This is a genomic window from Paenibacillus motobuensis (assembly GCF_039521865.1).
Taxonomy (GTDB): Bacteria; Bacillota; Bacilli; order Paenibacillales; family Paenibacillaceae; genus Fontibacillus; species Fontibacillus motobuensis.
The window spans coordinates 136043-251385 of sequence record NZ_BAAACX010000009.1 but is presented as its reverse complement, the minus strand read 5'-3'; the positions used below and the strand labels follow the sequence as shown (position 1 = coordinate 251385).

General features: G+C 43.1%; 105 protein-coding genes and 6 pseudogenes (1 of these 111 cut by a window edge). 88 read left to right on the top strand and 23 right to left on the bottom strand.

Going from position 1 to position 115343, the window contains the following annotated elements; genetic code table 11:
• The 7 genes from ABD014_RS11840 to ABD014_RS11810 all read left to right on the top strand — a co-directional run.
• On the top strand, positions 1-524 hold the 3' portion of the coding sequence (locus tag ABD014_RS11840; RefSeq protein WP_343861204.1) for a tetratricopeptide repeat protein. The gene continues 2110 nt to the left of window position 1, outside the view; only the last 524 of its 2634 coding nucleotides appear in the window; the start codon falls outside the window, past its left edge; it ends in the stop codon at positions 522-524.
• Positions 517-1173, top strand: a complete 657-nt coding sequence (locus ABD014_RS11835; RefSeq protein WP_343861202.1) for a DUF1266 domain-containing protein — start codon at positions 517-519, stop codon at positions 1171-1173. The genes ABD014_RS11840 and ABD014_RS11835 overlap by 8 nt, the downstream gene beginning before the upstream one ends.
• 234 nt (positions 1174-1407) lie before the next feature.
• Positions 1408-2961, top strand: a complete 1554-nt coding sequence (locus tag ABD014_RS11830) for a carbohydrate-binding protein (protein WP_343861200.1) — start codon at positions 1408-1410, stop codon at positions 2959-2961.
• Positions 2962-3257: 296 nt separating this feature from the next.
• Entirely contained in the window at positions 3258-3764 is a 507-nt protein-coding gene (locus ABD014_RS11825; RefSeq protein ID WP_343861198.1) for a putative periplasmic lipoprotein, read from the top strand.
• A 119-nt stretch (positions 3765-3883) separates the two neighbouring features.
• Positions 3884-4429, top strand: a complete 546-nt coding sequence (locus ABD014_RS11820) for a sigma-70 family RNA polymerase sigma factor (protein WP_343861196.1) — start codon at positions 3884-3886, stop codon at positions 4427-4429.
• On the top strand, positions 4422-5387 hold the full coding sequence (locus ABD014_RS11815) for a DUF4367 domain-containing protein (protein ID WP_343861194.1): 966 nt from the start codon (positions 4422-4424) through the stop codon (positions 5385-5387). The genes ABD014_RS11820 and ABD014_RS11815 overlap by 8 nt, the downstream gene beginning before the upstream one ends.
• A 47-nt stretch (positions 5388-5434) precedes the next feature.
• The gene (locus tag ABD014_RS11810) at positions 5435-5992 is read left to right on the top strand and encodes a DUF1697 domain-containing protein (protein ID WP_343861192.1); all 558 of its coding nucleotides are present in this window, start codon (positions 5435-5437) and stop codon (positions 5990-5992) included.
• A gap of 140 nt (positions 5993-6132) precedes the next feature.
• Here the strand turns inward: ABD014_RS11810 and ABD014_RS11805 are convergent, their stop codons facing one another.
• The 5 genes from ABD014_RS11805 to ABD014_RS11785 form a co-directional block, all read right to left on the bottom strand.
• Complete coding sequence (locus ABD014_RS11805) at positions 6133-7092, bottom strand: ABC transporter ATP-binding protein (protein WP_343861190.1); 960 nt, start codon at positions 7090-7092, stop codon at positions 6133-6135.
• The gene (locus tag ABD014_RS11800; protein ID WP_343861188.1) at positions 7089-8081 is read right to left on the bottom strand and encodes an ABC transporter ATP-binding protein; all 993 of its coding nucleotides are present in this window, start codon (positions 8079-8081) and stop codon (positions 7089-7091) included. Before ABD014_RS11800 ends, ABD014_RS11805 begins: the two co-directional genes overlap by 4 nt.
• A 19-nt stretch (positions 8082-8100) precedes the next feature.
• A complete protein-coding gene (locus tag ABD014_RS11795) occupies positions 8101-9048 on the bottom strand; it encodes an ABC transporter permease (protein WP_343861186.1) in 948 nt (315 codons plus the stop codon).
• Positions 9045-9983: an ABC transporter permease gene (locus ABD014_RS11790; protein ID WP_343861184.1), complete on the bottom strand. Its 939-nt coding sequence runs from the start codon at positions 9981-9983 to the stop codon at positions 9045-9047. Before ABD014_RS11790 ends, ABD014_RS11795 begins: the two co-directional genes overlap by 4 nt.
• A 109-nt stretch (positions 9984-10092) precedes the next feature.
• Positions 10093-11793: a peptide ABC transporter substrate-binding protein gene (locus tag ABD014_RS11785; protein ID WP_343861182.1), complete on the bottom strand. Its 1701-nt coding sequence runs from the start codon at positions 11791-11793 to the stop codon at positions 10093-10095.
• A gap of 351 nt (positions 11794-12144) precedes the next feature.
• On the opposite strand from ABD014_RS11785, the gene ABD014_RS11780 reads away from it, so the two are divergent.
• From ABD014_RS11780 to ABD014_RS11730, 11 genes are all read left to right on the top strand, one after another.
• Positions 12145-12537: a YmaF family protein gene (locus ABD014_RS11780; protein ID WP_343861180.1), complete on the top strand. Its 393-nt coding sequence runs from the start codon at positions 12145-12147 to the stop codon at positions 12535-12537.
• A 395-nt stretch (positions 12538-12932) separates the two neighbouring features.
• Positions 12933-13991: a Cfr family 23S rRNA (adenine(2503)-C(8))-methyltransferase gene (locus ABD014_RS11775; protein WP_343861178.1), complete on the top strand. Its 1059-nt coding sequence runs from the start codon at positions 12933-12935 to the stop codon at positions 13989-13991.
• A gap of 163 nt (positions 13992-14154) precedes the next feature.
• Positions 14155-15633: an Lsa family ABC-F type ribosomal protection protein gene (locus ABD014_RS11770; protein WP_343861176.1), complete on the top strand. Its 1479-nt coding sequence runs from the start codon at positions 14155-14157 to the stop codon at positions 15631-15633.
• Between the two features lie 442 nt (positions 15634-16075).
• The gene (locus ABD014_RS11765) at positions 16076-16510 is read left to right on the top strand and encodes a MarR family winged helix-turn-helix transcriptional regulator (RefSeq protein ID WP_343861174.1); all 435 of its coding nucleotides are present in this window, start codon (positions 16076-16078) and stop codon (positions 16508-16510) included.
• Positions 16511-16555: 45 nt separating this feature from the next.
• Positions 16556-17182 (top strand): nitroreductase family protein, encoded by a 627-nt coding sequence (locus ABD014_RS11760; protein WP_343861172.1) that lies wholly within the window; start codon positions 16556-16558, stop codon positions 17180-17182.
• Positions 17183-17985: 803 nt separating this feature from the next.
• Positions 17986-18744 (top strand): YheC/YheD family protein, encoded by a 759-nt coding sequence (locus ABD014_RS11755; RefSeq protein WP_343861170.1) that lies wholly within the window; start codon positions 17986-17988, stop codon positions 18742-18744.
• Between the two features lie 166 nt (positions 18745-18910).
• Positions 18911-19240, top strand: coding sequence for a PadR family transcriptional regulator (locus ABD014_RS11750; protein ID WP_343861168.1), 330 nt, complete (start codon positions 18911-18913; stop codon positions 19238-19240).
• A 14-nt stretch (positions 19241-19254) separates the two neighbouring features.
• Positions 19255-20124 (top strand): pentapeptide repeat-containing protein, encoded by an 870-nt coding sequence (locus ABD014_RS11745; protein WP_343861166.1) that lies wholly within the window; start codon positions 19255-19257, stop codon positions 20122-20124.
• A gap of 12 nt (positions 20125-20136) precedes the next feature.
• Positions 20137-20898 (top strand): ABC transporter ATP-binding protein, encoded by a 762-nt coding sequence (locus ABD014_RS11740; protein WP_343861164.1) that lies wholly within the window; start codon positions 20137-20139, stop codon positions 20896-20898.
• Positions 20899-21666 carry an ABC transporter permease gene (locus ABD014_RS11735; RefSeq protein WP_343861162.1) on the top strand — a complete coding sequence of 256 codons (768 nt, stop codon included), beginning with the start codon at positions 20899-20901 and terminating at the stop codon, positions 21664-21666. It begins immediately after the preceding gene.
• 222 nt (positions 21667-21888) lie between these two features.
• A complete protein-coding gene (locus ABD014_RS11730) occupies positions 21889-23103 on the top strand; it encodes a GDSL-type esterase/lipase family protein (RefSeq protein WP_343861160.1) in 1215 nt (404 codons plus the stop codon).
• Positions 23104-23109: 6 nt separating this feature from the next.
• Here ABD014_RS11730 and ABD014_RS11725 read toward each other — a convergent pair whose 3' ends face one another.
• The gene (locus ABD014_RS11725) at positions 23110-23643 is read right to left on the bottom strand and encodes a CueP family metal-binding protein (RefSeq protein WP_343861158.1); all 534 of its coding nucleotides are present in this window, start codon (positions 23641-23643) and stop codon (positions 23110-23112) included.
• Between the two features lie 219 nt (positions 23644-23862).
• On the opposite strand from ABD014_RS11725, the gene ABD014_RS11720 reads away from it, so the two are divergent.
• Positions 23863-24828 (top strand): arsenic resistance protein, encoded by a 966-nt coding sequence (locus ABD014_RS11720; RefSeq protein ID WP_343861156.1) that lies wholly within the window; start codon positions 23863-23865, stop codon positions 24826-24828.
• 278 nt (positions 24829-25106) lie between these two features.
• On the opposite strand, the gene ABD014_RS11715 is transcribed toward ABD014_RS11720, so the two are convergent.
• Together ABD014_RS11715 and ABD014_RS11710 are read right to left on the bottom strand one after the other, a co-directional pair.
• Positions 25107-26267: an epoxide hydrolase family protein gene (locus ABD014_RS11715; RefSeq protein WP_343861154.1), complete on the bottom strand. Its 1161-nt coding sequence runs from the start codon at positions 26265-26267 to the stop codon at positions 25107-25109.
• Positions 26268-26498: 231 nt separating this feature from the next.
• The gene (locus tag ABD014_RS11710; protein WP_343861152.1) at positions 26499-27311 is read right to left on the bottom strand and encodes a class I SAM-dependent methyltransferase; all 813 of its coding nucleotides are present in this window, start codon (positions 27309-27311) and stop codon (positions 26499-26501) included.
• 268 nt (positions 27312-27579) lie between these two features.
• On the opposite strand from ABD014_RS11710, the gene ABD014_RS11705 reads away from it, so the two are divergent.
• From ABD014_RS11705 to ABD014_RS11695, 3 genes are all read left to right on the top strand, one after another.
• On the top strand, positions 27580-28965 hold the full coding sequence (locus tag ABD014_RS11705; RefSeq protein ID WP_343861150.1) for a DUF4832 domain-containing protein: 1386 nt from the start codon (positions 27580-27582) through the stop codon (positions 28963-28965).
• Between the two features lie 84 nt (positions 28966-29049).
• On the top strand, positions 29050-29358 hold the full coding sequence (locus tag ABD014_RS11700) for a hypothetical protein (protein ID WP_343861148.1): 309 nt from the start codon (positions 29050-29052) through the stop codon (positions 29356-29358).
• Between the two features lie 255 nt (positions 29359-29613).
• Positions 29614-30954 (top strand): erythromycin esterase family protein, encoded by a 1341-nt coding sequence (locus ABD014_RS11695; RefSeq protein ID WP_343861146.1) that lies wholly within the window; start codon positions 29614-29616, stop codon positions 30952-30954.
• A 121-nt stretch (positions 30955-31075) separates the two neighbouring features.
• On the opposite strand, the gene ABD014_RS11690 is transcribed toward ABD014_RS11695, so the two are convergent.
• The 3 genes from ABD014_RS11690 to ABD014_RS24870 form a co-directional block, all read right to left on the bottom strand.
• Positions 31076-31831 (bottom strand): CPBP family intramembrane glutamic endopeptidase, encoded by a 756-nt coding sequence (locus ABD014_RS11690; RefSeq protein ID WP_343861144.1) that lies wholly within the window; start codon positions 31829-31831, stop codon positions 31076-31078.
• A 13-nt stretch (positions 31832-31844) separates the two neighbouring features.
• Positions 31845-32504: a TetR/AcrR family transcriptional regulator gene (locus ABD014_RS11685; RefSeq protein WP_343861142.1), complete on the bottom strand. Its 660-nt coding sequence runs from the start codon at positions 32502-32504 to the stop codon at positions 31845-31847.
• 330 nt (positions 32505-32834) lie between these two features.
• Positions 32835-32936, bottom strand: coding sequence for a CysS/YqeB C-terminal domain-containing protein (locus ABD014_RS24870; protein ID WP_425542087.1), 102 nt, complete (start codon positions 32934-32936; stop codon positions 32835-32837).
• A 367-nt stretch (positions 32937-33303) separates the two neighbouring features.
• Between ABD014_RS24870 and ABD014_RS11680 the strand changes: the two genes are divergently transcribed.
• From ABD014_RS11680 to ABD014_RS11655, 6 genes are all read left to right on the top strand, one after another.
• Positions 33304-33999, top strand: a complete 696-nt coding sequence (locus ABD014_RS11680; RefSeq protein WP_343861140.1) for a response regulator transcription factor — start codon at positions 33304-33306, stop codon at positions 33997-33999.
• 3 nt (positions 34000-34002) lie between these two features.
• Positions 34003-35247 (top strand): HAMP domain-containing sensor histidine kinase, encoded by a 1245-nt coding sequence (locus tag ABD014_RS11675; protein ID WP_343861138.1) that lies wholly within the window; start codon positions 34003-34005, stop codon positions 35245-35247.
• Positions 35248-35351: 104 nt separating this feature from the next.
• Positions 35352-36038 (top strand): ABC transporter ATP-binding protein, encoded by a 687-nt coding sequence (locus ABD014_RS11670; RefSeq protein WP_343861135.1) that lies wholly within the window; start codon positions 35352-35354, stop codon positions 36036-36038.
• Complete coding sequence (locus ABD014_RS11665) at positions 36035-38689, top strand: ABC transporter permease (protein WP_343861133.1); 2655 nt, start codon at positions 36035-36037, stop codon at positions 38687-38689. Before ABD014_RS11670 ends, ABD014_RS11665 begins: the two co-directional genes overlap by 4 nt.
• A gap of 130 nt (positions 38690-38819) precedes the next feature.
• Positions 38820-41414: a phosphoenolpyruvate synthase gene (ppsA, locus tag ABD014_RS11660; protein WP_343861131.1), complete on the top strand. Its 2595-nt coding sequence runs from the start codon at positions 38820-38822 to the stop codon at positions 41412-41414.
• Between the two features lie 198 nt (positions 41415-41612).
• Positions 41613-42368 carry a P-loop NTPase family protein gene (locus ABD014_RS11655; RefSeq protein ID WP_343861129.1) on the top strand — a complete coding sequence of 252 codons (756 nt, stop codon included), beginning with the start codon at positions 41613-41615 and terminating at the stop codon, positions 42366-42368.
• 129 nt (positions 42369-42497) lie between these two features.
• On the opposite strand, the gene ABD014_RS11650 is transcribed toward ABD014_RS11655, so the two are convergent.
• A complete protein-coding gene (locus ABD014_RS11650; protein ID WP_343861127.1) occupies positions 42498-43094 on the bottom strand; it encodes a hypothetical protein in 597 nt (198 codons plus the stop codon).
• A 549-nt stretch (positions 43095-43643) separates the two neighbouring features.
• On the opposite strand from ABD014_RS11650, the gene ABD014_RS11640 reads away from it, so the two are divergent.
• Together ABD014_RS11640 and ABD014_RS11635 are read left to right on the top strand one after the other, a co-directional pair.
• On the top strand, positions 43644-44360 hold the full coding sequence (locus tag ABD014_RS11640) for an ABC transporter permease (protein WP_343861125.1): 717 nt from the start codon (positions 43644-43646) through the stop codon (positions 44358-44360).
• Positions 44361-44425: 65 nt separating this feature from the next.
• Positions 44426-46753 carry a preprotein translocase subunit SecA gene (locus ABD014_RS11635; RefSeq protein ID WP_343861123.1) on the top strand — a complete coding sequence of 776 codons (2328 nt, stop codon included), beginning with the start codon at positions 44426-44428 and terminating at the stop codon, positions 46751-46753.
• Positions 46754-47018: 265 nt separating this feature from the next.
• On the opposite strand, the pseudogene ABD014_RS24865 reads toward ABD014_RS11635, so the two are convergent.
• From ABD014_RS24865 to ABD014_RS11620, 3 genes and pseudogenes are all read right to left on the bottom strand, one after another.
• Positions 47019-47498 (bottom strand): annotated as a pseudogene (locus ABD014_RS24865) (DMT family transporter); the annotation flags it as partial.
• A gap of 39 nt (positions 47499-47537) precedes the next feature.
• Positions 47538-48569: a nitroreductase family protein gene (locus tag ABD014_RS11625; protein WP_343861119.1), complete on the bottom strand. Its 1032-nt coding sequence runs from the start codon at positions 48567-48569 to the stop codon at positions 47538-47540.
• 57 nt (positions 48570-48626) lie between these two features.
• On the bottom strand, positions 48627-49109 hold the full coding sequence (locus tag ABD014_RS11620; protein ID WP_343861117.1) for a MarR family transcriptional regulator: 483 nt from the start codon (positions 49107-49109) through the stop codon (positions 48627-48629).
• A 287-nt stretch (positions 49110-49396) separates the two neighbouring features.
• Here ABD014_RS11620 and sufC point away from each other — a divergent pair, with 287 nt between their 5' ends.
• From sufC to ABD014_RS11600, 4 genes are all read left to right on the top strand, one after another.
• Positions 49397-50224, top strand: a complete 828-nt coding sequence (sufC, locus tag ABD014_RS11615; RefSeq protein WP_343861115.1) for a Fe-S cluster assembly ATPase SufC — start codon at positions 49397-49399, stop codon at positions 50222-50224.
• Between the two features lie 16 nt (positions 50225-50240).
• Positions 50241-51557 (top strand): Fe-S cluster assembly protein SufD, encoded by a 1317-nt coding sequence (gene sufD, locus ABD014_RS11610; protein ID WP_343861113.1) that lies wholly within the window; start codon positions 50241-50243, stop codon positions 51555-51557.
• Between the two features lie 15 nt (positions 51558-51572).
• On the top strand, positions 51573-52970 hold the full coding sequence (gene sufB / locus ABD014_RS11605) for a Fe-S cluster assembly protein SufB (protein ID WP_343861111.1): 1398 nt from the start codon (positions 51573-51575) through the stop codon (positions 52968-52970).
• A 125-nt stretch (positions 52971-53095) separates the two neighbouring features.
• Positions 53096-54583 (top strand): MDR family MFS transporter, encoded by a 1488-nt coding sequence (locus ABD014_RS11600; protein WP_343861109.1) that lies wholly within the window; start codon positions 53096-53098, stop codon positions 54581-54583.
• 281 nt (positions 54584-54864) lie between these two features.
• Here the strand turns inward: ABD014_RS11600 and ABD014_RS11595 are convergent, their stop codons facing one another.
• Positions 54865-55620, bottom strand: coding sequence for a YheC/YheD family protein (locus ABD014_RS11595; protein WP_343861108.1), 756 nt, complete (start codon positions 55618-55620; stop codon positions 54865-54867).
• 671 nt (positions 55621-56291) lie between these two features.
• Here ABD014_RS11595 and ABD014_RS11590 point away from each other — a divergent pair.
• From ABD014_RS11590 to ABD014_RS11565, 6 genes are all read left to right on the top strand, one after another.
• Entirely contained in the window at positions 56292-57494 is a 1203-nt protein-coding gene (locus ABD014_RS11590) for a bis-aminopropyl spermidine synthase family protein (RefSeq protein WP_343861107.1), read from the top strand.
• The gene (locus tag ABD014_RS11585; RefSeq protein ID WP_343861105.1) at positions 57475-57948 is read left to right on the top strand and encodes a GNAT family N-acetyltransferase; all 474 of its coding nucleotides are present in this window, start codon (positions 57475-57477) and stop codon (positions 57946-57948) included. The genes ABD014_RS11590 and ABD014_RS11585 overlap by 20 nt, the downstream gene beginning before the upstream one ends.
• Positions 57941-58444: an HAD-IIIC family phosphatase gene (locus tag ABD014_RS11580; protein ID WP_343861104.1), complete on the top strand. Its 504-nt coding sequence runs from the start codon at positions 57941-57943 to the stop codon at positions 58442-58444. The genes ABD014_RS11585 and ABD014_RS11580 overlap by 8 nt, the downstream gene beginning before the upstream one ends.
• Positions 58393-58797, top strand: a complete 405-nt coding sequence (locus tag ABD014_RS11575) for a hypothetical protein (RefSeq protein WP_343862142.1) — start codon at positions 58393-58395, stop codon at positions 58795-58797. Before ABD014_RS11580 ends, ABD014_RS11575 begins: the two co-directional genes overlap by 52 nt.
• Positions 58798-59052 (top strand): acyl carrier protein, encoded by a 255-nt coding sequence (locus ABD014_RS11570; RefSeq protein WP_343861103.1) that lies wholly within the window; start codon positions 58798-58800, stop codon positions 59050-59052.
• Positions 59053-59286: 234 nt separating this feature from the next.
• A complete protein-coding gene (locus tag ABD014_RS11565; RefSeq protein WP_251410470.1) occupies positions 59287-59661 on the top strand; it encodes a hypothetical protein in 375 nt (124 codons plus the stop codon).
• 109 nt (positions 59662-59770) lie between these two features.
• On the opposite strand, the gene ABD014_RS11560 is transcribed toward ABD014_RS11565, so the two are convergent.
• On the bottom strand, positions 59771-60049 hold the full coding sequence (locus ABD014_RS11560) for a hypothetical protein (protein ID WP_343861099.1): 279 nt from the start codon (positions 60047-60049) through the stop codon (positions 59771-59773).
• A 332-nt stretch (positions 60050-60381) separates the two neighbouring features.
• Here ABD014_RS11560 and ABD014_RS11555 point away from each other — a divergent pair, with 332 nt between their 5' ends.
• A complete protein-coding gene (locus ABD014_RS11555; protein WP_343862082.1) occupies positions 60382-61008 on the top strand; it encodes a L,D-transpeptidase family protein in 627 nt (208 codons plus the stop codon).
• Positions 61009-61260: 252 nt separating this feature from the next.
• Complete coding sequence (locus ABD014_RS11550) at positions 61261-62739, top strand: alpha/beta hydrolase (protein ID WP_343861097.1); 1479 nt, start codon at positions 61261-61263, stop codon at positions 62737-62739.
• On the opposite strand, the gene ABD014_RS11545 is transcribed toward ABD014_RS11550, so the two are convergent.
• Complete coding sequence (locus ABD014_RS11545) at positions 62721-63695, bottom strand: MerR family transcriptional regulator (RefSeq protein WP_343861095.1); 975 nt, start codon at positions 63693-63695, stop codon at positions 62721-62723. The genes ABD014_RS11550 and ABD014_RS11545 overlap by 19 nt on opposite strands.
• 182 nt (positions 63696-63877) lie before the next feature.
• On the opposite strand from ABD014_RS11545, the gene ABD014_RS11540 reads away from it, so the two are divergent.
• From ABD014_RS11540 to ABD014_RS11530, 3 genes and pseudogenes are all read left to right on the top strand, one after another.
• Positions 63878-64741: an AraC family transcriptional regulator gene (locus tag ABD014_RS11540; RefSeq protein ID WP_343861093.1), complete on the top strand. Its 864-nt coding sequence runs from the start codon at positions 63878-63880 to the stop codon at positions 64739-64741.
• A gap of 2 nt (positions 64742-64743) precedes the next feature.
• On the top strand, positions 64744-65292 hold the full coding sequence (locus ABD014_RS11535; protein ID WP_343861090.1) for a GyrI-like domain-containing protein: 549 nt from the start codon (positions 64744-64746) through the stop codon (positions 65290-65292).
• 167 nt (positions 65293-65459) lie between these two features.
• Positions 65460-65624: pseudogene (locus tag ABD014_RS11530) on the top strand (CatA-like O-acetyltransferase); the annotation flags it as partial.
• A gap of 7 nt (positions 65625-65631) precedes the next feature.
• On the opposite strand, the gene ABD014_RS11525 reads toward ABD014_RS11530, so the two are convergent.
• Positions 65632-66291 (bottom strand): FMN-dependent NADH-azoreductase, encoded by a 660-nt coding sequence (locus ABD014_RS11525; RefSeq protein ID WP_343861088.1) that lies wholly within the window; start codon positions 66289-66291, stop codon positions 65632-65634.
• A 208-nt stretch (positions 66292-66499) separates the two neighbouring features.
• On the opposite strand from ABD014_RS11525, the gene ABD014_RS11520 reads away from it, so the two are divergent.
• The 9 genes and pseudogenes from ABD014_RS11520 (at position 66500) to ABD014_RS11480 (ending at position 74206) form a co-directional block, all read left to right on the top strand.
• Positions 66500-67009, top strand: a complete 510-nt coding sequence (locus ABD014_RS11520) for an Rrf2 family transcriptional regulator (RefSeq protein ID WP_343861086.1) — start codon at positions 66500-66502, stop codon at positions 67007-67009.
• Between the two features lie 298 nt (positions 67010-67307).
• Positions 67308-67415, top strand: a pseudogene (locus ABD014_RS11515) (aminoglycoside nucleotidyltransferase ANT(9)); the annotation flags it as partial.
• A gap of 492 nt (positions 67416-67907) precedes the next feature.
• Positions 67908-69353 (top strand): MFS transporter, encoded by a 1446-nt coding sequence (locus tag ABD014_RS11510; protein WP_343861084.1) that lies wholly within the window; start codon positions 67908-67910, stop codon positions 69351-69353.
• 253 nt (positions 69354-69606) lie between these two features.
• Positions 69607-69888, top strand: a complete 282-nt coding sequence (locus tag ABD014_RS11505; RefSeq protein WP_343862080.1) for a metal-sensitive transcriptional regulator — start codon at positions 69607-69609, stop codon at positions 69886-69888.
• 206 nt (positions 69889-70094) lie between these two features.
• Positions 70095-72536, top strand: a complete 2442-nt coding sequence (locus ABD014_RS11500) for a heavy metal translocating P-type ATPase (RefSeq protein ID WP_343861083.1) — start codon at positions 70095-70097, stop codon at positions 72534-72536.
• Between the two features lie 45 nt (positions 72537-72581).
• The gene (locus tag ABD014_RS11495; RefSeq protein WP_343861082.1) at positions 72582-72785 is read left to right on the top strand and encodes a cation transporter; all 204 of its coding nucleotides are present in this window, start codon (positions 72582-72584) and stop codon (positions 72783-72785) included.
• A 17-nt stretch (positions 72786-72802) separates the two neighbouring features.
• Positions 72803-73045 carry a glutaredoxin family protein gene (locus ABD014_RS11490; protein ID WP_343861081.1) on the top strand — a complete coding sequence of 81 codons (243 nt, stop codon included), beginning with the start codon at positions 72803-72805 and terminating at the stop codon, positions 73043-73045.
• A 179-nt stretch (positions 73046-73224) separates the two neighbouring features.
• Entirely contained in the window at positions 73225-73425 is a 201-nt protein-coding gene (locus tag ABD014_RS11485; protein ID WP_343861079.1) for a copper ion binding protein, read from the top strand.
• A gap of 157 nt (positions 73426-73582) precedes the next feature.
• A complete protein-coding gene (locus ABD014_RS11480) occupies positions 73583-74206 on the top strand; it encodes a nitrite reductase (protein ID WP_343861077.1) in 624 nt (207 codons plus the stop codon).
• Between the two features lie 137 nt (positions 74207-74343).
• Here the strand turns inward: ABD014_RS11480 and ABD014_RS24915 are convergent.
• Positions 74344-74433: pseudogene (locus ABD014_RS24915) on the bottom strand (ABC transporter ATP-binding protein); the annotation flags it as partial.
• A 103-nt stretch (positions 74434-74536) separates the two neighbouring features.
• Between ABD014_RS24915 and ABD014_RS11475 the strand changes: the two are divergent.
• From ABD014_RS11475 to ABD014_RS11430, 11 genes and pseudogenes are all read left to right on the top strand, one after another.
• The gene (locus ABD014_RS11475; protein WP_343861075.1) at positions 74537-75211 is read left to right on the top strand and encodes a response regulator transcription factor; all 675 of its coding nucleotides are present in this window, start codon (positions 74537-74539) and stop codon (positions 75209-75211) included.
• Positions 75208-76275 (top strand): HAMP domain-containing sensor histidine kinase, encoded by a 1068-nt coding sequence (locus ABD014_RS11470; RefSeq protein ID WP_343861073.1) that lies wholly within the window; start codon positions 75208-75210, stop codon positions 76273-76275. Before ABD014_RS11475 ends, ABD014_RS11470 begins: the two co-directional genes overlap by 4 nt.
• Before the next feature lie 66 nt (positions 76276-76341).
• Entirely contained in the window at positions 76342-76797 is a 456-nt protein-coding gene (locus tag ABD014_RS11465) for a MarR family winged helix-turn-helix transcriptional regulator (protein WP_343861072.1), read from the top strand.
• A 90-nt stretch (positions 76798-76887) separates the two neighbouring features.
• Entirely contained in the window at positions 76888-78648 is a 1761-nt protein-coding gene (locus ABD014_RS11460) for an ABC transporter ATP-binding protein (RefSeq protein WP_343861070.1), read from the top strand.
• Positions 78645-80504, top strand: a complete 1860-nt coding sequence (locus ABD014_RS11455; RefSeq protein ID WP_343861068.1) for an ABC transporter ATP-binding protein — start codon at positions 78645-78647, stop codon at positions 80502-80504. Before ABD014_RS11460 ends, ABD014_RS11455 begins: the two co-directional genes overlap by 4 nt.
• Positions 80505-80754: 250 nt before the next feature.
• A pseudogene (locus tag ABD014_RS11450) lies at positions 80755-80981 on the top strand (response regulator); the annotation flags it as partial.
• A gap of 532 nt (positions 80982-81513) precedes the next feature.
• Positions 81514-81759: a cysteine hydrolase family protein gene (locus tag ABD014_RS24860; RefSeq protein WP_379340461.1), complete on the top strand. Its 246-nt coding sequence runs from the start codon at positions 81514-81516 to the stop codon at positions 81757-81759.
• Positions 81760-81981: 222 nt separating this feature from the next.
• Positions 81982-82209, top strand: a pseudogene (locus ABD014_RS11445) (putative iron-sulfur cluster-binding metallochaperone); the annotation flags it as partial.
• 197 nt (positions 82210-82406) lie between these two features.
• The gene (locus ABD014_RS11440) at positions 82407-83033 is read left to right on the top strand and encodes an undecaprenyl-diphosphatase (RefSeq protein WP_343861066.1); all 627 of its coding nucleotides are present in this window, start codon (positions 82407-82409) and stop codon (positions 83031-83033) included.
• Positions 83034-83121: 88 nt separating this feature from the next.
• A complete protein-coding gene (locus ABD014_RS11435) occupies positions 83122-83232 on the top strand; it encodes a YjcZ family sporulation protein (protein WP_343861064.1) in 111 nt (36 codons plus the stop codon).
• 1039 nt (positions 83233-84271) lie between these two features.
• Positions 84272-85618, top strand: coding sequence for a lytic polysaccharide monooxygenase (locus tag ABD014_RS11430; RefSeq protein WP_379340574.1), 1347 nt, complete (start codon positions 84272-84274; stop codon positions 85616-85618).
• A gap of 933 nt (positions 85619-86551) precedes the next feature.
• Here ABD014_RS11430 and nagA read toward each other — a convergent pair.
• Both nagA and ABD014_RS11420 read right to left on the bottom strand, forming a co-directional pair.
• Entirely contained in the window at positions 86552-87697 is a 1146-nt protein-coding gene (gene nagA, locus ABD014_RS11425; protein ID WP_343862078.1) for an N-acetylglucosamine-6-phosphate deacetylase, read from the bottom strand.
• Between the two features lie 2 nt (positions 87698-87699).
• Positions 87700-88482 (bottom strand): DeoR/GlpR family DNA-binding transcription regulator, encoded by a 783-nt coding sequence (locus ABD014_RS11420; RefSeq protein WP_343861060.1) that lies wholly within the window; start codon positions 88480-88482, stop codon positions 87700-87702.
• A 211-nt stretch (positions 88483-88693) separates the two neighbouring features.
• On the opposite strand from ABD014_RS11420, the gene ABD014_RS11415 reads away from it, so the two are divergent.
• The 14 genes from ABD014_RS11415 to ABD014_RS11350 all read left to right on the top strand — a co-directional run bounded on the left by ABD014_RS11415 (position 88694) and on the right by ABD014_RS11350 (position 105231).
• Positions 88694-89779, top strand: coding sequence for a GNAT family N-acetyltransferase (locus tag ABD014_RS11415; protein WP_343861057.1), 1086 nt, complete (start codon positions 88694-88696; stop codon positions 89777-89779).
• Positions 89780-90004: 225 nt separating this feature from the next.
• Positions 90005-90661: a Type 1 glutamine amidotransferase-like domain-containing protein gene (locus tag ABD014_RS11410; protein ID WP_343861055.1), complete on the top strand. Its 657-nt coding sequence runs from the start codon at positions 90005-90007 to the stop codon at positions 90659-90661.
• Positions 90662-90768: 107 nt separating this feature from the next.
• Positions 90769-91350 (top strand): hypothetical protein, encoded by a 582-nt coding sequence (locus ABD014_RS11405; RefSeq protein ID WP_343861053.1) that lies wholly within the window; start codon positions 90769-90771, stop codon positions 91348-91350.
• A 401-nt stretch (positions 91351-91751) separates the two neighbouring features.
• Positions 91752-92429: a response regulator transcription factor gene (locus ABD014_RS11400; protein ID WP_343861051.1), complete on the top strand. Its 678-nt coding sequence runs from the start codon at positions 91752-91754 to the stop codon at positions 92427-92429.
• A 69-nt stretch (positions 92430-92498) separates the two neighbouring features.
• Positions 92499-94244 (top strand): DUF885 domain-containing protein, encoded by a 1746-nt coding sequence (locus ABD014_RS11395; RefSeq protein ID WP_343861049.1) that lies wholly within the window; start codon positions 92499-92501, stop codon positions 94242-94244.
• A gap of 19 nt (positions 94245-94263) precedes the next feature.
• Positions 94264-95535 (top strand): sensor histidine kinase, encoded by a 1272-nt coding sequence (locus tag ABD014_RS11390; RefSeq protein ID WP_343861047.1) that lies wholly within the window; start codon positions 94264-94266, stop codon positions 95533-95535.
• Between the two features lie 786 nt (positions 95536-96321).
• Positions 96322-97200: an EamA family transporter RarD gene (rarD, locus tag ABD014_RS11385; RefSeq protein ID WP_343861045.1), complete on the top strand. Its 879-nt coding sequence runs from the start codon at positions 96322-96324 to the stop codon at positions 97198-97200.
• 474 nt (positions 97201-97674) lie between these two features.
• The gene (locus ABD014_RS11380) at positions 97675-98361 is read left to right on the top strand and encodes a response regulator transcription factor (RefSeq protein ID WP_343861043.1); all 687 of its coding nucleotides are present in this window, start codon (positions 97675-97677) and stop codon (positions 98359-98361) included.
• Positions 98362-98366: 5 nt separating this feature from the next.
• Entirely contained in the window at positions 98367-99803 is a 1437-nt protein-coding gene (locus tag ABD014_RS11375) for a sensor histidine kinase (RefSeq protein ID WP_343861041.1), read from the top strand.
• On the top strand, positions 99800-100588 hold the full coding sequence (locus ABD014_RS11370) for a hypothetical protein (protein WP_343861039.1): 789 nt from the start codon (positions 99800-99802) through the stop codon (positions 100586-100588). The genes ABD014_RS11375 and ABD014_RS11370 overlap by 4 nt, the downstream gene beginning before the upstream one ends.
• Positions 100589-100842: 254 nt before the next feature.
• Positions 100843-101709, top strand: coding sequence for a carbohydrate ABC transporter permease (locus tag ABD014_RS11365; RefSeq protein WP_343861037.1), 867 nt, complete (start codon positions 100843-100845; stop codon positions 101707-101709).
• Positions 101710-101770: 61 nt separating this feature from the next.
• The gene (locus ABD014_RS11360; RefSeq protein ID WP_343862076.1) at positions 101771-102604 is read left to right on the top strand and encodes a carbohydrate ABC transporter permease; all 834 of its coding nucleotides are present in this window, start codon (positions 101771-101773) and stop codon (positions 102602-102604) included.
• 91 nt (positions 102605-102695) lie between these two features.
• Positions 102696-103856: an efflux RND transporter periplasmic adaptor subunit gene (locus ABD014_RS11355; protein ID WP_343861035.1), complete on the top strand. Its 1161-nt coding sequence runs from the start codon at positions 102696-102698 to the stop codon at positions 103854-103856.
• A 40-nt stretch (positions 103857-103896) separates the two neighbouring features.
• Entirely contained in the window at positions 103897-105231 is a 1335-nt protein-coding gene (locus tag ABD014_RS11350) for an ABC transporter substrate-binding protein (RefSeq protein ID WP_343861033.1), read from the top strand.
• Positions 105232-106404: 1173 nt separating this feature from the next.
• Here ABD014_RS11350 and ABD014_RS11345 read toward each other — a convergent pair.
• Complete coding sequence (locus ABD014_RS11345; protein ID WP_343861031.1) at positions 106405-107160, bottom strand: SDR family NAD(P)-dependent oxidoreductase; 756 nt, start codon at positions 107158-107160, stop codon at positions 106405-106407.
• 174 nt (positions 107161-107334) lie between these two features.
• On the opposite strand from ABD014_RS11345, the gene ABD014_RS11340 reads away from it, so the two are divergent.
• The 9 genes from ABD014_RS11340 to ABD014_RS11300 all read left to right on the top strand — a co-directional run bounded on the left by ABD014_RS11340 (position 107335) and on the right by ABD014_RS11300 (position 115327).
• Complete coding sequence (locus ABD014_RS11340; protein ID WP_343861029.1) at positions 107335-107775, top strand: MerR family transcriptional regulator; 441 nt, start codon at positions 107335-107337, stop codon at positions 107773-107775.
• Between the two features lie 351 nt (positions 107776-108126).
• Positions 108127-108693 carry an NAD(P)H-dependent oxidoreductase gene (locus ABD014_RS11335; protein WP_343861027.1) on the top strand — a complete coding sequence of 189 codons (567 nt, stop codon included), beginning with the start codon at positions 108127-108129 and terminating at the stop codon, positions 108691-108693.
• Between the two features lie 696 nt (positions 108694-109389).
• On the top strand, positions 109390-110268 hold the full coding sequence (locus ABD014_RS11330) for a PhzF family phenazine biosynthesis protein (protein ID WP_343861025.1): 879 nt from the start codon (positions 109390-109392) through the stop codon (positions 110266-110268).
• A gap of 196 nt (positions 110269-110464) precedes the next feature.
• Positions 110465-111142, top strand: a complete 678-nt coding sequence (locus ABD014_RS11325) for a response regulator transcription factor (RefSeq protein ID WP_343861023.1) — start codon at positions 110465-110467, stop codon at positions 111140-111142.
• The gene (locus tag ABD014_RS11320) at positions 111139-112161 is read left to right on the top strand and encodes a sensor histidine kinase (protein ID WP_343861021.1); all 1023 of its coding nucleotides are present in this window, start codon (positions 111139-111141) and stop codon (positions 112159-112161) included. The genes ABD014_RS11325 and ABD014_RS11320 overlap by 4 nt, the downstream gene beginning before the upstream one ends.
• 92 nt (positions 112162-112253) lie before the next feature.
• Positions 112254-112967, top strand: a complete 714-nt coding sequence (locus tag ABD014_RS11315) for an ABC transporter ATP-binding protein (protein ID WP_343861019.1) — start codon at positions 112254-112256, stop codon at positions 112965-112967.
• Positions 112964-113713 carry an ABC transporter permease gene (locus ABD014_RS11310; RefSeq protein WP_343861017.1) on the top strand — a complete coding sequence of 250 codons (750 nt, stop codon included), beginning with the start codon at positions 112964-112966 and terminating at the stop codon, positions 113711-113713. Before ABD014_RS11315 ends, ABD014_RS11310 begins: the two co-directional genes overlap by 4 nt.
• Positions 113710-114468: an ABC transporter permease gene (locus tag ABD014_RS11305; RefSeq protein ID WP_343861015.1), complete on the top strand. Its 759-nt coding sequence runs from the start codon at positions 113710-113712 to the stop codon at positions 114466-114468. The genes ABD014_RS11310 and ABD014_RS11305 overlap by 4 nt, the downstream gene beginning before the upstream one ends.
• Positions 114469-114844: 376 nt before the next feature.
• The gene (locus ABD014_RS11300) at positions 114845-115327 is read left to right on the top strand and encodes a DUF2975 domain-containing protein (protein ID WP_343861013.1); all 483 of its coding nucleotides are present in this window, start codon (positions 114845-114847) and stop codon (positions 115325-115327) included.
• The last annotated feature ends 16 nt before the right edge of the window (positions 115328-115343 follow it).

Genomic DNA, 115343 nt, shown 5'->3' with positions numbered 1-115343 from the left:
AATGGGCTTTGTTACAGCTCGTAAGAGTATTCGTGGAATTACAGAATTGGAACAATATTGATGCCTCTCTACTAAGGATGATTGATACCTCAGTAGAGAAGTATCTCAATCATATCTCTGAGAATAACCGAAATCCATATATCTGGTTCTATTGCGGTATTCTCATGTATTACACCAATATGTATGAAAAAGCAAAAATTTACTTTCAGGCCGCCTACAACTCGGGGCTGCGTAGAGATACGAGCAGTTATTATAGTCTTGTTCTCTATGGGCTTGGCGATCATGAGACTGGATTGGAAGTAGCGCGAGGCGCTGTAGAGGCACATCCCAACCATCCGGATTATGTAAGAAGGCTTAAGTATATGGAGGAGCATTATAGCAAACGAGGCAAACTCTTAAATAGACTGGGCATGAATCCTTATAGTTATTTAAAAGAGTCGACTATGCAATTTGATTTTCCTGATGTTCTTGATGATGAAGCACTACGTATTGAATTTCCGGGGGAAGTGATCGTAAATGAATAACTTGCTTAGCCCGAGTCAACTCTGGGCGCTGGCTGCAGGCGATATATTGCTGCATGCGAACGGTTTTACGTATGCCAATGAATACGCTCCTGATGAAGGAAGCTGCAGTATCGACGATCTTAAGGATGTGATCTTACGTGAATGGTGGAGTATCGTAGATGAAGAGAGTGCTTATCGTATCCTGAATTGGCTAACTGAAGAAGGACACCGTATAGATTTTAACCAACTCCGGGGAATTCTTCGTGTCATGACCACGAAGCAGCAGGACCTGTACATCTCATCATTGGAGGATGAATATAAGGCGATAAATGCCCGGATCGTGCAAAGATATGACAAGCTGCTCCCTGAATCCGGTATCCTCGCCTGGGATCTGGGGCGAGCTGCCACAATATGTTACTTTTGTGCAGAAGTCGGATATATACCTCGAGAATACGCCTGGTCCTATCTATTGAACAACGCGAATCAGATCCAGCAGTCTTATAGAAGTTGGACAGAATATGGACTCGCTTATATCATCGGCCGACAATTTTGGCAGAAAGAACTGGATGATTCCAGCACTTCAATACATCTTGAATTGATTCAAAGACAGTTGACCGATACGAATTGTCCATGGAGCTTCTTGCCTTGGAATACGAAACTGAAAAATTGAAGCATGTACAGCCACTTTCCTACGGGAGGGTGGCTTTTCTAAATTCAAGGCATTAGACAATTTTATCCCTATGAACTATATATTTTCCCCTTATACCTTGAAAGCCCCTTCATATTTATGAATGGGTGAGGTTTCGGTTTCCTGTTCTGGAGAGGGGGGATGCGATCAACCTTCAGTTAGGCTGTAACCGCTGTCAGCGATCAAATGGTATGAAAATAAGGAGGAAGATCCCAAGTGAACATCCATCGTTTTTTAACCCGTCAAATCTCGATTGGTGCCTTGATTATTGCGTTGATAGTTACACTGTTTCAACTCGGTCCTGTCGGTGTACCCAAAGCCCAAGCGGCCGTAAGCAGTAAGACGATCGTTGGCTACTGGCATAATTTTGATAACGGCTCAGGATTTATTAAGCTGCGTGATGTATCAACGAAGTTCGATGTCATTAACGTCTCGTTCGCAGAGCCTGTATCCGGTGCAACGAACGGGACGATCGGCTTCACACCTTATAATTACACGGATGCGGATTTTAAAGCGGATGTCGCTTATTTGCAGAGTCTAGGAAAGAAAGTCATCATCTCGATTGGCGGCGCTAACGGCCAGGTTCAACTGAGTACAACAAGCGCCCGCGACAACTTTGTTAACTCGGTTACCGACATCATTGAGAAGTATGGATTCGATGGTCTGGACGTTGATTTTGAAGGGCATTCTCTTTATTTGAATTCCGGGGATAACGACTTCAGAAATCCGACGACTCCAGTCATAGTAAATCTGATCTGGGCGCTCCGGACGATTAATAATCACTTTGGAACAGATCATTTCTACTTAACGATGGCGCCTGAGACCTTCTTCGTTCAGCTTGGATATACCTTCTATGGAGGAAGCTGCATAAGCTGTGACAACCGAGCTGGTGCCTATCTGCCTGTCATCGAAGCAACGAGGGATATACTGGATTGGCTGCAGGTACAAAATTATAACTCAGGGCCGATCACCGGATTGGATAATCAGTATCACAATATGGGCAGTGCGGATTTCCATGTAGCTATGGTTGATATGCTGCTCGCTGGCTTCCCAATCGCGGGCAATTCCAATCAATTCTTCACGGGTCTGCGACCGGATCAGGTGCTGCTGGCCTTGCCGGCGAATGCCAATGCCGGAGGTGGCTTCACCTCAACTGCAGAGGTTCAGAAAGCGCTTGATGCCATAATCAAAGGAATACAGCTTCCTAGTTACCAGATGCGAAGCAGTACTAACGGATTCCAGAACTTCCGTGGCTTGATGACCTGGTCGATTAACTGGGATAAATACAATAACTTCGAATTCTCCAACAGTCATCGCGCATACCTCGATGCATTAAGTCCTTCCGTGCCGGATAATCAGCCTCCAACGGCTCCTACGAATCTCATCGTAACTGGAAAATCAGCGACGAGTGTCTCCTTAAGCTGGACAGCGTCAACGGATAATGTCGGGGTTATCGGTTATACCGTGACCTACGGAACGAACGTTATCCAAGTAAGCGGAACAACTGCTACTATCGCTAATTTGCTCCCCAATACAAGCTACCAATTCACAGTGACAGCTAAGGATGCAGCGGGAAATGTCTCGCCGGGCATATCCGTCAGCGCGACGACGGATGCGCAGGGGAGTTCCAACGCATGGGCGCCCAATGTCAGTTATAAAGTGAATGATGAGGTTACCTATGGCGGGAAAACCTATGTTTGCCGTCAGCCACATACCTCGCTCCTCGGCTGGGAGCCGCCTAATGTACCAGCACTATGGAGTCTGAAATAATCGGTTATGAAATAAAAGAAAACTTATACCTTCATAAAAACAACTTGACATTGGAGTTTACTCCAATGTTATTTTTTATTCATGGAAAAACATTACTCTTTACAAGAAGTTTCGCGGATGCTTGGATTCCGAAGGATACGAGATCGTAATCTATGTGGTATTGATTATACTAGGCATAACAATGAGTAGAAAAAAGTTCTCTTAATTTTTTGATGAAGAGGTAGATTTACTGAACCATTTCTATACTTCGGACCAATATAGATTATCATGGCTAGAAGTTAGAAAGGGGTTCTAAAGTGAAAAAACTCATTTTTATCTTTTCTATTTTAATGTTTCTCGTCTCCTGCAGCAGTAAGGGATCACCGCTTGACTTTATGGAAAGCGTCCAAAGCACGAACCTAAGTGCAGAGACAGGAGGGCTAGAGGTTCTGAACGCTTCGGAGCAAGAGGTTATAGCACAGAGAGGAGAGCCGTTGGACAGAGGAGAAATTCAGGCGAAGAGCGATCAGAAGAGCAGAGAAGTCGTATTGGAATATGACAATTACCAGTATATTTTATCAGAGGGCCGTGTGGTGTCCTATTCTTTAAAGCCAGGCCAAGCGACAGCTAAACAATTGCAGATAGGGGATGATGAGGCACGTATTGCTGAACTGTATGGAGAAAATTATTATACACGGAAGCAGGATAAACTGAGTATTAAGGGGTATCTAGATAAGGAGAATAAGAGAGTCATTGAATTCATCGTAGATCAGAATAAGGTGGCTATGGTAGTCGTATCGGAACTATCATGGTTCAATAAATGAGGGTAATTATAGGTTTATTAATACCATAAGGTGCTTTATAACTAATGGTTCATATACCGCGACCAAGTTGGGAGGTGGACGGGGTAAGAGACGATGAATTGCATCCGTGGCTTAGGCTGATGGAACAAGGCAGTACGGCAGCCTTTCATGAGATTTATAGTCGGATTAATGATCATATTTATCGGACGGTATATTTTTTGAGCCCAAATAAGGGAGAGGTCGAGGACATTGTGAGCGAAGTGTACATAGCACTTTTTCAAGCGCTTCCGTCATATGATTTCAACAAACCTTTTCGTACCTGGTTAAACGGCATTATTGTACGGCAAACGAGTAATTGGAAAAGAAAGTTATGGAGAAAAGTGAGATTGAACGCCATAACTCAGCTAATGCCCCCACTTCAATCGCCTAAGCAGCCAGAGGAGCAAGTATTTGAAACAGAAAGCCAATACGAAATGCTCGCTCATCTGGACAGGTTACCATTGAAGCTTAGACAAGTCATTGTATTGAGATATTATCAAGATTGTTCCTATGAAGAGATAGCGGCCAGCTTGAACATTCCCGTAGGAACAGCGAAATCTCGCCATCATCTAGCTATCAAGCGTTTACGCGAATTCATTGATACTGATACCTTTCACGCTGACAGGGAGGCATCCGTCCGTGTTTAATATCAATCAATTAACCAAACAGCTCAAAGCGAGAGCTGGTGAAATACAGCCGCCCTCTGGACATGAGATGAGCATTAGGGATCTGTATGAGGCTGATCAGAAGCGCAGGAGACGTTCCACGCATTTGAAGCCGGTTCTGCTTAAGGTTGTCCTGGGACTTGCACTATTTGTTGTCATTGCTGGATTTAACAGATACATATGGTTTCAAATCAGTGATCATCGAATGAGCTTGCAGTATGTCCAAATGAATACCCGTATGGATGACGAAGAATTGTCTTCAAAAATTCATCGTGATCTTAAGGAAGTTGAAGCGGAGTTGGAGGTTGGGGAGTCAGCCATTGTATATTTGCCTGAATTAGCCAAGCTATACACTATGGATAAGAAGCAGGCACTCGTCGTTGTAACCAATCCTTTTATTATCACTGATTTTTCAAAGTGGGAGACGATCCTTGCCCGGAACACGGCCAAGTACAAACTCCCGCCTGCAAGAAGTACTGGGCTGTATTTCGTCGGAGGGAAGGAGGAATCGCCCTTCGGAGGTTTCATCCCTTTGGAGTGGAGAAAATTGCTTCCGGAACTGGAGAAGGAATCTGAGAAGATGAACGGAAAGGCGGTTTGGCGAAAGCAAGTCGATAAGCCAGCGAATCAACCGCGCATATTTACAACGATCTATCATAATGAACGGGAGGATCAAGTTTACGTCAGCATGCAGTTCATTGACCAGAAGACGGACTTTAAAATTGCTACAAGTAATTTAGAGAATGAAGAGATAAATATCGATGGGGTAAAAGCACATTACTTTAATACTCAGCCATTCTTTTTCAGCGATTCCAACAGGGTTCAGGAGATTCAATGGTTAGAAACATTTGAGGACTATACCCTTCTGTATAGCATCGGAAGTATATCTCCGACCCTTACTAAGGAAGAGCTACTTCGTATTGCGCATCAGCTGAAGTAAGTATTATTGGGATGAGGTTGCATATTTAGAAGCAGAGGGATGATTGAATGGCAATTAATGTTGCGTTCTTAAGAGGTATCAACGTTGGTGGACACAATAAAATCAAGATGGCTGAATTAAAAAGTATGTTTCAATCAATGGGATTCGAGCGAGTACAAACCTACATCCAAAGCGGTAATGTGCTGTTTGAATCGGCGGATGATGCAGATTCACTGCGCATACGAATAGAACATGAAATTGAGAAGGTTTTTACTATCACGGTCACTGTCATGATAAGAACATCCGTAGAGCTGGCACAAATTATTGAAAACTGCCCATTCTCGGAGGAAGTGCTAAAAGAGGCACAAGCATCAAAAGAGGTGGAGACTTTTTACGTCTCAATGCTGCTCGAATCACCTACACAAGAAAGAATCGAACAACTTGAAGCATATGCCTCTGAAATCGATGAATATCATGTTCAAGGACGGGAAGTTTATCTCTTGCTCAGTGAAGGGGTGCGTAATTCTAAGCTAGCGAATAAGTTGAATAAGTTGGATGTACCTTCTACGGTACGTAATTGGAAAACCATTAACAAACTCCATGGTCTAGTAAAATCTATGGAATAGTATAAGGCGCATTGCTTTCGCAACAGTATATAAATTATGAAATGACCCCCTGATGTCAAGCTTTTCAAGACTGACATCAGGGGGTTTTCTATATCTTCAATTATTCCCCTGCTATCTGCGACGGCTTGGATCGATCCGGCTCAGACCAGATGGCAAGCGACATGATGTCCTGTCTTCGCTTCGTGGAATTCAGGCTTGCGCTCAGCACAGACCGAAGTCGCGTATGGACATCGTGTCCGGAAGGAACAGCCGCTCGGCGGATTCAGCGGACTGGGAAGCTCGCCGCTCAGTACAATCCTTTCCTTGTCTGCCTCGATGTCCGGATCGGGGACGGGAATAGCGGACATAAGAGCACGCGTATATGGGTGAAGCGGCTCCGCGTACAGCGTTCCGCTGTCGGCCAGCTCAACGATCTGACCTAAATACATGACAGCAACCCGATCGCTGATATGCTTGACCATGGACAGATCATGCGCAATGAATACGTATGTCAGTCCGAGACGCTTCTGCAGATCTTTCAGTAGATTGACGACCTGTGCCTGTATCGATACGTCAAGCGCCGAGATGGGTTCGTCGCAAATGATGAACTTCGGATCAACTGCCAGCGCACGGGCGATTCCGATGCGTTGGCGCTGGCCGCCCGAAAACTCATGCGGATAGCGGGTAGAATGCTCTGGGTTAAGCCCGACCAGATAAAGCAACTCCTCGACCCGCTTCCTGCGCGCCAAACGGTTATCGGCGAGACGGTGTATGTCCAATGCTTCCCCAATAATGTCCATAATGGTCATCCGAGGATTCAACGAAGCATACGGATCTTGGAAGATCATCTGCATCTCGCGACGGAAAGCCTTAAGCTGCCCCGGCTTGAGCCGATAAATATTCGTTCCTCCGTACCAGGCTTCCCCTCCAGTCGGCTCGTACAAGCGAAGAATCGTTCGTCCTGCCGTCGATTTGCCGCATCCCGATTCGCCTACCATCCCGAGCGTCTCACCTCTGTCGACGCTGAAGCTAATGTTATTGACGGCCTTCAGCGTCTGGCCCCGTCCAAGGTAAAAATGTTTGCTCAACTGGTTAATCTGGAGCAATGGCTCTGTGCTCATCTGGTCACCTCCTGTGCCAGCGGATGCTGCAGCCAGCAGCTCGCGCTGTGGGTTTCACTGATGGTGGTCGATTCAGGTTGCCGCTGTTGGCAGATGTGCATAGCAAAGCTGCACCGGGCCCAGAACGGGCAGCCTTCCGGTGGCTTGGCCAGATCTGGGGGTGTACCGTAAATCGGCACGAGCGGCTCATCCTTGCTCTGATCGATCCGCGGCAGAGAACGCAGCAGGCCTTGGGTATATGGATGCTGCGGCTGCTTGAGTATTTCACGCTTTGTGCCGGTTTCGACGATTTGACCCGCATACATGACGATGACGCGATCACACAAATCCGCCACAATGCCAAGATCATGCGTAATCAAAATGATCGATGTCCCAAATTCGCTCTGCAGAGATTTTAGCACACGCAGAATCTGGGCCTGGATTGTCACATCGAGCGCCGTCGTCGGCTCGTCCGCGATGAGCAGCGCCGGGCGGCAGGCCAAGGCAATGGCGATCATGACCCGCTGCCTCATGCCGCCCGAGAACTCATGCGGGTATTGCGAGAACCGCGATGCCGGATGGGGGATGCCGACCATCCCAAGCATCTCTATTGCCCGGCGCTTCGCTTCCTGTGCTGTCATGTTCTGATGTTTGGTCAGCACCTCGGTAATCTGGCGTCCGACCGTCATCGTCGGGTTCAGCGATGTCATCGGATCCTGAAAGACCATCCCGATATCCTTGCCTCGGATAGACTGCATTTCCCGCTCCTTCAAACGCAGCAGATCTTTTCCCTGAAACCGGATTGTTCCTTGATGGATATGGGCGGGAGGATGCGGCAGAAGACGCATGATTGCCTGGGCAGTAACGCTCTTGCCGCAGCCGGATTCGCCGACTATAGCGACGGCTTCGCCTGGCTGAACATGGAATCTGATGCCGCGCACGGCTTGCACCTCGCCGCCGCGGACATGGAAGGATACCTGGAGATCTTGGACTTCTAGCAATTTTTGCATGGGCGAACCCTCCTTGTCCTTATTTTTTCATCTTCGGATCGAGTGCATCACGCAGCCCGTCCCCGAACAGATTGAAGCACAGCATCAACAAGCTTATAAACAGCGCAGGGAAGGCAAGACGCCATGGATAAATGATCATGGTTTTAAGCGCGTCGTTAATCATCGTCCCCCATGATGCGGCCGGCGATTGAACACCTAGCCCAAGGAAGCTAAGCACCGCTTCGCTGAAGATGGCTACCGGCACCGCCAAAGTTAAGGTAACGATAATCGGACCCATTGCGTTCGGTAGGAGATGTCGAAATAGAATGCGTAAGTGAGGCGAACCCAGGGAACGGGAGGCGAGGGCATATTCCTGATTTTTGAGCTGCATCATCTGTCCACGCACGATCCAGGACATATTGATCCAGCCGGTCACACATAGAGCCAAAATTATCGTGCCCAGGCTTGGTTCGAAGACGACGACAAGGAGAATTGCCACCAGAAGATCCGGAATAGAATAAATGATCTCAGAGATTTTGTTCATCACCTCGTCGAGACGTCCGCCGATATAACCCATGATCCCGCCGTAGATAACGCCGATGACAAGGTTGATGGCAGCGGCGGAGAAGCCGACGATAAGAGAAATGCGGGCGCCCATCCACGTACGAGCGAACATGTCGCGGCCGAGATCGTCCGTACCGAACCAATGCTCGGCGGAAGGAGGCAGGTTCGTCATCTCCAGATTATTGGAATAGAAGTCATAAGACGTCAGCATGGGGCCGATTATTGCCATGACGATAATGAGCAGCAAGAAGACAAGGGCTGTCATGGCAACTCGGTTGCTGCGCAGACGCAGCCAGGTGTCGCGCCATGTAGATACGCCTTCCTGTTCGATCGCTTCCGCCGCATGTTCGCTAACATCTGCCTTTCGGAAATCTTCCGGGGCCAGTGCACGCCTGTCGGCAGGGGAGGAATGGAACATTGTCATGCGGTCTTCTCCTTTCTCGAAACGAGCGTGATGCGGGGATCAATGAGTCCGTATGCGATGTCGGTGATGAAGCGGGCACACATTAGAATAAGCCCATAAAATAGGGTAATGCCCATAATCAGCGAATAGTCTCGGTTGCTGATGCTTATGACGTATATTTTTCCGAGCCCCCCGATTCCAAAAATTTGCTCGATGATGAAGGAGCCTGTCACGACGTTGGCCGTGAGCGGACCTAGATAGGTGACAACGGGCAGAATGCCGTTGCGAAGTACATGGCGGCGTATGATGGCACCGCGGGACAAGCCTTTGGCCTTGGCGGTCTTAATATAATCGGCCGTTAGCACTTCCAGCATATTCGAACGTGTCAGGCGTGCGATAAAGGCGATCGGCAGGGCAGAGAGCGCAAGGGTTGGCATAATGTAATCAAGCGGACCGCTTAGGCCGACGACATGCAACCATCTCAGCTTTACGCCGAAAATATACTGGAAGAAGGAGGCGAGTACAAAGCTGGGAACCGATACGCCTAAAACGGCAATGACCATTGAGATGGAGTCGAGCAGCTTGCGATGCCGCAGCGCCGCAATCATGCCCAGGCTGACCCCGATAATGACGGAGGCGATAATTGAGACAATACCGAGCTTCAAGGAGAAGGGGAAGGCATCGCGAATCGTTTGGCCGACTTCACGGTCCTGCATTTTCATCGAAATGCCCAGATCGCCTTTGGCCAGATTGCCCAGGTATACGAAATATTGCTCATGCAGCGGTTTATCCAGTCCGTATTGGGCCATCAGACGGGCACGAATTTCCGGTGGAACTGCTTTTTCAGACATGAATGGATCTCCGGGAATAGCTTTCATGAGCAGAAAAGTGATGGAAGCCAGCACCCACAGCGACAGGATGAGATAGAACAACTTGGTCAGGGTGTATCGAATCATGGATGCATCCTCCTTTCTGATCTAATTATTACTGCAGTGGATATGAAGAATCGGGACGCACCGGCAATGTGGCCAAGTGCATCCCGGTTAACAGCTTAGGGGAACGCCGTTATTCGAAGTAACCCCGGTTGTAGATGATGTTTCCTTGGTAGTCGATATACACGCCTTTGAGATTCGGTTTCTTTAACGCAACGTTCGTGTAGTAGTACAGCGGAAGAATGGCCTGATCTTGCTCGATCAATATTTTCTCCGCTTGTGCCATCAATTCCATCCGCTGCTTGTTATCTTGCGATTGCTTCGCTTCATTAACGAGCTTGTCGTATTCCGGATTGCTGTAGCCGATATCATTGTTGCCGCTTCCGGTCATGTAAAGATCGAGGAAGGACATCGGGTCGTTGTAATCGGTTTGCCATCCGGCCCGGGACATTTGATAGTTGAGCGCGGTGCGGTTCTTCAGGAAGACGCCAAATTCCTGATTCTCAATTTTTACTTTGATACCGAGATTCTTGCTCCACATGTCGACGATGGCCTCGGCCACCTTCTTATGGCTTTCATCGGTATTGTAGATAAGCGTAAATTCTGGCATGGCGGACACTCCTGCCTCGCTGAGCCCCTTTTGCAGCAGTGCCTTTGCTTCCTCTACATTTTCCTTGAAATAATCGTCCTTGTGCTCGGAGCGGAATTCGCCATTTTCACCCGCGATTCCCGGGGCAACAATGCCAAATGCGGGCAGTTGTCCGCCAAGAGTCACCTTGTCGACGATCAACTGGCGATCGATGACCATCGCTAGCGCTTTGCGGATGTTGACGTTATCAAATGGCTTCTGTTTATTGTTGAACAAATAGTAGTAGGTGGAGGCGATGCCCTTAATATCCAGTTCGTCCGGCTTCGTCTGCTTCATGATCGGAATCTGCTCGTTTGGAATGCGTCCGGTCGGCATGCCGGCAAAATCGAGCTGGTCGGTCTCGTACATGTTCAATTCCGAGCCGGCATCGTCTACCATAGTCATCTGTACTTTGGTAAATTTGATTTCGTCTTTAGCGTAGTAATTCTCGTTCTTAACCATCTCAAGAGAGCTTTGCTGCTTCCATTCGCTCATTTTAAACGGTCCGTTCGATATGATGGTGCTTGCGTCGGATGCCCACTTTGGATTGTCTTTTATAGAGGAATGTACTGGGAAATAGGTCGAGAATGAAAGAAGGCCTAAAAAATACGGAGTGGAGTGCTCTAACTCGACCTCAAGCGTATTGGCATCGACGGCCTTGACTGAGACCGAATTCGGGTCGGTGTTTTTTCCGGTGTTATACGCTTCCGCGCCTTTGATATAGTACATCTGATAGGCGTATGGTGGGACTGGCTCAGTCTTCGGATCGAGCACCCGCTTCCAAGCGAACTCGAAGTCAGCTGCAGTCACGGGATCTCCGTTCGACCATTTTGCGTCCTTTCGCAGATGGAAGGTGTACTTGAGTCCATCCGGAGAGATATCCCATTTCTCTGCAGTGCCTGGAATGGCTTTACCGTTCTCATCGCTTCGCGCCAGCCCTTCGTACAGTCCGGTGAGCACGGCGAACCCCACGTTGTCTTGCGCTACACCGGGATCGAGTGTTGGCGGATTCGAATGCAGATTGAAGCGGAAGACCTGCTCCTGCGGTACTTCGGTTTTGCCCCCGGGATCAGCGGGTTTTACATTGTTTGCCTTCGGAGGCGCGGAAGAGTTGGTTTCTTTACCGCTGTTTCCACAAGCGCTCATAACAGCGCTTATAGCCATTATGATAAGCAAGGCAAGTATGGCATTACGTTTTTTTCGCATAGCGTACCCCTCTCTTGATATATAGTGATTTGCTTATTTTATAAACATGCTAACTCGTCTTCATTTATTCTCAATTACTCTAAATTTTCAATAAAAAAATAGGTTCTGCGCCACGGAGGCAGCCGCACGCATTTACCACATGCTCTTGCTCTTCATTCCATGGGCGTGCGGTTACCGCGTACATCGTTATCCCCTCTGAATAGACAGTGAAAAAACAAGTAGACTAAATTGTTTTGGAAGCTGGTCTGGTTATAGATGGTGAAGTTGCAAATATGGCGAGATCATAGGCATACTGGAACAGGCCATTACCATATATTCTATAACAAACCATGGTTTGGAGGATGATATCGTATGGAAGTGCCAATAACAGGTTTTATGATACATTCGGAAGGCTCTAATCCCGAACATGATCATAGTTTGTATATTACAAGTTGGGATGGAAGGCCGGTCCAAATGCACGTTCACCCCTTCTCAGGAAAGACTTCTTTTGATGTAGGACATTATCATCATTATGCGGGAAGAACAGAACCTGCACTAAGCGGTGTTCAACATGTTCATAACTATTATGTGGAGACCTCGTTTGATGAACATCATGCGCATTTGATTAAAGGAACTACAGGTCCAGCGGTTCCTTTACCAAACGGAGGGCACTACCATTACTTTGAAGGTTTCACAACAGTAAATGGAAGTATTCCGCACTCACATAAATATGGCGGTAAGACCGGGGATGAAATAGGATATTGAATTCTTAATAATAGCTTTACATATATTCGCTTTTATGCTAGATTACTCAATAATAAATTTGACAAAAGGAGGTGCGAGCAATGTTAACTGTTTTTAGACTTCTGTATGGTAAAGATGCAAAAATTGGTAATGTATTCGCCGACAAAGGGAGTAGTCTGTCCTTTTCTAAGCTATACAACCATACAAAAACAGTTATCGGCGCTTTACCTCTATGGCAAATAAATTATAAAGCAATGACTTAGAGTTCTTGTTTATTTGTCCATATTTTTCATTTAAAGCTTAAGCACCGATAATCGTATCTGTGCTTTTTTTGTGTTTATTTGTAACCAAGGGATAGGCAACTCCTTTCTATATACTCCTAAAAACTAGAGAGTCTTATGGAAGGATGAGGACAAATGCAATTAAATCAAAGTCAAAGTAATAAATATAGAAGAATTAAAGAATTTTTAAAGGAACAACATTATCCTAATTTTAGAATGAAACAAATATTGAATGCCATTTTTAAGGAAAGAATCGATAAATTCAACGAAATTAGTGTACTCCCGAAATCGTTAAGAGAGCATTTAGTTAAAGAATTTGGAGAGTCTATTTTAGATATTGCTCCTTTAAAGGAACAACATTCTGAGCAAGTGACTAAAGTCCTATTTGAAATTCCAGGAAATGAAAAAATAGAAACGGTAAATATGAAGTATAAAGCTGGATGGGAATCATTTTGTATATCTTCTCAGTGCGGATGTAATTTTGGGTGTAAATTTTGTGCAACAGGTGACATTGGCTTAAAAAGAAATTTGACTTCAGATGAAATAACCGACCAGATCCTCCATTTTTATTTACAAGGCCATTCCATTGATAGTATTTCATTTATGGGGATGGGGGAAGCGTTAGCCAATGTTCAAGTTTTTGATGCCTTAGATGTACTTACTGATCCTACGCTGTTTGCTTTAAGCCAACGTAGGTTATCTATTTCAACTATTGGTATTATTCCAAGTATTAAAAAAATGACGCTGAATTATCCGCAAGTCAATTTGACGTTTTCGTTGCATTCTCCTTTTAATGAACAACGAAGTAAGTTAATGCCGATTAATGATAGGTATCCATTATTAGATGTATTGGACACATTAGATGAGCATATACGAATAACATCAAGAAAGGTATATATTGCCTATATTATGTTGCCTGGTGTAAATGATTCGATCGACCATGCTGAAGAAGTTGTAAGACTATTAAAAGGTCGATATAAAGAGGGACGCTTATATCATGTGAATTTAATCAGATATAACCCAACCGTCAGTTCTCCTTTAAGGTTCGGTGAAGTAGATGAAGGTCATGTTGCTAACTTTTACAAAAAATTAAAATCATCAGGTATTAATGTGACCATTAGAAGTCAATTTGGAATCGATATAGATGCTGCCTGTGGTCAATTGTATGGAAATTATCAAAAGAGCAACAATTAGCAATTTGGGGGGATTTTTTTATTCTCTCATAGAAAGATTGATATTTATTTTTTATCTGTAAAATAAAGGGGAGAAAGAAATGAGTAACTCAGATACTATCGTTACACATGTAATGCTCCGTATAAGTCGCTAATATCTATAAAACTTATACGGAGGAATTAACATGTCAATGATACAAGTGCAAGACTTAACTTTTTCATATCCAAGCAGTTTTGACAATATTTTTGAAGGCGTAAACTTTCAGATCGATACAGATTGGAAACTTGGATTTATCGGTAGAAATGGAAGAGGTAAAACAACATTCTTTAATCTGTTATTAGGGAATTATGAGTATAGTGGGAAAATCACGTCTTCGGTAGAATTTAATTATTTCCCTTATCCAGTTTCTGATAAGAATAAGTATACCTATGAAATTCTTGAAGAAATTTGCCCCCAAGCAGAAGATTGGGAATTTCTTCGTGAAATATCCTATCTAGATGTTGATGCCGAGGTCATGTACCGGCCATTTATAACATTATCAAATGGAGAACAAACCAAGGTATTGCTTGCCGCATTATTCTTGAATGAAGGCCAATTCCTATTAATCGATGAACCAACCAATCATTTAGACACGGATGCACGTAAGATCGTCTCCAATTATTTAAAGAAGAAAAAAGGGTTTATTTTAATTTCACACGACAGAATCTTTTTAGATGGATGCGTTGACCATATCCTCTCGATTAATAGAGCGAATATTGAAGTTCAAAGTGGTAACTATTCTTCATGGAAGTTAAATTTTGATAGACAGCAGGAACATGAAGAGGCAACCAATGAGCGTCTACAAAAAGACATCGGGAGATTAAAAGACTCCTCAAAGCGTTCAGCAGGTTGGTCTCATCAAGTGGAAGCTTCAAAAAATGGTACAACGAATTCGGGTTCTAAGTTGGACAAGGGGTTTGTAGGTCATAAAGCGGCAAAGATGATGAAGAGAGCAAAGAACATTGAATCAAGACAACAAAAAGCTATTGTGGAAAAATCAAAACTGCTCAAAAATGTCGAAAAAACCGAATTATTAAAATTAGAACCCTTGGAATTTCAGTCAAAAGAATTGATTGTTTTGTCTGATGTGTCTGTTATGTACGATGACCAAATCGTGAATCAGCCAATTAGCTTTAAGGTTAAACCAGGTGACCGAATTGTACTTGATGGAAAGAACGGAAGCGGAAAAAGTAGTATCCTGAAGCTAATCTTAGGAGATCCGATACAACATACTGGTTCAATAAATTTAGGTTCTGGACTTAAAATTTCCTATGTTCAGCAGGATACTTCTCATTTGAAGGGACTATTATCGGACTTCATTGCAGAACATGAGATTCATGAATCATTATTTAAATCTATCTTACGCAAAATGGATTTTGACCGAATTCAATTCGAGAAAGATATATCTCATTATTCTGGTGGACAAAAGAAAAAGCTGCTTATAGCCAAAAGTTTATGTGAAAAGGCTCATTTATATATTTGGGATGAACCGTTAAATTTTATTGATATTTATTCGCGCATGCAGATTGAGGAGCTTATTCAAACATTTAACCCAACCATGGTTTTTGTAGAGCATGATCAGGCATTCCAACAAACAGTTGCAACAAGAAGGATATCAATGTAGTTGGATGTAAAGATATCCCTCACATTTCTTCTCCTGATTCACAACAAAAATATGCAGATTTTGTCGACTAGGTGTTTATCTAACATTATCGACTTCAGCCCATATGCAACGTTGATTTGCTTCATAAGTTATATAGAAACTGCCTAATTATTGCCTTAGCTCGGAACACGAGGAAGAAGCTGCAGCCATATATTGTTGGCTCCTATATTAATGTTCCGGACCAAGGCATTAAGAATTCAGGGCCGGTCTATTATGGAAGTAATTATTCCACCGGCTTAATAGGATGGTAAGTAAACAGCTCCTGTAAATCAACAGGAGCTGTTTTTGTTGTTTATATGGGTGTTTTTTTATATAGTTTAAGCTAATTCTTGATAAATAGATTTCCTTGCATTATAATTGACGAGTCAACGATTGATTTGTCATATGTGGAGGTGATAAAGGCATGCAGATGTCTCTGCAGGAAATGAAACAAATTTTCCTCATGATCAAAAATATTGATAGACATGTAACTCAGTATTTTGAAAAGCGAACAGGCATTAGCTTAACCCGATATGAAATACTGTACAAATTATTAGAAAAAGGCCAGCTTTCTCAAATGAAGTTACGACATGAGTTGAAGATAGACCAAGCTGCTGTCACGAGACATTTAAAAATACTTGAAGAAGAAACCTATGTCATTCGTCATCGAAATGAGCAAAACAATCGAGAAGTGATTGTGCAAATTACAGAGGCAGGAAAGGATATTTTAGACAACTGCGATTTAGATAAGAACCGTTTTATGGATGAAATGTTTGGTAGCTTTACAGAGCAAGAGTTGAAGCAGCTGCAAATCTTAGTCAAGAAGTTTGAAAGCGAAGCAGAAAAACTAAAAAGTTAAGAGGAAATTATCCATCTTGAATTCAACTAGAAAGGGGTATCTTTGATGCCAACAACACAAACAACAATTGAACAACTAATGCATGAACGTAAATCAGTTCGTAAATATAAAGAAGAAGTTGTCATTCCAGAAGAAAAGATACAATACCTACTTCAACAAGCGATTACTGCACCCTCATCAAGTAATATGCAACCCTGGCGCTTTCTTGTGATTAAGGATCAACAAGTTAAAAAGGAATTACGTGCGATAGCCAATGATCAGGAGCAAGTGGAGACTTCATCAGCCATTATTGCTGTACTTGGTGATCTTAGCATGTATGAAAATGCAGAACAAATATATGATGCCAATTATGAACATGGTTATATGACTCGAGAAGTAGCTGATTTAATGATTAAAAATTCTCGTGCTTTATACAGCAATTTACCAGAAGCGGTTTTAAAAAATATCGCATACTTCGATGCAGGGCTAGTATCAATGCAAATTATGCTGTTAGCTAAAGATATGGGGTATGACACGGTACCAATGGGTGGTTTTGATAAAGTTAAGTTTGCGGAAAAATTCAACCTTCCTCAGAATGAAATACCTATTTTGCTAATTGCAATTGGTGAAGCCTCTGCTCCTGCATATGGGTCATCACGTCTGCCAATAACTCAAATCGCACGTTTTATTTAATATAAAATAAGTCGTGAATAAAAGAGTGCCATTTAATCAGGTAGCAGGCAGGAGTTGAATACAAAAGCGGCAAACTAGATTTCGATTCATGTCTTAGTTAGCCGCTTTTGTTAACATCCCAAATATTATCAATAAATGGCTTCTAGTCTGGATGATGTTTGGCGCCATGTAAAGCGGCTAAGTACGTTGGTTCGTGCATTATTGCCCAATGTACGAACAAGCTCTTTATTCTTTCCTAATCGAACTATATATTCTGCAAAACAATCAGCTACCTGAAAAACTCTATGGATTTCCGAATGTTTCTTTTTCCCGATCCAGGACACAGAAATACCAAGCTTTGATGCTTGCCCTCGAAGTTACTTCATATAAGAATCCTTTCCCTTACCCGCTATAACTATTTATTATGTTTACTCCATCAACTTTACTATGAGAAGCCAAATTTCCCTTTGCTCTACTCACCACAGTTACCTGATGATGCTTGGCGGGTTTTTTGCAATGGCTAGAATGCAAATCTCTACGGAACCCGTTCCAGGAACAGGGATTTGTTCAGGTGCCACAATTAATAATTTCAATCTCATTCCTCCGATCTGACCGGACAATTTAGTCGGTATTTCACTGGACCTCCTGCGTTTCCCTATGAGTATTCAAATACATTGAGCTTTGCATTGCATAGTCTTACGTCTTAGAAGAATACCTATTTTTCGATAATTAATGAAATGGCCTGTCTTCATTCATATGAGAAGATGCATAGTATATTCTGATTTTTTCTTGTTAAAAAGCAGATGAGTGAAGGGAGAACACACATGTCGGTGGTACTTAGGAAGCCTCGCAGGTATGTATTGAGCAAATGGATTAAAACTAAGGTGCTCCTTGGGAATGGTGATGCTCGCTCTCATATTCCGGATACCCGAAAATTCTCAAAATCTACACTCAGAACTATGCTTAAACTATACGGTATGGTTTACGTTAAACCGGAGATTGGAACTCATGGAAAGGGAGTTATTCGCGTAGAGAAGGGAGCGGAGTATGCTTATCAGCTCGGTACCACAGAAAAGAGCTTCCGGGATTACGAAACATTCTACCAATCACTTTTACGTGAAACCAAAAAGAAAAGCTACCTGATACAAAAAGGGATTCATTTGGTGAAATATAAAAAAAGGCGTTTTGATATAAGGGTTATGGTACAGTTGAGTCCCAAAGGAGTTTGGGAAACGACTGCCCTAATAGGAAGAGTTGCCCCACCTGATAAGATTGTGACTAATTATCATAGTGGTGGTAAGCCTATGGATGTTAAAAGTCTGCTCGGTGCGCATCTCTCAGAAAGTAAAATGAAAAAAGTCATGCATAAATTAGATAAATTAGGCGTAGCTACAGCAGGGCATCTTCATAAAAAACACCCCGGAATACGACAAATCGGACTTGACATTGGATTTGATCATTCCTGGATCCCTTGGATTATTGAAGTTAACACCAATCCAGATCCTTATATTTTTAACAAGTTGTCAGATAAATCTATGTACAGGAAAGTTATGAGATATAGAAAGGCTGCATTGAAGATGTAATGGTTAAAGCCGCATAATTGCGGCTTTTTGTGCTTTAACAGCAAAACCCTTAACCCGGCCAACCAAGGTGATCAGGAAGAATAAAATTCAGTAAAGTATTTTAATCAATACACTACCTTGACTGACATAGTACTATGTCTTATACTGCAAATATGGAGGTAATTATATGAGCGATAACAAAATCACATCAGACCTACTACGCGGCCATACCGACACAATGATTTTACGACTCTTATCCGAAGCTGACCGTTACGGCTATGAGATTGTCAAGCTGATTGCCCAGCGTTCTGACGGCGAGTATGAATTAAAAGAAGCAACGATGTACTCCAGCGTACGGCGACTTGAGGCTGACGGAGATATCGAGTGGTATTGGGGAGATGAGTCTCAGGGCGGACGTCGTAAATATTTTAGGATTACTGAGAAGGGCAAGGCGACTTACGCCAGCAACAAAAGGAATTGGGAGTATGCAAAGCGCGTGCTTGAAAACTTATTATAGGGAGGTTTGCTGTGATGAATGAGAAATTGAATAACTATTTAAACGGTGTTTTTGCGCCCTACGATGGATTAAAAAGTGTGGAAGAACTAAAGTCCGACTTGCTCTCCGATTTGCAGGAGCGGTTCCATGAACTTAAAGCTGAGGGGAAGGACGATGAGACCGCTTTTGAGATGACTATTGATAGCATCGGCAACATTGAGGAAACGGTACTGGAGGTTGCAAATCTCTCCCGTTCGCTGGAACGGCAGGTACAGATTAACCTCCGAGCGATCAATTTGCAAGAGAGCGACTTCGCGGGCGTTGTTTTACACAAGGGCGAATTCAAAGTGAGCGATTTACAGGGAGCCAACTTTGCCGGTGCCGACTTGACCGGTACTTCGTTCGCAACCAGCAATGCACAAAAAGCCAATTTTGACGACGCAAATCTGACAGACTGCAACTTCTCTGTTACTGACCTTACAGATGCTAGCTTCCGTAAATCCGTCCTTGTACGCACCAACGTGAGCACCTCGAGCCTGAAAGGCGCAAAGTTCAATAATATAAGACTCACCGATGTCAAGCTGACCAAGACGGACCTAAGAGAAGCCACTTTTGAGAATTGTGTATTTAGTGGTGTTGATTTCAAATCTTCCGATTTACGAGGGATTTGTTTTGACGGGCAGACCTTCATTGGCGTCAAGTTCGACAAGTCTGCACTGAACGACGTTTCGTTTCGAGGAGCGACGCTCAAGAACGTGTCATTCCGTCTACCTTTCTCTATGACAAACAAGTCTTACCTTAATTTCAAAACCGTCTGCTTTGACGGCGCGACGATGGATAAGTTGACTTATGCTGCGCTCAAAGGCCTATGGGTCGTCGATTTGTCAAAAGTAACGGTCATATAAGGAGTGGGAAATATGCCAGCATCGGCGATCCAAGTCAAAGGACTGCAAAAGTCCTACAAGCAGCTGCAAGTCCTGAAGGGCGTTGATTTCGAGGTGGAAAAGGGCAGTATTTTTGCCTTGCTCGGCTCCAATGGGGCGGGGAAGACAACGGTTGTCAAAATTCTTAGCACGCTGCTCAAACCGGACAGCGGTATAGCGGCCATAAACGGGTTCGATGTTGAGTCCATGCCAGATCATGTGCGGCAGGCGATCAGTCTGACCGGGCAATTCGCCGCCGTAGATGAAATATTGACCGGACGGGAAAATCTGATCATGATTGCCAAACTGCGATACCTGAACAATCCCAAGCAAGTGGCGGATACCATGCTCAAACGCTTCGGCCTGACAGACGCCGCCAACCGTAAAGCATCCACTTATTCGGGCGGTATGCGCCGCAGGCTTGACATCGTCTTAAGCCTTGTGGGAAATCCTCAGATCATTTTCCTTGATGAACCGACTACGGGGCTAGACCCCGAGTCGCGCATCGAGGTTTGGAAAATCGTTAGGGAGCTTGCTGACAACGGTACGACAGTATTCTTGACTACGCAGTATTTGGAAGAGGCTGAACAGCTTGCCGATCGAATCGCAATTTTACATGAAGGAAGGATTATTGCCGACGGCACGCTCGAGGAATTAAAAAAGCTGCTCCCGCCTGCTGAGGTAGAGTATGTTGAAAAACAACCGACATTGGAGGAGATATTCCTTGCAATTGTTGGTAAAAAGGAGGAAAAGTGATTGGAAGCGATAAGGAAGCACTTCTTTAATGATATGAGCGTAATGTTTGGACGTTCCATGCGCCATATTAGTCGCAGTATGGACACGATCATCACAGTCACCTTTATGCCGATCGCGATGATGTTGCTGTTTGTCTATGTGCTCGGAGGTGCAATTCAAGCCGGAACGGATAACTATGTAAATTACCTGTTGCCAGGTATACTGCTTATTGCGATTGCTAGTGGTGTATCCTACACATCTTTCCGTCTGTTTACCGATGTGCAACGGGGCATATTCGAGCGTTTTCACTCTATGCCAATATCACGCTCCACCGTACTATGGGGGCATGTACTGACCTCACTGGTATCTAACGCCATATCGGTTGTCGTTATCATTCTCGTAGCATTGATTATGGGCTTCCGCTCGTCGGTAGGGGTATTGTCATGGCTTGCAGTAGCTGGTATACTCATGCTATTTACACTCGCATTAACTTGGGTCGCGGCGATCGCCGGATTGTCCGCCAAATCAGTGGATGGAGCAAGCGCCTTTTCCTACCCGATTATCTTCCTGCCATTTATCAGCTCAGCCTTCGTACCGACAGAGTCAATGCCAAGGGTCGTTCGCGCGTTTGCCGAAAACCAACCAGTAACCGCGATTGTGGAAGCTATTCGATCACTACTGTCAGGTCAGCCAGTAGGCAATGATATATGGATCGCTCTAGCTTGGTGTGTTGGAATTTTGCTCGTAGCGTATCTTTTTGCGATGAGGGCGTATAAAAAGCGGATGTAAGCGATAGAATCCGATCGAGAAAATGAGCTTATCATGATTCATAAAGGAGCATATCTGCCAACGGCAATTGCTCCTTTTTTGTTTTGATGAGCATCCATTGCCCGAATTAGTAGAGTCTTTCTCCCGCTTGCTACACTATCATTCAATATTGATCTCGTCTGCATCCGATATTCATTTCTCTATTTTATACTATGGGTATCTTGTAAGAAGGAGTTATTGCGTATGAAAATGGTAGAACGATGGGTGAGTATTTTTCTGTCAATGGTGATACTATCGACTCTAGTTGCTTGTGGTACCGCTGACGACAAAGGTAAAACTCAGCTCGCGGCGACGCAGGAATTTGCGGGCAGCGTTCAGGAATTGTTCGGCAGCAGCTTGTTCGTAGGCGACTCCATTATTGGAGGACTGACGAACGATGACCTGTTGCCTGAAGCGAACGTAATGGGGGGATTGGGCGCAACGGTGCAAACTACACTGGACTACGTTGAAGAGATCGTGAGCCGTAAGCCGTCGCAGGTGTTCCTGTCCATGGGACAGAACGATCTCGGGGAACCGCTGGAGGAAGCAAAGAAAACGTTCGGACAGCAATATGCCCTGCTGGTCGATCGCATAAACGAACTGCTGCCGGCGGCACGCGTCTATGTGCTATCGATTACACCAATAGAAGAAGCATCGCCGGTTAGTACGCTCATGAACCCACAGATTGAGACCTTTAACGAAGTCCTACAGAAGATGGCGAAGGAGAAGGGAGTAGAATACATTGACCTTAATCCCATTTTCCGGCAGCATAAGATTCAATATGATGAAGACGGCTCTCATTTCACGAACCCGTTCTATCCAATCCTGCTGGACTATTTGAAGGAGTGGACGGATCTGGCCAATCAGCCGCGCGGTCCAGCGGTCACCGATCCGAACGAAGCCTACAAAGCAGCGTTCAGTGACAGTGTTTTCCTGGGAGATTCCATCCTGGGGGCCTTGTCCTATCTAAACAAACTGGATCAGGTAAATGTCATTGCCCCGAGAGGCGCAACACTAGATTTCACCCTCCCAAACGTCGAGAAACTCGCTAGTCTGGCGCCTGAGCATGTATTTATTCTGCTCGGCAGTAATGACATTCGGTTGTCAGACAAGCAGGAATTCATCGAGCGGTATCGCCAGCTAATCGACAGCATCCGGAACAAGCTGCCAAAGGTCAAGCTCCACATCCTTTCGATCCCGCCAGTCGCTGTTGAAGCCCTCAAGCAAGAGCCGCGGTATGCGGACATTACGGACTTCAACCAAGCGCTTGAACAATTGACCGATGAAGTCAAAGTAGATTTTGTGGACTTGTCGCCCATCTTCGCCGACAACAAAATCCATTACACGGCCGACGGCGTGCACTTCAAGCCGGATTTCTATCCGCTTTTCCTGGACTACTTGGAGGAGCTTGTAAAGTAGAGATTATTATGCCAATTTCATGGTCGTAATGCATGTATCGTCACTTTCAAACGTTGAAAAATTGGATTCTGCGGTTTTCTCATTTTGGGTAATGGAGATACTGTATTCTTTATCTCTCGGAAGCCATAAATCAATAAACCCATGGGAATTTGACGTTAATTTTTCATCACGTATAACGTTTCCTTGGCGATCTTCGATATATACCTCAAACTCTTCATTCATCAGTTCACCTCTGCAACCAGTCAAGCTATGGGTGGCACAAGGATGTGTTTGTTCAATGTATGGTGCAATTGAAACAAAGAACTCGTCTTTCGGCAATGCATAAGTCAACTGACTATTATCCTGCTTAGTAACGATTAGTTGTGTTGAATTAATTGAGGCGGATTGGTCTTCTATATTACCGGTACTATAATCACTAACTAATTGTTTTACATTCACTGATTCACTTTCTGTTATCCCTTTGTTTTCTGACTGTTGGCTTCCACACCCACTTAAGGCGATAATTGAAGCAACACAAATAAAGAACAATTGTTTTCTCATTGAACTATTTACCTCATCTTTCATAGTTTTCATAATTTGTATATACACCATAAATGGCATGAAGTAAATGATTCACACTTTAACAATCTGCTGAAATTTTCTGATTGCCAATTGAGAAATTTGGTGTGAATATGGCTGGTCTGGTATCCAATGACCCGGCAATTAGTTTTCAGGCATAAAAATTATGTGGAAACCGAATAAAAAGGGGAGAGTATATAGTTGTTTTCAAGGGTAAGTTTGGAAAATAACCAAATCGGCGTATATGCAGTGGCATTAATTGTTGGAGGAACCGTGGGATTGTTAAGTCCGCGAATAGGTAGCTACCTGGAACCTTTGGTTTCATTTATAATTGCGGTTCTCTTATTCGGTATGTTTTGTCAAATTCATTTTCTGAAATTAAGGGAAGCACTTTCTAATAGACGCTTTATAGGAGCTTTACTGCTTGTGAATTTTATCTTAGTTCCTTTGCTTGTACTCGCATTAACTAAGCTTTTTCCTCAGCCTAGCCCAGTCCTGATCGGGGTTTTCTTGGTACTTCTAACTCCATGTATAGATTATGTCATTGTTTTTACTCAATTAGGCAAAGGGAATGAAAAGTTAATTCTAGCGTCTACTCCAGTTCTTTTTGTAGTCCAAATGATTATGCTGCCTTTTTACCTGTGGCTGTTTATTGGTGCTGAGGCATCTAAAATTGTAAGAATTGGTCCATTCGTTGAAGCTTTTGTTCACTTAATTATTGTCCCTTTGTTTTTTGCATTGGCCATCCAGTTTTTAGCAAGGAAAAACGCTGGCGGTGTTAAAATACTGAACTTCACAGCATGGCTACCTGTCCCACTTATGGCACTTGTGCTATTCATGGTGATCGGCTCTCAAATGAATAGAGTTGTGAAGGAATTCAATGTAATTATTGCTGTGATACCGATCTATATATTATTCCATATAGTCTCACCATTAATTTCACGAATTATCTCATCTGTTTTTAGCCTAGGTCCGTCAGATGGTAGGGCACTTATTTTTAGTGGAGGATCTCGTAATTCACTTGTTGTGCTTCCTTTGGCCCTTACCTTACCAGGAGAGATGGCCACAATAGCAGCGTCTGTGGTCGTAACTCAAACAATTATTGAACTGATCGCAGAGCTTTTATATATCTATATCGTGCCTAATATTATCTACCGGGACGTATAAGTAAATATTATTAAAAGGTCATTAGAAACTGGCGCAGCCGAGTTCAGCCAGCTATTCATCTAGTTCATCTTCGGTAAACATCCCCGATGTTTTTCGCATATCAAGCTCCCAAGCCGAAACCTTGTGATACTCCGTAAAGCTTTTAATCTCATAACAAATGGATGAAAATAGGCTTCGTCATTATACAAGAATTGAAGGAGGAAGCAATACCCTAGTGGAAAATAACAACGGTACCAACCACATGGTCGGCTACCGTTGTTTGTTGTTTATTGAAGTCATTAAGTATTGATTTTAGCTCTAAACGGCTTGTAGAAGGCACGAATGTCCTCAGCCAAAAGCTCGGGTTCTTCCAGAGCGGTAAAATGCCCACCGCGGGGTAACGAAGTCCATCGAGTAACATTAAGGTTGCGTGTAACCCATTCTTTAGGCGGCAACAAGATGTCTGCCGGGAATAATGCGATGCCTGTCGGTACCTCTATATAACCTAATGGGGGTAAAGAATGAGAATTTTCGTAATACATCCTTGCTGACGATCCGCTCGTGTTCGTAACCCAATAAATCATAATATAAGTGATTAGCTCATCCTCACTGAATTTATGCTGGAGATTACCATTACAATCGCTCCATGCACGGTATTTCTCAATGATCCAGCCAGCCAAACCTGCCGGTGAATCGGAAAGTCCATAAGCAAGAGTTTGAGGGCGTGTCGATTGAAGGGACATGTAGCCTCCTTCCTGAGCAATCCATTCCGAAGCATTTTTCTTGTATCGATATTCTTCTTCCGAAAGCTTTGCCTGATCTGATGAAGCTATGAGATTTCTTATTATGCCGACATCGGTAAGGTGGATTCCAAATAATAGTTCGGGATGGTTTGCTGCTAGATATCTTGTAACACCGGAGCCAATATCCCCACCTGCAGCGGCAAATTTTTTGTAGCCTAATTCTTTTGTCATGAGCTTAGCCCACATTTCCGAGACGCGAAAATTGTTGACGCCAGAATGTTTGGGGCGTCCAGAGAACCCAAATCCGGGTAGAGAAGGGACAACCACATCAAAAGAGTCCTCAGGATTACCGCCGTAGCTGGCCGGATCAGTAAGAAGAGGGATAATCTTCTGGTAACGAAGGTAACTGTCGGGCCAACCGTGGGTAAGAATAATGGGTAAGGGGTTGGGTCCTTTACCACGCTCATGTACGAAGTGAACATCTATACCATCAATATTGCAACTAAACTGGGTTAAGAGGTTTAACGTGGATTCTTGGACGCGCCAATCATAATGGTCCTTCCAATACGAGACGAGCGACTTTAAATAACTTAATTCTGTACCATGTTCCCAGCCTGCATTTTCCACTTGATCCGGCCAACGAATATGATGCAGTCTGTATTTTAGATCATCAAGGATCTCGTCTGAGACATGAATATGAAAACGTTCAATAGCCATCTTGGTTTTCCTCCTTTTGTTGTTGCATCACTATTATATCCCTCTCACCTGTGTAGTACACTGGCATAAATGAAGTATCTAACTATAATATTTGATAGGTGATTGCTATGCCACAAATAGATCGATACGCGCTACTGGATTTGAGTATGATACTTACTTTATCAAGCAATTTACGGCTAATAAGGGCATCTCGCCTACAAAGTATAGGAACATCAGTCGTAAATTCTTTACTTATAGTTTTCTTGCTTTGATTACAAAAGTTACAGGAAGCATCTTTGCTTTGTTTGCAAAATTGTTGTTATCGTCGCATGATTGTAATATTTCATCATCCGATTGCTCAAGCATTTGCTCAATGACAAATCCCGCTTTTGATAGCGCATTTATATAAGTTGATAGTTTACGGTCCGATAAGGTTAGCGTACTTTCGCCAAGAGATACCGAATACCAAGATTCATCGAAATAACTTTTTTTAAAAACAAGCATATTATCTTCTGCAGCAACACATTTGTGTATAGGGTGAGACCAACTGAAAATAAATACGCCGTCTTTTTTAAGGTAAGAAGCAATCCGGCAAAAAGTACCCTCAAGGTCTGTCGTCCAGCCTATGGCATAAACCGAATAAACAAAGTCAAAATAATTCTCTGGTATGCCACATTCATCTTCCATAGGAGAACAGATCAATTGCGCGGAAAGCCCGCACGCGGTCAAATGCTGCCTCGTCTTTTCGATTTGGTTCTCTGATATATCCGTACCCCATAGTTCAGTTGCATTGCGTTCCCCCAGATATTGCAAGGATTGACCACTTCCACAACCGATCTCCAGCATCTTTTTCCCTGAGACATCACCAAATAATTGACAGCTTTCTTCTGAGACAAATGCTCCATAGAGCGGAAGCGAGGTTGCTCCTAAGATGTCATTTCCTTTTGTGTCCCAAAATAAGCTGTTTGTTTGGTGAACAACATTCTTGTCCATGTCGACCGAGATGGCGACGCCAACCTCGCCACCGCCAATAATGTTTGGTCTATTAACAGAATCCTTGTCCATGCAGACACTCTCCTCGAAAATAATATGAGCCTAGACGTATATCCCAACTTGGCTCGTTAACCCAATAACACATTATCAAACACGAACACATGTGCTATTGACTCCGTAATAATGTACCATTTTCCTATTAACAAATCCACATAAAATATTCCATAAATCGTCCAATCGAAAGTAGTAAAAAGAACTAAAGTAAAATCAAAATATTGATATTGAGCTACAGCGGGGTTTATTTATGATTAAGGTAACGACCCCGGAAGGAGTGGATAGAATGAGTACTTGCAAAGTCCTTGTCACAAGACCGAAAATTATCGACGATGTTCTAATTAACCCCGGAATCGGATTTATGACTTTTCAACGTTTCAATGGAGATAATTTAAATGAAGGGAAAGGTTGGACAGAGGGATTTCCTATTGTATATCAAGACTTCGATGGAAACCTAGAGAATGAAAATCATCCAATGACTTCAATCGCTTATTTCAGAATCTACTGGAAATACATAGAGCAGGAGAAAGGCAGCTACAACTGGGAGCTCATTGACAAGGCGCTCGCGACGGCCCGTGCACGCAAACAAACGCTAATGCTTCGAATTGCCCCATATGGTGCAAACGATGAAGAAGACGTTCCCGCCTGGTACCGAGAATTACTAGGGAAACCGCCCGAGAAGTTTGATGGTCCCGGTTGGATGGTGGATGCGGAAGACCCTACTTATGCCGAATATTTCGGAGGTTTTATCCGCGCTTTAGGAAGAAGATACGACGGCCACCCGGATATGGAAAGTGTCGATCTGTCCATTGTTGGCTCCTGGGGTGAAGGTATCGGTTCGAATTTATTAACCCGTACAACTAGAGAGGCGCTGGTGGATGCGTATACGGATTCCTTCAAAGAAACACCACTAGTGATGCTACTGACCGATAAGAAGACGAACGGCTATGGTTTGTCCCAAGCCGATGTGGGCTGGCGTGTTGATTGTCTAGGAGATGTGTGTGGCAAGGCGTGGGAGTTTTCTGATGACTGGTCGCATATGAATGATTATTATCCGCAGCAACTTATACGCTCAGGGATGCAGGAAGCGTGGAAGAAGGCTCCCGTTTCACTGGAGGTATGCTGGGTCGTTCAGCATTGGAAGGATATGGGGTGGGATATCGATTACATTATTGATCAATCGTTGAAATGGCATATTTCATCCTTTAACGCAAAGTCTTCACCAATCCCTAAGGAATGGGAACCCAACGTGAACCGCTGGCTTAATAAAATGGGGTATCGCTTGGCATTACGCAAATTTTCGTTCCCTGAGACGGTAAAACCGGGCGGTAAGCTTGCGTTTGCTTCTTGGTGGGAGAATTTAGGTGTCGCTCCGTGCTACAAGAAATTCCCTTTGGCTCTGAGACTTAAAGGCGACCAATCAACCCAAGTTTTCATCACGGATGCCAATATCTCCGATTGGCTCCCGGGAGACAGCCTTTTCGACAGCACTGTATGGATTCCGGCAGATATGCCATTGGGGAATTATCAGCTTGAGATTGCCATTTTATATGGGCATACCCATCAGCCTGCCATACAACTAGCCAATACCGGAAGACAACCGGACGGGTGGTATGTACTTGGCAATGTGGAGGTGCAGCTTGAACTTGAATCGCCTGATGTAATCGAATAGCTACTATAAACCTCCGTTGACAGAGGCCAGCATAACGATTAAGGTTATGAGGGATACAAGGTCATATATTTATTGGAGGGTTTTATGAATCAACGTTTTCAAATTACGAGATCTATGCAACCAAACTCTAGCGGTAAAGAGATTACATTGGAAGAATGCCAAGTCTATTTTTCATCCAAAGCTGATTTTACTTATCAGACGGTGCTGACTGTGAAAGGGGAGGAAAGCACCATGTCTATTCCGGGAGATTTTTTTATGTGGAAACATGGAGAAGCCTTTATTCCATTCAGACACTATATGGGAGATTTGTATGTTGCCATTTCACATCAAGATGTCGTGCCTCTCATGATGGAAATTGCAACTGATCTTCATGCAGATATCGTAGAAGGGTAATGATGCAAAGCGAAAGTAATGTTGAATAGAATAAGCACAGAAAAAAGGCAATCCTGTAGTCTTCGGTCATGACATGGGATTGCCTTTTTCACGCGCTTATATCGTCCTAGGGACGAGCAGGGACCAGTTAGAAGAAGAAAATATTAATAACTTAATGATTTAGTAAGAATCAAGTTAGAAATATGAGAGATATGAAAAATAAAATAGAAAACGTATCGGAGAGCAAAATTCCAAAACAAAAAAAGGTGAAAGCAAATGAAACAGAAAATGATGTGTGTAGGGGTGTCTATGATGATTGGAGCTTCAATACTAACTGCAGGATGTGGAGTGAGGAAGGAGGATAAACAAGTGGAACCTACCGTAGCCGCTCAACCAGTCAAAATGAGTGTCGTCAAGTCTATTCAATCACAGGCAAAGGCGCTGAACACGATCGATCCTATGCAGCCGTTCGATGATATGATGCCGCTCAAAGACATGATTGGGAACGCCAATTTTGTGGGATTAGGAGAAGCTTCACATGGAAGTTCTGAAATATTTACGATGAAGTTTCGTATCGTCAAGTTTTTAGTTACCGAGATGGGCTTTACGAATTTCGGAATTGAAGAAGATTGGGGCAATGGTTTAAAGCTGAATGAATATATCCACACGGGTAAGGGTAATCCTAGAGAATTTTTGAAGCTGCTATACCCGGCCGATGAGATTCTTGCGATGGTTGAATGGATGAAGGACTATAACGCTGATCCAGCACATGACAAGAAGATTCAATTTATCGGGCTCGACTTGAAGACTTTGGATCCAGATGTTTTTAATAAAGTGATTGACTACGTAAAATTGTATCATCCTGAAATACTAACTGAAGTCGAGGAGAGCTATAAAGGATTACCGGCTGCAGCTGTAAGCTTAATGGAATATATGAGATTAACAGCTGAGAAGAAGAAGAAATTCAACGCGAATGCAACCAAAGTTGTAAAATTGCTTGAAAACAAGACGGAACAGAGGAGCAATGAGATTGTCGCATCCGAGCTTGTCTGGGTGAAGGGAACGGCAAAGGCGATCGAGAATTTCACGACAATGATGATTCCTAGCGATTATGCACAGATTGCAACGCTCCACGATCAATACTTAGCCGATCATGCAGAATGGGCCCAGCAAGTTTTAGGCGGTAAAACGATGGTGTGGGGACATAATATTCACGTAGCAAAAGGCGTAATTGATAAGGAAATGTACCCGAAAGTGGCGGGACAGTTTTTGAAAGAACGATATGGCGACCAGTATATGGTCATAGGAACTGCCACAACTAAGGGGAAATTCACCGCCTTTAGCGAAGGTAAGCTTGCGACAGATGCGATCCAGCAGAACGAGAACAGCTCCAACTATAAGTTGGGCGAAGTTCCATATGAAATGTTCATGCTGGATGTTCGAAATCTGAAGGATGAGGCCAAGGAATGGGCACAACGAGAGCAGCCGTTCTTTGACGGCATCGCTCAAATCATCCCTGATCGGACGCAGTATTTTACTGCTTCTCTATCGGAACAGTTCGATATCCTTTTCCACATCCGTGAAACGAGTCCATCTCAGTTTAGTGAAAGTAGTTGAAAAAAACAAATGATGGCATTGCGGGACTACAAGCGTTGTTACAGATGTTCAAAATAAAGGGGCTGCCACACGGCAGCTTTTTGCATGATTTATATACCCGAAATGGGGAAGGGGTAAGCATTCATATTTTTGATTGATTTTTAATTCGATAGAATTCAAATGCAGCAAAAACAAAGAGTGCAAACAAAAGTGTAAATAAACCAGATGCAACATTTGTATTTGGAATATATACATCCCAGAATGAATTAATCAGGGCGTGGAAAATAATACATAAGAAAATGCTGTTGGTGGCTGAGTAAATGACCGTTAACAGAAAAGATAATGCCAAGGCGCTTAGCGTGAACCAGAGGAAGTTCATATTCATTTGATTTGAACCAACCACAAACCATAATGGCAGATGCCATATTGTCCAAATACCACCCACAATGAGCGTACTATTAAATGGCGACCATTTTTTCTGCAACGTAGGTTGTAAATAGCCGCGCCAGCCAATCTCTTCTAACCCACCTCCGATAATCATGATGGGGAATTCAATTAATGCCAGATATAGAGGATTCTCTATTGACGCTCCACCCCAAAGCGTTGGCAAAAAACATGCCGCGAATGCAAGTCCGATTGTAAATATGTACCATAAAAGTGGGTGTCTCGGATTTTTAATGTTATTAATAAATGATCTAAACTCTTCTTTAGAGCTATATTTCTTTTTCAGCCAAATCTCGCTAATAGCAGGGGTAACACCACCAAGAATAAATAATATCATTGAGATTGGAGTACCAAACTCAAGCCATTTGAATTGAGTCATTAACGCTAACCCGCCCCAAAGAACCCACGACGTAACAAAAGTATAAAATAGAAATCTTCTCATCTCTTTTCTCAATGATGAACCCTCCTTATTTTGATCCCAACAATAATAAAACGGCTTTGCATAGTGTATTCAGCAGTCGGATTTCGTCAAAATGAACTTGTTCATTTTGGAACATTCCATAGCACTTTTGTAATACTACATCTCTTACAATGCCATCAATGGATGTCATGATTAAAGTAAATAATTCTTCAATGGATACTTCAGGGTGGAAACTTCCTAAAGAAATTCCTTCATGAATTGTCTGAAATAACCGTTCGACCAAATATTGTCCACTTTCATTTTCAGTAATGTTCGATAAAATTTTCTTTTGTCTCTCTGGATTATTGGCAAATAAGATAGTAAGTTCAAATTGAATTTTACCAACCGTTGACAAGTTTCGTTGGATGTACTCACCGAGAAAAGCAAATAGTTTTTCTATGGATTCTTTGGGAGAATTGCTGTGTTCAATGATCTCATCGACAACTTGTCTATAATCTGCATTACCATTGGTCTGATTAATGACTGCAACCAGTATTTCATCCAAATCCGAATAATAGCGATATATTCCGCCTTGACTTAACCCTGATGCTCTAATAATATCTCTCATCGCAATTTCATAGAGTGGCTTGGCTTTACAGACCGATAAGGCTGCTTCCAAAATACTATTTTTCTTTTTTTCCATATAATCTTGACTTACCCTTGGCATAGTAATCAGCTCCCATAACAAAATGACATCACTGTCATTTTAGAATAAGTTACGAATTGTTAATTGTCAATATTAAAATGACATAGATGTCATCTTCAAGGGAAGGGGGGACTGCGAATTATTCGAACGTTGAAGCGGCAAACCGGATTTGTTATTCCTCAACTCGGATTCGGCTATATAAATCAAAGACTGGAATGCCTTCAGGAGGACTTCCTGTACTCACCAGATTTCCATAGAAAAGCAAAGCAAAAAGCAAAACCCAAAATTCGTTATGGGTTTTGCTCAATTTTCTAACTATCGTACTCGTTTGTTTATAAATTTATTTGATTTTTACCGATAATATTGCCTTTTATCCTTTTCTTTAACTGATACTCTTTGTTTCCAAAGTTCTTGAGCCAATTGAAAAGCTTCTTCATCATTCCCTTTTTTAATGGCTATGGATGGTTTTAACGGTTGTGCCCAACAGCTTGGCCACCTCGCCGATGGTTTTGGTATCTTTACTCAAGTGATCGCCCCTTCGTTGGAATCATACGATGTATGGAATCATTGTACCGAAGGGAATGAAGATTTTCAATTTGCTTTAGTTCATCTGTTGAATCTGGTAAAAAGAGCTTTTCCTTATGGTAGGATCTATTATGGATTGTGGCTTTTAATACCGCCCAAACCTATCAAGCCGTGGAAATGAATGGAGTCACCTTTTATATTTAAATAATGTACAATAATATAGAAAAGTTTGAAGAGTGACGAGTAAGTAAGCTGTTTCTATAAAAATGTTCAAGATTTTTAATTGAGGTGCACAATGATTCGAATTTTATTGGTTGAAGATGATGAAAACTTGGTGTTTGGTATTGAGTATACATTAACGAGTGAAGGTTATTCCGTTGTTGTTTCCGGTTGCCTGGAAGAAGCCCGTAAGGCATTAAAACAAAATACCATCGATCTCATCTTGTTAGATGTGAATCTGCCTGACGGCTCAGGGTACGACCTATGCAGGGAAATCCGTGAATCGTCCCAGGTTCCTATCATATTCTTGACAGCTTTGGATGAGGAGGTAAACATTGTTGCTGGTCTGGACTTGGGAGCGGACGATTATATGACCAAACCGATTCGGACCAAAGAACTTATCTCCAGAATGAAAGCCGTATTAAGGCGTAATCACAAGTCTAAGGATGAAGTGTCTAGATGGATATCCGACGATATTGAAGTCCGGGTTCTTGAAGGAACCGTTCTTAAACACAATCAGGAGCTTTTGTTGACTGGGATAGAATATCGATTGCTGTTAATGCTTATGACCCATCCCAAACAAATTTGCAGCAGAAGTACTATTCTTAACAATCTATGGGATATGTCGGGAGAATTCATTGATGACAACACCCTTTCGGTTCATACCAGAAGGTTGAGAGAGAAAATTGAAGATATTCCAGCTTCGCCAAAATATATTATTACTGTTCGAGGGGTCGGATACAAATGGAATGCCGATGTCGTAGGTGGATGAACCATGCTTGAAGTTGTCCGTAATCCCGAGTGGAAGTCCATCATCGTTAAAGCCATTGTATTACAATTCATATTAGCGATACTCATGTTCTTTTTTGTGAATCATCATGTGAATCAAATCAATAAATCGATTGTTAATCAGAATGCGGCCCTGATTGGTCATGTTTTAAACCAACATCCTCAGCTAGAAGGTGAAATGGTTCACTTTGTCACTCAGGGGGCACCACAAAATGAAATCGATGAAGGGAAACGGGTTTTGGCCCAATATGGCTACACGGAGAATATATCCGTAGGAGACCAGCCTGTACTTTCAAATAATACCTTGCCCTTGAAAGCGGCTGCTCAAGTTTTGCTATTTGGCATTCCATTTCTGCTGTTATTGTTATGGGAATACCGCAAACTATTTGACAAGATTCGAACTATATCCTTTGCCGCCGAGCAGGTAGTTGAACATCATTTTGACCAAAGGCTTCCTGATAATAATGAAGGGGATTTTGGCGCTATAGGACGCAACTTTAATGCGATGGCCGACAGATTACACAATAGTCTTGGACAACTTAAACAAGAAAAAGAGTTTCTGCGTAACCTGCTTTCCGATATCTCGCATCAACTCAAAACGCCGCTAGCATCCCTCATTGTTTTTAATGAGAACATGCTGAATGATCCTGATATGAAGCAAGAAATGCGGTTGAAATTTCTGGATCGAAGCCGACAGCAGCTCGAACGAATGGAATGGCTGATCATCAGTTTATTGAAGCTGGCGCGGGTTGAATCCGGAGCAATAGGATTTCGTAAGGAAAATATCCGGGTAAGGGAAACGATCGATACTGCCGTACAATCGTTGCGAATGTTAGCAGAGCAAAGAATGCAGAAGATCTACATTTATGGCGACGAGCAAATGTACTTTCGGGCGGATGAGGAGTGGCTGACCGAAGCCTTTATTAATTTAATAAAAAATGCATTGGAACACTCGCCGCCAGAGGGCAACATTGATATTGTCTTAGAAGAAAATTCATTGTTCAAAACGGTAAGCATTCGAGATCAGGGGGAGGGCATTTCACCACAAGATTTGCCCCACATATTCGAACGTTTTTATCGAGGCGGAGGCACAAAAAAATCACATAGCATTGGCATTGGCTTATCTTTAGCCAAGTCTATTATTGAAGAGCAGGGCGGCATCATTACCGTTAATAGTGATCCAGGGTGGGGAACGGAATTCAGAATCTCGTTTAATAAAGGGGATAGGTAAGGGGGAAGCTTACGATAACGTAAGCTTCCTCTTCACGTTATCGTAAGCTTCGATGTTTATAATAACAACCATGGAACGTGAACTTAAGCTCAGGGGGTACACAAGTGGAAATACTGAAAACCGTGAATTTATGCAAAACCTATGGAAGTGCAGAGGCAAAGGTTGAAGCCTTGAAAAACGTCAATTTCTCCGTTCAACAGGGAGAATTTGTAGCCATTGTTGGAGCCAGCGGATCGGGAAAAAGCTCTCTAATGCATCTTTTAGGAGGAGTAGACCAGCCATCCAGCGGACAGGTCATCATCGACGGAACAGATCTTTATGCCAAAAACGAAACGGAACTGGCCGTATTCCGAAGACGAAAAATAGGCTTTATTTTTCAATCCTACAATCTGATCCCGGTCCTATCCACGGAGGAAAATATCAAGTTACCGATGTTATTGGAGAACAAAAGAGTAGATGGAAAATATGTGCAGGAACTGATGGGCATCTTAGGTTTGACCGCGCGAAGACATCATCTTCCATCCGAATTGTCAGGCGGACAACAGCAAAGAACGGCGATTGGTCGCGCGTTAATTAATAAACCTTCAATTATTTTGGCTGATGAACCTACTGGAAATCTGGATAGCAAAAGTAGTAAGGAAATTATGGATCTGCTTACGTTCTCCGTGAAAAAATATCATCAGACCTTGATCATGATCACGCATGATTTAAATATTGCCAAAACGGCAGATCGAGTCGTAAAAATAGAAGACGGTGTCCTCCTGCAGCCAAATGAGGTGGGTGTACATTGAATAGCTACACAGGCCTTACCGGTAAATATTTGAAGGGTCAGAAAAAAAGATCGCTGCTTACGATTTTCGGTATTATTTTGTCGGTTACGCTGCTAACATCGATTGGAACGATCGGGATGAGCTATTGGGGTAAATCCATCAGACAAACCATGCGGGATTTCGGAGATTATCATGTCTCCATCAATGGCATTTCAGGAGATGCGGTCTCGAAAGTAAAGAACAATACAACCGTAGAAAGCGCCGGCGTCATCAGTAGGGAAGGATATGCCGTCATTAAGGACACCAAAGAGAAGGAAAAGAAGGAAAATCCGTTTGCCGCACCTTACCGATACTTGAATGTCAAGGGATATGATGCGAATGCGATAAACATGCTTCAAGTACAACTCGACTCGGGCAGGCTGCCTAAAAATCCGAATGAAATCGTCCTTTCATCACCGAGTTTGAATTATTTTTCAGAGAAACCGAAACTTGGCGACACGATGGAGCTAAACCTTGGAATACGAAAGGTGGCGTCCACCGGGGAAGACAAAAAAATTAACGGGATTGGCGATTTTGGCTGGGATCTTGATGAAGCATTCAAAGCTCAATCCCAAAAAGAATATATCATCGTCGGCTTTATGAAGCCGCCAACGGGGAATTGGTCTTCTAGTTACATTTTTCCTGCCATTACTTTCAACGATAACAAGACGATCAACAACAAGAAAGAGTACTTCGTTTATGTCAAAATGAAATCTTTGAATGACATCCAGAAGAAATCGGAAGCCATAATGTCCTCTTTACAGCTGAGTAATGCCGAACAAAGTTCCGCTATGCAACTAGGTAGGGATCATTCTATTGAGAATGTACGAATTGAGTACAATAATGAGTTGCTTAAATTGTATGGCAAAAGCACTTATGAGGGGGTGAATCACAGTTTAATCCTGGCTTTGGCTGCTGTCGTTGCGATTATTATGATCTGTACGATTGCCGTAATTTATAATACTTTTCATATTTCTGTACTGGAGAGGATTTCACAATTCGGCTTGCTGAGATGCATTGGAGCTACACCTACCCAAATTCGCAAAATCGTGATGCAAGAAGCTGCGCTACTGAGCTTGATCGGCATCCCCATTGGGCTGCTTACAGGAACTCTTTTTATGAAGTTATTATTTTACAATATCCGCTTGCTGACTTTAGGTATCTTGAACGATTTGAGAATGGTCATCTCCGTACCGATCCTTATCTCTGCCGGTTTACTAGGCTTGCTGAGTGTATTTCTTTCGGCCATCGGACCGGCCAAACAAGCAGCTCGCGTATCTCCTCTAGAAGCGCTGAAAAGTAACGGGGGAACGAAGGTTGAACATATCACAAAGGTTAATAAATCGCTGTTCGTTCAAAAACTGTTTGGCATCATAGGGCAATTCGCCAGCAGAAACTTGCAACGGAACAAGAAACGATTCCGGATTACAGCCTTTTCCATGATTATTAGCATTATTCTATTTATTGTCTTTAGTGGATTGGCCCAGTTCATGCAGCAAACAACACAGGTCTCAGGTTCACTGTTTTCTTACTCGATTACCTATGATGGTCCTTCAAAACGAATAGATGATACCGTGTATCAGCATATTGCCAGCCTTGATGCTGTTCAACATGCCTACAAGTTTTACAATGATCAAGTAGCGGCAATCATTCCTAAGGATAAGATCGATCCCAAATATTATGAAATGCGTAAGGATCAATATATCCTTGCTGAAGGGGAAGGGTACCGAACAAGTAATAACTACCTCAGATCCTACGGTGACAATGGATTGGATGATCTGCAATCCAAGCTCACGGCGGGGGTGATCAACAAGGAGATAATGAATCAGGAGAACGGCGTTATCGTTCAACAAAAAATAAGTATGCTAACGAAAGAAGGCAAACAGCTGATTATCGATCAAACCCATTTTAAAGTTGGGGATCGCATCAAAATTCGATCATTTGACAGAAGTCAGAAAGGATACCAAACCGTGACCGTGGTCGGAATCGTCGATAATGATTTGTTGTCGGAGAAACAAGATGGTAGTGAAGTTCTATCATTCATTACAACGCCGAAAGTATATTCCAAGATTATGGGTACCGACGCTTATTCCAGCATATTTATTCTTGCCAATCCTGATCTATCGAACCAACCGATAAGGGACTATCTTAAATCATTAAATGTAAAAGATGCTGGATTCAACTACCTTGATCGAGTGGCAGAGGTTGCCAAATCTAAAAACGATGCGAAAACCTTCAGTATTTTATTGTATGGTTTTATCGGTGTCATCTTTCTAATTGCTTTCTTGAACATTGTAAATACAGTTAGTACGAATCTGATTCTTCGCACGAAAGAGTTCGCAGTCCTCAAAGCCATCGGCATGACCCAGTATGAAGTAAGGAAAATGATCATTTTAGAAGGCATATTTTATGGTTTATTTGCAGGCGTGATCGGAATAATTATAGGCACGGGACTAGATTACAGTATACATTATCTTTTTGCCGGTGCTTTGGATACAGTTTGGGTGATCCCGTGGATAAGTATTGGCATTGCTTTCGCGGGTGCCATGATTACTACGCTAGTCGCAACCATTTGGCCGATGTATAGGTTAAATAAAATAAATATCATAGATGCTCTTCGGAGGGAGAATTAGGGTGATTGATAAGAGCTGGTTCGGTATCGTCGCAGCATCATCGAGGTGAGTCTAGACATCAAAATCGCATTCAAAAGGTATTAGGGAGCAATGAGTTGTTTTTCTTAATTTTATGGTGAGGAGATGTTAAATGAGTACTTTGGTTCTCGATTTTCAGGAAATGGAAAAAACGCAGCTTTGGCTCGTTGGCGGAAAAGGGCTCCATTTAGGGGAAATGTCAAAAATTCAAGGGATACAAGTACCAGAAGGATTTTGTGTTACAACAGTGGGGTACCAAAAAGCCATCCAACAAAACGAAACGTATCATGTTTTGCTGGGTCGACTAACCATGCTAAAAGTAGAGGATCGAGATCAAATTGGTGAAATCAGCAGGAAGATCAGGCAAATCATTATGGAAGTAGAAATCCCTTCCGATGTTGTGAAAGCAGTTGCTCTCTATCTCTCCCAATTTGGCGAGGAACATGCTTATGCAGTGCGTTCTAGCGCGACTGCCGAAGATTTGCCGCATGCTTCTTTTGCCGGTCAACAAGATACCTATTTAAATATCATCGGAAAAGATGCGATCTTGCATCATATCAGGAAATGTTGGGCTTCCCTGTTCACGGAGCGCGCGGTAATCTACCGTATGCAGAATGGATTCGATCACAGGCAAGTTTATTTATCCGTTATCGTTCAAAAGATGGTTTTCCCACAGGCTTCAGGGATTTTATTTACCGCTGATCCCATGACTTCTAACCGAAAATTGCTATCCATCGATGCCAGTTTTGGTCTTGGAGAAGCTCTGGTCTCCGGCTTGGTATCTGCCGATTGTTATAAAGTGCGGGAAGAGGAAATCGTCGAGAAGAGGATCGCAACCAAGAAATTGGCTATCTATGGAAGGAAAGAGGGCGGAACAGAGACAAAGCAGATCGATCCTGATCAGCAGATGTATCAAACACTCACTGAGGAACAAATTTTACAGCTAGCACACATTGGAAGACGGATCGAAGCTCATTTCGGCCAGCCCCAAGATATCGAATGGTGTTTGGCTGATGATACATTTTATATTGTCCAGAGTCGGCCCATCACGACTTTATACCCGATCCCTGAAGCGAATGACCAAGAAAATCACGTCTATCTATCTGTTGGTCATCAACAAATGATGACAGACCCCATAAAACCATTGGGATTGTCTTTTTACCTGTTAATTACTCCTGCACCTATGCGTAAAGCCGGTGGGAGGTTGTTTGTAGATGTTGCACCTAGGCTGGCTACACCTGTCGGCCGGGAAGCTTTATTAAATTCCATGGAATCCGATCCGCTCATAAAAGGCGCACTCATGACCATCATAGAGCGAGATTTTATAAAACTGTTACCCAATGATCAAACAGCACCGATTCTGGGGAGAAGTAATAAAGATATGCTGGCGCAATTCGAGAACGATCCGACTATCGTTTCCGATTTGATCAAGCGTACTCAAACCTCGATAGAAGAGTTAAAACAAAATATCCGAACGAAATCAGGGGCGGATTTATTTGGTTTTATTCTGGAGGATATCCAGCAATTAAAGAAGATCTTATTTGATCCGCAAAGTACGGCTGTGTTTATGTCTGCTATGGAGGCTTCATCGTGGATCAATGAAAACATGTACAAATGGTTAGGTGAAAAAAACGCGGCAGATACGGTTTCTCAATCCGTACCAAACAATATTACTTCGCAGATGGGATTGGCGCTTTTGGATGTCGCGGATGTGATTCGCCCTTATCCGGAAGTCATTGATTATTTACAGCATGCAAAAGATGATGACTTTTTGGATGAACTGGTTAAGTTTAAGGGCGGCCGGGAAACCCGTGACGCGATCTATGATTTTCTCGGTAAATACGGAATGCGGTGTACCGGAGAAATCGATATTACGAGAACTCGATGGAGCGAAAAACCTATCACTCTAGTCCCATTGATTCTTGGCAACATCAAGAACTTTGAACCTAATACCAGTAGCCGAAAATTCGAGCAAGGGCGCCAGGAAGCATTGGAAAAAGAACAAGAGTTAATAGATCGATTGAAGCATTTACCGGATGGTGAACAAAAAGCCAAAGAAACAAAACGAATGATCGACCTCGTTCGGAATTTCATTGGGTATAGGGAGTATCCCAAATACGGTTATGTTAGCCGCTACTTCGTCTATAAGCGGGCTTTACTGAAAGAAGCTGAGCGACTCGTACAAATAGGCGTTATTCATGAAAAAGAAGATATCTACTATCTGACTTTTGAGGAACTTCACGAAGTCGTACGCACCAAACAATTGGATTACCGGATCATCGGTAAACGAAGAGACGAGTACAAATTATATGAAAAACTAACTCCGCCACGTGTTATTACGTCGGATGGCGAAATCATTACAGGCGAGTACAACAGAGAAAACCTCCCGGTTAAAGCGATTGCTGGTCTCCCCGTTTCTTCCGGTGTTATAGAGGGGCGGGCGCGTGTCATTTTGAAGATGGAAGAGGCCGATCTGAAAGAGGGGGATATATTAGTCACCTCTTTTACCGACCCCAGCTGGACCCCCTTATTTGTAATCATAAAGGGGTTAGTCACGGAAGTTGGCGGACTGATGACCCATGGAGCAGTTATCGCGCGTGAATATGGCTTGCCGGCAGTTGTTGGGGTGGAAAATGCCACCAGACTGATCGAAGATGGGCAACGAATTCGCGTGAATGGAACAGAAGGGTACATTGAAATATTGTAGCATTATTGTAGAGCGTTAATTTCTAGCCTTTTCAAAAAAAACGCTAGAAAACAGCGAGGCTGCCGTATCAAACTCCGCGGCAGCCTCGCGCTGTTCAAACTTAGGTTTTAGGACAGTTGTAACTTTTTAGTAGAAACTGACAAATCCCAACATTATAATTGTTATATATCCTATAGCAGCACTGAACAGGAGGACAGCATGCAATTTCAACCAATGTATTATGATGGGAAATTATTTCTACCAAAGATCGAATTAAATATAGCATCGAACCAAACGATTGGCATTATAACGGACTTAAAGCGAAAGCAGCTTTTAATGAATCAATTAGAGGATCATTCCCAATATTATTTATTTCGAGCTGGGCAAGGCGAGTATATGCGTTTAACGGTGGAAGAACTAATCACTTTCCTAATCAAAGTAACGGAGAGGAATGAGCGTGTCACTTTGTTAATGGATTATTTTGCTTTAAAAGAAGAACGGAAGGTGAAAATCAAGGATCTAAGTTCATCGAAAAGGATGTATGTGACATTGCTGCGTGCCTTTTTTGCGCATCAGCCTACACTTGTACTGGAGGAACCCTATTTTTACTTGGAAGAACAAGATCGTCGTCATTTTAAACGGATTTTAGATGACCTTTCGAAAGAAAAGCAGATTCTAATTTTAACTTCGAATTTAGAGGATGCAATGATTTCCTGTGATGTAATTTATCGATTAAACGAGTTCGGATTTCATCCACTGGATATTCGGGACTCGGTAGAGGATAAGCAGGAAGTGCCGGAACAAGATCGGGCCAATATAACACTGCAGAAGATCTATACGAAGAGAAAGGACAAAGTGATTTTATTTGATCCGCCTGAAGTCGATTACATAGAAAGTATAGATAGCTTTAGAGTCTGCCGCAGCAGCTTGATTAACAGCTTGATCAGCAGATTTATCAGAGTCTATGCTTTCTAATTATATTACAAAATAAAGTATAAATGTAATTTAATAGAATAAAAATAGCGGGCTCAAGTTCTTGCTGAGCCTGCTATATATAGACTATTTCTAGAATAGTTCGCTACTATTATAAATACCACAAATTAATTACTTTGAAATAAACTCCTCTACATTATTTTCTCTGATATCTATATAATTTTCTGAATGATCGGCTTTTACCAATCTAATATATGCAGGCTTTTTCCTTGGATTGTTTCCTCCAATAAGAAGGTAATAGCTTTCATCTAACTCATAACGCAAGATATAGAGTCCGCTGCCTATTTCCGTACTATCATAACTTTTAAAATCATTCCATGAAAGTTCTTGTCCTTTATGAGATAATTCTATCACTTTTTCTAAAGTTAATTTTTCTTTACGAAATAATTGCCATTGATTATCTACCATAACAACGATACCCTCCTCATAAGAAGCATATTGGGCCCCAACACACCCAAAATTACTTTGATCATTTTTTACTGGAATTTCAGAACCAGCTACTTCTGATGTAATTGTGCCCATTAAAGAGGAATCATCTATTTCAATGGAAATCCGCTTACCAGTATCAAGATAAAGATGATCTTCAATCATTACCATCGGTATCCGATCCGATTGTATACTACTTTCTAGATGTTTATTACTACAAGCTGTCATTGTAATCATTAAAATGAATATACAAAACCCAATTATTCTTTTTTTTATAACCATCTCCGAATTTCTCCTAATTCTAAAATATAAGTCTAAAATATGCTTCCAAACAAATTTAAATATGTCATATAATATAAAAATATTATACATTACATTTCCAAAAAAATACCATGCATAACTGACTGGGAGGACAGCAAGCAATTTTTTTATTTCGTGCTGGGTAAAGCGAGTATATGCGTTTAAGGGTGGAAGAACTAGTCACCTTCCTAATTAAAGTAACTAACCTTGCAGGAGATTTATACGAAAAGAAAGGACAAAGTGATTTTATTTGATCCGCCTGAAGTTGATTACATAGAAAGTATAGATGGTTCGATCCTTGTTCATGTGGGTGGAGAAAATTATAACTGTGCTTTGACGTTAACCGGAACTCGAGCAGAGATTGTTAAATTTCGATTTTTTTAGGTGTCATCGATCCCTACATTGTTAATCTGCAAAAAGTAAGAGAGAGTAGATGGACAAGCGGACAGGCTAGTGTATTTAATCAGCCAGATGAAGAAGATGCGCTTTGGCATTGGATATTTTTATTAAAATGACAGGAAGTGAGTTACTATGAGTATCTCATTAAAACGTGCCGGGGCGATATTTGTGAAGGATTACAAAGAGTTTTCACGCAATTATGCGGTCTCCATTAGTTTACTTTTTCCAATTATCTTAGCACTTCTTTTTCGAGGTGCAATCCCATCTTTGAATGGAGCTTTTGCTTTCGGTCTCGTTCTTAATACTTCGTTTGTGTTACTAACATGTTTAACACAAGCATGCTTGATTGCGGAAGAAAAGGAGCATAACACTTTACGATCATTAATGATGACTCCAGCCACGACCATGGATGTTTTAATCGGTAAAAGTACTTTAGTCTTTATAATGTCCGCTGTAGGTCTGGCTATTGCAACGTATATAATTGGCTATGAGCCAGCTAGTATATGGGCGTTTGCGGTAGCAATCATTATTTCGATCATTCTATACATAGCAGCCGGGGCGATATGCGGTTTATTCTCCAATACGTTGCTTGAAGCATCATTATCTATACTTCCTGTGGCGTTCGTTTTCACTGCGGCACCATGGGGAGCGTTTCTAGAGGATGATTTTCCGATCTTCAAAGTGCTGGATTACTTACCAAGCAGTCAACTTGTGCATTTGCTAGGCATACGCAATATAGGCTTTACCACTGGAGAATTATTAAAACCCCTACTCATTATTTTGGCATGGACGGTTGTATTCACGATTATATCTGTTGTTTTATATCAACGAAGGTTAAAGGATGAGTAGGAGAAAATTCACAAAATTAGCCACTCTAGAATCGCGTATTTCTACAGAGGAGGGATCAAATTCCCATGAACTTAGCCGTCAAGTTGATGCAAGACTTCAAAGACCGAGATAATCGGCTTATGCTGAAAGTCTATCGGGACAAAGCGGAGCTCATCAGGAAACGGAATTTGGAAGCATGGGACGAAAAGCAGCTTCAAGCGGAATCTCTCCGGCTGAGGGAGGAAGCAAAATCAGGTACGTCTTTGGACGAGCTGCTTGTCGATGCCTATGCGCTAGTTTGTGAGGCAGCGAAGAGAACGCTCGGATTACAGCCTTACGATGTCCAGATCATGGCTGCTATCGCTCTACATGAAAGATTTTTGATTGAGCAGCATACCGGAGAAGGAAAAACGCTCTCTGCCGTTATGCCTGCTTATCTACATGCTCTAACTGGCGAAGGCGTTCATGTGCTGACTTTTAACGATTATTTAGCAAATCGTGATGCGGAGTGGATGGGCCCGATCTATCGACTCCTCGGATTAACGGTAAGATCGGTTCAAGTGGGTATGAGATTATCCGAGAAGCGGGAAGCGTACGCCGCGGATATAACCTATGTTACGGCCAAAGAAGCGGGATTCGATTATTTGCGCGACACGATCGCATTGGACGAAGGCGATACCGTGCATCGTCCTTTCCACTATGTCATCGTCGACGAGGCGGATTCGCTGCTTCTCGACGAAGCGCGGGTGCCGCTAGTCATCGCTGGAGAGCCGAGTTCCTCCGACAACGACGGCATCCGTTTCGCAGAAGTGGCTAGGCAGCTCGAGCAAGATGAGCATTACGACTTCGACGAGTTCCAGCGGAACGTTTATTTAAATGAAGCAGGCTCTGCGAAAGCAGAATCGCTGCTGGGAAGCGGCAATTTGTACGATAGCCATAATAGTCATTTGTTAACGTCATTAAATTGCGCGCTGCATGCGGAATTGTTATTGAAAAAAGACGTTGATTACATCGTCAGGGACGGAAAAATCGAACTGATCGACGAATATACCGGCCGCGTGGCGGAGAACAGGCATTTGCCGGAAGGGCTTCAAGCCGCGCTTGCTGCCAAAGAAGGGCTGCAGTCAAAAGCCGGCGGAATAATTCTCGGTACGATCACCCTTCAACACTTCCTAAGTCTATATCCAAAGATTTGCGGAATGACGGCTACTGCGCAAGCTTCAGCAATAGAATTCGAACATATTTATGCGCTGCAGGTCGTGCAAATCCCACCGAACCGGCCAAATATACGGATCGACCATCCGCATCGGATTTATACCCATAAAGAAGCCAAATTTAAGGCGCTTGTACAAGAAATCTCATCCGTCCATGCGATGGGACGCCCAATTCTCATTGGTACTTCAAGCGTCGAGGAATCTGACATGCTGGCGGAGGCGCTAGCAGTTGCCGGCGTTCCTTGCCATGTTCTGAATGCGAAAAATGACGCAAAAGAAGCCGAACTCATTGCCAAAGCGGGAGAAATCGGCGCCGTGACGGTGTCTACGAATATGGCGGGACGCGGCGTCGACATTCGGCTCGGTGGCGGCAACCCCACGCAAGCAGAAGTTGTCGCCAGACTGGGCGGGTTGTACGTGATTGGTACACATATGCACCAAAGTGTGCGGATCGACAACCAGCTGCGCGGGCGATCCGGCCGCCAAGGCGACCCGGGTGCTTCCGTATTTTTCGTAAGCTTGGAGGACGAGTTGTTGCTTCGGTTCGGCATCGATAAGGCGATTCGCGCTCCTAGGCAGGATGAGGCTCTCGAAGAGCCAGTGCTTCGGGGTAAAATTACGCATATTCAGCGCGTTATTATGGGCCAAAACTTCGATATCCGCCGGGAACTGAACTGTTATTCGGATATGGTGGAGGAACAGAGGCGCATGTTATACGAGGAGCGGCTCGGAATTTTGAAAGGCGAGACGCCGATGAGTCCTTCGGAGCAGCGGGTACGCCTTTATTATATGGACAAGTTCTGGGCTGACCATCTGGCATACGTTTCTTACATTCGCGAAGGCATCCATTTAACAAGCCTTGTTAACCGCAATCCGATCGACGAATTTCATGTGCAAATTATCCAAGCATACGAGCAAATTCCGGCGAAAATAAATAGAGAATCGGCGAACATGCTCATAAAGCTTGGAGGTTCGAATGATCCGGCTATGTGGGAAAAGTTTGGGCTGAAGAACCCTACTTCCACTCGGACTTATATTATCAACGATCAATACAAGGAGTACTTGCAGAATCCCAGTTCATGGAACTCAGGGACGATAATCGCTTATTGGATTCGCAAGATTTTATGGCCTGTAATTCGGGAGGTCAAAATTTTGATGCAGCGTAGGTTTTTTCGAGGATTTTACAAAAGAACCCCCTGAAGATTTTGCGCAATTACTTTCTCTCTCTGAATCATTAGGATGGAATTCACTTGAATTATTCGTTGATGGGAAATAAATAATCAGGGATTAAGGAAGAGGTTGCCCAAAAAGTCATTCATTAAGATGTTTGAGGCAACCTTTTTTTGTTTTATCTTAGGCTATCGAGACAAAACGGAGCTATGGTTGTCTGCTTTAACTATAGATTTTTTGTTCCAAATATCAAATCGAAAGTTGCTGTTAATAATCCCGCCCAGAATAATGATCACCCCAATCCGGAACCGACATGCGGCATTCCAATCGAGTATAGAAGGGGAGTAAGAACGCCGCCGAATATGCCAAATGCTAATCCATAAGGAATGATCCCCATAAATACATCCCAATCAAATAAGAACGTTGGCGGAAACACGATAAATACAGTCAATACACCTCCTGTGGAAAGAAGAGCGCTTTTAAAAATAGGAGGGGTTTCCTTTTCGACTGAGCCACTCAAAAAAACGAATGTGGAAAAAGATGACGCCGCAAGGATCCCCCAAAGGCTTCCCTGTCATGACAATGCCAAGGGTTCCTGAAATAGGATATTGGCAGCCAACACGGAACCAACCAGAAGCAACGCGATGGAAACAAGTTTCGTCTTGGTCGGTTTTTTCTTATGGAGTACCCACTCTAACAAAGCTCCGATCCAGACAAATTGGAACAAAAAAACGATAGCCAGAGAGGCGTTCAAAGTTCGCAAGTCTTGATAATAATGTTTGAGATAAGCGGATCTTGGAGTTTCCTATATCCCTCATAGATGTGTGATGTTAAGGAATGGGGGAGGGGATGAATGCGAATCCGACGGTCGATTGTTGTCTCCGAATTCCAGCAGCGCTACGATCCGCTCGCCCGACTGAATGCCAAACGGCTTGCATTGATCCTGGTCATAAATCCAATCCGGTATCGATCTGCGTGAGTACCATGGTCTAGATTTAGCTACCAGTTGAACATTCTGGATCAAACAGCATACCGCCGCGTAATCCTCCTCCTGCTTGTGAAGATCAGCTTCTTGCTTTGCTACAACAAGGAGAAAAGCTAACGATGCATTTCCAGACGCATCCGAAAGTTTTGCGGCTGCTTCGTTGCCCGTCACATAGATAAAGCGCCACGGCTCCCTTAGTCCGTCGTTCGGCGCCCAGACGGCGTCATTCAGCACATCAAGAATGCTCTGCGCCGAAATCCGCATGTGATCCGACTGAAGCCCATTCGCTTTCCCGCCTCCGCCGAATGCGGTCCATTTCTGCTCCGCCGGTGTTCTTCTTCGGGCTCTCGGCGCTTTATCGAAATATCCCACATGCAAAATCCCGGCAAACCTTTCACCTGCCTGCAAACCGATTTCTGCAAGAAACGCCTCGCTATGAAATATGGGGTCCGTGTCCCACAGCGCGCCCAACCCGCGATCCCAGCCAAGCAGCTGAAAATTTTGCATCACACTACAGGCCGCGGCGTAATTTTCGTCGCTCTGCCTCTGATCGGAGTCGAACTCCGCGATGAAAATCAGGTGAGCGGGAATATCCGTTATTCGTTTTACAAAGAAATCGATCATTTTAGCGGGAATGAGCTTGCCGAATCGGCTTTCCTTCATCTTGGCCATCATGCTGTCCACCAACCTATGACGCGACTCAGGCGTGCCGGCGATAAGGCAGCGCCAGCGCGGCGTACCTTCGGCTTCGTACAGGCTGACCGCATCATTCATCAAGGATACGACCAGTTCCGGCGCTACTGGTGTTGTGTTGAATCTCCGGATGGTTCTGCGTTCTTTTATCGTTTGGGAAAAATTCAATATGATTCCTCCTCGTTTATTTTGTTTACTAGTAAACAATACTATTAAAAAAAATGTTTATCTCTCGTCTATATACCGGGCCATCCCTTGAAAAAACTTAAAAATCGTCTGCAGCTCGATTTCGGAGTAATCCTCCAAAAATCGCATAAAGCGCCGTTCCTCCGCTTCGTGCATATCCCGATGCAAATCGTACAGCTGCTTCCCGTGGAGCGTCAGACGAAAATACACCTCTTTGCGATTGTCGTTAAGCTGGGTCCGACGAATTAGGTCAAGCTCAAGCAGCTTCTTACTGATCTTGGTAATGCTCGCCTTGGACAATTTTAATTTTTCTGCAATCGCGGAATGGTTAATCGGTTCATAATGGCCGATGCAATCCAGAACATGGATGGTGGATAGACTACCAGGTACGTCTTTCAGTTGACGGAGCTGTACCATCTCTTTGATCTCTTTAAGTTCCAGCTCCATTCGTTGTTCATGCAAATGAGAGAAGTGAAGCAACTGTTCATAAATTAACGCCTTAATGCTGTCAGGATAATCCATTGATCCGGAATCACACTCCATATTGTTAACTTGGAAGCTAAAATATCACAATTTATCGGATTCAGCAAGTGCCGCAACCAAGGATTTTCTCAAATGATCATTGACAATGAGAATCATTATCAAATATGATGTTTACTAGTAAACAAAATATTGATGATTGGAGGATGTATGGTTTCGAAAGATTAAAAAATGTGAGTATACGATGAAATGGAAATGGATACGTATCTGTCACTAGTTTTTTTAAGAATACGGGTTGAACGACGCATATGAAAAGGAGTGGCGATGAAATGACAGTGAGCCTGCGGATTGAACAATTGAAGGCGGCAGTAGAAGGAAAAGAAATCTTGAAAGGTCTGAGCCTTGCGGTAAATGGCGGAGAAATTCATGTCGTGATGGGACCGAATGGAACAGGGAAGAGTACATTGGCCTCCGCTTTAATGGGGCACCCCAAGTACGAAGTAACAGAGGGAAGGGTTGCGCTGAACGGGGAAGATCTGCTGGAGATGGAAGTGGATGAAAGGGCACGGGCAGGATTGTTTCTAGCCATGCAATATCCGAGTGAGATCACAGGGGTCACGAATTCCGATTTCATGCGTAGTGCGATCAATGCAAAACGTGAAGAAGGCCAGGAAATCTCGTTGATCAAATTTGTGCGGATGATGGAAGCAAGCATGCAGACGCTGGAGATGAACCCGGAATTTATGCATCGTTACTTGAACGAGGGCTTTTCAGGTGGGGAGAAAAAGCGAAATGAAATTTTGCAAATGATGATGCTTGAGCCGTCTTTGGTCATATTGGATGAAATCGACTCCGGTCTGGATATTGATGCGCTGCGCATCGTTGCCGAAGGGGTCAACGCTTTGCGAAGTGCAGACCGCGGATTTTTAATTATTACACACTATCAGAGATTGCTTAATTATATAAAGCCGGACTTCATACATGTGATGATGCAAGGAACCATCGTAAAGTCTGGGGGACCGGAATTAGCGGAGCGGTTAGAAGCAGACGGATATGAGTGGATCAGAGAAGAGCTGGGTATTACAGAGGAAGCTGTTGCTCCGGACGAAGAAGAATCGTTTCAAATGCCGATGCAAACCAAATCACCGCGTATCTGAAAGGGGAGAGCCTAACATGACAATGAACAGTGCAGAGAACCGGGCATCAGGGCAGCTTCAATATGAAGCGGAATCGGATTGGCTGACCATGTTGAGGAAGAGAGGCTTGGATGCCGTTACCACCCTGCAGCTGCCAAAGCTGGAAAAAACGAATCTGCAGCGCTGGCCTTTACGGCAGCAAGGCATTTGCCGCAAGCCAGAGCTGGTGACCTCTCTCGATGAATTACCGGAATCCATCAGGAAATGGGTATACTCTGACAATGTGCTGGTACAGCGGAATTCGGGCCCATTAATCAAGCATCTAACAGAAGGGTTGCGGGAGCAAGGAGTTATTTTGACCGATTTGGAAACAGCAGCACGGCAGTATCCGGAACTTGTAAAACCCTATTTGATGCAAGCAGTGAAGACTGAAGAGAATCTGCTTACCGCGCAGCATGCCGCACACTGGAGAGGCGGAGCCTTTATTTATATCCCTGAGGGGGTTCATGTGGAGGCCCCGCTGCAGACGCTATTTTTTGTAGACGAATCTGATACGCTCTTTATGCCGCATGTATTGGTGGTAGCCAAGGAGCATAGTTCCGTAACGCTGGTGGAGAATACCATGTCCTCATTAAATAAGATTGTGGCGGTGAATCAAGCCGTTATGGAAGTATTCGTAGGCGAAGGGGCAAGGGTCAATGTCGTGTCATTGCACCAACTGGAAAGAGACTTGATCGATCTAACTTATCGGCGCGCCATCGTTGAACACGACGGACAAGTGAACTGGTTGATCGGCGAAATGAATTGGGGTAAGACAATGAGCGAGACGGTATCCATCCTCCAAGGCGAAGGGGCCGGTTCGGATATAAAGTCAATCTTGGTGGGATCCGGTCGTCAGACGATGAATATCACTGCCCGGACGGTCCATATCGGCAAGAATTCGCCAAGCGATATGGTAATCAGAGCGGTGATGAGAGAGCAGTCAACCGCAATATTGAATGGAATCACCAAAATTGAGAAGGGGGCAACAGGGGCAAATGGACAGCAGACAGAAAAAATATTGATGCTGCATCCCGAGGCGCGCGGCGATGCCAATCCGATCCTGTTGATTGATGAAGACGATGTGAAGGCCGGACACGCCGCCAGCGTCGGACAAGTCAATCCGGAACAGCTGTATTATTTGATGTCCAGAGGAATTAGCCGAGTAGAGGCCGAGCAGCTAATCGTGTATGGGTTCCTTGCTCCTGTCGTGGCCGAAGTACCGTTGGAAGGTGTAGCCATTCAGCTGCAAGCGCTCGTGGAGCAAAAGCTGGGACAAATCAAGGAATTGGATCAAGCAAGCATATCTGAATAAGGAGGTTGACAACATATGGCCAAGGAAATGGTAGATCTGGGAGAATATCAGTATGGCTTCAAAGATGCGCATCAAGCGGTGTTTCAATCCGGCAAAGGACTGACTCGTGAGATTGTTGCCACTATATCGGAGATGAAGGGGGAACCCGGCTGGATGCTCGACTTTCGGCTAAAGTCACTGGAATTGTTCCAAAGTATGCCGATGCCTGCATGGGGTGGCGATTTGGGAGCCCTGGATTTCAATGATATCCAATATTACGTCAAGCCTTCCGAGAAACAAGGGAAAACTTGGGAGGAAGTGCCGATCGAGATTAAGCAAACCTTTGACAAGCTTGGCATACCGGAAGCGGAACAGAAGTTTCTTGCCGGGGTGTCGGCCCAGTATGAATCTGAAGTCGTCTATCACAGCATCCAGAAAGAGCTAGAGGAACAAGGGGTCATATTCACAGATACCGATACAGCGCTGCGCGAGCATCCGGATCTGCTGCGCCAATATTTTGGCACCATTATTCCGCCGAGCGACAACAAATTTGCCGCGCTTAACAGCGCGGTGTGGTCAGGAGGTAGCTTTGTCTATGTTCCGAAAGGGATAAAATGCGAGGTCCCTTTGCAAGCTTACTTCCGCATCAATTCGGAGAACATGGGACAATTCGAAAGGACGCTCATTATTACGGAAGAAGACAGCTTTGTCCATTATGTAGAAGGCTGCACGGCACCGATTTACAGCACGAACTCGCTTCATAGTGCCGTTGTGGAGATCATCTGTAAGAGAAATTCCCGTGCTCGATATACAACCATTCAAAATTGGGCCCCCAATATTTACAACATGGTGACAAAGCGGGCGGTAGCCGAAGAAAACGCAACGATGGAATGGGTGGACGGCAATATTGGCTCCAAGCTGACGATGAAATACCCTTCCGTATTGTTAAAGGGACGTGGAGCCAAGGGTTCGGTGCTCTCGATTGCAGTCGCCGGCAAAGGGCAGCATCAGGATGCTGGGGCCAAAATGATTCATCTGGCACCGGATACGACATCTACCATCATATCAAAATCGATCAGCAAACACGGTGGTAAAGTGACGTACCGCGGTCTGGCTTCTTTTGGACGAAAAGCTTTTGGCGCCAAGTCTAACATCAAATGCGACACGCTTATTCTCGATAATGAGTCCACGTCAGATACGATACCTTATAACGAGATCATGAACGACAATATCACGCTGGAACACGAAGCGACCGTCTCCAAGGTATCCGAGGACCAGCTCTTCTACTTGATGAGCCGCGGCCTGTCCGAGGAAGAAGCGACCCAGATGATCGTGATGGGCTTCATCGAGCCGTTCACGAAAGAATTGCCCATGGAATATGCGGTGGAAATGAACAGGCTCATCAAGTTGGAGATGGAAGGCAGTATAGGGTAGCAGCCGATTCCCCCGGCGTTCCAGTGCGTCCGGGCAAAGCTTGGAATGAAATTGCCGCGGATGTGTCCGAGTAGATATTTTGTTAACAAGTAAACAATATAAGTAAATGGACGGTTTAACCTGCTATGGAAAAAAAGAATTTAATCAACACGGAAGAGTCACTAACTCAGAAGCCTATGAAGTTCATCCCCATAATAATAGCTATTTTCATGGGAAATTTCCTTTCGCTGTTGAACAGCAATACGATTAATATTGCTTTACCGGTTTTGCAAAAAGAATTTGCCACCGACTTGAACGTCGTGCAATGGACATTGACAGGCTTTATGCTGGCGCTTGGCACGTTCGCGCCAACTGCCGGCTATTTCGGTGAACGATTCAGTTACAAGCGACTGTATATATTCGCCTTGCTTGGCATGACGGTTGCCTCCATGCTGTGCGCCTTGTCTTGGAACGCGCCGATGCTGATCGCATTCCGCATTGTTCAGGGTGCATTCTGCGGTATTATCGTGCCCGCATCGATGACCATGATATTCCAGATCATACCGCGTCACCAGCAGTCTGTTGCTATGAGCATCTGGATTGCCGCTTCGATCGTGGCGCCAGCTATTGGACCGAGTTATGCAGGTTGGCTTATCCAGCACGGATCCTGGAAATGGCTCTTCTGGACCAATGTGCCGCTCGGCCTGCTTGCAATCGTTATTGCCTTTTTCTTCATTCCTTACTATCGTCTGAGAGTACCAAAGGGATTCGACTTATGGGGGCTTTTGACGGTCATCGGTGCCAGCTCGCTGCTGCTGATCGCGTTGTCGCAAGGCTCCGGTTGGGGATGGGGGTCGGCCGAAACGCTCCTTTGTCTGGGAGGTGGGCTATTGGCGCTGGCGCTCTTTCTTTGGCGCGAGATGTCCGTCGAGTCGCCGCTATTACAGCTCAGAGTGTTTCTAAACCGACGCTTCACGTCGACGGTCATATTGTTATGTATCGTAATGATCAACTTTTTTTCGGGCATGCTCCTCGTTCCCATCTTCCTGCAAAATGTTCAGGGACATTCGCCACTTGATACGGGGATCATTTTGTTACCGTCTACACTAGCCATGGCAATTATGTCCTTGGTTGTCGGTAGGCTGTATAAAGTGGCTGGCCCCAAGCCGCTACTACTTGTTGGCGTGTTGTTGATGATCGTAGGAAATCTGCCGCTAGCGTGGCTTCAAGTCCACAGCTCATCTGCTTATACGCTCTTGTGGATGACGATCCGCAGTTTAGGTCTGGCTCTAGTGCTAATGCCGGCGACGACCGCCGGGATGGAGGAGATTTCCTACGAGTACATCGGCCATGCCTCCTCCATTCAGAACTGGTTGCGGAATGTATTCGTATCGTTCGGTGTAGCTCTTTTCACCACGCTGCTATCTTCACGTACTACAGATCACGCCGCTAGGCTAACGGATGGGGACGTCGGATTGAATTTAGCCCACCTGTCCACAACGATGGGCATCAACGATTTGAACATTTTATCAACGCTTATTGTAGTCCTGGCTCTACCATTTGTTTTTGCAATTCGCTCCAAGAGGAATAAGGAACGGGCAATCGATGGCTCTTTGACCAATCCCTTACGTTAATCATTTCGTATCTCTAGTAGAGTACGATCATTGATAGAACGATAAAGAATAAATAACCTGGTTCGTAGGTTACGCTTGTTATCTGTGTGTTTATTGTTATCGGGGGAAGCCGTGTCTCTTCACACTCCACACAATAATCAAAGCCACAAGCAGCAGAATCAATAGCACTACTGGAAACGACTGTGCACCCTATAAAGATAATTATGATAGTATCTTCAATCTAACTGCCGGGCACAGAGCTCGGCAGTTTAGTTATTAAGGTGGTTTGTTTAACTTTATGGCTATTTAAAACGCCCATATTGCTTCCCATAGGACAGAATCTTATTATATAAGCTCTGATCTTTTAATGCTTTAAGTGGGTATATTTGCGGCCGAGTGTTCACTTCCAAAATCCAGGGTGTCCCCTTTGAATCGACAGCCACATCCAGACCGAGTTCTTGGAAGCCTTTGTGATGACGGTCAAAGTTCCGGCCAACGGCAACACCAAGTCTTTTGAGTTCTAGCTCCAGTTGTGGGGTGAAGATGGAGCTGAAAACGGCACCGTTCATCGTCTTGCTGAAAGTTCGAATAGTTCCGCCCTGATTATAATTGGTGGCTACCTTTTTGGGGTTACCGACTTTGGTGAATAGGGCGGTGCTGACCCAATCTCCAAATCTGGTTTTCTGGACCATAACCCGGATATCAAATGGCTTACCTTTGCTTTTGGCTAAGCGAATTCCTTTTTGCAACAGATAAGGTCTGCTCCCTGCAAAGCGTTTCAAATCCCGATACAATTGGGTTGCACTTGAGTACGAAGTTTTAGTAGTATTCAGCTGGCTTTGGTAACCCTTGTCTGTTTTACGAATACGGATAATATTTTTTCCGCCTGATCCATTGGTTGGCTTTAAGAAGACGATATTATAGTCGTCCAGCATAGCGAATAGATTTTTTTTGTTAAATAATAATGTACGCGGTACGTATCTTTGGAAAAAGGGATCATGAAGCAACCACTGAGTTTTCGTCCATTTACTCTTGATGGTGGTACTTTTATATTTCATTGTTAAGAGACTCACCCCTTGTTTTTTTGTTTAGCTTATGCCAAAAAGTAGAGCGAGTCTCCATGATGGCCTTGAACCAAGGTATGAGCCCGAGACCAATTTTCATCGAAATAATAAGCCAAAGAACCGCGCCTATCCGAAGCCCCACCGCCCCTGTTGGGCCGACCACGGTGGCCGAGTTAGTCCGTGTGTGGGGGACGGCGCTTATTTCAATCAATTGCTCAGGGGACGCAAGATATGTCACTCCGATGAGACTATTTCGATGTAAGTTAAAGCCCCCACTGATCAACTTGACTCTAGTAATCGTGTATAGTAATATAGGGTAATATTTACTAAGGGAGAGATGTTGATGTCGGCGGTAGTTCTTAACTAACCAAATTCCATACTTGAAGTTTTCAACAGTCCTTGGGACCAATTGCTGATATAGCATGGTTTTTTTGTGATGGGCATTTTGAAGGCTTCGGAATTAGTTAAGAACAGCGGATAATAATCAAAGCCTTAGTGCTGCCTATTGTTATGCACCTACAATCCGTGCTGTCTTCAGCGCGGTTTTTTGTTTTTTTGTGGTGTTTATTTAGGCAGTATTCAAAAAGGGCAGGGATGACGTATGTTCATTCCTGCCCTTTTTGTATTCTCATAATGGCAAAATAACAATTTTTAGGAGGGTTTGTGTGAAGACATACATTGAACAAGCAAGTCGGAATACCCGGCTGCAGGAAGGGACGCAGGTGATCGAGCAGCTACTACTCGAATGCTACTTGAACCCGGGGATTTCAACGAAAGAGTTGGCACGTAAAACGCTGCTACCGACCCCCGTGGCTGCGGCAATTAAACGGGAATTGATTAAGGCGGGGGCGCTCGTGCAGGAACGCGGCGTCCGCTGTACAACGGACGGACTCGCATCGATTGAACGGGAGTTGGGATACCGCGGCTTGAATCATTCCCTTTATCACGAGCTGCTTGATGAGACAAAATGGATCGAGAGTCTTAAAGATACGCTGGATATATTGGAGGAACTTTTGTCGCTGCGGCCTTCCGTGGACGTTCAGATTGATCAGTCCAAATGCACGCCGGAAACGAGCCTGCGCCGGGCCATCCTTTGTTTGAAGCAGCATGTATTGATAGGAAAGAAGATTTTATGTGTCGGCGATGATGACCTGGTGAGTGTGTCTATTGGTCTGCTGCTGCAGCGTTTGTTTCCAGATGGCGGTCACACCGTTACGCATGTAGATGTTCTGGATATTGACGAAAGATTCTTAACGTACATTGATACGATTGCAAAGGAGCGGGGACTGCCGATTCGGTGCCACCGGCTGGATTTGAGGGAGCCGCTGCCAGAAAACCTGCACGGGCAGTACGATTGTTTCTTTACAGATCCGCCCTATACACTCCAGGGAATGGGGTTGTTCGTATCGCGCGGCATGCAGGCATTAAAGAGGGAGAGGGGGCTGCCGATTTTTCTGTCTTTTGCCCATAAATCGCCTGCGTTTATGCTTGCCATGCAACGGGAATTTGTCCGGATGGGGCTGACGGTCAGTGCTAATTTCCCACAATTCAACGCCTACGAAGGCGCGGAAATGATCGCCAACCGGAGCCAGATGTTCATTCTGCAAACAACAGATCAGTCAAAACCGGAATATCCGGAAGTATTTACGGACGCCTTGTATACAGGCGAGGTGAAACAAACGCTTCGTACTTACCGTTGCAAGCAGTGCTCAAGAGATGTGTATGTTGGAATTAACGGGGAATTTGCGACCATAGAGCAGCTTAAGAATGAAGGATGCACGGGCTGCGGTCATGATACATTTGAGATGGTGGCCAAAAAATGGGTATCTCCAGAAAGGAATGACAAGCGTGATCATACGGCAAATTGAAGCTCGCGATTTGATCGAGATAGCGAAATGGGAACGGGAGATTTCCAAGATCTCTTTTGGCGAGGAAGCCGTTACGGACTTGTCTTTTCACTTGCACAAGCTGGAGAAAGCCATGATTCGCGAACGATCTGGAATGCTGGTGTTGGACATCGACGGCTGCGCCGCGGGATGGATGTGGATGGGATTCAGAATGAATTCCGTTACACAGGAGACTTATATGCAGTTCAGGAGTTTTTACATTAGCGAGCCTTTTCGCGGTACTGCAGGCGTAGACAAGCTATTTGAAGCGGGGATATTATTCGCAAAGCAAAGAGGAGTCCAAAGAATCGTGGGACATGTCCATGTTCATAATCTGCCGATGCGAACCCTGTACAAAAAATATGGCTTTATGCCGACACATCTGACGATGGAATATAGCGAATGCGGTGTAGCAGGGGAGAAAGAACATGATTAAATGCTTGATATGGGATCTTGATGATACATTATGGCAGGGAACATTGTCTGAAAACGGGGAGGTTAAGTTGCGTCCGGGCATCAGGGAGGTTTTGCGTACGCTTGATCATCGTGGGATTTTGCAGAGTATCGCCAGTCGAAACGATCCTGATCAGGCCTCTCAAAAGCTGGCGGAGCTTGGGATCGATCACTTTTTCCTATATCCGCAATTCGGCTGGGGCTCAAAAACGGACAGCATTCGAAAAATCGCCCAAGAGATGAACATCAACACCGATGCGCTTGCTTTTATTGACGACAACCCATATGAACGGTATGAAGTGAGTACGTATCTGCCTGAGGTTAATGTGTACGAAGCCGATGACACAGCGGAACTGCCCGAACTTCCCGAATTTCAGTTTGTCATCTCGGAGGAATCCTCCAAACGCCGTCAACAAATGATGTCGCGATGGGTGCGGAACACATTTCGGAAGGAAAGTACATCTATCTCGGACAAATGAAGGACCGTTTTGGCGATCATGGGATTGTGGCGATGGCGATGGTGCATGTTCATGATTCGGCAGCAGAAATCGAGCTTTTTTGTATTTCCTGCCGTATGGAGGGGCGAGGTATCGGTACTGCTTTTTTGGGAGCTGTTTTATCCAGAATGCATCAAGATAGGCCACGGTTGACCGAAGCAGTGTGTCGTTATCGGTCACAGAAACGAAATTGGCCTGCTCTACTATTGCTGCAACTGTTAGGTTTTAGGCGCCGTATGCAGGGGGTGGAGGAATCGATTTATGTGCTGCCGTTTCCCTATACTTATTCAGGGCCGGAATGGATTCATTTGGAAATAGAAAAGGAGTGTCATTAAATGATTGAACAAGGGGGTCGCTGGGAATTGGAGCACAAGGTTTCTCAAATCGTGCAAACTCTATTAGGAAGCAAAGAGGTGTCCATGGAAACAATTCTGCTTGGGCAGCGAGGCATACTTGATTCGGTCACCGCTGTCGCGCTGATCGTTCAGTTGGAGCAGACGTTTGAAATCAGCATTGGTGATGAAGATCTAACGCTGGATAACTTGTCGAGTGTGGGGAATATTGTTTCTTTTCTGAAGAAAATAACATGATATATTCATAAAAAACTCATATAAAATTAAGGGAATTTTTATAGACTATGGTAAAAAAAGTAATGTATATTTATAACAACAGCCAGAATATCCCGATTACTCTACTATTGGGAGGTGTTCGGCCAACCGACGGCATTCAATTTGAAAACGAATTCGAAACGTAAAAGACCATCCGCCTGGTACAAAGAAAGTGCTTGTCGAGTTCACTCTATGAAAAAAGGAGCTTGAGATGGTATGAAAAGAAAAATCGTGTCTTTCGCTTTCCTGCTTGTCCTGCTGTTCAGTTTTGCTTCCACTAGTTTGGCGGCCTCGAGCGGACCGGGTACAGGCAATGATACTTGGGCGCCGGTCCAAGCCCATGGCAATATTTATATCGAAGGCAACTTCATAAACAACGGGCAGATTAGCCTCGGGGTTAATTTTAAACTTTACCGGGTTACCCCGACCGGAGATGTGCTGGTAGGGAGTAATTCGACGAATACCATTGCGGCAGGTCAATATGCACGTCTCAAGGTTGCTTTGGCTTCGAATCAACCCGACGGACAGTATAGACTTGTCTTAGACTCGCCGGGTGATTTCACTGTCGTTGCCTATCTGGGCTACAATTAAACATTAAAACCTCCACAGCCACTTTGCTCCTTACGGTGGCGATGGAGGTTTTTTGTTTTCAGCCAAAGCAGTTATTCCTTCGATCTGTTCCGGCATATAGGACTGTTTATTATTTATTCTTTGCGACTTCTTGATATAATGTCTCCAAATGCTGCTGGACACTTCGAAGTTCATCTTTTCCTTTTAAGGTAATATCGTATTGGGAACCTATACTAGTTATATAACCTTCACTCGTTAGATGATCCAGCTCTTGTTTAACTTGCTCTGGACTAAAATGATAGCCGTGGCTATTAATTTCGGGTTGGATCTCCTCAGGGGTAATGGCATTTTGATTCGCATGATACAACAGGTGAATTCGTGTAAATGGACTTTCGAAATCTGAATGCATGGTAAAGGGTCTCCTTTTCATAAATGGTATTCAATCGCAATTATTATTGTTTTCTGTCCTCGCATTATGTATTCTTCATAATAAAAGCCGGAAGGAGTACGGCTGGGAGCCTAAGTATCTGACTTGTGGACATCCGTTTGGGATAACGGATGTCCACTTTTTGTGATGTTGAAGATGAGGACCTTCAAATGCTATTTGCTAAACTAAATGCTTGTATGAATTCCAGACTTCTGGTCAAGCTAATGGAAAAATTACATAGGAGAATGGCAATGATTAAATACCGAGCTCAAGTTTTGGGCATACTGTTTATTTTATTTTTCATCCAAACATTCATGCCGATACATATCTATGCGAATCCATCGCTTCCGATCGTCAAAGATAACGGTCCTATTACGATTGAAGTATTCCCGGAACGACATCAGCTTGTCGTTTATTTAGACCAAATTCCTTATAAAAGCTTCCCGGTAGCGGTCGGCAATCCTTCCACGCCAACTCCCGTCGGAGAATATATTGTTACTTATAAAGGGAAAAATTGGGGCCCTTCATTCGGTTCCCGTTGGATTGGCTTGAATGTGCCTTGGGGGACATATGGAATCCACGGTACCAACAAGCCTTACTCCATTGGCCAACATGCCAGCCACGGCTGTATTCGAATGAGAAATCGGGATGTCGAGAAATTATACGAATTGATTCCTATCGGAACGAAAGTAACCATATTCGGCCATGTGCTTGGCGAAGCGAATCAAGAACCGAGATTGATAAGTGAAGGGGACGTCGGTGCTGACGTTCAGCTCGTACAAAACAGATTGCAAAACGCAGGATATTTTCACGGTCAATGTGATGGAAGGTTCAGATCTTCCACAACAATAGCGCTTAAAAAATTTCAACGTCAGAACGGTCTCATCCCGAATGGCGTCGTTACTCTGAAAGTGTACGAAAAGTTCGGTCTGTTAGAATGAAATTAGGCCGTACCCTTTTGAATAATAGGAAAGGAAGATTATATTTCTTGTTCCAAATAGAGAAAAGTATAAAATATGGTTACATTCGGAAAGTTGAAAAGCCTGATTTATCGGGCTTTTTTTTATTTTCATGTAGCTGTTTGGGTTCCTCATTCATCGAATAAATAGGTATTGATTCTCCTCTAACAGGAGGTTTTATACTTGGAATCAGGTCGGCAACCAGAAGAGAAATCTAAGGAGGATTATAGAATCATGAGATTAATTGAAATCGTGCTTGTCTTATTTAATGTATTGTTGATGGGGCGGTTAACCCTAGGACGTCCCAAATCACAGCATGAGTGGCAGATAGGCGGCGGCATTTCTGCTGTTTTGCTGCTTGTCCATGCATTCGTGGAAGGGTTGCGGTGGCCGATGATTCCGGTGTATCTGATCACACTATGGGCGATTACGGGAGGAGCAAGATTTTTCTTCCGATCTGCAGCAAGGCCATCAAACAAGCCGCGGCGGCGATGGAAGGCAGTACTCTTTGGGGGAGTTACAGTAGTTTATGCTGCCGTGGCCATTGTTCTGCCGCTCCTGTTCCCTGTATTTTCTTTCTCGGGACCCACAGGCCCCTACGCGATAGGAACAGCGACCTACCATTGGACTGATTCTGCACGGGAAGAAAAGTTTACTGAAGCGTCCGGTGATTCCCGCGAATTAATGGTTCAAATCTGGTATCCTGCAAATTCGGAGGCTACAGGGAAAGCGGCACCATATTTATCTGATCCTGCTGCGTATGTAGAAGGACTGCATGAATTATTGCAGCTGCCGGAGTTTTTATTCTCAGGGTTGAAACTGGTCAATACCCATGCTATTACGAATGCCAGGCTGGCGGATACAGAATCTAAATATCCTGTACTTTTGTTCTCGCATGGATTTATGGGCTACAAGAATCAGAACACGTTCCAAGTCGAGCAATTGGCAAGCCACGGCTATATTGTCGTAGGGATTGAACATGCCTATAGCAGCGTGGCTTCCGTATTCCCGGACCAGCATGTGGTGAAGTTTGATTCGGAAGGCAAGACGGGCTATGAACAAATGAAGTATTCTTTTATGGACGAGCGCAATCAAGTCTGGGTGGAAGATGCGAAGTTTGTGCTTGACCAAATCGAAGCATTGTCTGCGAATGACCCTGGCGGTCTGTTTACCGGCCGGATCGATCTTGAACATATGGGCATGTTCGGCCATTCCTTTGGGGGAGCCACGACGGTACAAATGCTACTGGACGATTCCAGAATAAAAGCGGGTATTGATATGGATGGTGTACTTTACGGTGAAAAGCGGATTCCTGCCTACGGCTTGAAGAAGCCTTTTCTGCTCATGAGTGCCGATGACACGTTAAAAGGGGTGGACCACACCGGCGATGCAGAGATTGCCGCGCTGGGGACGGACAGGGAAGAGATTGCAGCCTACTATGATGAGTTGTTTGCCCGGTATGAACCGGTAACCGCCGGAGGAAATTATTGGATGACTTTTAAGCACAGCAAACATATGAGTTTCTCGGACCTGTATCTGCTTACTCCCTTGTTTGGATGGATGGAAGGGGTGGACGTGCGCGGAACGCATGAGTTAATTAACGAGTACACGCTTGATTTTTTTGACCATTATCTAAAAGGGCAGCCCTTGCAATATTTGGACTGCAACCTTGGAGACCATCCAGAGTATACACTTCAACAAGGAGCGGAGTGAGAGTCCTCCTGCCTGAATTTCCATTGCAATCCTTGCATCAGCAAGGCGTTGCCTCTTACAACGACGTCCCATTTGGGATTGAGGAGCAAGCACAGTTTATTGAAGCGTTCCATCCGCTCGGTAGGAGCATGAAGCATGGATTGAGCATATTGGCGGAAAAAGGCGGCTTTATCACGGAACTGCTCCTGACTCGCATACAACATCACAAAATCCTCAACAATAGTCTGTACAACAGCGCTGTCTGCTGATAATCTTTGTTGCAGGGCCGCTTCCACCCGGACCCGGATGTTCTCCAGCGTTCTGATCCAGTCCGCAGCGGGAACGCGGGGGTGCCTGACCATATTGAAAAAGGGCAGTTCGTAACGGACAAGATCCTCCAGATACTGCGAGTCGTTCATAAGCGCTTGCAGTTCGTTCCAAGCTACGGTCTGACCAGCCGTTACTTTGACTTCATTGATAATATATTTATTGAACAAATATAAAAAGGTATTCTGCCATTCGGCCGGCAACTGACCAAGTGCTTGTATTTCTTCTATTTTGCTGGATATGAACCGGTTTCGCTTATCGGCATTCATGGACAATGAGTCGACCAACTCATTCATGTATTGCAGGGAAGTACCTGTTGAATCATGCTCTTTGGCTTGGCGCAGAATCGAAATCATATTAGTCAGAGTACTGACCTGGGTTTCCAGCGCTTCAATCTGCCAGTCGAGTGCTGTAGTGAGCTGAATCTCTCCGGCCATTACTTGGCGGATCTCGTCAATGCCGAAGTCCAGATAGCGCAGCGTTGTGATCAGCCGCAGACGGGAAATATCTTCAGAAGTATATAACCGGTGTCCCCCTTCGCTGTGGCTCGATGGTTTCAATAGAGTGATGTCGTCATAATAACGGACGGTTTTTACGGTCGTGCCCAGCATTTTCGCCACCTCGCCGATGGTTTTGGTATCTTTACGCAAGTGATCGCCCCTTTGCTTGGAATCATACGATGTTTGGAATTAATTGTACCGAAAGGAATGACGATTTTCAATTTGCGGAACGGATAAGTGCAGTCGTAATTTTTCTTTTGCATATTTTGTACAACAACTGCAAAGCAGCAGTTTATTTTTCTGCTAGACTTTATATGGAAGGAGGACCAATAGTGGATTGGCTTGATCGAATGAATGCAGCAATTGACTATATCGAGGACAACTTGACTGGTGAAATTGATTATAAGCAAGCTGCAAAAGCAGCTTGTTGCCCGGATTATCATTTCCAACGAATGTTTGCGTTTATTTCAGAGGTGACGCTTTCTGAATACATCAGAAGAAGAAGGCTGACACTTGCTGCTTTTGAGCTGCAGCAAAGCAACAAAAGTGTGATTGAAATTGCACAAATATATGGTTATAAATCTCATGCTTCATTTACACGGGCATTTCGTGAACTTCACGGGATTTCACCAACATCATCTCGTAAATCAGGTGTAAAACTGAAGGCTTATCCACGTATGTCTTTCCACATTTCGATTGCGGGGAGAACAGAAATGAACTACAGAATTGAAAAAAAACCTGGGTTTTCAACTGCAGGTTTCAAAAATTGCGTGAATAATGATCATGCGTTCAATTCCATACCTAAGATCTGGCAAGAAGCACGACAGAATGGTATTGGTGACAAATTACAGAGTTTAATGGGTGAAAACTCTGAAAAAGTACCTAAAGGCATACTGGGTATTTTATCAGGAGGTGACTGGGGCAAAAATGATACTTTCTTCTATCACTTGGCTGTTCCTTATGAAAAAGAAACTCCTGCGGATATGGAAAAGCTGACTTTCCCTAAAAGCCAATGGGTCATATTTGAAGCCCAAAATCCTGCTGACCTTATTAATGCTTGGAAGCGACTGTATACGGATTGGGTTCCTACATCAAATTATGTATTGGCAGACTTACCAGCAGTTGAATGCTATTATCCTCCAGGACACCATCCTCAAAATGAACTATGGGTTCCTATTATTTCGAAAGGAAGATGACAGTGGCTAAATTGAAAAAAATTGAATTTGTTGATTTTGGTCCGTACAAGATGGTTGGAAAAGAAATTAGAACCAAGATTGAAAACTTTAATCCTATCTTCCCATCAAAATATCCAACAATTCCATCGTTGTGGAAACAATGCTTTTCCGACGGCACGTTTGATATTCTTGAAAACATGACTGAATATTGTCCTGCCGAAACGCCGAATGGTTACGAGGGATACACAAGAGATTTCAACAAAGAGGATGAAACATTTACTTACGTTGCAGGCTTTTTAATGAAAGCTAATATACCTGTTCCTGATGGGTATGCAGCATATGACATACCAGCTTGCACCATTGCAAAAACATGGATTGAGGGCGAAGAGCATGATATTTACCCGAATGCACATCAACTGACAATGGAAGCCATTCATCAAAATGGATATGAAGTGGATTGGCAAAATTACTTCTCATGTGAAGTTTATACGGATCAAAGATTTGGAATCCCCCAAAAACATGGACAAAAAATACTGATACTTGATTTTTATATGCCGATTAAGCAAAAGTAAGAGTAGAGTTCAAATTACTAATTAGAGATAGCAATCATCTGAAAGCAATATTTTGGTTTTGGACTATGAAGATGGTATTCTCCTCTTTACATAATAATTTCTTGAAGGAATGTGATGTGGATATGAAAAAAGCTGTCGAGTAGACTTCCTAAAATAGTAGAAAACCCTATTTTGAACATTATTTAAACGATGTTAGATGCACCTACAGCATGACAGCAAATATTGACATTACCCGTCTACTGTCTGAACTAAAGAAAAAGAAGATTAAGCTATACCCAGCACTCATCCACATGATATCTACGGTAATAAACCATCACAGTCGGCTGCCTTAATATTTTCCTATTTAATTGCTAATTTTAAAGCTTGCTCCTCAGCTTCTTTATACCCTTTTTGTAATACTTCATCTCTGTCCAGAACAGCTAATCCTTGTACTCGAATGGTTTCAAAATCTTCGATTCCAATCAAATGAAACATGGACTTCAAAAATTTATGTGAGTACTCCACCTCGGTATAATAGTCATTATTGGTGTATATTGATCCACTGGCTTGAATGACAACCATACTTCTTCCATCATTGAGAAGACCGACGGATCTTCTACCATTGTCCGATGCAGTCTCTGTATATTTAAACGTTTCCCTTGAAATCATAATATTATCCATATAATCCTTTAGTTTTGAGGGGATATTAAAGTTATGCAATGGATAAACAATTACGTACTTATCAGCACTTTTGAATTGTTTTAGTATCTCATTCATGCGGTTTGTTATTTCTTTTTCTTGGCTTGTTAATTCTTTTCCTTCCGCTTGTTTCCTCCATGCGTTAAGTACATTTTTATCTAATAGGGGCACTTCGTCTTCGTACAGATTAATTCTTTCAATCACTTCGTCTTTTGAATTATTTTCTTTGTATACTTTTAGAAAGTAATTAAACACATTCAGACTAGCAGAGGTATTAGAATCAAAATCTGGGTGTGCATTGATGATAAGTAATTTACTCATGAGTATTTTCCTCCTTGAATGAAAAGTATCTATATTGGTTTTTCTAATTGTCGATTAATTTAATCGGCGATTAATGAGGTCCATAATATAATATGCCCCGTCGAATGTCAAGAATACAGTCATTTAATCTATGTAAATTTACAAAATGATATGGATGCTATACTATGTCTTTGTGTGCCTCTTAACATGAAAGCAGGTGATATGATATATGCAATACAGTGTAATGGTTGAATATGCTTTGCATAGCCTTGTTTATTTGATAGATATTCCACATGAAGAAACTATAGGAATAAAGGACCTTTCAGAATTTCAAGGGCTTTCGGAAACGTATCTCTCGAAAGTTTTCGGTAAATTGTCTAGGGCTGGTATTGTGAGTTCAACACCTGGAGTAAAGGGGGGGTATAAATTAGCTAGACTTCCCGAGGAAATTTCGTTTTGGGATGTAATTGAAGCAGTTGAAGGAAAGAAACCTGTTTTCCAATGTAAAAATATATTAAAAACGAATTTAATGTATAGAGATAATGAAGAATGTACGTCATGTACTCAAAGCAATCCAATATGTACAATTAACTTGGCAATGCTAGAAGCAGAAGAGCAAATGCGCGGGGCTTTACGTAATAAAACTCTTGCTTGGTTAAATCGGGAGCTGGATCATGTTTTGCCTGAGAAAGTACGAAGTGACAGTCGAAACTATTTTAGAAATAAAAAATCAAACTAAATCAAATTGGGCGCAATATTTGAGTTGAAGCGTCTTCGGGGCATGAGTTAGTAATGCGATCCTCACGTCCTTTTACTTTGTTAAAAAGAAGAGACTGCTCAGTTTGAGACTAGTGTTTGTCTGGAAGGTGGGGGAATCGAAGTAAATGGAAAAGGTACAGGTATGATTCACTGCGTAACGCAACAGCATCCAAAATAAAAAACACTTATTTGCACTAACCAGCAATATTCTTATGTAGTCAACACATATGAGTATCTGTCTTTAAGAGTACATTTTAGACAGGAGGAGCTTATAGTTGATGAGCGACTTGAATAAAGAAAAAATACCGAAGGAAGCGATCCAAGCATTAAAAGTTGTAGAGGAGTTGCTTGGCAGTGCAATAGTCGGGGTATATCTATTTGGTTCTCATCAAAGGACGCCTTCTGTAATCATTTCTTCCTCAAAGATATGGACTTGGCTGCATAAGCCATTTCTGGAGTTAGCATAATAGGGCTAACACATGATGGAGGAATCACCAATGAAACGGGCTAGCTTGGTACCTTTTTTTGGTGCTTCTTCGATGTGGAACTAAGTGGTCTCTTAACACTTGTGAAATACGTGAAATAACAATAATCCCCACCAGTAGCAACAACTGGTGGGGATTATTGTTCATCATGGACTTTATTTGGAGTGTTCCTCTTGTTTGAAATTTTACCTTAAACGATCTCTTCACGATTCAAATCATGAACTAACACAACATAAAATAAAAACAGTCTTGACAATATAGGATAGGGGGCTATACTATATCATCATCGACCGGTAATTTATGGGATCCAACACTCGTCAATGACGGCCGTCACGGGTGAATAAGGGTCTTGTCAAGGGAGTGTCGATGAATTCAATTGTAGGAGGTCCACTCATGTCAATACAGACCCAAAGTCTTTCCCAAGCTGATCCAAGACGATGGATGGCACTAGCGTTGTTATGCCTTGCGAATTTTATGGTGATTATGGATACATCGATTATCGGAGTTGCCTTACCTGCTATCAAAGAAGCTCTGGGGTATTCCCAGGAAAGCTTGCAATGGGTTTTTAATGCATACGTTATCTTTTTTGGAGGACTCTTGTTGCTTGGAGGAAAACTATCTGACTTGTTTGGACATAAACGCATGTTTATGTGGGGATTTTTAATTCTTACTCTGGCTTCATTGCTGGCGGGTCTTGCTTGGAATGAGAATGTTTTAAATATCGGGCGTGCTTTGCAAGGATTCGGGTCGGCTTTGATTGCTCCCTCGGCCTTAACGATTGTTATGACCCTGTTTAGTGGTAATCCGAAAGAATTAGGTAAAGCCATGGGATTTTGGGGTGCATCTGCTGCTGCAGGAGGTTCCGCTGGTGTATTTCTTGGCGGTGTCATTACGCAGTGGCTCAGCTGGGAATGGACATTTCTAATTAATGTTCCCGTCGGGATTCTCGCACTCATTTTATCGCCGGGACTGCTGCCAAAAGGGAAAAGAGGAAAAGGAAGCATCGATATCATCGGTTCCCTTTTTGTCACCGCAGCTTTGGTATTAATCGTGTACGGCATCGTTACGGCAGAACATAATGGATGGGGAGCCCCAACCACAGTATGGACCCTCATCTCAGGTGCAGCACTCTTCATCCTTTTCCTAATCATTCAGGCAGTCAAAAAAGAACCTTTGATCCCTTTAAAAATTTTCAAGGCTCCGAACCTGGCTGCTGGAAACATCGCTTTGATCATGTTGTCCGGTGGATGGATTCCGTTATGGTATTTCCTCAACCTCTACATGCAGCAAGTTCTCAAATTTTCAGCATTTACTGGCGGGGTTGCTTTGCTCCCGATGACTATATTAATTGCCATCTTCATGATCGTGGTGACTGGTAAATTAATCGCCAAATTCGGAGTGAAAGCAAATATCGTCATAGGGCTTACAGCTCTGGGTGCTTCCTTGATTTTATTCTCCAATAATACGCCAGTGGATGGAAGCTTCCTGGTAAACGTGCTTCCTGCGTCGCTTTTGGGTGCACTTGGTATGTCACTGGCCTATATACCATCCATGATGACTGCGATGTCCGGAGCAAAACCCGAGGAGGCCGGACTGGCGTCCGGTCTAGCTAATACGAGTTATCAGATTGGCTCCGCCATCAGTCTTGCCATCATGGTGACGATCGCAGCCACCACAACCGCTGTCCAAACGGGTGACAATCCTGCGGCAACCCTTAACGCCGGATTTCAATCTGCCTTCTTATGGTCTGGAATCGTTGCCTTTGCCGGAGCCCTGTTAACCCTATTGTTTGTACGATCCCCAAAACAAGCTGATACCACCATGTCAAATACGATGTAATTCAAACCGAACTCCTGCCTATTCCCAGGCTGGAGTTCTTCATTTTTGAGGAAGAACGGGAAAGGATAAGCTGTATATATAACTTGACAGCATAGGGGAGGGGGGGTATAAATTAGTATAAGAAAAACAAATAATTGAATCGCCACAGAATTATCGTGTATTTCAAGAATGGAGGGTGAATGGAATGAATGTTGAAGTTGAAACGAAAAAGGAATCGTTAACCCAAGAACCAGGATGCTGTTCCAGCGATGAAATGGGGCGGAAGAGCCATCATTCGGATAAAGAGAAAAGTAATATGATTTCTAGATTGAATCGTATTGAAGGACAGATTCGCGGCATTAAGGGCCTCATTGAAAAAGACACCTATTGTGATGACGTTCTGAATCAGATTGCTTCAGTCCAGTCCGCATTAAACGGGGTGGGTAAGCTATTGCTGGAACATCACATGAAAAGCTGCGTCATCGAGCGTATACAAGACGGCGATACAGAAGTACTGGATGAACTGTTAACCACGATGAATAAATTAATGAAATAGATGAGGTTGAAGCAGCACTTGGTGCTGCTCTTTTTTAGATCATCATTATAGGGTACTGGGGTACACAAAAAAATGGGAAACCCATTGACTTAATATAGGGTACGGGGGTATACTAAATACAAGAAGTTCAAGGGTGCGAATACCCCGAAAATGAAAAACTAAAACAACAAATTGAATTTGCCATTATCCAGTAGGAGTGATGAATCATGGAAGCACAGGCTAGAAATGAAAGTAAACAGACAACCTTGCAAATCACAGGCATGACTTGCGCAGCATGCGCAAATCGAATTGAAAAAGGCTTGAACAAACTGGAGGGTGTTTCTTCAGCCAACGTCAATTTTGCTTTGGAAAAAGCCAGCGTAACCTATGATCCAGGCAGAGTCGGTGTTGATCAATTAGAGGAAACGATCAAAAAGCTGGGATACGACACTGCCAAAGAGGTGGTTAACTTTAACCTGGAAGGTATGACTTGTGCAGCATGCGCAAATCGAATCGAAAAAGGCTTGAGTAAACTTCCAGGGGTTACACATGCATCCGTCAATTTTGCCATGGAAACAGCAAGAGTGGAATATTCACCTGGAGATATCTCGATCACTGAAATGCAGAACAAGGTAAAACAGCTTGGTTATAAAGCGGTGACGAAGCAAGAGACAAAAAAAGCCGGTGATCACCGCAAACAAGAAATTAAGCATCAAAAACGACTTTTGCTCCTCTCGGCGATCTTATCCTTCCCGCTCCTCTGGAGCATGGTTGCACATTTTTCGTTTACCTCTTGGATTTACATGCCGGATATTCTGATGAATCCATGGTTTCAGCTCATCTTAGCTACACCGGTTCAGTTTTATGTAGGCAAACAATTCTATGTCGGCGCTTATAAAGCGCTGCGAAATGGAAGCGCGAATATGGACGTGTTGGTATCATTAGGAACGTCAGCGGCTTATTCTTACAGCCTGTACCTGACGCTGAAATGGTTCGCTGCAGGTGGCAGTGTTCATCACGGTCCATCCTTGTATTATGAGACCAGTGCCATTCTGATCACGCTGGTCATCATGGGTAAATTGTTTGAATCACTCGCCAAAGGCCGTACCTCAGAAGCGATCAAATCCTTAATGGGACTTCAAGCCAAGACCGCGCTTGTTGTGCGCGATGGCCAAGAGATGACGATCTCGGTTGATGAAGTCATTACTGGTGACATTGTTCTCGTTCGTCCCGGTGATAAAGTCCCTGTAGATGGCCTAGTGCTCGAAGGAACCTCATCCGTTGACGAATCCATGTTAACAGGCGAGAGCTTGCCGGTGGAGAAGAAAGCTGGAGATACGGTGATCGGAGCGACCATTAATAAAAATGGCATGCTGCGCATCCAAGCTACGAAGGTCGGTAAGGAAACGGCTCTGGCGCAGATTATCAAGGTTGTAGAAGAGGCGCAAGGTTCTAAAGCCCCTATTCAGCGGGTGGCAGATATAATTTCGGGTATTTTCGTTCCGATTGTTGTAGGGATTGCAATTGTAGCTTTCCTGGTTTGGTTCTTCTTCGTAACACCAGGTGAGTTTGCAGAAGCTTTGGAAAAAGCGATAGCTATTCTTGTCATTGCCTGCCCGTGTGCTCTCGGCTTGGCAACCCCGACCTCCATTATGGCCGGTTCCGGGCGAGCAGCAGAGCTTGGGATACTGTTCAAGGGTGGAGAGCACTTGGAGCAGACCCATAAGATTAACGCGATCATCCTGGATAAAACCGGAACAGTCACCAAAGGTAAACCTGAACTGACCGATGTAATCACCGAAGGTGATGAAGAAGAGTTTCTGAGACTTGTCGGCGCTGCCGAAAGAAACTCGGAGCATCCTTTGGCCGAAGCGATTGTGGCAGGAATCCAGGAACGCCAAATCACGCTTCCTGGAACTGAAGTCTTTGAAGCGATTCCTGGCTACGGAATTAAAGCTGTAGTTGAAGGTAAAGAATTGCTGATCGGCACACGTCGTTTAATGGAAAAGTATGAAGTCAAAGCAACGCAAGCTTATGAAACGATGTCCCGGCTCGAGGAAACCGGGAAAACCGCAATGCTTGTTGCCATCGAAAACCGGTATGCGGGTATGGTCGCGGTGGCCGACACCATTAAAGAAACCTCGAAAGAAGCTGTCAGTCGATTAAAAGAAATGGGAATTCAGGTCATTATGATTACCGGGGATAATGAGCGCACCGCTAAAGCGATCGCGGCTCAGGTTGGAATAGATCATGTACGCGCTGAAGTCCTTCCTGAAGGAAAAGCAGAAGAAGTTAAAGCACTTCAAGCACAAGGAAAAACCGTTGCGATGGTTGGGGATGGCATCAATGATGCGCCGGCTCTGGCCACAGCAGATATCGGGATGGCCATTGGAACGGGGACCGATGTTGCCATGGAAGCTGCCGACGTGACCCTCATGCGTGGTGACTTGACGAGCATTCCAGACGCGATCTATATGAGCCGCAAAACGATGAGGAACATCCGGCAAAATCTGTTTTGGGCTCTTGGGTATAACACGCTTGGTATTCCAATAGCAGCCATCGGATTGTTGGCACCGTGGGTCGCAGGAGCGGCAATGGCTCTTAGCTCCGTCTCTGTCGTACTGAATGCACTTCGACTTCAACGGGTCAAAATAAAAGCTAAAAAATAGCTTTTTTAAATGAAAACAATCAATCGATTGAAAGGAGGTGATCTCATGCAAGAAGCAAGCATTCAAGTGCAAGGTATGACTTGCCGTTCATGCATTCAAAAAATTGAAGGTGCTCTTGATCCTATGGTTGTTGAGGGTAAGGTTCATTTTGACCAAGGCACTGTACAAGTAACATATGATGAATCTAAAACAAAGCTGGCGGATATTAAGGACGTGATCCGAGGCAAAGGTTATACAGTGATTGACTAAAATAAGGGGATGAGGATATGACGGCAGTAAAAATCTATACCATTCCAACATGTAGTGATTGCACCTTTGCCAAGCGTTACTTCAAGGAACACAATATATCTTATGAAGATTACAATTGTGATGAAAACCCCGATTATGCTGTCGAAGTAAAAAAATTAACAGGGAAACAAATCGTCCCGACCATTGTCATTGGTGATCAGGTGTTTGTCGGCTTCGCAGAGAATCTTAAGGAAATCAGTGACTTATTGAAAATTCAATAAGTCAAAAGTAAAAATGCGTTAAAAATGGAATAGGCACTAACCTGCTCGTAAATGTTTTTCCAGGCTCTACCGCGTCTTAGGACACACCTGGAATGCCATCCATATATAAATCATAACTTGAAAATTATACTATAGGGGGGTATACTAAGATTACAACAAAAATAAAGGAGTGTTGATCCGTGAAAACAATTACTTTAAATGTCAGCGGAATGAGCTGCCAGCATTGTGTAAATTCGATTGAAGGGGCTTTGAAACAAGTTGGAGCCGAAGGAAAAGTGGATCTAGCTACCAATTCGGTTGATGTTAAATTCGACGAGAATAAACTTACCTTAGACGCCATAAAGGAAGCGATTGAGGATCAAGGTTACGACGTTGCTTAAAACATAGGCTGAGCGTTAAAACCACAAGTCTGTGAGTCCCTGTCTAAATGAGATGAAGATACCAAGAGAATTCTTGGTATCTTCGTCTTTGCCATGATGACTTCATGTTGTGGTTTACAACTGAAAAATATACGATTCTGGGAGGGGGGTGAAAAAGGTGACTAATGACAAAGTTGTGATTGCTGTGTCCCCACCGGTTCAAGTCGGAGGAAGCTTATTTACTGCTAAGCAGCTCCTCGTTATCAGTAAGCTTATGGGTCCAGATCAACAGATTGAAATGACACCATTCCGACAGCTGTACATTGAAGTTTCTGTTGATTCGCAAGATACGGTGATCCAAGATTTGCGTAACGTTGGCCTCGAAGTCAATCCCTCGGGTTTTGCAACCAAAAGCCTGATTGCCTGCAATTTCTGCAGGGGGCCAGAGGATGCGGGACTGGGCATTGCACAGAAGTTGAACCTTGCCATCGCAGGCATTTTAACACCGACCCCGCTTAAGGTTGGGTATGCCGGTTGCGCTCTTGGAACAAGTGAACCGCTATTAAGAGATATCGGGGTCGTCAAAATGAAAGACAAGTTTGATATTTATGTGGGCGGAGATTCCAAAGGCATAAAGGCATCTTTAGCTCAGCTTTTTTTAACAGGTCTAACCGAAGAACAAGTGATTCCGACGGTGCTGAAAATCATTGATTATTACAAGGCTCACGCCAAAGGCAAAGAAAAATTCAGTAAGTTCGTCAATCGGATTTCCATGGAACAATTAAAACAAATCACTGCGTAAAATATATTCTAAACGACGGGTGTAATTCTGGCGATTTCTGAATACGGAATCAGGTCATTTCTTTAAAAGGGAAATGGCCTGTTTGATTAGAGTGGAAATAAATCAAATCATGGTAGCTGAAAATTTACAGGAAAGCCGATTAGATTATAGCTTTGAAATACAAAGCCAATAGAACGGTTACGGTAAGTATCCCAGTCACTGTTCTTGAACTCTTTTGTGGACAAGCCATTTATTACCAAATCGCCACGATTGATGCAATTGATATTCAGTTTACTTTTTGAAGGTAAAATTTAAATTGGCAATAATAAGGGGTAAATGGAGGCATTGAATATGCTGAAAATATTAGTCGTAGAAGATGATACTAACACTAGAAAGTTAATGTGCGCCGTTTTAAAACAGAACGGTTTTGAAACATACTGGGCGGAGGACGGCATCATCGCACTTCATTTAATGGAACAGCAGCGCTTTGATTTAGTAGTACTTGATTTAATGATGCCGAATATGGACGGTTATGAGTTAACACGGCAACTCCGGCTTTCATGGGAGAATCTGCCCATCTTGATGGTTACAGCTAAGCAGGAACCAAAGGACAAAAGGAAGGGTTTTCTTGTTGGTACGGATGATTATATGACAAAACCTGTAGATGAGCAGGAGATGATACTTCGTATTAAGGCACTTCTTCGCAGAGCAAAGATTGCTAGTGAACACAAGTTAACAGTCGACAAGGTCGTACTTGATTATGATGCGCTGACCGTATCCCGTGAAGATGAGGTTATTACACTGCCACAAAAAGAGTTTTATCTATTATTTAAGCTGCTTTCTTATCCGAATATGATTTTTACCCGTCTGCAACTTATGGATGAGATTTGGGGAATGGAATCTGAAACCGATGACCACACACTTAATGTTCATATAAACCGCTTGAGGGACAGATTTCGGGATTGGTCAGAGTTTGAGATTGTTACAGTTCGGGGTCTTGGCTATAAGGCGGTGAAAAAAACTTGAAAGAATTTTTTAAGAAGCGCTTGAGTCTTGCTATAACATTGGTGATGTTTGTGTTCGGTGTTATGGTGTCAACATTTCTGCTGATCGGAGGGAGTGTTGTCCTATTGCAGCATATTGGAGTTATTTCTCTTTCGGATCATTTTGCACCAGAATCGAGAGGGAGCACTGGAAATCACATTATCCCGTTATTTATACTCTTTGGTCTCTGCATTTTGCTTGGAACTGCACTTACGGCCTTTCTCAGCAAAAAAGCGCTGAATCCTATCCGCAAGGTAATTGATGCCACACATAAGGTGGCTGGAGGTGATTTTAGCGTTAAGGTAGATCTAAAAGGCATTGGAGAATTAGAAGAATTGTCTCAGAGCTTTAATAAAATGACCCAAGAACTTTCGAGCATTGAAACACTGAGGAGCGATTTTGTCAACAACTTCTCCCATGAATTTAAAACTCCTATCGTATCTTTACGTGGCTTTGCAAAACTGCTCAAAGAAAATAATCTTTCAGACGAAGAACGAAGGGAGTATCTTGACATTATCATAACGGAATCAGAGCGTTTAGCTGCACTGTCCACCAATGTTCTTACTCTGTCAAAATACGAGAACCTTGGAATTGTTGTAGATAAAACCCCGTTCAGGCTGGATGAACAAATTAGAAAGTCAATCGTTTTAATGGAGCCCAAATGGTCTTCAAAAGAGATTACCGTAAATGTGGACTTAGATAAGGTGATTTATAGCGGAAATGAAGATTTGACACAGCAGATATGGCTTAATCTTTTAGATAACGCCATTAAATTTACTAATCAAGGTGGCTATATTGATATTACCCTTGCCAATGAAAATGACAAGATTCGGTTTGTTATTCGGGATGATGGATCTGGCATGGACGATCAGACTAAAGCTCATATTTTCGATAAATTTTATCAAGGTGATACTTCTCATTCCAAAATAGGCTACGGGCTTGGACTTCCACTTGTAAAACGCATAGTGGAACTTTGTGGTGGTGGCGTTAGCGTTCAAAGTGAATCCGGTAAAGGCAGCATATTTACCGTTGTATTTCCGTTATAAACGCTTGCCTTATACATCCTCTTGACACAATGCCTAACACCCATATATTATTAACAGTGTTAGCATTTGGCGCAGAAAGATGGTGAGATGATGAATTACATGGAGCTAGCTGAAAAGTACCTTCAAAGTATGTTTTTGTTTCACAAGTCAAGACCGCAGAAAAGAATTACCGAATCTATGCAGGGTGAGTTATTTGTCCTTCAATCCGTCTACCAACATAAAGGTGAAATAGTACCTAGTGAAATTAGCAAAATAATGGGCATTAGTTCCGCAAGGATAGCCGCTACCCTAAACAGTTTAGAGAAAAAAGGGTTAATCACCCGTCAGATTGACTTGAATGACCGCAGAAGGATTATAATAGGGCTTACTCAGGCTGGAAAAGATATGGCTGAAAAACACCATCAATTTCTTATGGAGGACACAGCCACTTTGCTCAGTCTTTTAGGTGAAGATGACGCAGTAGAATTTGTCCGTATTACAAGTAAATTTGCGGAATTATCTAAGGATACAGATTGGAAATAAACAACGGTTACCCCGAACGTAACCGTTTTTATTCTTCTTAAAGCTAACACTATTTAATTTTAGCAGTATTAACAAACAGGAGGATTGCACATGATAAGAATTTTTAAGTATCTCAAGCCCAAGGAATGGATACAAGCGGTTATCAGTCTTGTATTCATTGTCGCGCAAGTATGGCTTGATTTGAAATTACCGGATTATATGGCGGAAATTACTCAGCTTGTCCAAACGCCAGGCAGCGAGATGAGTGAAATCTGGAAAGCCGGAGGTTTTATGCTCCTGTGTGCGCTTGGGAGTCTTGTGTCCGCTATCCTGGTCGGCTTTTTTGCAGCACGGATTGCATCGTCTTTCTCGCAAAGGCTTCGTAGTCTGCTGTTTAACAAGGTCGAATCATTTTCAATGGAGGAAATAAACCGCTTTTCTACTTCGAGTCTGATTACCCGTTCCACCAACGATATTACGCAGATTCAGATGCTTGTCACAATGGGATTACAAATTATCATTAAAGCGCCGATCATGGCGGTCTGGGCTGTTACAAAGATTGCAGGAAAAGGATTTGAATGGTCACTTGCGACGGCTGGAGCTGTTTTGATCTTGCTGGTCATGATTGCGTTTATTATGGTATTCGTGCTGCCGAAATTCAGAAAAATGCAGATGCTCACCGACAACTTAACTCGTGTGGCTAGGGAAAACCTTACAGGCTTACGCGTAGTTCGAGCTTATAACGCCGAGGATTATCAGGAACAAAAGTTTGAAAAGGCTAATGAAGAACTTACCTACACCAATCTGTTCACTAACCGTGCCATGTCGATATTGCTGCCGGTTATAACTATGATTATGAGCGGACTCAGTCTTGCTATTTATTGGATTGGTGCATATCTAATCAATGCGGCTGAAGCAACGGACCGATTGACGCTATTCTCCAATATGGTTGTATTCTCATCCTACGCCATGCAAGTCATTATGGCCTTCTTGATGCTAGTCATGATATTCATTATGCTTCCGAGAGCCAGCGTTTCCGCAAAACGTGTCAATGAGGTGCTGGATACGAAGCCGACTATAAAAGACGGTCATGTTACTGAGGGCTTGCAGGGATTAAAAGGCGAGGTCACATTCAATCATGTTAGTTTTAAATACCCGGACGCGGCTGATTATGTTATACATGATGTCAGTTTCACAGTAAAGCAAGGTGAAACGATCGCATTTATAGGTTCTACCGGAAGCGGAAAATCAACCCTTATCAATCTTGTACCCCGTTTTTTTGATGTGACTGAAGGCGAAGTACTGCTTGACGGCGTGAATGTAAAAGAATACAGCATGGAATCGCTTTATAATAAAATTGGCTATGTGCCGCAAAAGGCGGTCATGTTCAAAGGAACGGTGAGTTCCAACGTAGCCTATGGAGATAATGGCAGCGCCGGTTACAGTGAAGATGAAGTTAAAAGAGCCGTACAGATAGCACAGGGCGCGGACTTTGTGGAAAAGATGGACGATGGTTACAATGCGCTTATTGCACAAGGCGGAACAAATGTATCGGGTGGTCAGAAACAACGTCTCGCTATCGCTCGAGCAGTCTGCCGTAAACCTGAAATTTATATCTTCGATGATTCGTTTTCGGCGCTTGACTATAAAACAGATCGTGTTTTGCGCAGCGTGCTGAAAAAGGAAACGGCTGGTGTGACAAGTATGATTGTAGCTCAGCGGATTGGAACCATCATGGACGCCGATCAAATCATTGTACTAGATGAAGGCAAAGTGGTGGGACATGGAACACACAAAGAGCTGCTCCGTGACTGTGATGTATACAGAGAAATCGCTATGTCGCAATTAAGTGAGGAGGAATTGATATCATGAGTGAGAAGGAAAGTAGAAGATCCGCCAGAGGACCAATGGGGGGACCTCCCGGTATGCAAGGTCTAGCCGAAAAGCCAAAAGATTTCAAAAATACATGGGGCAAATTGATTCAATATTGTAAAAATTATATGCCCGTCATTATGATTGCACTCATCATCGCGGCTGTCGGTACTGTATTACAAATCATAGGGCCTGATAAATTAAAGGACATGACCAATGAAATTACCAAAGGGCTTCCCGCGCTGGTCAACGGGCAACCTGTCGTAGGTGCAATTGATATGGATGCCGTAGTGAATATTGCCATGTTACTCGTATTCTTCTACGCGACCTCTGCGCTGTTAAGTTTTGCTCAAAACTATATTATGGCAACTGTAACAGCCAAAATATCTAAAAATATGCGGTCCGGCATTTCTCATAAAATCAACAAATTACCGCTTAAATACTTTGATAAAACAAGCTATGGCGACGTACTCAGCCGCGCGACGAATGACGTTGATACTATAGGACAAACGTTAAATCAAAGCATCGGTACAATGGTAAGCGCAATAACCATGTTTGTTGGCTCTTTGATTATGATGTTCTATACCAACTGGATTCTGGCATTGACTGCAATCGGTTCTACCATTATCGGTTTTGTGTTAATGATGGTGATCATGTCAAAGTCAAAGAAACATTTTACAGCACAACAAGAAGGCCTTGGTGAAATCAATGGTCATATTGAAGAGGTTTATTCGGGACATAATGTTGTGAAAGCCTATAACGGCAGCAAGGCGGCAAAAGAAACATTCGAGGAAATTAATGAAACTCTTTATGACAGCGGCTGGAAGTCTCAATTTCTATCAGGATTAATGATGCCTATTATGAGCTTTATTGGAAACTTAGGTTATCTAGCCGTGTGCGTAGTTGGAGCAGTACTTGCCATGAACGGGACTATTTCCTTTGGTGTAATCGTTGCGTTTATGATTTATATACGCCTGTTCACGCAGCCGCTTGCGCAGTTAGCTCAAGCAGCTCAAACCATGTTAAGAACCGCTGCCGCAAGCGAGCGCGTCTTTGAATTTTTCGAAGAAGAAGAAATGGCAGATGAAAGCGAAAAAGCAAAAAAACTTACTAATGTCAAAGGCGACGTAGAATTTAAGCACGTTAAATTCGGCTACGATAAGGATAAAACGATAATCCACGACTTCTCAGCAATGGTTAGAGCAGGGCAAAAAGTCGCAATCGTCGGCCCGACAGGGGCAGGGAAAACGACGATGATTAACCTTTTAATGCGTTTCTACGAGCTGGATGGCGGCGAGATATTGCTTGACGGTATACCTACGCATCAAACCACCAGAGAAAACGTACACGAACAATTTTGCATGGTATTGCAAGACACATGGCTTTTTGAGGGAACGATCAATGAGAACATCAAATACAGCAAGCAAGGCGTCACGGATGAGGAAGTCATTACCGCATGTAAGGCAGTCGGACTGCATCATTTTATACGAACGCTTCCCGATGGGTACAATACCGTATTGAATGATCAAGCAAGTTTATCGGCAGGACAAAAACAGCTTCTTACTATCGCGCGAGCCATGATCCAAAATGCACCGCTTTTGATTTTAGATGAAGCGACAAGCTCTGTCGATACACGCACGGAGCGTAAAGTGCAGGAAGCGATGGATAAGCTAATGGATGGTAGAACATCATTTGTTATTGCACACAGACTTTCGACCATACGCAACGCTGATATGATTCTTGTGATGAAGGATGGCGATATTATCGAAAGCGGCAATCACGTCGAACTTCTAGAAAAGGGCGGATTCTACGCAGATCTTTATAACAGCCAGTTTGAAGTACAACAGGCTATATAGTTTTCCTCAGTATTAATGCAGGTAGAACACCAATTTCAGCAAACAAATAAACGTAGCTGAAATGGGGCGTTTCTATCTGCGTTTTTTTGGTAATGAAAAGGTTAAGGTTATATATTATGAGTCGCTCAATCAATAGTAGAAAGGGCAGGGAATAAACATATTTTTGTCGAATAACGATTTAAAGCTAAATGAAAGATTAATAGTAGAATCGTATGTTTTCACTTTCAAGTCGGAAAAAGGAGCTGGACTTATGTACAAAATACTTATTGTCGAGGATGATGCAAAAATCTCCAACCTGCTGCACTCGTACATGTCCAAATACGGATTCGAAGCGATCAGGTGATGGCGCTGGAGAACGGGGCGGATGATTACATAACCAAGCCCTTCCACTATGAGGTCGTCATGGCCAAAATACGCAGCCATTTGCGCAGAGCTTACGGAGCATACGCTTCAAACCAGAAAGAGAAGAGGCTGGAGTCCGGCGAGCTGCTTTATTGCTTTATTTATGGCGATATCGCTATTTACGCTGCTGTTTATTCGCAAGAACCGGGTGCTGGAGCTTTTGAAGGGCAGCAGCAGGCCGAAGCGAGAGCCGAAAGCTTCGATTTGACTTTCATACTGGGCGTGTTGGATTCTTCGACTTTAAGAATATTTGAGACTTCTTTTAGAAAAAGTAATCTGTAATATATTTTTGGTTTTATGATTCGTTAGCCGAAAAGGACAAGAACATGTATTCATAGCTGATTTGATTAGTACACCTGTATGAAGCACAAGCAAGTGTGCATTAGACAGAAAGGAGGAAAGTTTATGAATAAAAAAATACTACTGCATTACTAATAATTGATGTTCAAAAAGGCTCATTTTGGGAGAAGAAACCCTTATTTAAAGGTGATGAATTATTGAATAACATTCAAATCCTCATTTAACAGGCATATATTAAGCAGGTACCAATATTTTTTACGAAACACAATGGGAAAGTAGATTCTCTTATTCAAAAAGGAACTCCTGGTTGGAATATCCATCCATCCATCCATCGATCCATCTTTCAAATGAGGAAACTATAATAGAAAAGAATCATCCTGATTCATTCCAGCAAACAGATCTCGAACAACAATTAGTAACTAAGAAAATAAGTCGAATCACTATAACAGGAATTCAATCGGAAATTTGCGTAGATGCTACTTGTCGACAAGCCTTTAGTAAAGGCTATGAAGTTATTCTTGTAATAGACGGAAGAGATTGTCTTTTAGATTAGTACACAGTGCGGATGGCCCTGCAAGCGGCGTCAAGGCGTAATGATAATATAGACAGCGATTCGTACTTTCAGGTACACTGTTAGCAAAATCCGAAAGAATTGGTCAAGAAGCTCTGGACAACAAGTCCAGAGCTTCTTTGTTACAAGGTCATTAAAGCTAGTGATGACATCTCATTATGAGAATTAACAGATTTCACTTATGATGGTGATTTTCGATTGGACAAAGTCTCTGTATTCCAAAAAGACGATTCATTGGATGTACCTGTTTGCTATTGCTTTGGATGGACAAGAGAACGCTTAATACAAGCTGTTCGGGAACATCAGCTTCCAACTGACCATATACAAGAACAAATTCAAGCTAATCGTTGTGGGTGTGAGGTTAATAACCCACAAGGAGCCTGTTGTTTAGGCAATGTCACTGCATTCATTCGAACCCTTGACAAGATCTAATCTCTTATTAGCTCAAAACTCTTGTAGGGAGAATATTGCGGCATAAGTCTAGATAAATCTAACCATGAATAAATGTATACGCTACAAAGCTGATGTGACACCGATGTTACAAAAATGTAATATCAATCTAGATAATGTTATTTGATTCGATGGTAGAACCATCTAATTTTCTTTTACGATGTACTAAAAGAGATTGGATGGTGTTTAGTTTGGATATTTCAGAAGTTAATATATCATTATTTAGGTTTGTTAATGACTTAGGAAAAGAATATCCCTTTTTGAATCCCACATTTATTTTTATTGCTGAATATATGGTTTTTTTACTTGCACTGAGTGTTCTTTTTATTTGGTTTACAAGAGATACGGACAATAGAATTATGATTCTTTGTGCATCAATCGCTTTCATTTGTGCCTTTACAATAGGAAAGGTTTCAGGAGTATTTCACTCGAATTATCAACCGTTCGTTGAATTGACAGACGTTAATAAACTGATACAAAAAGAAAAAGACAATTCTTTTCCAAGTGATCATACAATTTTATTCTTCTCATATTGTTTTTCATTCTGGCTCTTTAAGAGAGGCTGGTCAATTTTATGGGTATTGTTAGCTGTTCTTGTGGGAGTCTCCCGTATATGGGTTGGGGTTCATTATCCTTTAGATGTTTTAACAGGAATATTAATTAGCCTAGCTGCTGCAACTTTAATATATTTTATATTCCCTAAACTGAGTGTTACTCAATCCACCATAAAAATTTATGAGAAATATGAAAACAAACTTCTTCTTCTGTTCAAAAAAACAATGGGAAACAAGTCAAAAAACTCTTAGATTTATTCAATAATTAATTAATAATTTTCAGAAGCGTAGGGTACAGAAACCTTTTTCGTAATTGCAGTTATTATGCTCATGCTGAATAATGGGTGAAGTATTTGGCGGTAGCTGTGGCGGTGGATTATTTACATCAACAGCAGCGATTTTAGTTCTGTTCATTTTGCTTGTTATCATTACTAGAGCCTTTGTTTTTTAATTGATTAATCTAATATCAGCTTCAACTTTCTAATAGTTGGGGCGATATGTAATTCACCATCTGCCCATCGCCGCTGTACAATCCGAAAGAATCGGTATAACAGAAGCCCAATGGCCTTATCTGGGGACTGCCCCCATTACGTGGAACAAATCAAAACACCTTCAAGAGAATCAAACCATGTTGTAAGATATGGAAATAACCTTGGAGGTGTTTTTGCGTTGGCAACCAAATGGAGTTGATATTTACTCTTGGTATTGAGTCGACAACATAATGGGGAAAAACACAGGATTAGTGAAGCAATTTTGCCTAATGGAAACACTTTAAATTAGGTTCTAATTCATTGTGATATTGCAAAAAGGTTTCTAAGGAGTCGCGGGAATCGTGGCTATATCGTTAGCCGAAATGGACAAGAACTTGTTTTCATAGCCGATTAGATACCTGCATAACAAATTAAATGGTATTATTAAAGTCTTATTGTTTAGAGGGAAAATCCTTTAAAGGAGAGTGCCAGTTCATGATAAAACTTGACATGAAATGGTTATTATTCAATAATATATACATCTAATTATTGTAATATATCTTTCGTTTCTGTCTGACCCATACATCAATTTCACTTGGCTTCATCACACTCCGTAACACTCCACTGTGACGAAACTCATTAGGAACTATTTATATAGATTCCTCTATATTGAGACATGATTCCATTCCCCTCCATGTTTTACCTCTAGGGTACTTACCTGGTTTTGATCCCAACATAACTGCGCGCTATGAATGTCCACGAAGATTTCCAACCGCTTGTTTATGCTTCTCCCATTGTAATTAGATATTGTTTTTCATGACTTTGTACGAGTATATAAGCTCTAAGGAGTTTATATAAATAGGCTAAAAAAGGAGCGGATGCCCGCACGTTAACGGATGTGAACAGATTTGGCAGGATCATATTCAAGAGAGGAGGGAGCCTAAAGGATCGCGGCAAGGATGGTGTCGAAAAACGAAAGGTACATCATGACCAAACCAATTCATGGGAGGTAATGTGATGATGTTTCAAACCCGTTTGGATTCCCGTTTCATCCTTCGATTAATGCTGATTGGCAGCGGATTGCTGCTCGTATTTTCTTGTATGTTCGCGTTCTCGAAGAACGTATCAGCCCACGGATATATTAATGATCCGGCCAGCCGTGCGATCCAGTGTAAAAACGGATTGAATACCAACTGCGGCCCGATCATTTATGAACCTCAGAGCCTGGAGGGGCCGAAGGGTTTTCCTGCTGCCGGACCCCCTGACGGCAAAATCGCCAGCGCCGGCCTTGCCAGCTTCGCTCAGCTTGACCAGCAATCAGCTACGCGCTGGAACAAGGTGAACATGACGAGCGGCACCAACAACTTTACTTGGATTTTTACCGCTCGTCATGCCACGACAAGCTACCGTTATTTCATCACCAAGCCGGATTGGAATCCCAATGCACCGTTGACCCGCGACCAGTTTGATCTGACTCCGTTCTGCACGATTAACGGAAATGGCCAGCAGCCGCCGGCCACGTTAACCCATACCTGCAACGTGCCGCAAAGAGACGGTTACCATGTCATCCTCGGCGTGTGGGATATTGCGGATACCCAAAATGCCTGGTACATCGTCATTGATGCCCAATTCGGTCCTGGCGACAACATTGCACCTACGGCGCCGACTAATTTGTCCGTCAGCAATGTGGGCACAACGACAGCCACGCTAACTTGGGGGGCCTCGACGGACAACAAGGCCGTCATGGGTTATGAGGTGTACAACGGCGTCAATGTCATCGCAACTGTGCCTGCCAATCAGACGAGCGCCAATCTCACCAATCTATTGGCAGGCACGACTTATAACCTAGCTGTGAAGGCGTTCGATGGTTCCGGCAATCGGTCGCCGCTCAGCAATAGTGTCCAGTTTACGACTGTGCAGCTTCCGGTTGATGTGACGCCGCCAACCAATCCGACCGGCCTGCATGTGATGGGCACCCCGACGTCGACGTCTGTCACCTTGATGTGGAATGCATCCACAGATGCTTCCGGCATCGCTGGCTACCGGATTTACAACGGCAACACGGTGATCGCTACCGTCACTGGAACGGCAACCGAGAAGGTCGTTACCGGTTTGTCGCCGAACTCGCAATATACGTTTACGGTCCGCGCTTACGACCCGTCGAACAACGAATCTGGTGACAGCAATGCCGTGACGGTGTCAACGCCTAACGGTCCGAGTGCAACGTCATGGGAGCCAAATACCGCTTATGCGGTCAATGCGCTCGTATCCTATAACGGCAAGGTATACAAATGCATCCAGGCCCATACCTCCTTGCCGGGTTGGGAGCCAGGCAACGTGCCCGCGCTCTGGCAGCTACAACCTTAAACACAGGCTTTAGAAGAGCAGGAAGCCCACCGCTTGCAAAGAGCGGCGGGCTTATTTTTCATGGTCGATTCGATCCAATGGATTCCATTATGAATCATTAGGATGGAATTCTCTTGATTTAAAAGGACGGTTATATCATCCCTCATCATTATTATCATTGCTTCAAATTCCCGTCTCAGATTAAAGACAAAAACTGAGCATTTATCGCTCTTTTATCGATTTTTGCGCTTGCCCAGGAAATGTATTTCAAAGATGATTAGGCCTGACCTTACTGATAGACAGAAGATGATGTTAATAAACAAGCGGCTAGCACTATCGCTCGGTAATTTAGTAAGGTACTTAAAAACGTGAAGGAAGGATTTTTAAAAACTGTATTTTTAGTCGAAAGTTCTTCCTTCATTTCTTCTTTTTCTTCAAAACTATGTAAAGCGCAGCACCAATCGCTACAAGAGCTCCTATACTTATCCCAGCCATTTCATCGCCTCCACCAATATAAATACTGTTCGTTTGCCTTATCGCTCGATAGCGAACAGGCAAGAGCCCAGACTAAATATTATAGCATAAAAATGATTTAAAGTCGTATAAAATAAGGAACAATATGTATATTTTAGTCAATAAGCACTAACAGATGGCAGTACGTCACACATCCTCATGCCAGCGCTTGTGGCCGAAACATTAAACAAATTTCAATTAGAAGCCGATACATAAATGAGGCTTTGTTTGAGGAAAAGAGCAAGATTCCCTTTGGTTATAGTAAACAGGAATGAAACGGTTAACAATCGTTTCATTCCTGTTTTTTTCAGTGCGCCCGGGATAGTCGATAAAATAGCGATAATCTGATCTTCAGCTATTTTACACAATTATGGACTCAACTCTCTACAGTTGTAGTATTGTGATGAGAATTGGCAGCGTTAATAGGAATAATCAAATGAATTAGACCAGTTGCCCCTCAATCATCGTCCATTGTACTTCATACTTCTCATTGAGGAGGACGAAATCCGCATCGTAGCCGATTTCAATTTTCCCTTTGTTTGACAGACCTAGAATACGAGCAGGCGATGTTGAAGCCATCTGTACAGCATCTGTGAAGGATATTCCATTCTCTACGGTTAGTCGCAACGCTTCATTCATCGTCACCGTGCTCGATGCCAAAGTACCGTCCGATAACCTTGCAATCCCCTCGGATACAGTGACATTGTGGCCGCCAAATAGGTATTCTCCATCGCCCAATCCCATCGCTTGAAGCGCGTCTGTAATCAGCACCATCCCTTCCGGTCCTTTGATGCGATGCATCAGGCGGATGATTGCAGGATGAAGATGGACTTGGTCGACAATCGCTTGCAGACTTACATGCGGTTCCTCGAATGCGGCAACGATCAATCCGGGGTCTCGATGATGAATCGGTCTCATTCCGTTAAAGCAATGTGTCACATGACTTGCGCCTGCTCCAAATGCTTCCTTCGCTTCCTCATAAGTGGCATCAGAGTGCGCAACGGCAATGACAACCCCTTGATCCTTCAAGTAGGAAATCAGCTCTAATCCTCCCGGTAATTCCGGAGCAACCGTCACCATTTTAATGAGCGAACCGGCTTCCTGGAAAATAAGCTTCATTTCATCGAGATCAGGATGACGAAGATACTTCTCATTCTGCATTCCTTTACGCTTCGGATTCAAATAGGGTCCTTCCAAATGAATGCCGGCGATCTTCGCCCCTCGCTCACGACCAATCACCGATTTCACGCTGCGAATCATATTCAGCAGATCATACATAGTCGAACTTACGGATGTCGCTAAGAACGACGTACATCCGGTTGCAGCACATATATGGGATACCTCTTGAATACTTGCCTCCGTTCCATCCATCATATCGTAACCATTGGCTCCGTGAATATGAACATCTATCATCCCAGGGATGAGCCACATCCCATTACCATCTATCCGTTCGTACCTCTCGTCGAATTGCGGGACTTCTTGCGCCTCAATTCGCTCGATCTTCCCGTCTGTGACCCAGACTGAAGTAGAAGGTAGTATTTGATGTGGAAGCAATACGTTAACATGTTGAATAATTTTATTGTTCATCATTACTCAGCTCCGTCCTGAGGATTATTTGTTGTACATTCAATCAGTGTGATATTTTTCTGATCTAATACTTCTCTCATCTCGCTGGAAATGGACTGATCTGTCACGATAATATCCACGTAATCAAAATCCAACTTAAATCTTGATTTTGATGCGAATTTCGTATGATCCACAACAAGGATCACTTGATCCGACTGCTTGGCCATTTCCTTCTTCACTCGAACATCTTCTTCATAGGGATAATAGAGTCCGTCTGCCTGAACAGACGTTGCCCCAATATACGCCTTATCAGCTCGAATTTCACTAATCTTATCGATAACGGAAGGACCATATAATAGGCGGTTCTGGGTATGCAGATAGCCCCCAAGCACATAAATGCTCAAATCATCTCGTTTGGAGAGAATGCCTACATTATCAATCGAATGTGTAACAGCAGTAATCTGGTTCGCCTGAATATGTTCCGCGACAAATTGAACCGTAGTCGATACATCCAAGAATACCGTCTCATGATCGCGAATCAGCTTGGCTCCAAGTTTACCAATATTGTTCTTGCTGGTAGATTCCTCAACGAGACGATTTTGATAGGAAGAGAGCTCCTTCTGAAGTTCTGGAAGAGCTACCCCTCCATGCGTCCGAATAACGACACCTTCTTGAACCAATTTGACAATATCTCTTCGCGCCGTATCTCTGGACACATGAAAGATCGAGCAAATTTCCCCAACGCTCATCGATTGATGTTGTTTTAAGTAATCAAGAATATTCAATAATCTTTCTTCTTGAAACATACTGGATGCCCTCCTTAGTTTCGCATTTCGGATTCATAACATAAGTATATATAAGTAAATAATGAATATCAATAAGCATTTATAAGTAATAACCTTTTGTTTTCTGGCAGATTTTTAGAACCTTTGTCGAATAGTGGAAGTCAGAAGGAATCTAAGGGGTGTATTTCGTATATGAAATGGAATAGGTCTACGCTGAAAGGGTGGTTGTATCATGCAGACGTCAATTATTCGAACGGTGGAGGAATTATCCAGCTTAGAACAACAATGGCGGGATTTCATGCGTCATATAGAGAATCCTGAAATCTTCGCATCATGGGAATGGATGGAATCGTATATTCATCACTTGATGAGTCCTTCGAAAGAACTCTTTATTATCGTCGTTACCGATCAAGATACATGCGTAGCCATAGCTCCTTTATGTAAAGTGAGCCAGAAAATCATATGGCGCAGAATAAGTACACTACAGTTTATTGTTTCCGATGTAGGAGATGTAAATCGTATTTACATCCATAAAGACTGTCATGGCGTGAAAGTACTCAACCAAATCATCCAAGTACTCCTGCAGCATCAAGATGAATGGGATTGGATCGACTTGTATAATCTGCAATCCAGTAATCCGCAAACAGAGCTGGTTAAGCATTTTTTCGGTGAATCATTTGATTTGTTCGAAAGAAAATTATCTGTTGCCCCATATATTGATTTAAAGGAATATAACGATACGAAAGCCGATAAGAGCAGGATTAAAGCAATTGAACGCAAAGAGCGGAAATTATTACGGGATCATGATGTAACAATTAAAATCTTTGAGCCCTTTGATCTGCAAAAATGGGGCAACTTTACCGAATTACATAAACAACGTTGGCAGGATAGTTTGTTTAACCAACCTAATAATGAAGCTTTCTTTAAAGAAGTCTTGTTGCAACTCCACAACCAAGAACGCACACACCTCTCTTATCTTGAAATAAATGGCCCTACCGCTGCAGCTTGGCTCACTATGATCTATGGAGACAAAGCATATATGTACATAATCGCATCACCTAAGCATTACGCGGAATATGGAGTTGGGTTAGTATTGACCAATCGGGTGATTCGTCATCTCATGAATACCAGTAGCTGCTTGCGAGAAATCGATTTTCTAAGCGGTCAGCAGGATTACAAATTTTACTGGGCAGATCGCATAAAAATCAACTATCATATCCGGTTCATTAACCGAGCACGTCGAACCAAGCTGCTTCGGGCCTATTCCTTCATTCAATTCAATAAGCCACGATTGAAATCGTTCCTCATACGACGTTAACTCGTAAAACCAAATCCCCCTCCGTTTGGGTGGGGGATTGATTAAAAACTTCCCTGTATCTATTTAAAGCGATGTTCAAAACAAAAAAATTGATATAATTGTGTCAGAATCTATTACATTTGGCACCGTAAACGGGGCATATTGAGAGTACTATGTTGGTGACAAGAAAACAGAATGATTAACGCAGGAAATTAATGTTATTTACACTTTGCTACGGGGGTACTTATGAAAACTCACTATTATTTAGGTTGGTTTAACAATTTTTTTCCAGAGAGTCTGGGCAGGGTGTTACAGGAGGATATAACTGATAGAAAATCGCTTACTATGATTAGCTCGAATCCATCTACATATGAAGATAATGGTGCTACTGAACGCTCGTGGCTTGACCAGGCCGGTGTTATGTTTGAAGAATATCATCTAATTAACTATAGCGTGCAGAAGGAAGATGCCCAAAGGTTAATTCAAAATGCTTCAGTCATTTTCTTGTTGGGTGGAAATACTATTAAACAGAATGAGTTTTTACTGGAATATGAATTGTCGGATTTGATTAAAAAAAGCAGAGCCGTTGTGATAGGAGCAAGCGCTGGAGCAATCAACATGTCCGCTAAGTGGTTATGCTCGAAAAACTTTGGCTACGAAGTTGAAATAAGCTCTGTTTATAACGGAATTGGCCTTGACGATTTTTCTGTCCTATCTCATTTTGATCTTGAAAATAACATGGCGTTGCTTCAAGATGAACTGGCTTCCTTATCGGAAGAAATGAACATTTATGCGTCGAACAAAGATTGTGCTGTACGTGTAAAGGGAGACAAAATCGACATTATAGGCAATGTATATTTAATTTCTCATTCAAAGATTCAGAAATTGGATGAGACGCTCTAGTTGTGGCGAATGGCTATGTGGCTTAACTGAATAACAAAGAGAAGGAAGACTAATTACGGTTTAAATACATTTAAAAAAGGTATATTTATAGGGGAGAGTAGCTAATTATGAGGAGATCCTCCTTATTTCTACTTATTATGGTAATTTTGTTGTTATCGGCTTGTCAATCATCCGAACAAATAAAGCCAATAAAAGAAGAAACAATTGATTACGACATAATTACTGCAACTGAAATGGTTGAGAAGAAAGAAAAAATGATAATTGAATTAGCGTTGAGAGAAAAGGTGTCAAAACTGGAGTATAAGGAACTAGAGGAGTCTTTCACCAAAGAGTTTGGAGTCCATGCTGAGGATATTCTATCTATGTTATTTATTCACAATATGGATGCCGATCCCGAGTCAGATATGTATGTAAACCAGAACACATTATACCCAACAGTCTTTCATAAAGGAATAACTATAACAAATGCCGTCATTTCTAAAAGTTACTACGAGAATGAGTTTTTTAATCATACTAGTTTAAGCATTAAGGAAGAATATGTTGGTGATGATGAGAAGTTAAAGGATTGGAATAGAGAATACATATTTACTCTAAACAAAAATGGAGAGTGGGAATTATATGGATTTTCTGGAGTGATGAATTTATCAGGAGAAGATTATAATATGAATTATTTAGAGTTAATGAGGTAAATAGTTAATCATTGAAGACCATCTCATAGCGTGGGAAGACTGGATCGCAAAGGAGCCTAGCCTTGGCCCAACTCCTCATTTTCTAAGCACGAATCTTTGGCTCCAGGTAAACAAGAGTTTTATCCTCTCCGGAGACAATCCCCTTGCTCACCCCATAAAAAAGCTCTCTTTTCTTTAGGCCCTGGTCCAATGATCAATGATTCCAGTCGGCGTATGTGAAACAGCGTATAACACCATATTCACACGCTTCGGTTCATTGGATTCTCCCATAGCATTTCGAGGATTGAAGTCAGTTCTTCATTAAACTAACGGGACACGATAGTTCAATTATTCGCAGTCGACTCACAAACCTATTAAAATATGTTACGATATCCCATATTTGTTCATCCATGGAGGAACTTATGAAACTGTTGATCGTAGAGGACGATATTGGGATATCGTATACAATTGCAAGAGTTATGCGGGATGAAGGGCATAAGGTTACTGAGTGTCATAACGGAGAAGAGGGCTTGCATCACGCATTGTATGGCGAGTTCGATTTAATTATTTTGGATATTATGCTCCCTAAGGTTGATGGATTTACGTTCATCCAAGAGTTGAGGAAGCAAAGAGTGGATACCCCGATTCTTTGTCTGACCGCAAAAGACGGATTGAACGACCGGGTAAAGGGGTTAACGATAGGAGCGGACGATTATGTGGTGAAGCCATTCGAGATTCCTGAGTTGATCGTCAGAGCTAAAGTGCTGCTGCGTCGTTATGGCAGGGTTAATCAAGAAGAGCAGATTAGCTACGGCCCGATTACTATTCAAGTTAGAAATCGAGCAATAACGGTCACAGGAGAAGAGCTGACTTTAACAGAAAAGGAATATGAGCTGCTTGAGTACCTACTTATGAATAAAGAGCAGATCGTAACGAAGGAGCAAATCTATAACCGAATTTGGGGACTCGATTCGGAAGCGGGAATTGGCATCGTGGAGCTCTATGTCCATTATCTTCGGAAGAAGTTGTCTTCATGGCATGCCGATCAATATATCCAAACTGTAAGAGGTTTGGGCTACATACTCAGAATAAACGATTAGTTTTTCAAAGGGAAATCAAAGGTTCATCATATATATTCTTCTTATACTCTATAGAGGGGAGGTTAATGCATGAACCTTGTAAGACAGATGTTTAAGAACACCAGATTGACTATTTTATTGGCAGCAGGATTACTTGTCTTGCTGATTGTAGGAGGTTTGTTATGGCAGACCCAACATCAGTCAGAGAGTTTCGACGCATTGATTCAGAAGATGGCGTTTGTTACGCTTAAGGATGACCCTGAGAAACAGCTTTATTTGGGCGTGAAAAATGTGGAGGGAATCCGATGGGATCCCACTAAGCTTACGGACCTGTCGGATGCCGATTACGAACAATTAAACGAACAGAGAAATGGTTTTCTTGAAAAAATGAATGACTATGATGCTGCCAAGCTTTCCCCGAAAGACAAACTCACCTACGATATCCTCAAATGGAACCTAAGCGCGACGCAGCAAGTAAATAAATATTGGGATCTGGACACGAATGACTACCTTTCCCTATCCATTTTTCCGCCGTATTTCGCGAACAACTATCCGATTCGCAACCAGGCTGATGCAAAGAATTATATCGTTGCACTGAACGGGTTTTCGGATAAAGTTGCGCATGTCATAGATAGAATTCAAGACAGACGGGAGAAAGGTATTGTCCCTGCATCTGAATTTCTGAAGGAAATGCTTACGAGTTACAGCATTTTGCGGAATACGAAACCGGAAGAAACGATTCTGTATAGTTTATATGCAGAAAAATTAACCGAGTTAAGACTCGATCCCTCCGAAGAGAAGAAGCTAAAAAAAGAGCTAGCGCAAACCCTAACCGATCATGTACTGGCTTCTTACGGCAAACTTGCCGATGTGATCGAGAACGATCTTATGAAGCAAGCATCCGTGAGCCAAGGAATCTGGAGTCAGCCGGGAGGCAGCGAGTATTATTCTGCAAGGCTCAAACTTACTACGGGTACGGACCTCAGCCCTCAGGAGATTCACGAGATCGCTAAACGCAAGGTAGAAGAGATCGTAAAGGAGCTGAGAAGCGGGGCTTCGGGTCAAGCACAGACTACATCTATAGCCAGATTCCTAACCGGAGATGAATTGCTGCAAGCGTTAAATAGCAGTCTGTCGGATGCCACGCCCTATTTGTCCGATTGGTTTGACGAGGAGCTTATCCCGGACCATCCAGTAGACGTGCGGTCGTATTCGGCTCTTCTCGCATCGGCAGGTGGAATGTATATCCCCTTATCTATAGATGGTGATAGGAGCGGGAGATTTGTCATTCCGCTTGAAAGCCCGACCTCAGAGGAAATGGTTAAAATGCTTGCACTCCATGAGGGGATTCCAGGACATCATTTTCAATTTTCGATTCAATATGATCAACCAACCATTCCATTAATCCGCAAAATAACGATGACGCCTGGATACGTAGAGGGATGGGCGGTCTATATGGAAAGCCTATGTGCAGAGAAAGGATTGCTTGATCGGAACACGGTACTAATCCGTTTGGCGAACCTTTTCATAGGTACAGTGATAGATACGGGTATCCATGGGCTGAAGTGGACAAGAGAACAAGCTAATGAGTATCTGGTGAGTATCATCGGAACGGGGAGCGATGCTTTCATCGACGATGTCATTGCTAATCCAGGACGTAAAGAAAACTATGCGATCGGATCGGAGCAATTCCAATCCCTTCGAGAGCAGGCGGAAAGCGAACTCGGGGATCGCTTCGATATCAAGGCATTTCATTCCGTTCTTCTTCAAAACGGTAATATGCCATTTCCGATATTGGAGCAACAAGTGAATCAATACATCAAATCCGCCAAATAAAAGGAGAGCAGACCCCGATATGATTAAACGCACGCTAGTACGAATGACGATATGGAACAGCACGGTCGTATTTTGCTTGCTCATCATACTGGGGGGAGCGTTATACGGGCTGGCGCGTTATCGGATCTATTCCGACATTGACCGTCAGCTGGTGTTTAATATTGACCACATGCAACAAATTACTCTAAGTAGCGGGGATCAAGTTATTTACATTGATTCGAAGGAACCGGAACGTTTTATGATGGTATTTTATTGGGATTCAAACGATACCTTGCTTCAAAGATTTACATATAAATGGCAATTTATCGATTTGAGTTCGATGCTTCTGGAAAAACAAAACCACATGGGACCCGAGTCGATACGCGTAGGTGAGAAAACTTACCGATTCGTGAGCAGACCCTATCAAGGCAATTTGCCAGTAGTCGAGAAGCTGTCGAACACGCCTTTGAAAACAGTTCAGATATTTACGGAAATTTCTACTGAGGCGTATTATTTGAATCGGTTATTATGGAGTATTAGTATCGGAATCGGTATCGGCGCGTTATTATCTATTATCGCAGGTTACGCATTGGCTAGACGGGCGCTCATTCCGATTCAGAAGGCTTGGGACAAGCAGCAGCAATTCGTTGCAGATGCCTCTCACGAGTTGAGGAGCCCGCTTTCGGTCGTCCGAGGGCAAACACAAATATTGTTACGCCATCCTGATCATACGATCGAGGAAGAAAGCGCTCCAATTTCAGCCATTCTGAAAGAAACTAAAAGAATGAGCAACATGGTAGACGGGCTACTTCTTCTGGCAAGAGGCGATTCACATGAGGAAGTCATCTCATGCAAGCCTGTACGAGTTGACGGGATCATTAAAGAGATTGCAAAAAAAATGGAGCCAATAATGGATTACAAGCAATTGCACTTACAGCTTCATGTTGAAGGCTCAGAATTGCTCATAAATGGAGATGAGGATCGTCTCGTACAGTTGTTCATGATCTTGTTGGACAATGCCATTAAATTTACGCAGGCGGATGGGCAAATCGAGCTTGAGTGTCTTAGGCAAGGGAAATCAGTTCTCGTAACCGTCAAGGATAACGGAGTGGGTATTTCGGAACACGAATTGCCACTCATATTTAATCGCTTCTACAAGGGAGATTCCTCTAGAAATAGAGGGGATCATGGAGCGGGTCTAGGGCTATCCATCGCGCGTTGGATCGTCGATCAACATCAAGGTTCTGTCCACATTAGCAGCGGGGTAGGGTGTGGTACGACCGTTATGATTCGTTTTCCGGTGATTAGTTAAATAATAGAGTTGATAGGATACCACTCAAAATTGCCATATCGATTGCCGATTCCATCGGTTGTGATGTTCGTGCCTTATATGAATTAATTCCGAACGAATAGTCGATGCATCGGCAGTGTTGATAAATCCTTCATACATTGAAAGCTGCTCAAATAAAGCCGGAGAGTTATCTCCGGCTCTATAATAACTTATTGGGGGAATAATTTTATATAACAATATTAGAACAATAAATTATTGACCGTTCCATAAATTTAAACTACTTTCTATTTAAGCTGCTTTCTTATCTCCCCCAAGTAACGTCCCAAGGCCAAATATGTTCCATATTAATCTCCCTCCTTAAATTCCCCCCAATAAAAGTTATTCAGCAAGTTGATATTTCAAGTTGATATTTCAAATTGATTATTAAGTTCTTTACTTGTATCCATCATAGCTTAACGCTCATTCGCTTTGTATTTACGTTTGTAATGACTTACATGTGACAAATGTAATAATCTGGAACCACTTCATACTAAGTACGGTTTTGCTGCTTCAATTGCTGTATCTCCAAAAACAAGATCGAGTCTTTTTAGATCTGTCTCTATGGGCGCACCTAAGGTTATCTCATAGAACTCGACGAGACGATAACGAGGCGTACATAAGCAAAATTCACGAGATACCGATCTTCCTATAATAAGTGATACAATACCTTAAGTATTATTTTGGGTCAAAATATTAATCCCTTTACTTTAACGATGATCGCGGCGTATAATCCATTAAGACATCGGACTGAGAAGAGGGAAATTGATTATGAATAATGGCTTGGTCAATGCTATTATCGCGTATATCATGTGGGGAGTTCTCCCGCTTTATTGGAAGTTGTTTAACGATGTGCCTGCAGGCGAGATTCTGTCACATCGGGTTGTCTGGTCGTTCGTCTTCATGGGTGTTCTTGTCGCCGTCCAGCGTCGCTGGGGTGACATGAAGCGGATTGCGACCAGCCGCTCGCTCCTGCTGTCGCTCACCGTTAGCGGACTGCTGATCGCTGCTAATTGGCTCATCTTCATCTGGGCGGTCAACAACGATCATGTCGTCGAGACAAGTCTCGGCTATTATTTGAACCCGTTGCTGAACGTGCTGCTTGCGGTTGTCTTCCTTCGTGAGAAGCCGAGCCGTGGCCAATGGCTCGCGATTGCCATCGCTGGCGCCGCGGTGCTCATCATCGCCATCGACTACGGACGGTTTCCATGGATCTCAATTTCACTGGCCGCGACGTTTGGCTTATACGGCCTTGCGAAGAAGAAGATCGGACAAGACGCTTCTGTAGGCTTGCTGTCGGAGACGGCTGTAGTCCTGCCCGTTGCGCTCGGCTACTGGATCTATCTGGCAGCAGTGGGAAAGACGACGGCATGGACGCTACCTGTGTCCACGTTCGTCGAACTGCTTCTTTCCGGCGTGGTAACAGCGCTACCGCTGCTTTTCTTTGCGCGAGCGGCCGCCCGGATGGCGCTGTCCACGCTCGGCTTCGTACAATACATCGGGCCAACGATCATGTTGTTACTGAGCGTATTCGTGTTCAAGGAATCGGTATCGCCGGTTCTTCTCATCGGCTTCGTGCTCATCTGGACAGCGCTTATCGTATACGCTGCGGCATCGGTTCGAGGCACGAAACTCGCGAAGGCGCGCTAACGGCAAACACGTCCGCCCGGTACCGTCATAACAGCCATTTCCGTCCACTGGGGAGGAGATGGCTGTTTTCTGTTAAGGGTACAAGTTCTTGCCCAAAGCTTGGGACAAGAACTTAATCCATAACCGCGGAAAATTATCTAAAAAAAAGTATCTTCGTGTTTAGTGGTAAATGTACTAACGTAAATTCCTATACGTCACATGGAAGATCATAAAATATCAAGCATCGTTGTCAAAATTTCACAACTTCATCACAACTCTATTTCATTTATGATATATGATTTCATTTAGACTGACTTTAGAGGATTTCAAGAAATTAATTAGAATTATCCATATCTGCTGCATTTTTTCTTTATCTCTCTCAATTATTCTTTATTTATAAGAGAGAGTGATAGAATACGACAACGTGAACCTCCGACCTGTTACTCACAGCACAGGATGACGGTTATAACAATGAAAGGTGGCATTTGAATCCGAGTGAGCAAGCAGATTTTGATCGTGGAGGACGATATCCATATATCGAATATTATCAAGATGAATTTGAATATCGTGAACTATAAGACGGTCCAGGTGTATGACGGACTGGCGGCGCTTGAAGCTGTCCATAACAGGCGGATACAGGCAAGCGGATCTTCGGATGGACAGTTTGATCTGATTATATTGGATGTGATGATCCCTGGCATGGATGGATTTCAATTGATGGAGCAGATTCGCCCGCTGGGGATACCGGTTATCTTTCTGACAGCCAAGAATACAGTGTTCGATAAGGTCAACGGACTAAGGCTGGGAGCGGACGATTACATGGTCAAACCGTTCGAGGCGATTGAGCTGTTGGCACGGATCGAAACCGTTATGCGCAGGTACGGGAAAGAGGAACAAGTGATTCATTTTAAAGAGGTGAACGTTTACCTGGATAAACGGGAAGTGACCGTGGCCGCGGAAAAGGTGGAACTGACGCCTAAGGAATTTGATCTGCTGGTCGTCCTACTGAAGAACAAGAATATCGCGCTCTCCAGAGAGCAGATTCTCGATAAAGTGTGGGGATATGACTACTATGGGGAGACTCGCACCATCGATGCGCATGTCAAGTCACTGCGCAAAAAGCTTCAGTTGCAGGACAACATCCGTACAGTATATAAGATCGGTTATCGAATAGAGGACTAAGGGATATGAAATTTTGGCAGAAAATCTACCTGTTCTCCATCCTCCCATTTGTCGTAATCTTCAACATTGCCTCGATTATGGTCATTGAACGCAATCACAATCAAATGCTGCAGCAGGAAATAGGCAATGCACTCAGTGAAAATGTGAGTATTCACTCCAGTGTTATCGGGGTGATTCCCATTCTGAAGGTGTATGACAGCATCGATTACGAGAAGACGATACTCACGAATATTGCGACAGGTTTTGTGAATAAGAACCAGGATCAGAACATCTATATCCAGATTACGGAAGGTAACCGGATCGTATACAGCAATACCAATTTTACAATGCCTGAGGATCGTAAGGAACTGAATCAGCTGACCGCTGATGAGATCAGGTATATTCTTCGGGATATCGGCAAAAGGACGCTGTTGTACACCTCTAATCTTGCGTCCATAAACGACAAAAATTACGTGTTCACCTATATTAAAGACGTAACGCCTCTTTATGAGGAGCGCTTGGATCAATACAGATTTTTCGCCAAGGTGGATGCAGGCGCTGTAATTCTGTATGCACTGGTCATGTTCCTGATCAGCAAAGGACTGACCAAGCCGATTGACCGCATGATCCGTATGGCCAAGGTCATTGCGCAAGGCAGGTTCTCGGAACGGGTGAAATTGAAATCACGGGATGAGATCGGCATGCTGGGTGAGAACTTCAATGAGATGGCTGAAGTCGTCGAAGACAAAATCAATCAGCTCGAAAGAATCAACAATGAGAAAGAGCGCTTTATTCAGAACATTACGCATGAGCTGAAAACGCCCCTTACTTCGATCATCGGGTATGCTAATTTTCTGAGAATGACGAAGGTGGAAGAGGAGGCGCTTCTGGATGGTCTGAATGTCATCTATTCCGAGGCGAAGAGACTCGAGACCCTTTCTTTTAAACTGATGGATCTGATACTGCTTAGACAAGGCCATGCGGAACTGAGAACGGTCAATATGAACGATCTGATTCGGGAGTCGGAGTCTTCCTTGCAAATGAAAGCTGCGGATAAGCATCTTCGGCTTGTTACCCGGTGCGTGGATGGAGATGTGCAGATGGATCCCGACTTAATCAAAGTCCTGATCTATAACCTCGTGGACAATGCTATGAAAGCTTCAACCGAAGCAGGAATCATTACGATACAATCGCAGACAGGGCAAGATTTCTATGCACTTGAAGTTATTGATCACGGGATCGGCATCCCTGAAGAGCATCTGACAAGCCTGTTTGAGCCATTCTATATGGTGGACAAAGCTAGAACCAAAAGTCAGCATGGCGCTGGGCTAGGTCTTTCCATCTGTCAGAGCATCGCCGAGGTACATGGTGCCCGGTTAGAAGTAGAGAGCACGCCGGGAGAGGGTACCACGATGCGTGTTGTGTTCCCGCTTCAAGGTGGCGGGGGAGGTGAGCGGGAATGAAGCGGACACTGATATTTGCCGCATGTGCATGTATGATCTGTGTTCTAGGCGGTTGTAACGGTTTCTATAATGCTATACAGAAAGACACCGTCATGGTAAAACACATCGCCAAGGATCCTGATGCCAAATCAGTGGAATATAACGGCATTCTGTCACAAGAAACGGTAACGAAATTAAGTGTAAATGCAGTGAACAAAATTTATAATCTTAAGCTGACTTCGGATCAGGTAAGAATCGGGATCTATTCCATGACACAGAAAGAGCTGGAGAGATTATTAACCCTGATAAAGGAGAACCTTAAAAGCTATAAAAACTTTAAAGCAGCAGAAGAAAGGCAGAAGAAAGCAATAGAAAGAATGGAAAAGAAGGTCCTCCATCTTACAGATGGTCTTACCTTTGTCAGTCTAGAGGGCAAGACCGATCAGGGTAGATTCGAGGTGCTCATTAACCCTAAGGACGGAAAAGTGGAAAGTATCATGCACCGTGATGTGGAATATTCTAACGATGCAACGGGTAGCGATATGAATTCAAACGTTATACCCAAAGAACTCTCGGGCGAAGAAACCGTCCAGAAGGCCGAGAAGTATCTTGAACAGATCGAAGGAACAGGAGCATCCGCTTATCAGTTGGATTATTTATACACGTATTGGCCTATACAAGAGTTGTATTTTCGAAGCAAGGAACCCGATGTCGGCGTGCTCGGGATTGTGATCGATACCAAAGCAGGAGAGTTTATAGGGTTCGACAAGGATAACTTGAGCCAAATGTGGTTCTACAACAATTAGAGGTTTTAGAGCAAGGTTGGTCCCATCGGAAAGTGAGAAAGAGGTAAACAGATCACGAAATGGATTGATCGAAGAGGCTGGTTATTGTGACCAGTCTTTTTTGTGCATGCAGTTCACTTTTTACATGTTCATCACAACTCTATCCGATTTCTAATATACGTGTGCAATAAACTGGCTTTATACGGCAGAGACGAAATAGATATTGAATGAAGTTATGTGTATCCGTAGCAGGCAGTGAAAGGATGAAGACAAGCATGAAGAAATGGCTTCGCAAGGATGCTTCGGCAGCTATGATGTTCCTTGTGCCAAGCGGCGTTGGATTTGCTATGTTTTACCTGATTCCGTTTGTCATGGGAGTGTTTTATTCCTTTATGGACAGTACGGTGGACGGGCATTTTGTCGGACTGAGTAATTACCGCGAGCTGCTTGCGAGCGGTTCCTTACGCAAAGCGGCATCCAATACGTTTTATTTCAGCGCGATTAGCGTTCCGCTTATGCTTGCGCTGTCGCTGGGCCTGGCAATACTTTTGAACCAAAGTACATATCTTCGAAGATGGCTGCGAACCGCCTATGTGCTGCCGCTGGTCGTACCTGTTGCCTCGATCGTTCTCATCTGGCAGATCCTGTTCGATTGGAACGGCTCCCTGAACGCCTGGCTGAGCCATTTCGGGGCAGCACGCGTGGATTGGATGAAGACAGATTCGGCCCGGATTGTCGTCATTGTCGTGTATTTATGGAAAAACATCGGCTATAACGTGATTTTATTTTTGGCCGGATTGCAGCAAATCCCGAAAGATTATTACGAAACTGCTCAGATCGAGGGGGCAGGGCGTTTACGGCAGTTTAGAAGTATTACGCTGGTCTATCTAACCTCCACCATGTTTTTTGTTGTCATTATGTCGATCATCAACTCGTTCAAAGTATTCCGGGAAACGTATTTGATCGCAGGCGATTATCCGCATGACAGTATCTATATGATGCAGCACTATATGAACAACATGTTCATGTCGCTCGACATTCAGAAATTGACTGCTGCGGCGACTTTGATGTTCATATGCATTCTAATGATCGTCTTAGGGATGTTTACACTAGAACGCCGACATCGGCAGTTCATGGAATAGGGGGTAAGGAACTGTTGTGCCATTTGTAAAGGTATTGCAAAAAAGTACGTTAACATTCTTCATGGGTGTTATCGCGATTATTTTATTGTTCCCTATTGTGATCACATTCACAAATTCACTTATGACGGAAAAGGAAATTCACATCAATTATGGACCTATAGGGCAGATGAACGAAGTGATTCCCGGGAGAGCCAATCCTTTTGTGAATTTAAAATTGCTGCCGGATAAAGTGTCCTTCGAGCAGTATGGAAAAGTACTGATCGACAACCCGAAATATCTGATGATGTTCTGGAATTCAGTATTCCTGGTGGTTCCGATCATCGCAGGACAAACGATTGTAGCAGCACTGGCTGCATACGCGCTCTCCAAGCTGAAATTCCGTGGCCGGGATCCCTTATTTTTGGTCTATGTCTTAACGATGCTTATGCCGTTCCAAGTGACGCTGGTACCGAATTATATTATGGCGGATCAACTTGGGATTCTGAATAGCTCCAATGCAATTATATTACCGGGTATATTCGCGGCTTTCGGTGTGTTTATGCTTAGGCAATTCATGCTGGATATTCCATATGCCTACATCGAAGCGGCCAAAATGGATGGAGCCGGACATTTGCGGATATTCATCAAAATAATAATTCCGATGATCAAACCAGGTCTGGCTGCACTCGTTATTTTATTATTCGTCGACTATTGGAATATGGTGGAGCAGCCGTTGGTTTTTCTGGATGATCCTTTCAAGCAGCCGCTGTCGGTTTTTTTATCCAGTATCAATAAACAAGAACGCGGTATTGGTTTTGCTGCATCCATGCTCTACATGTCCCCAATGGTGCTGTTGTTTCTGTATGCAGAATCGTATTTCATTGAAGGCATTCAATTGTCCGGCATTAAAGGGTAGCTTACGAAGTAAACTTTCCTTCGGAAAGTTCAGCCAATGCTTACGAAGTAAACTTTCCTTCGGAAAGTTTTTAGGAGGAGAAAGACGGGATATGGAGTTAGAAAAAGGACCAGCTGATCGTAAACGCAAACGAACCATCCAACTCGTGTTCATTTTATTTATGGGATTGTTATTGTTCTTTACATTGTTCAGCAACACACTACAGTCGCTGACCTTGCCAAAAGTGGGAACAGAAAAGCCGACAAAGGGAGGTATTGATTTTACGATCGAGGGTAGCGGTATATTGCAGCCACTAGCTGAGGTTAAACTATCGAATCCGACCGATTGGAAGGTCCATAAAATTTTTGTGATAGAAGGAGATCATGTCAAAAAGGGGCAAAAGCTCGTCCTCTATGACAGTAAAGCTGCTGAACAAGAAGTGGAAGCTGAAATAACGATTTTGGAAAAACAAAAAATCGAGCAGCAGAATATTCAAGATCGCTTCATCCAGTTGAGCATCGAAGAGGACGAGCTCAAACTTCGAAATGCCAAACGTGAAATCGAGAAAGGTAAGCTTGATATCGCTTCACAGCAACGGAAAATTAACGAGATGAGAGATCGGATAGCAAGCCAAAAGCAGCTGACTGCTCCGTTCGACGGTATTGTAAAAAAACTGAATGCGATTGAAGGGCTAACCTCCACAGAAGGACCGGATGTGATTGTTTCGAACAGCAGTCTGGGTTACAGATTGGAAGTTACTGCCGATGCAAAGAGTTTGTCGAGTTCAGGGATTTCGGTGGGAGAAAAGATCGAGGTTCAGGTAGATATGGTTCAGGAACAACAAGCTCAAACCATCGACGGCACAATTGAAGAAATAGCAAATGCGGAACCGAGTCAAAGCAGCTCATACGGTGAGGAAGCGGGAAAGACCGTAACGGTCCCACAAAAGATACTGCGTATTAAGGTGCTTAACTCTAAGCTGAAGGGAGGTGAGCAAGCATGGATGAAAATAGAGAAACGCTCACTGCAGGAAGGATTGCTCGTTTCCAATAAAGCTATTCATGAAGACCGTGAAGGCAAATTTTTATATAAAGTCGACGAGCAGCGTGGGGCACTCGGCAATAACTTTGTGGCCAGGAAAGTCCGGATTGAGTCCGTTGAAACGAATGACAACGTAACGATGATTCAATCGGATAACCTCTATGAGGAAGACCAGATTATTCTGGAAAGCAGTGAGCCTTTACAAGACGGAAACCGTATCCGTCTGCAATAGTCAAGCATAGAACAGATATATTATAGGAGGAATTCATACGATGAAAAAGTGGCTAGGAATGATATTTATAGGTATTTTAATGACGACAACGACTGCATGTGGTTCTGGAAGCAGTGGGGAAATGGAAAATAAGGAAAAGCAGACAAAGAAGGAAGGTAAAACTGTTGTTACCTTATCCATTCAAGAATCGAACTCATTCTACCAGACGTTAGAGAAAAAGTTTGAAGAGAAATACCCAGACATCGACCTGCAGATCAAATCCTATAGAACCGCAGGAGAAAAGTTTGATCAGGGAGAGTATGAAAAATACAAAAAAACGACGAATACAGCAATGCTATCAGGAAAAGGCCCGGATATCATCGATGTAGACGTATTGCCTCTCGAAGAATATGTGAACAAGCAGCTGCTTCTCAACATGAATGATTTATTGGATCAAGATAAAACGCTGGATAAGAACGATATACAAATGGACGTTTTGGAAACATTGAAATTAAAAGGCGGTTTGTATAGGGTTCCTTCCGGGTTCGGGTTAAGTGTATTCGCAGGCGACGGGAACGCGATTAAGAACTCCACGGTGAAGATCGACGATAAGAGCTGGAACTGGAATACCTTTGAGGAGATCTCGAAGCAGCTCATTCAACAGGCAGGGAAGGGCGGCAAGGAACACTTATATGCCTTGGCGAGTTACCCGGCAGAAAGCACTCTCGGGGCAATGGTCGTGGACAATTACGCGGAGTTCGTTGACCGCACGGCGAAAAAGGCAAAGTTCGACTCCCCCGAATTCGTGAAACTGATGCAGCATATCAAAAAAATGTACGATGATAAAGTGATGACTGCGGAGCTAGTGGAAATGAACAACCAGTTGTTTTCTGACGTCTCTTTAATGTCGCCGAAAGACTTTATCGACGGCTTATATTCATACTTTGAAAATCCGGTATTGCTGCAAAAGCCGCATATGGGGCAATCAGAAGCAACGCGGATCTTTCCTTTATCCCAATTTGCGATCCGGGCCAATTCTCCGGTGAAGGACGAAGCGTGGAAGTTCATTTCCTTCTTATTATCTGACGAGGTGCAATCGCTGCAAGAGAGAGGAGGTTTCTCCCTGCTTGCATCTGTGAACGATAAAAAACTGAACGAGATGCAGGAACAAGTTAAAAGCGGAACATATAAGTTCGGCAAAAAGGCCAAGGTATCGGATGAAGCATTTTCGCAGTTCAAACAATTCGTTCATGGCTCGTTTCAATACGTGGACGTGGATGTTAAAGTGCTTTCCATCATATATGAAGAGTCCGAAACCTTCTTTAGTGGACAAAAGTCTGCAGATGAAGCCGCGAAGCTGATCCAGAACCGGGTAACCACCTATTTGAACGAATAGGAAGTGGAAACTAAAAGCAGCCCACCTTGTGCGCTGCTTCTTTTTAAAGAGATTAAAAAGGGGGATTTATGTACAAACCCATAAAGACGTACGCTGCGGTACTGCTCAGCGCAGCGGTTTTATGCCAATCTAATGAAATTTACCCGGTATCAGATCAAACGAATTCAATAACATATATAGCGAAGGATGTTGAAGAGAGGGTGGTTTTCAATATAAAACCTGATGGTGGGGTTCGCATGGCTCATTATGATGTATATGGTAATGTTACTACAGCCTATAAAACTCAGTAAACGTTCGGAGATCCAAATGCACAATTATTTTGTAATCAAAAATGGAGAAACCCATCACCGATTCCGGTATGATAACAAATTCACTCTATCGGTTCATTTTTATGGCAATGACATAACCAAAGCGGAAAAGGAAACCGCACAAGCTCTGGTTGCGGCGAATAGCGTGAACTTAAATTCCATAGGAAACAAGATATATTTCCATAACAGGTCGTGATGTTCAAAGAGTAAAGGGAAGATATATGAAGATGTCAAAACTGGAACTTGTAGAATTGCTAATTCTAGCAGAACAGTATATAGCTGAACAGAATAATACATGGATAAAAACACAGTTTGAATCATTTAAATAAAGCATCGATAGGGGATTTAAAATGTTATTTGAGATAACTGAACAAATGATGAAAGGATTAAAGAATGGGACACTTATAGAGCAGTACGTAACAGGTTAAGTTCTGCCTGATCATTCTGATCGACAGCGGCAATCAATTTTGACAGGATACAATACCTTTATGTTTAACCTAAACGGAAAGGCTTGGAGAGTTCTTGCAAGAAAAGGAAAGAGGGCAAGCCTTACAAGGTGGTCGTGATCGCTTGCGCCAACAAGCTTCTCCATCACATCTTCGCCATCCTTTGTAAAAGCGAGCCCTACAAAGCTTAAAAAAACATATTTATCCATAACCTTCACGCCAATGAAGGTTATTTGTGTTGCTTAGAAAATTATATCAGTATTTTTTTCGTTTAACAAAGTTGTAATGCTTGACAAGTATTAGCTGGTTTTTTGTTTTATCGGTACAAGTTTTTGTCCCGAGTCGAGGACAAGAACTTGTACCGATTCCCATAATGGACAAGAACATGGCTACTTAATCTTTGCTGCCATTACTTGCGATCAGATATTCTGACCACCCGAAACCTCGATTCTCTGCCCATTAACCCAGCGATTGTCGGAACCAAGTAAGCTGGCGACTGCGGGACCAATGTCCTCGGGTACCCCGACTCGACCAAGGGCAGTCATCGCGGCAAACGTTTCATTGTAAGCAGGTATGTCGCGTACAGAACCTCCTAGAAAATCGGTTTCGATTGCTCCAGGTGCAATGGTATTAGCGGCGATACCACGGTGACCAAGTTCTTTGGCCAAATAGATGGTTAGAATCTCGACCGCCCCCTTTGCGGCAGAATAGGCGGAGAATCCAGGAAAAGAAACGCGAGTAAGACCCGTTGAGAAGTTCACAATACGACCACCATCTGCAAGAAGAGGCAGAAGGGCCTGTGTCAAGAAAAACACCCCCTTGACATGCACATTAAACAGGCCGTCGAACTGAACTTCTGTAGTTTCGGTAAAGCCGGTCATTTCTCCGTAGCCGGCATTGTTCACCAGATGATCGAAAGTGGTGCTATTCCAGCTTGACTGCAGGGTCGAACGAACTGTCTCAACAAAGGCAGTAAAGCTGGTAATATTTCCAATATCAAGTTGTAATGCCACTGCTTTACGACCTAGAGATTCGATCTCAGCAACGACAGACTTTGCTTCATCTGCTTGGCTACGATAGGTCAGGATGACATCACCGCCATGACGTGCAATACTGATGGCAGTATTGCGACCAAGTCCGCGGCTTCCACCAGTAACGATTGAGATATTTGCCATTGTAACTTCATCCTCTCAGAAATCATTTAAATTTACATTGATATCATAAAAGATAAAGTTCACTTGAAGTCAAGGTTGTTTTGATTATAATAATAAGTGCCTAATTAAACAGATAAATTCACTGATTTTATTATATTTCACTATTTTTATAGCGTAAATTTGGAAAAACCATTTATGTTGCCAAATACTCATTTAAAGTACACTTTAATAGATGGCGGTGAAGATTTAGTTGTGTTGACTATAAAAGAAGTTGCCGAATTGACAGGAATAACTGCTCCCACCCTTCGATATTACGAAAAGGAGGGGCTGCTTCCCCATGTGAAAAGAAATGAAACTGGGAAGCGGCTATACGACGATGAGGATTTAAGCTGGATATCCTTTGTTACCGCGCTTAGAGCGACAGGAATGCCGATTGCTCAAATTCAGAAGTATGTATACTTGTATAAAGAAGGGGACTCGACGATTGCGGAACGAAAAATGATGATGCTTCATCATAAAAAAGAAATCGAGAAGAGCATAAGGGAACTATATTTTAACTTGGATAAAATAAACTATAAACTTGCTCTATATGATGTAATTGAATCTCAGATTGAACGAACTAACATCAAAATTTGATTATGCCAAATTGTATTTGACTCAAACATACATTACAAAGGAGAGCCTCAAACTATTGAATTATGAAATTTTTTGAAAAAATCACGAAATATGAATTGCATTTCAGAGAAAGAAGACATATAATGATCAGCATATTAGTGATTGATCAATTACTAAACATCCATTCTCAAATACCGCTAAGCGATTTATCTTGAGGTGCGTGTTGAGGGGAGAGAAAGGCTTGTCAACTATGTCTTGGAGCAGACGGTATTACAGATGTCTGGTCGAGGCATATGCTAGTTTATATGTAAATGTAATTGATCAATCAATAATTTATTAAAATTAAAACGCAAAATGAGAGGAGATATCCCTATGAACCATTTAATCGTGTATGCCCATCCGAGAAAAGAAAGCTTTAACCATGCTATTTTGGAAACTACTGTCCGAAGCCTCCGTCAAAAAGCACATGAGGTCATCGTCCGCGATTTGTACGCGATGGAGTTCCAGCCTGTCATTAGCAGCAGTGAGATACTAGGCGGCGTAGATGAAGACATTGAACAGGAGCAGGAGTATCTGAATTGGGCTGACGTGATTACCTTCATCTATCCGATCTGGTGGACCGGACTACCAGCAATCGTCAAAGGCTATATAGAGCGGGTTTTTACTTACGGGTTTGCCTATCGTTACGTAAGTGGCGAGCAAATGGGAATGCTGAAGGGTAAACAAGCTGTAATTATTAACACACAAGGGAAATCACATGCCCAATATGCAGCTAGCGGTATGGACAAAGCTTTAATGTTGACATCCGATAAAGGAATATTTGAATATTGCGGTATGGAGGTGCTGCACCATGTATTTTTCGAGTCCGTACCGAGCTCCGACGAAGCGACGCGTACGGCTTGGCTGAAACAAATCGAGGAGGTAGCGGGCAAAGCGTAAACAATATGGTATTAGGCATTACGATTGTCGATTAGAGATTGCTCTAGTCATTAAAAGAGATAAGACAACTATCATTTCAATAGTTTCCTTATCTCTTTTGTATTAATTTTCACCAAGAATTTTAGTTGGATCAAGCCCTGGAGGGAATATTTCTTCAAAATGGTCCTTTTTCTCATATAAAATATACCAAGCTTCAGCAATAACATCTGGGTCCCCTGCAAACAATCATTGATTAATGCTTTTTTCCATTTGGCTTCTAAAAAAGATTTTGAAAAAATAACAATAGCTGATATAACAAGGGGAGCAGGTTAATCGGGCTACATTCTATGCACACTTTAATGATAAATACGATTTAATCGATTTTATTATGGGGAATTTCGCCTCAGCATCTATCGAAAACCATACTTCAGGTGTTGTGAAATTCGAACTGGACAGCATGCATCAACTTGTTTTAGCAGTATGCGATTTTTATCAACAACCGAACATTAAATGTCACAGCAGCTATGGTGGCTTGGTCCTACCGCAAATGAAAGAAAAAATACTAAATGAATTGAAGGTTTTTTTGTCGAAAAGTTTGGAACATATTTATCAGATAACGAAAAGAACATGTTTGTGCCTATTTTTGCACAAATGACCCATGTTGATCTACCTTGATGCGCACATCGTTTTTTAAGATAAGGAGAGGACGAGAGGAACATGAATGTGGAAGTGTATACGTTAAATGCGTTTGCGAAAGGGGAGCGTGGCGGTAATCCAGCAGGCGTTGTCTTAGAGGATGGCCTCCTGCTGAATGCTGCCGAAATGCAGCTCATAGCGAAGGAATTGGGCTTTTCGGAGACGGCTTTTATAGAAAAATCCTTGCTTGCGGATTACAAAATCCGCTATTTCACCCCCGCCAGCGAAGTTGATCTGTGCGGACACGCCACGATTGCTGCATTTGGACTAATGCATTCGGTGGGTTTGGCAAAGGAAGGGACCTCCTATACGATAGAAACCAAGGCAGGGATTTTGGATGTCGATATTAGCTCCGAGGGTCTTGTTTATTTGTCACAGGCTTTACCACAATTTCTTGAAAGGATATCCTGTGAGGAAATCGCTCCATCTTTGGGGATGAATGCCGAGGATCTAAAAACCGGGTTGCCCATCCAGATTGTTTCGACGGGGCTGCGGGACATTTTGATCCCGATCCGCAGCAGGAAGCTCTTGAATGAGGTTCAGCCAAATTTTGACGCCATAACCGCTATAAGCAAAAAATATGATGTGGTTGGATATCATCTGTTCACGCTGGATACTCCAGACGATGCTGCTGCGGAATGCCGAAATTTTGCGCCGCTGTACGATATTCCCGAGGAGAGTGCGACAGGAACATCCAACGGTGCCCTGCTCAGCTATTTGTACCAACATGGCCAACGATCATTGCAGGAAGTGGAGCACGTTATGTTCAGGCAAGGGTATTCGATGGATTGTCCTTCTGAAATCAGGGTTGGATTGCGCCTGAGCGAGAGCGGTGATATCAACCAGGTTCGGGTTGGCGGTGCAGTGGTTGGCATTGAACGAAGACATATCACGATATAAAAGGAATTGCTCCTTATCCCCTTGGGGGTCTTCGAGCCCCCAGCTTAAATACCTCTCGAACGAAGCTTGTTTTAGCAGAGACTTCAGGTTGGTAGCCATCATATGTTTATATAGCATTGTCGAAGATTTGATTTTGCTTTTTGAGATCAACAAGCAGAGGGATGAGTGGGATTATATGTAGAGAGAGGGATGTTACTTGAAAACAAACGTATTATATATTGAGGATAATGAGAAAATAGGCAGTTTGGTAAAAGAAGAATTGGAACAGCGAGGATTTTCAGTTCAGTGGCTGCTCTCTGGTGAAGGAGCCGAAAGAGAAGTAAATCAGCATGAAGTCGTTATTTTGGATATCATGTTACCCGGTTTAGACGGATTTACGGTGGGAAAACGATTAAAAAAGGCAGCTCCTGACATTCCTATTTTGCTGTTATCTGCTCGAACATCAATAAATGATAAGGTAGATGGTTTACAATTTGCTGATGATTATTTAACGAAACCATTCCATACGGATGAATTGGTTGCAAGATTAGAAGTATTAATTCGTCGAAGAGGTGGAACATATTCCGAACGCATTTCATTAGGAGATCATATTGAAGTAGATCCGGAAGTCCAAATGGTATATGACAAACGCACAGGAGAAGAAATTATATTGACTGGGAAACAACATCAAATTTTAATGTACTTCTTACGCCACCCCAATCAAGTTCTACCAAAAGAACAAATCTATGAAGCCATTTGGCAAGAATCTTATATCACTGGTGATAAAACTATAATGGTACATATCCATCGACTGCGTCAAAAGCTGGAACGTCATCCCGATTCCCCAGAGATTATTGAAACGTTGAAGGGAATAGGCTATCGGGTGAAATTATGAAGCAGACTAGATCATTATTTCGTCGTTTTCTAAAAGTACATTTTCTATTTATCTTTCTTCCTCCCATTGTGCTTATTTTCATCTCCGCATTCTTTGGATTGTCTATCAATGGAGATTCTATCAATAGAGAAGATCTGAATACGTTAAATCTATTTTACATTATCGTACTTTTGTTTGGTTTTATTATTGTCGCTTTTGTTGTAATATCTTGGATTTTCTTCTTGAGACTTCGTACACGTCTCACCCGCTTACAGGAAGTCATGTCATTTTCAGCTTATAATAACTCATTTCCTAAACCAATATCTGTTCAAACGGATCGTATGGATGAAATAGACCAGTTAGGAAGTTCTTTTAATTGGATGATTCAGCAGCTTGAAGACAGCCGCAGGCGAGAATATGAAGAGGAATTATTGCGACATCGACTCATTGCGAATTTATCTCACGACTTACGAACGCCACTTACCATTTTGAGAGGACATATCACCAGATTAAATAAAGAATCAATGAGTTTAGAAGGGCAAGACTCATTAACAGAGATGAACCATACGATTACAAGAGTCGGGGATCTAATGGATGATTTGCTTGCCTACACATTGCTTACATCAGGGAAACATCCTTTTGAGCCCACGTCAACAGATATTGTACGTTTAGTAAGAGCATCTGTTGCTGCGTGGTATCCTGCATTTGAAGAAAAAGAAATTCAGCTGGGTGTTGATTTGCCGACAGAGGAGACTTTTTATTGGGAAGCAGATCCTAAATGGATGACCCGGGTTCTGGATAATTTGTTTCAGAATATTCTTCGCCATGCAGCAGAGGGGAAATATGCCAACATTGTGGTTGATGTAGAAAAAGAACTGATCATTGTTGCAGACAGAGGTCCAGGTATGGATAACTCCTCTTATGAGGGTGGGGCGGGGATTGGTTTATCGACTTCAAATTATATGTTGAAAAAAATGAAGCTGAAAGCTGACTTTACATCAAATGAAAATGGCACAAGAGTAGCTATTGGTAGAGCGTAACCTGAAGTTAACCCAGAAGTAAACAGCATGATAACCGAGATGTAACTTTGCCTCTTTATAATTGGAACCATAACAGAAAGGAAGTGTTATGGTTGCTTACCATTAATAACTTAGTCAAACATCGTGGAACCGGGGAAATTTTATCAGGTATCAGTTTTAAAGCTAGACCTGGTAGAGTAACTGGTTTTTTAGGTCCGAATGGAGCAGGTAAAAGTTCTACACTGCGCATATTGCTTGGATTAGATCGTGCTACCTCAGGGAGTGCACTAATTAATGGCAAGCCATTCGCAGAATTACATAATCCTCTAGCAACCGTAGGGGCCGCACTGGATGGATTTGGGGCTCATCGTATGCGGACAGGACGGGCACATTTGCGTTGGATTGCTCGTGCCGCAGGATTGCCTCGTTCACGTGTCGAGGAAGTTCTGGAAATCGTAGGTCTTACGAATGCAGCTGACAAAAGAGTTGGGAATTATTCGCTTGGTATGGGGAGAAGACTTGGCATGGCAGCTGCACTACTTGGTGATCCAAAAATATTGATTTTAGATGAACCCGTAAACGGGCTCGACCCGGAAGGAATTCGGTGGATTCGGACATTTTTACGTGAACGTGCTGAGTCTGGAAACACGGTGTTATTATCCAGTCATCTAATGGGGGAGCTTGCAGAGACGGTTGATGATGTGGTGATTATTAAGCATGGAAAAATCGTTGCAGATGGAACATTGGAAGAAGTCATAGGTTACCATTCCACGCTGGAAGAAGCCTTTTTTACCCTGACATCTGAACATGCAGGTGATGTTGTATGAGGGCTTTCAACGCAGAACTATCTAAATTGTTCTCCCTGCCGGGCATTTGGCTTGCCTTTCTTATTGGAGCATTTGCCCCAGCGGTCATTGCTGCCTTGGACAGTACAGCACAAAAAGAGGAGATTATAGCTGGAGTTAGCACACGGCTATCGGAAGTTGGCTATATTGGATTAGGTCTTGGTGTCCAAGGTGTCATTATCCTTGGTGTACTTGCTGTCAGCAGTGAGTATTTGACAGAGAGCAGTGAATCTGGTGGAGGGAGGCAGATTACAACAAGCTTAACGGTTGTTTCATCAAGGCTTCATTTTTTGCTGGCCAAGGCAGGCGCTGTGACCGTAACCAGCATACTGCTTAGTGTTGTTGCTATTATGACCACTTTGTCAGCCACGCATCTTGTTCTTGGTGAATACACCCCTGCATTTGAAGGGACTAAACTGCTCGGTGCAGTTTGTTACTGGACATTTACTGCTCTTTTGGCATTTGGGATTACGGTTCTTACCAAGAATGGTACTATTCCGCTTGTTGTGCTCATCATAAATACATCCGTTGTATCATTCAGTTTTCTGCTTTCTAAGGTTACAAAGTTAGCGTTATACTTACCAGATAGGGCTGGCGTTGATATGTTTATGCTTATGAGCGACAGTTTTCTCACCCCGTTCACAGGCGGTTTAGTCATGTTTGCCTGGGTTGTCGTTATTTTCATTGCTGCAGCTATTGTATTCCATAGGAGGGACGTTGCAGCATGAGTGCCCCTTCTAGTAAAAAGTTAACCCTAATTCTTGGTGCTGAACTGGATAAATTAGTAACATTACCATGGACATGGCTCACTCTTGTGGGCACATTCATTCTTAATTTAGTTATAGCCGCAGCTTTTACTTCAGTTGGTCTACAAGGTGGAGCAGGGACGCAAAGTATACTGAATATAGGGCTTGCTTCTATGGGATATCTTCATGCAGGGTTCATTATTCTTGGGATCTTAGCTACTTGTTCGGAATATAGCGGTGGACAGATTCGAACTACGTTAACTACGATACCTTGGCGCGGACTTCAATTATCCATGAAGTATTTGGCATTGGCAGTGATAACCTTTCCTGTGGCGTTTATTATTGCTGCATCAGGTGTACTATATACTTTTATTAGGATGAGAGACACAGCAGTAGAGATTGAAATAGACACAATGATAAAAACATTAGTAGGTGCAACGGGCTATCTAACATTAACCACACTTCTCAGTGCAGCTATAGGTGCTTTATTAAGACGAACCACTCCTGCTTTAGTCGTACTGCTTGGTTATTATTTCATTGTCAGTCCATTGTCGAGAGATATTCCACCTAAGTTTAAAAATTATTTTCCGGATATGGCAGGATATTATATATATATGCCGCCTTCCTCTGATGAAATAAATGTCCTTACACGAATGCAAGGGACAGGTATTTCAATGTTATGGACACTGATCTTTATTACAGTAGCTATTGTATTTTACCGTAAACGAGATGCCTAAGTAATGGAACATTTTATTCTCGCTACGGAGCCTGAGGATTTTCGGAGAAGTGGGATCAGGTGGACAACCTCAGCGAACCAAACCGCATTACATCACATGCATATTGTCCCGAAGGAGTTAACAGCAAATATTAAGGCGGAAAGCCTGATTTAACGGTGATAAATCATAATGAGGGCGTTGAATTGCTAATATCTGAGGGTATTAAATCTATTTTCATGGAAATGAGTCAATTTCTCTCAGTTGACAAAACATATTAATATTAGAAGCCGCTAATTATGCGGCTTTTTATTTTTATCCAAAACGATATAAATTTACTGTAAAACGATAAATGGTGTGGTAAAGTAAAGACTGACATTAAATAAGTGAGGTGCAATTTATGAAACGAGGAACAACACTCTTTTTGAAGATGGCTGTTATTCTTATTGGAATCCCAATTCTAGCTTTGTGCATATTTTTAGTTCCTAAGATTGGAAATTTTGCTGGAGAATTGTATCCAGAAATGGCTTATATGAAATCTCTCGTTTTAATCGATATGTACGCAGCAGCGATTCCTTTTTACTTTGCTCTGTATCAAGCTTTTAAACTTTTAAGCTATATTGATAAGAACCAAGCGTTCTCGGAATTATCGGTAAAAGCTTTAAAGAATATAAAATACTGTGCCACCACGATCAGTACCTTGTACCTGCTAGGTATGCCACTTTACTATCTCATGGGGAAAAGAGTTGACCCTCCAAGTTTCATACCAATGGGATTGAGCATTATTTTCGCCTCTATGGTGATCGCCGTTTTTGTGGCTGTTCTCCAAAGACTTTTACAAGAAGCTATTCATATAAAATCAGAAAATGATTTAACGGTCTGAGGTGGAGCATATGGCA

Bases quoted from the DNA above. Each gene is read 5' to 3' on its own strand.
- ABD014_RS11705 (WP_343861150.1), top strand. From the start codon at position 27,580: ATGAGTACTTGCAAAGTCCTTGTCACAAGACCGAAAATTATCGACGAT.
- ABD014_RS11795 (WP_343861186.1), bottom strand. From the start codon at position 9,048: ATGACAATGTTCCATTCCTCCCCTGCCGACAGGCGTGCACTGGCCCCG.
- ABD014_RS11755 (WP_343861170.1), top strand. From the start codon at position 17,986: ATGTCGGTGGTACTTAGGAAGCCTCGCAGGTATGTATTGAGCAAATGG.
- ABD014_RS11685 (WP_343861142.1), bottom strand. From the start codon at position 32,504: ATGCCAAGGGTAAGTCAAGATTATATGGAAAAAAAGAAAAATAGTATT.
- ABD014_RS11345 (WP_343861031.1), bottom strand. From the start codon at position 107,160: ATGGCAAATATCTCAATCGTTACTGGTGGAAGCCGCGGACTTGGTCGC.
- ABD014_RS11310 (WP_343861017.1), top strand. From the start codon at position 112,964: ATGAGGGCTTTCAACGCAGAACTATCTAAATTGTTCTCCCTGCCGGGC.
- ABD014_RS11455 (WP_343861068.1), top strand. From the start codon at position 78,645: ATGAGTGAGAAGGAAAGTAGAAGATCCGCCAGAGGACCAATGGGGGGA.
- nagA (WP_343862078.1), bottom strand. From the start codon at position 87,697: ATGAACAATAAAATTATTCAACATGTTAACGTATTGCTTCCACATCAA.
- ABD014_RS11440 (WP_343861066.1), top strand. From the start codon at position 82,407: ATGGTGTTTAGTTTGGATATTTCAGAAGTTAATATATCATTATTTAGG.
- ABD014_RS11500 (WP_343861083.1), top strand. From the start codon at position 70,095: ATGGAAGCACAGGCTAGAAATGAAAGTAAACAGACAACCTTGCAAATC.
- ABD014_RS11560 (WP_343861099.1), bottom strand. From the start codon at position 60,049: ATGCATTCAGATTTCGAAAGTCCATTTACACGAATTCACCTGTTGTAT.
- ppsA (WP_343861131.1), top strand. From the start codon at position 38,820: ATGAGTACTTTGGTTCTCGATTTTCAGGAAATGGAAAAAACGCAGCTT.
- ABD014_RS11370 (WP_343861039.1), top strand. From the start codon at position 99,800: ATGAAGCGGACACTGATATTTGCCGCATGTGCATGTATGATCTGTGTT.
- ABD014_RS11395 (WP_343861049.1), top strand. From the start codon at position 92,499: ATGAACCTTGTAAGACAGATGTTTAAGAACACCAGATTGACTATTTTA.
- ABD014_RS11620 (WP_343861117.1), bottom strand. From the start codon at position 49,109: ATGGATTATCCTGACAGCATTAAGGCGTTAATTTATGAACAGTTGCTT.
- ABD014_RS11680 (WP_343861140.1), top strand. From the start codon at position 33,304: ATGATTCGAATTTTATTGGTTGAAGATGATGAAAACTTGGTGTTTGGT.
- ABD014_RS11520 (WP_343861086.1), top strand. From the start codon at position 66,500: ATGCAATACAGTGTAATGGTTGAATATGCTTTGCATAGCCTTGTTTAT.
- rarD (WP_343861045.1), top strand. From the start codon at position 96,322: ATGAATAATGGCTTGGTCAATGCTATTATCGCGTATATCATGTGGGGA.
- ABD014_RS11775 (WP_343861178.1), top strand. From the start codon at position 12,933: ATGCAATTAAATCAAAGTCAAAGTAATAAATATAGAAGAATTAAAGAA.
- ABD014_RS11510 (WP_343861084.1), top strand. From the start codon at position 67,908: ATGTCAATACAGACCCAAAGTCTTTCCCAAGCTGATCCAAGACGATGG.
- ABD014_RS11805 (WP_343861190.1), bottom strand. From the start codon at position 7,092: ATGAGCACAGAGCCATTGCTCCAGATTAACCAGTTGAGCAAACATTTT.
- ABD014_RS11595 (WP_343861108.1), bottom strand. From the start codon at position 55,620: ATGAAATATAAAAGTACCACCATCAAGAGTAAATGGACGAAAACTCAG.
- ABD014_RS11390 (WP_343861047.1), top strand. From the start codon at position 94,264: ATGATTAAACGCACGCTAGTACGAATGACGATATGGAACAGCACGGTC.
- ABD014_RS11740 (WP_343861164.1), top strand. From the start codon at position 20,137: ATGCCAGCATCGGCGATCCAAGTCAAAGGACTGCAAAAGTCCTACAAG.
- ABD014_RS11770 (WP_343861176.1), top strand. From the start codon at position 14,155: ATGTCAATGATACAAGTGCAAGACTTAACTTTTTCATATCCAAGCAGT.
- ABD014_RS11750 (WP_343861168.1), top strand. From the start codon at position 18,911: ATGAGCGATAACAAAATCACATCAGACCTACTACGCGGCCATACCGAC.
- ABD014_RS11760 (WP_343861172.1), top strand. From the start codon at position 16,556: ATGCCAACAACACAAACAACAATTGAACAACTAATGCATGAACGTAAA.
- ABD014_RS11415 (WP_343861057.1), top strand. From the start codon at position 88,694: ATGCAGACGTCAATTATTCGAACGGTGGAGGAATTATCCAGCTTAGAA.
- ABD014_RS11655 (WP_343861129.1), top strand. From the start codon at position 41,613: ATGCAATTTCAACCAATGTATTATGATGGGAAATTATTTCTACCAAAG.
- ABD014_RS11430 (WP_379340574.1), top strand. From the start codon at position 84,272: ATGTTTCAAACCCGTTTGGATTCCCGTTTCATCCTTCGATTAATGCTG.
- ABD014_RS11305 (WP_343861015.1), top strand. From the start codon at position 113,710: ATGAGTGCCCCTTCTAGTAAAAAGTTAACCCTAATTCTTGGTGCTGAA.
- ABD014_RS11650 (WP_343861127.1), bottom strand. From the start codon at position 43,094: ATGGTTATAAAAAAAAGAATAATTGGGTTTTGTATATTCATTTTAATG.
- ABD014_RS11700 (WP_343861148.1), top strand. From the start codon at position 29,050: ATGAATCAACGTTTTCAAATTACGAGATCTATGCAACCAAACTCTAGC.
- ABD014_RS11790 (WP_343861184.1), bottom strand. From the start codon at position 9,983: ATGATTCGATACACCCTGACCAAGTTGTTCTATCTCATCCTGTCGCTG.
- ABD014_RS11340 (WP_343861029.1), top strand. From the start codon at position 107,335: ATGTTGCCAAATACTCATTTAAAGTACACTTTAATAGATGGCGGTGAA.
- ABD014_RS11350 (WP_343861033.1), top strand. From the start codon at position 103,897: ATGAAAAAGTGGCTAGGAATGATATTTATAGGTATTTTAATGACGACA.
- ABD014_RS11600 (WP_343861109.1), top strand. From the start codon at position 53,096: ATGGAAAAAAAGAATTTAATCAACACGGAAGAGTCACTAACTCAGAAG.
- ABD014_RS11810 (WP_343861192.1), top strand. From the start codon at position 5,435: ATGGCAATTAATGTTGCGTTCTTAAGAGGTATCAACGTTGGTGGACAC.
- ABD014_RS11460 (WP_343861070.1), top strand. From the start codon at position 76,888: ATGATAAGAATTTTTAAGTATCTCAAGCCCAAGGAATGGATACAAGCG.
- ABD014_RS11490 (WP_343861081.1), top strand. From the start codon at position 72,803: ATGACGGCAGTAAAAATCTATACCATTCCAACATGTAGTGATTGCACC.
- ABD014_RS11780 (WP_343861180.1), top strand. From the start codon at position 12,145: ATGGAAGTGCCAATAACAGGTTTTATGATACATTCGGAAGGCTCTAAT.
- ABD014_RS11835 (WP_343861202.1), top strand. From the start codon at position 517: ATGAATAACTTGCTTAGCCCGAGTCAACTCTGGGCGCTGGCTGCAGGC.
- ABD014_RS11375 (WP_343861041.1), top strand. From the start codon at position 98,367: ATGAAATTTTGGCAGAAAATCTACCTGTTCTCCATCCTCCCATTTGTC.
- ABD014_RS11725 (WP_343861158.1), bottom strand. From the start codon at position 23,643: ATGAGAAAACAATTGTTCTTTATTTGTGTTGCTTCAATTATCGCCTTA.
- ABD014_RS11435 (WP_343861064.1), top strand. From the start codon at position 83,122: ATGGGTGAAGTATTTGGCGGTAGCTGTGGCGGTGGATTATTTACATCA.
- ABD014_RS11405 (WP_343861053.1), top strand. From the start codon at position 90,769: ATGAGGAGATCCTCCTTATTTCTACTTATTATGGTAATTTTGTTGTTA.
- ABD014_RS11355 (WP_343861035.1), top strand. From the start codon at position 102,696: ATGGAGTTAGAAAAAGGACCAGCTGATCGTAAACGCAAACGAACCATC.
- ABD014_RS11505 (WP_343862080.1), top strand. From the start codon at position 69,607: ATGGGGCGGAAGAGCCATCATTCGGATAAAGAGAAAAGTAATATGATT.
- ABD014_RS11800 (WP_343861188.1), bottom strand. From the start codon at position 8,081: ATGCAAAAATTGCTAGAAGTCCAAGATCTCCAGGTATCCTTCCATGTC.
- ABD014_RS11785 (WP_343861182.1), bottom strand. From the start codon at position 11,793: ATGCGAAAAAAACGTAATGCCATACTTGCCTTGCTTATCATAATGGCT.
- ABD014_RS11575 (WP_343862142.1), top strand. From the start codon at position 58,393: ATGGGTGCGGAACACATTTCGGAAGGAAAGTACATCTATCTCGGACAA.
- ABD014_RS11580 (WP_343861104.1), top strand. From the start codon at position 57,941: ATGATTAAATGCTTGATATGGGATCTTGATGATACATTATGGCAGGGA.
- ABD014_RS11300 (WP_343861013.1), top strand. From the start codon at position 114,845: ATGAAACGAGGAACAACACTCTTTTTGAAGATGGCTGTTATTCTTATT.
- ABD014_RS11525 (WP_343861088.1), bottom strand. From the start codon at position 66,291: ATGAGTAAATTACTTATCATCAATGCACACCCAGATTTTGATTCTAAT.
- ABD014_RS11320 (WP_343861021.1), top strand. From the start codon at position 111,139: ATGAAGCAGACTAGATCATTATTTCGTCGTTTTCTAAAAGTACATTTT.
- sufD (WP_343861113.1), top strand. From the start codon at position 50,241: ATGACAATGAACAGTGCAGAGAACCGGGCATCAGGGCAGCTTCAATAT.
- ABD014_RS11335 (WP_343861027.1), top strand. From the start codon at position 108,127: ATGAACCATTTAATCGTGTATGCCCATCCGAGAAAAGAAAGCTTTAAC.
- ABD014_RS11695 (WP_343861146.1), top strand. From the start codon at position 29,614: ATGAAACAGAAAATGATGTGTGTAGGGGTGTCTATGATGATTGGAGCT.
- ABD014_RS11710 (WP_343861152.1), bottom strand. From the start codon at position 27,311: ATGGACAAGGATTCTGTTAATAGACCAAACATTATTGGCGGTGGCGAG.
- ABD014_RS11640 (WP_343861125.1), top strand. From the start codon at position 43,644: ATGAGTATCTCATTAAAACGTGCCGGGGCGATATTTGTGAAGGATTAC.
- sufB (WP_343861111.1), top strand. From the start codon at position 51,573: ATGGCCAAGGAAATGGTAGATCTGGGAGAATATCAGTATGGCTTCAAA.
- ABD014_RS11765 (WP_343861174.1), top strand. From the start codon at position 16,076: ATGCAGATGTCTCTGCAGGAAATGAAACAAATTTTCCTCATGATCAAA.
- ABD014_RS11730 (WP_343861160.1), top strand. From the start codon at position 21,889: ATGAAAATGGTAGAACGATGGGTGAGTATTTTTCTGTCAATGGTGATA.
- ABD014_RS11365 (WP_343861037.1), top strand. From the start codon at position 100,843: ATGAAGAAATGGCTTCGCAAGGATGCTTCGGCAGCTATGATGTTCCTT.
- ABD014_RS11715 (WP_343861154.1), bottom strand. From the start codon at position 26,267: ATGGCTATTGAACGTTTTCATATTCATGTCTCAGACGAGATCCTTGAT.
- ABD014_RS11635 (WP_343861123.1), top strand. From the start codon at position 44,426: ATGAACTTAGCCGTCAAGTTGATGCAAGACTTCAAAGACCGAGATAAT.
- ABD014_RS11745 (WP_343861166.1), top strand. From the start codon at position 19,255: ATGAATGAGAAATTGAATAACTATTTAAACGGTGTTTTTGCGCCCTAC.
- ABD014_RS11475 (WP_343861075.1), top strand. From the start codon at position 74,537: ATGCTGAAAATATTAGTCGTAGAAGATGATACTAACACTAGAAAGTTA.
- ABD014_RS11330 (WP_343861025.1), top strand. From the start codon at position 109,390: ATGAATGTGGAAGTGTATACGTTAAATGCGTTTGCGAAAGGGGAGCGT.
- ABD014_RS11570 (WP_343861103.1), top strand. From the start codon at position 58,798: ATGATTGAACAAGGGGGTCGCTGGGAATTGGAGCACAAGGTTTCTCAA.
- ABD014_RS11420 (WP_343861060.1), bottom strand. From the start codon at position 88,482: ATGTTTCAAGAAGAAAGATTATTGAATATTCTTGATTACTTAAAACAA.
- sufC (WP_343861115.1), top strand. From the start codon at position 49,397: ATGACAGTGAGCCTGCGGATTGAACAATTGAAGGCGGCAGTAGAAGGA.
- ABD014_RS11360 (WP_343862076.1), top strand. From the start codon at position 101,771: ATGGGTGTTATCGCGATTATTTTATTGTTCCCTATTGTGATCACATTC.
- ABD014_RS11565 (WP_251410470.1), top strand. From the start codon at position 59,287: ATGAAAAGAAAAATCGTGTCTTTCGCTTTCCTGCTTGTCCTGCTGTTC.
- ABD014_RS11820 (WP_343861196.1), top strand. From the start codon at position 3,884: ATGGAACAAGGCAGTACGGCAGCCTTTCATGAGATTTATAGTCGGATT.
- ABD014_RS11400 (WP_343861051.1), top strand. From the start codon at position 91,752: ATGAAACTGTTGATCGTAGAGGACGATATTGGGATATCGTATACAATT.
- ABD014_RS11555 (WP_343862082.1), top strand. From the start codon at position 60,382: ATGCCGATACATATCTATGCGAATCCATCGCTTCCGATCGTCAAAGAT.
- ABD014_RS11495 (WP_343861082.1), top strand. From the start codon at position 72,582: ATGCAAGAAGCAAGCATTCAAGTGCAAGGTATGACTTGCCGTTCATGC.
- ABD014_RS11550 (WP_343861097.1), top strand. From the start codon at position 61,261: ATGAGATTAATTGAAATCGTGCTTGTCTTATTTAATGTATTGTTGATG.
- ABD014_RS11675 (WP_343861138.1), top strand. From the start codon at position 34,003: ATGCTTGAAGTTGTCCGTAATCCCGAGTGGAAGTCCATCATCGTTAAA.
- ABD014_RS11410 (WP_343861055.1), top strand. From the start codon at position 90,005: ATGAAAACTCACTATTATTTAGGTTGGTTTAACAATTTTTTTCCAGAG.